Origin of the sequence: Stenotrophomonas sp. SMYL89 (genome assembly GCF_036319985.1) — a bacterium.
Taxonomy (GTDB): domain Bacteria; phylum Pseudomonadota; class Gammaproteobacteria; order Xanthomonadales; family Xanthomonadaceae; genus Stenotrophomonas; species Stenotrophomonas maltophilia_Q.
This window is the reverse complement of record NZ_JAWIRW010000013.1, coordinates 1-93,978: the sequence shown is the minus strand read 5'-3', so window position 1 is coordinate 93,978 and position 93,978 is coordinate 1. Positions and strand designations below refer to the sequence as shown.

Genomic DNA, 93,978 nt, shown 5'->3' with positions numbered 1-93,978 from the left:
GGTCCGGTTGCGGGAGACGCCGTAAACCCGTCCATGGGGGCTTGGCCGCGGCATCCATGCCGCGGACACTCCCGCAACCGGACCCACCCCGCCTTCGACAGTTTCCGGCGATCTGTCGGTGCTGGTGCGATCGGTGGGTGTCGACCTTGGTCGACACAGTAGATCCACGCCATGCGTGGATGCTCTTCGATCAATTGTCGAAATATTCGAACTCGAACTCGAACTCGATGGAGATTCATCCACGCATGGCGTGGATCCATCAGATCGCGGAAATCTGTCAGAGGTGGGGCGGCATGGGCAGGCAGGACCGTTGGCGGCATGGATGCCGCCATCGAGCCCCCATGGATGGGTTTACGGCGTGTCCTGCCTGCCCATGCCGCCCCACCATCCCTCGGAATGCCAGCTGTTGCTGTTGCTCCGGCCGTGGCTTCGGCAGGTGCAGGGCGCAGCCCTGCCGAAAAACACACATAAAAAAAACAGCAGGCCGAGGCCTGCTGTTTCGGTGTAATGGTGCGCCCGGAGAGATTCGAACTCCCGACCGCCTGGTTCGTAGCCAGGTACTCTATCCAACTGAGCTACGGGCGCCAATTACATAAACTTGTTGTGTTGACCGTGTATGGTGCGCCCGGAGAGATTCGAACTCCCGACCGCCTGGTTCGTAGCCAGGTACTCTATCCAACTGAGCTACGGGCGCGCGGTACACAATCAATTTACTACTTAATTTTACTTCATTTCCAGCGGCGGATGCTGGAAACCTGTCGAGTGGTGCGCCCGGAGAGATTCGAACTCCCGACCGCCTGGTTCGTAGCCAGGTACTCTATCCAACTGAGCTACGGGCGCCCTGCGACAGGAGCGGAATTATGCGGATGTCGGCGCGCACCGTCAACAGTTTTGTGAAAATTTTCATCCAACTGAATGAAAAAGCTGTCAGCCACGGCGTCCGGGGCCTTCAGCCAGGCGAAGTGATCGGCGTGCGTACCCAGTTCCTGCGCGGACAGCACGCGCAGCTGCGCGACCACATTCGGCAGTTTCGCCAGTAGCGTCTGCATCGATCCGGTCGGTGCCAGCCAGTCATGTTCCATCAGCACCGCCTGCGCGCTGCCATGCACGCGCGCCATCTGCGCGTCGAGGTCTTCGTCCATGCCGACCGCGGCGTAATGGTTGTTCAGGCCGACGCGCGCCCAGTCGGCGATCAGGCCGCGCGCCTCGGTGCCGCCGAAGCCAAGGCGACGGCCATGCAGCACGCCCTGGCGTTGCGCGATCCACGGCAGGAAGCGGTAGACCAGCGGCAACAGCCAGCCCCGCGGTGGCGGGAAGCTGCGCCAGAACGGTGAGCCGCTGGCGGCCAGCCATAGCCGGTTGAAGTGCTGCGGATTGCGGCCTGCGTGCACGCAGGCCAGCTGCCCGCCAAGGCTGTGGCCGCCGATGATCCAGGGCAGGGCGCCAGTCTCGTCATCCGCTGCAGCCAGAACGGCCTGGCTGCCCGGCAGATCCTGTTCGAGTACTTCCCGATAGCCCCAGTCCCGCGTGCGCGATGGCCGCAGCGAACTGCTGCCGTTGCCGCGCCACTCATGCAGGTAGACCGCCACGCCCTTCGCCGCCAGTGCCTGCGCCAGCGGCAGGTAGTGGCGCGCAGCCACGCCCAGCGCGGGCAGCCACAGCAGGCGCGCGATGGGCTGTGCGGGCACGCAGGCGATCACTTCGTAGCGATGGCCGTCGTTGCACTGCACGGCGAGGATGCGCGGCGTCAGGCTCATGCGTGCGGTGCCGCGCCGAAATGGTCGAGCACCAGCACTTCGCTGCGGCCCGGCGCATAGCCTTGCTGCAGCCCACGTGCAACGTAGTCGATGCCGGCTTCGCAGGCATTGGCCAGGCTCAGGCCATTGCACAGCTGCGCGGCGATGGCGGAGGCCAGCGTGCAGCCGGTACCGTGCGCATCCAGTGGCAGGCGCGCATGGATGAATTCTTCGCTGCTGACGCCGTCGAAATAGCGGTCGATCACGCGATTGCCTTCCTGCAGGTGGCCGCCTTTCAGCAGCACCGCGCCCGCACCAAGATCGAGCAGGGCCGAGGCCGCCTGCTCGGCGTCTTCGCCGTTGCTGATCTTCCGGCCGACCAGCAGTTCTGCTTCCGGCGTGTTGGGGGTGATCAGCGTGGCCAGCGGGATCAGGCGCTCACGCATGGCCTGCAATGCGCTGTCTTCCAGCAGGCGTGCGCCGCTGGTGGCGACCATCACAGGGTCCAGCACAACGTGGGGCGGACGATGCTTCTCCAGTGCGTCGGCGACGGCGTTGATCACTTCGGCGTTGGCCAGCATGCCGAGCTTCACCGCGTGGATGTCGAAGTCGTCGAAGCACGCCTCCAGCTGTGCGCGCAGGAAGTCGATCGGCGGCACATGCACGGCGATGACGCCGCGGGTGTTCTGTGCAGTCAGCGCGGCAATCGCCGACAGGCCATGCACGCGATGTGCGGCGAAGGCCTTCAGGTCGGCCTGGATGCCGGCGCCGCCGCCGGAGTCGGAGCCGGCGATGGTGAGGGCGGAAACGGGAGTGGTCGGGCTCATCAGGCGATTGTGCCGTGGTCACCGCAAAGGCGGTAGCGTCGCTGCCGGTAGATGGGGTCAGGTCTCTTTTTCGCAGAAAAAGGGATCTGACCCCGAGCGCGCGGCCCTCAATGCCGCCAACGTGCCCACTGCTGGTACAGCACATAGCCCAGCCCGGTCAGGCCGGTCAGCAGGGCCGGAGCGAGCAGGGCGTCGTATTGCCAGCGTACGAACAGCCAGGCGCCGATGACACCGCCGGCGAGGAAGCCGCTGATGATCAGTCCGCTGAGGGTCAGGCGCCGCACCTGCAGCGGCAGCCCGCGCAGCAGGTGGCCGAGGCCGATGCCCAGGTCGGTGAACATGCCGCTGAGGTGGGTGGTGCGCACCACCGCGCCACTGAAGGTGGTGGCCATCGCGTTCTGCAGGCCGCAGGCCATGGCGGCGGCCAGCGCGCCCCAGATCTGGTGTTGTTCAAAGAGCGGAATGGCGATCAGAAGCAGCGCCGATTCCAGCGCCAGTGCCACGCCATAGCGCCGGCCCAGCAGCAGGGCGCTGTCCTGGATCAGCAGGCCGCTGAGCATCGCACCCAGCGAGAACGCGATCAGCAGCCCCCACAGGTGCCCGACGACGCGCCAGTCCCCCTGCGCCAGTGCCATGCCGAGCTGGCTGGTACTGCCGGTCATGTGACTGACCGCCTGGTGCTCGAAACCGAGGAAGCCGACCACGTTGACCATGCCGGCTACGCACGAGAGCGCGACCGCACCGATCCAGACCCAGGTGGGCAGGCGTATTCCCATCGGCGGGGCCCCTCAGGGCCCGCCGAAGCCGCCGTTGAACTGAAGCTCGCTGAAGGTGTTGCTGGCCGGATCGAACACTGCGCCCCAGAACTGTGCGCCGCCATCGCAGGTGCGGATCGCTTCCCGTGCGGGATTCACGCCGCTGTCGTCGTGCGGGAAGGCGTTGATGTAGATCAGCCGCTTGCCGGCACTTTCGATGCCGACGTACTGGCGGTCGAAGTCCAGCACCTTCGGCACCTGTGCTTCAAGCGATGACAGCCGCGCTTCCAGCTGATCGATCTGCTGCCGGCTGGGTGCCCAGTAGCCGCTGACGCGCCCGGCCTCGCGGCCGGGGCTGGGCCGCGAGCAGGTGTCGAGCACCTGCGCGGCGATGATCGGGCGGGTGACGACCCAGGACTGGCCGGTGCGCTCGGCGGTCGGCACGCTGGCCGGGCCGCGCGTAGTGGTGCAGGCGCCGAGCACGGCTGTGAGGGTGATCGCAGCCGTGGGCAGCAGCAGGCGGGTGCAGCGGTTCACAACACCTCCGAAGCGTAATCGGCCAGGCGCGAACGCTCGCCACGGCGCAGGGTGATGTGCGCACTATGCGGCCAGTTCTTGAAGCGATCCACCGCGTAGGTCAGGCCCGAAGTGGTTTCGGTCAGGTACGGGGTGTCGATCTGCTCGACGTTGCCCAGGCAGACGATCTTGGTGCCGGGGCCGGCACGGGTGATCAGCGTCTTCATCTGCTTCGGGGTGAGGTTCTGCGCCTCGTCCAGGATCAGGTAGCGCGACAGGAAGGTGCGGCCGCGCATGAAGTTCATCGAGCGGATCTTGATGCGGCTGGCGAGCAGGTCGTTGGTGGCCTGGCGGCCCCAGGTGCCGCCTTCCTGGTTGTGCGTGAGCACTTCCAGGTTGTCGGTCAGCGCGCCCATCCACGGCGTCATCTTCTCTTCCTCGGTGCCCGGCAGGAAACCGATGTCCTCGCCGACGCTGACCGTGGCGCGGGTCATGATGATCTCGCGGTAGCGCTGCTGGTCCATCGTCTGCGCCAGGCCGGCGGCCAGTGCCAGCAGGGTCTTGCCGGTACCGGCGGTACCCAGCAGGGTGACGAAGTCGATCTCCGGGTCCATCAGTGCGTTGAGCGCGAAGTTCTGCTCGCGGTTGCGCGCACTGATGCCCCACACGGCGTGGCTGCCGTGGCGGAAATCATCGACCAGCGACAGCACCACCTTGCCGTCGCCGACCACGCGGCTTACGCGCAGTTCGACTTCGTCTTCGCCGGGCAGGTAGACGTACTGGTTCGGATACCACTCCTCGCCGTCCTGCGCGAGGATTTCGTAATGGGTACGGCCCTTGTCGCTCCAGCTGCGCAGGTCGTCGCCATGGCGCTTCCAGAAGTCTTCCGGCAGCTCGGTGGCGCCGGTGTAGAGCAGGCTGAAATCGTCCAGCGCGCGGTCGTTCTCGTAGTCCTCGGACACGATGCCGGCGATCGCAGCCTTGATCCGCAGGTTGATGTCCTTGGAAACGAACACCACCGGCAGGTCCGGGGTCTCTTCCTTCAGGGCCAGGATCGCGCCGAGGATGGCGTTGTCCGGGATGACCTTGCCGAAGCTCTTGCCGGCATCGAAATGGCTGGTCTGGAAGCGCAGCTTGCCCGCGCTCTGCTTGCCGCGCAGCTGCAGGCCATTGGGCCGCTGCAGCGGAATGCCGTCGGCCAGGTTGTCCAGGCCCGACGCCTGCACCAGCTCGTTGAGGAAGCGGCTCACCTGGCGGGCGTTGCGGCTCGCTTCGGAGGTGCCCTTCTTGCCGTTGTCCAGCTCCTCGATCACCTGCATGGGCAGGTAGACGTCGTGCTCTTCGAATTTGAACAGCGCGGTGGGATCGTGCATCAGCACGTTGGTATCCAGCACGTAGATGCGCTTGCCTCGGGTCATCGTCGATTCCTGGTTACGGACAGGGAAAAACCACCACGGCCTGCTGCGGGGCAGGGTGATGGCAGACACAGTAGGCAGTGGGACTCACTTGGACTGGGAGGCCTTCAGTTCGGCGAGAACAGCATCGGCATGGCCGGCAACCTTGACCTTGCGCCAGGACTGCACGATGCGGCTGTCGGGGGAAATCAGGAAGGTGCTGCGTTCGATGCCACGTACCTGCTTGCCGTACATGTTCTTCATCTTGATCACGTCGAAGGCGGTGCACAGCGCTTCGTCGCCATCGCTGACCAGCGGGAAGCTGAAGCCCTGCTTGGCACAGAAGTTGTCGTGCGACTTCACCGAGTCGCGCGAGACACCGAGCACGACCGCACCGGCCTTCCTGAACTTCGGCAGCAGCGCATTGAAGTCGATGCCTTCGGTGGTGCAGCCGGGCGTGCTGTCCTTGGGGTAGAAGTACAGCACCAGCCACTGGCCGGCATAGTCGCCGAGGGTGGCCTGGTTGCCACCGGACAGTGCCAGCGGCAGGGAGAGGGTAGTGCTGTCCAGGGTATCGCCGTTGTTCATGAGGTCCTTCTGTCGAGCCTGGGTTGTTTCTACGACAATTGCATGAAACGCCACGCGCCCGTGAGAGGCGCGCGAAAAATCCGCACTTCCGATCAGAATTTCATCGGGTCCATGATCGCGTCCAGGTTCAGGTGGTCGCAGAACTCGAGGAAATCGTCGCGCAGCGCGGCGATGTGCATGTTGGCCGGCACGCCGATGGTGACCTGCGCGCTGAACATCTCCGCACCGGTCTGCATGGCGCGGTAGCGGGTGCTCTGCAGGTTCTCGATGGTGATGCCCTGGCGGTCGAAGAAATCGGCCAGCTGGAACAGGATGCCCGGCTTGTCGGCGGCGATCACCTCGACGATGTACGGCAGCAGGTTGGACTGCGCCTGCTTGGCGGCGGTGCGGTACCAGACCAGCTTCAGGCCTTCCTCGCGCTCGAGCCGGGTCAGCATCGCTTCCAGCTTGGCTACCGAGTCCCAGGAGCCGGTGGCCAGGGCGGTGACCGAGACATCGCGACCGACCGTGGCCAGGCGTGCGTCCACCAGGTTGCAGCCGCTGTCGGCGATGCGGCGGGTGACGGACAGCAGGGGGGACTCCGGATGCGTCGTATAGGCGTTGATCAGGAGGTGGTTTTCGCTCGGCGCGGGGCGCGGGGTGGTGTCGGTCAAGGCGATTCCGGGTAATGCATGCGTTAGTCTGAATGCCCGCCAGAGGCGGGGATCCACCGGTGTCCAGCATACTTGCCCGTGCTTTCGCGCCGCAAGTAACATTCAGGTCGCCCCCGGCCTTTCGTGGCGGGCGTTTTCCCTTTCCAGCCAAGAGCAGCACGTCCTTGTCCCTTTCCGGCCTCATCACCGCGCTGGCGACCCCGTTCCGGGCCGACGGCGCCCTCGATCCCGACGGTTGGCAGCGCCTGCTGCACCTGCAACTGGAAGGTCGCGTCCACGGCGTTGTCGTTGCCGGATCGACCGGCGAAGCGGCAACGCTCACCGATGCCGAGTACGACCTGCTGCTTGCCAGCGCGGTCGAGCGCATCGGCGGCCGCATTCCGGTCATCGCCGGTACCGGCCTGTCGGGCACCGCCAAAACCATCGAACAGACCCGCCGCGCCGCTGCACTCGGTGCCAGCCACGCGCTGGTGGTCACCCCGCCATACGTGCGGCCGACCCAGGCCGGCCTGATCGCGCACTACAGAGCGGTGGCCGACCAGGGTGGGTTGCCGGTCGTGCTGTACAACGTGCCCGGCCGTACCGGTTGCGACATGCAGCCGGAGACCGTGGCCGAACTGGCCAGCCATCCCAACATCGTCGGCATCAAGGAGGCGGTGGGCGACACCGGCCGGGTGCAGGCGCTGCTGGCCCTGCGCAGCCCGCAGTTCGCCGTGCTCAGCGGTGACGACGGCACGGCGGCCCGGTCGATCCAGGCCGGTGTCGATGGCTTGATCTCGGTCGGTTCCAACGTGCTTCCGGGCGCCTACCGCCGGATGTGCGAGCTGGCCGCCGCCCACGACCATGAAGCCACCGGGTCCTGGGACGCGCGCCTGCAGCCGTTCCATGACTTCTGCGGTGTCGAGCCGAACCCGATTCCGGTCAAGGCGCTGCTGCGCCGTATCGGCATCGGCCACGACCTGCGCCTGCCGCTGCTGCCGCTGTCGGCGCCGCACCATGCGGCTGCCGACCATCTTGCCGGCGACATCGCCGCCCTCGAAGCCCTTTCCAGCCACTGACCTTTCGTCTTGGTCTGACCCAGGAGATTCACATGCGTCAATCCGTTTCCACTGTCCGCGTGCTGTCCTACGCCCTGCTTGCTGTAGCTGTTGCGGCCGGCACCACCGGTTGCTTCAAGCGTGGCGTCAAGGGCGACTACGCCCTGGCCCCGGAAATGCGCCCGCTGGAAGTTCCGCCGGACCTGAACCTGCCGGCCACGACCGGTGACAACAAGGTGCCGGCGCTGGTTTCGGCCACCAAGCCGGCAGCGCCGGCGGCCGCGGCTCCGGCCGTTGGCAACACCGGCTTCACCATTGCCGGTGGCAAGGATGAGGCCTTCGCCAAGGTCGGTACCGCGCTGGAAGGCGTGCAGGGCGTGACCATCGCCAGCCGCGCCCAGCTGCTCGGCTCTTACGACGTGGCCTACGAAGGCAGCAACTTCCTGGTCCGCGTGGTCGCCGTCGATGCCGGTGCCTACATCTCCGCGGTCGACCCGCGTGGCCTGCCGGCCACCGCCGAAGCGCCGGTGAAGCTGATCGCCGCGCTGAAGGCGAAGCTGGCGCAGTAAGGGCCAGCCAGCTCGCTGGGTGTGGGCGTGGGCCCGCCGCTGATTGGCTGCGGCGCGGGCGTGGCCCGGTGAGCGTGAAGCGCGGCCCAGGATCCGCCGGGCATGGCCCGGCGCTACCGGAAATGGAAAAGGGCGCCCAAGGCGCCCTTTTTCGTTGCTGTTGCTTGCGCCTCAGCGCTCCAGCAGCTTCAGCTTGTCCGGCTTGCCATCCCATTCGCCGGCGTCGGCCGGCGGGTCCTTGCGCACGGTCAGCACCGGCCATTCTTTCGCCAGTTCGGCGTTGAGGGCGACGAAGCCTTCCTGGCCGGCGGGGACATCGTCCTCCGGGAAGATCGCATTGACCGGGCACTCCGGCTCGCAGAGGGTGCAGTCGATGCACTCATCCGGGTCGATCACCAGGAAGTTCGGGCCTTCGTGGAAGCAATCCACGGGGCACACTTCCACGCAATCGGTGTGTTTGCACTTGATGCAGTTTTCGGTGACGACAAAGGGCATGGGCTGGAGGTGGATCGATTCCTGAACCCGCCAATTCTAGAACAGGTTGGCCCCCGGTGTCGGCGCAGGGCGGAAATCGGGCGTCTGGCAGGCGCGGCCGTGGTGGTCATTGGCGGCAGGGCAGGGCCTGTGCGACGCTGCGGGGCGATCGGTCACCCATCGTGGCCGGATTCCCTTCCCAGCAGGATCGTCCATGTCCCAAGCCCAGCCCGGCACCGCGCCCCACGGCGGTGAGAACACTGCATTCATCGTCCTGATCAGCTGCGTGGCCACCCTTGGTGGATTCCTGTTCGGCTTCGACAGTGGTGTCATCAATGGCACGGTCGACGGCCTTCGCCAGGCCTTCAACTCCAGCGAGGCGGCGCTCGGTTTTGAAGTCGCTTCGATGCTGCTGGGGTGCGCGATCGGTGCCTTCCTGGCCGGCTGGCTGGGGGATCGCCTGGGCCGTCGTGGCGTGCTGATCGTGTCGGCACTGATGTTCCTGGTGTCGGCGCTGGGCGCCGGTGCTGCCCACGCCTCCTGGCTGTTCATTGCTGCACGCGTGCTGGGCGGCTTCGCGGTGGGGGCGGCCAGCGTGATGTCGCCGGCCTACATCGCGGAGGTGGCCTCGGCGCGCTATCGCGGGCGTCTGGCCACTGTGCAGCAGATGGCGATCATCTGCGGCCTGTTCGCGGCGTTCCTCAGCAACTACCTGCTGGCCCGTGCAGCCGGGGCCTCGACCGAGCCGTTGTGGCTGGGCCAGGAGGCCTGGCGCTGGATGTTCTGGATGCAGGCGCTGCCCTCGGGGCTGTTCCTGCTGCTGTTGCTGGTGATTCCCGAAAGTCCGCGCTTCCTGGTCGTGAAGGGGCGCCCGGAGCAGGCGAGGGCGGTGCTGTCGCGCCTGTATGGTGAGGGCACGGCCGCGACCAAGCTGGCCGAGATCGAGGCCAGCCTGGCCCAGGACCAGCACAAGCCGCGCTTCGCCGACCTGCACGACAAGGTCACCGGCAAGCTGCGCCCGATCCTCTGGGTCGGCATCGGCCTGGCGATGTTCCAGCAGCTGGTCGGCATCAACGTGGTGTTCTACTACGGCGCAGTGCTGTGGCAGGCGGTCGGCTTCTCGGAAAGCGACGCGCTGTTGATCAACGTGCTGTCCGGTGCGCTGAGCATCGGCGCCTGCCTGCTGACGGTGCTGTTGATCGACCGCATCGGGCGCAAGCCGCTGCTGTGGATCGGCTCGGTCGGCATGTCGGTGGCGCTGGTGCTGATGGTGGTGGCCTTCGCCAGCGGCAGCCTGGCCTACGGTCGCCTGCAGCTGTCCGACGGCATGGGCCGGCTGGCGCTGGTCGCGGCCAATGTCTACGTGGTGTTCTTCAACATGTCCTGGGGCCCGGTGATGTGGGTGATGCTGGGCGAGATGTTCCCGAACCAGATCCGCGGCCCGGCGTTGGCCGTTGCCGGTGCGGCGCAGTGGACCTCGAATTTCGCGATCACCGTGACCTTCCCGATGCTGCTGGCCGGCATCGGGCTGGCCGGCGCCTATGGCATCTATACGGTGGCGGCCATCCTCTCGATCGTCTTCGTGGTCCGCTACGTGCGCGAGACCAAGGGCAAGGAGCTGGAGCAGATGGAAGGCTGACGGCGACTGGCTTCGGTTGCATTCCGTTGGCGCCTGCCTGTCCAGAGTGTGAGGGGGCAGGCCGCCCTCTCCAGGACACGCAAAAGCCCATCCATGGTGCTCGATGGCACCTTGCTCGCGTGCGCTGTCCTGCGCACGCGGCAAGACCAGGGTTGGGCTCCTGCCCAACCCGTCGGGCGCATGCGCCCAACCCATGGCGCCAACGGTCCCGGCTTGAGCTGCCCCGCCTTCGCGTCAGGCATTGCGGTTCTGGCGGACGCAGGTCTGCGCGTCGGGATTGAATTGGCTGCGGAGGGGCGAAGCTGTTCGTGCCGCCTTCGCGGGAAACTGTCAGGAGGGGGGGGGGGGGGGGGGGGGGGGGGGGGGGGGGGGGGGGGGGGGGGGGGGGGGGGGGGCGGGGGGGGGGGGGGGGGGTGGGGGGGGGCGGGGCGGGCCACCCTGGCCTGGACCGTTGGCGCCATGGATGGCGCCATCGAGCACCATGGATGGGCTTTTGCGTGTCCAGGCCAGGGTGGCCCGCCCCCTCAAACGCAGGAACAGGCAGGCGCCACAGCGATCAATCTTCTGGAGTCGCAAACCCGGAAAACAGAAAAGCCCGCGCGAGGGCGGGCTTTTTCGGTTCCTACTGCGGCGACTGGCGCTCCCTAGGGGACTCGAACCCCTGTTTTAGCCTTGAGAGGGCCACGTCCTAACCACTAGACGAAGGGAGCGTAACTGTGTCGCTGCCGAGGCAGGAGCGCTAGTATATGCACCTCGATGCCATTGGGCAATCCCGAAACTTCAACCGGAAGCGCCAACATCATTTCCTCTGCTACATCACCGTTCAGCCTGCGCGTCATCCCGCGCGACCAGCACACGATCTCCCGCAAGGACATCAGCCCGAACGCCCTGCGCGTGCTTTATCGCCTGCGCGATGCCGGCTTCGGCGCCTACCTTGTCGGCGGCGCGGTGCGCGACCTGCTGGTCAATGGCCAACCCAAGGATTTCGACGTGGCCACCGACGCCACGCCCGAACAGGTCAAGCAGCTGTTCCGCAACTGCCGCCTGATCGGCCGCCGGTTCCGCCTCGCCCACGTTGTGTTCGGCCGCGAGATCATCGAAGTCGCCACCTTCCGCGCCAACAGCGATGACGGCAGCGGCGACCGCGAGATGGAAAACGGCATGCTCGTGCGCGACAACGTGTACGGCACCATCGAAGACGACGCCATCCGCCGCGACTTCACCTGCAACGCCCTGTACTACGCCATCGAGGACTTCTCGGTGCGTGACTACACCGGCGGCTTCGAAGACGTGCAGGCGCGCCTGATGAAACTCATCGGCGACCCGGTACAGCGCTACCAGGAAGACCCGGTACGCATGCTGCGCGCCGTGCGCCTGGCGGCCAAGCTCGGCTTCCAGATCGAAGAGGGCACCGCCGCGCCGATCCCGCAGCTGGCCGGCCTGCTCAACGAAGCCGCGCCGGCACGCCTGTTCGAGGAAGTGCTGAAGCTGTTCCTGTCCGGGCACGGCGTGGCCAGCTTCGAAGGCCTGGAGCGTTACGGCCTGCTCGACGTGCTGTTCCCGGAAAGTGCCAAGGCGCTGAAGTCCAACCGCACCGGCGCGCTGCGCCGCATGCTGGTCGAGGGCCTGGCCAACACCGATGCGCGCGTGGCCAACGACGAGCCGGTCTCGCCCGCGTTCCTGTTCGCGCTGCTGCTGTGGCCGGCGTTCTGCCGCGCGCAGGCGACCCTGCTCAAGCAGGGCGTGGCACCGGAGGAGGCGCAGCGTCGTGCTGCCGACCGTGTGACCGTACAGCAGCTGAGCACCATCGCATTGCCGCGCCGCTTCTCGCTGCCGATGCAGGAAATCTGGCTGCTGCAGTCGCGCTTCGGCTCGCGCCAGCGCAAGCGCGTATTCCGTACGCTCACGCACCCGCGCTTCCGCGCCGCGTTCGACTTCCTCAGCCTGCGCCAGGTGGCCTCGGCCGAGCACGCTGCCGATGTTGAATTCTGGCGTGAGGCACAGGCCCAGTCCGGCCGCGAGCTGGAATCGTCGCTGGATGCGATGCACAGCGAAGAGGGCGATGACGAGAACGGAGCACCGCGCAAGCGGCGCCGTCGTCGTCGCCGTCCGGGTGCCTCGGCCGGTGCAGCTGGCGAATAAGCAATGACGCCTGCGTGGATCGGCCTCGGCGCCAACCTCGGCGATGCGGCCACGACTGTCGGCGCGGCGATCACCGCGCTGGACGGCCTGCCCGGGACACGCGTGCTGCAGGCCTCGCGCCTGTACGTAACGCCGGCCTGGGGCAATGAAGACCAGCCACCGTTCGTGAACGCGGTGGCCGCGGTCGAAACGTCACTGGCAGCCGATGAACTGCTGCAGGCGATGCTGGCGCTGGAGCAGCGCTTTGGTCGCGTGCGTGACGCGGCGGTGCACTGGGGGCCGCGCGCGCTGGACCTGGACCTGCTGCTGTATGGCGCGCAGGTGCTCGACCAGCCCGGCCTGCAGGTACCGCACCCTTACATGCACGAGCGTGCCTTCGTGTTGGTGCCGCTGGCCGAAATCGCGCCGGATCTGGCCATTCCCGGGCATGGCCGCGTGCGGGATGCAGTGATGCGGGTGGATGCCTGCGGGATCGCGCCGATAGGGTGATAATGCCCGGGTTATCTCCCCCGGTTATCAGCACATGAGCACCCACGCAGACAGCAAGCCCTGGACCGTTCCCGCCCTGGCCGAGGCCAAGCGCAACGGCCAGAAGCTGGTCATGTTGACCGCCTACGACGCTGGCTTCGCCCGCACCTTCGATGCCAATGGCATCGACCTGATCCTGATCGGCGATTCGCTGGGCATGGTCGTGCAGGGCCATGATTCGACCCTGCCGGTGACTGTGGCCGACATGGTCTACCACACCCGCGCCGTGGCCCGCGTGCTGCAGCGCGCGCTGCTGGTGGCCGACCTGCCGTTCGGTGCCGATGCCACCCCGGAACGCGCGCTGGATGCCTCGCTGCAGCTGCTGCAGGCCGGTGCCGAGATGGTCAAGATCGAAGGTGCCGGCTTCAAGGTCGACATCATCCGCTACCTGGTCGAGCGCGAGATTCCGGTCTGCGCCCATCTGGGCCTGACCCCGCAGTCGGTATTGCGCCTGGGCGGCTTCAAGATCCAGGGCCGTGGCGATGCCGCGCGCCAGCTGGTGGAAGATGCCAGGGCGGTGGCCGCCGCCGGCGCCAGCATCATGGTGCTCGAATGCGTGCCGACCCCGGTCGCTGCGGAAGTGACCGCGGCGGTGGATGTGCCGACCATCGGCATCGGTGCCGGCCCGCAGTGCGACGGCCAGGTGCTGGTGCTGCACGATTTCCTCGGCCTGGACAGTGGCCATCGCCGCCCCAAGTTCGTCAAGGATTTCCTTGCCGAAGGCGGCTCGGTGGCCGGTGCCACCCGCGCCTATGCCGACGCCGTGCGCGACGGCAGCTTCCCCGACGAACAGCACGCCTACGCTCAATGATCCAGACCTTCAACGAGCTCGGCGCGCTGCGCGGGCAGATCGCCCAGTGGAAGCGCGAAGGCCTGCGCGTGGCGCTGGTGCCGACCATGGGCAATCTGCACGGTGGCCACCATTCGCTGGTGACCCTGGCCCGCCAGTACGCCGACAGGGTGGTGGCGAGCATCTTCGTCAACCCGACCCAGTTCGGGCCGAACGAAGACTTCAACCGCTACCCGCGCACGCCCGAGGCCGACGTGGCCGGGCTGGAGCAGGTCGGCTGCGACGCGGTGTGGTTGCCCAGCGTCGAGGCCATGTACCCGCTGGGCGTGGACAAGACCACGCAGATGCACACGCCGGGCGTGAGCGAGGTGCTGGAAGGCGCCAGCCGCCCGGGCCACTTCGATGGCGTCTGCACGGTGGTGGCGCGCCTGTTCCTGCAGGTGCAGCCGGATGTGGCCGTGTTCGGCCGCAAGGACTACCAGCAGCTGGCCGTGATCAGGCAGATGGTGGCTGAGCTGTCGTTCCCCATCCAGATCGTCGGCGCCGAGATCGTGCGCGACGAGGACGGCCTGGCCAAGAGTTCCCGCAACCAGTACCTCAGCGCAGAACAGCGCCCGGTTGCGACGACCATCCACCGCACGCTGCTGGGCATGCGCGAAGGCTACGTGGCCGGGTACACGCGGGCGCAGATCGAGGCCGACGCCACGGCCGCGCTGCAGGCAGCTGGTTTCCAGGTCGACTACGCGGTGCTGCGCACGCCCGAACTGGCTGAGCCGACCTTCGATGGCGGCGGCCGCGTGGCGCTGATCGCCGCGCGCCTGGGCACGACGCGCCTGATCGACAACCTGGAATTCTGAGCCGCACCTGGCTCCTGGGCGCCCCGCGGGGCGCCTCTCACCATCCCACGGACGGGAGACTGGAAATGAAGGAACCGGACACTGACGCGGGCCGCCTCGCCCAGGCCTCGATCCTGGCGGTGCTGGCGGCCGGCATGCTGCCGGCCCAGCTGTTTGGCGGCCTGTTGTTCGCGCTTGAATTCAGGCGTACGCCGATGCCTGCGCTCACCGGTGGGGGGCTGATGTTCGTGCTGGCAGCCTGCAATGCGATTGCCGTGCTGCTGCCGATGGCATTGATCCAGCAGTCTCAGCGACGCCTGCGCCGGGCCGGTTTCGTGCTGGCCGGCTTTGGCCTTGGCGCGCTGGCGATGGCCACCTGCGGCTGGCCGGGTGAAACCCAGGGCCCCCTGCTGCACCGCCTGCGCTATGTCGATACCTTCGATGTGATCAGCTACGCCTTGATGGTGCTGGCGGCGGGTGGCCTCGGCCTGGTTGCCGGGCTGGCCTTCCATGCGGTGTTCCGCCTCTGGCTGGAGGGTGCCTCCGGCCGCGCTCCGGCAATGCCGCCGGGCGAGGGCACCTGAACGGCCTTCAGCGTCCTGCCGCAGACCCCTGACGATGGCCAAGCGGGTGCTAGAATCCGCTCTTTCCTTTGCCGTTGCAGCGCCCCCATGCACCTGTCCCTGCTCAAGACCAAGATCCACCGCGCCACCGTCACCCATTCCGAGCTGAACTACGAAGGCTCGATCGCCATCGATGACAACCTGCTGGCTGCCACCGGCATCCGCGAGTTCGAGCAGGTGCACATCTGGGACGTGACCAACGGTGCGCGCTTCTCGACCTATGCCATCCGCGCCGAAGCCGGCAGCGGCGTTGTCTCGCTCAACGGTGGCGCCGCGCGCCACGTGCAGGTCGGTGACATCATCATCATCGCCGCGTTCGCCAGCATGACCGAGCAGGAAGCCGACATCTTCAAGCCGAAGCTGGTGTACGTTGATGGCAAGAACCAGATCACCCACACCAACGACACGATCCCGACCCAGGCCGCATGACAACGAACAACGGATTCGACTCGCTGCATTCCCACGCCCAGCGCCTGAAGGGCGCAAGCATCCCCAGCCTCCTCGCCGCCGAACCCGGCCGCGTGCAGGACCTGGCGCTGCGGGTCGGTCCGTTGTACGTCAACTTCGCCCGGCAGAAATACGATGCCGCGGCGTTGCAGGCATTGCTGGCTTTGGCCGCCGAACGTGATGTCGGCGGTGCCATCACGCGCCTGTTCCGTGGTGAGCAGGTCAACCTGACCGAAGGTCGCGCCGCACTGCACACCGCACTGCGCGGCGACGTGGTCGATGCGCCGGTCGCGGCCGAGGCCTATGCCACCGCGCGCGAAATCCGCCAGCGCATGGGTGTGCTGGTGCGCGCGCTGGAAGACAGCGGCGTCACCGACGTGGTCAGCGTCGGCATCGGTGGTTCCGATCTCGGTCCGCGCCTGGTCGCCGATGCGCTGCGCCCGGTCAGCGGTGCGCGCCTGCGCGTGCATTTCGTGTCGAACGTGGACGGCGCCGCCATGCAGCGCACGCTGGCCACGCTGGATCCGGCCAGGACCGCCGGCATCCTCATTTCCAAGACCTTCGGCACCCAGGAAACCCTGCTCAACGGGCAGATCCTGCACGACTGGCTGGGTGGCAGCGAGCGCCTGTACGCGGTCAGCGCCAACCCCGAGCGTGCGGCCAAGGCCTTCGCCATCGCCGCCGATCGCGTGCTGCCGATGTGGGATTGGGTCGGTGGCCGTTATTCGTTGTGGTCGGCGGTTGGTTTCCCGATTGCGCTGGCCATCGGTTTCGAGCGTTTCGAGCAGCTGCTGGACGGCGCCGCGCAGATGGATGCGCACGCGCTGGACGCGCCGCTGGAGCGCAACCTGCCGGTGCTGCATGGCCTGACTGACATCTGGAACCGCAACGTGCTGGGCCATGCCACGCACGCGGTGATGACCTACGACCAGCGCCTGGCGCTGCTGCCGGCCTACCTGCAGCAGCTGGTGATGGAAAGCCTGGGCAAGCGCGTGCAGCGTGATGGCCAGCCGGTCACCACCGATACCGTGCCGGTGTGGTGGGGCGGGGCAGGTACCGACGTGCAGCACAGCTTCTTCCAGGCGCTGCACCAGGGCACCAGCGTCGTGCCGGCCGATTTCATCGGCTGCGTGCACAACGATGATCCGTACACGATCAATCACCAGGCGCTGCTGGCCAACCTGCTGGCGCAGACCGAAGCGCTGGCCAATGGCCAGAGCAGCGACGACCCGCACCGCGATTATCCGGGGGGGCGCCCGAGCACGCTGATCCTGCTCGACGCGCTGACCCCGCAGGCGCTGGGTGCGTTGATCGCCATGTACGAACACGCCGTGTACGTGCAGTCGGTGATCTGGAACATCAACGCCTTCGACCAGTTCGGTGTTGAACTGGGCAAGCAGCTGGCCAGCGGCCTGTTGCCGGCGCTGCAGGGCGAGGATGTGGCGGTAGCCGATCCGATGACCCGCGAGATCCTCGCGCAGCTGAAGCGCTGACGCCTCCTGTAGGGTCGAGCCATGCTCGACTCTACAATCCGGTAGCGCCGGGCCATGCCCGGCGGAGGCGACGCCGTGTCACCGGCTCGGGTCGCGTTCCGGGCTGGGTCGCTTGGCCAGCTTGCGCTGCAGCGAACGCCGGTGCATGCCGAGCAGGCGTGCGGCCGCTGATACGTTGCCTCCGGTTTCGTGCATCGCCTGCTGGATGTGTTCCCACTGCAGGCGGCTGATCGGCGTCATCGCATCGGGCACTTCCATTTCGCCGTCGTCGGCCGGGCCGTCATCCTCCTCGCCCAGGGCGCGCAGGATCATCGGTACCGTGGCCGGCTTCGGCAGGTAGTCGTCGGCCCCGAGCTTGATCGCTTCCACCGCGGTGGCGATGCTGGCGTAGCCGGTCACCAGCAGGATCCGCATGTCCGCGCGCAGGGCGCGCAACGGTTGGATCAGTGCCAGGCCGGAGTCGCTGCCCAGCTTCAGGTCGATCAGGGCGAACGCCGGCGGGTGCTGGCGGGCCAATGCCAGCGCGCTGGCGGCATCCTGCGCGGTCTGGGTTTCAAGCCCCTTGCGGGCCAGGCTGCGCTGCAGGGTGCGCAGGTACAGTTCGTCGTCGTCGACCAGCAGGCCGAGGGTTGAGGCGCTCATGGGGTTTCCTCGCGTGGGGCCAGCGGCAGGCGGAAGCCGACGCGGCTGCCGGCCCCTTGGGCCGGGCGCATCCACATCTCGCCGTCGAGGCGTTCGATCGTGGCATGGGACAGGGCCAGGCCGACCCCCATGCCTTCACTCTTGCTGCTGCCGAACAGCTTGCCCGGCAGTACCGCGGCGCGCGCGTTGAAGCCGTGGCCGTAGTCGCGTACTTCGCCGATCAGATCGTCGCCTTCGATGCGCAGGTCCAGGTCCACGCGCGGCCGGCCGGCCTGTTCACCAGCATCGGCGGCATTGTTCAGCAGCACCATCAGCAGGTGGCCCACGCCCGGGTCCAGCGGCAACCGCAGCGGCGCATCGTCGTTGCGGTGCAGGTCGATGGTCGGGCGCACCAGCCGCCATTGCTCCAGCACCTGCTGGGCGCTGGAATGGCTGCGTCCGGGTGCATCGGCCGAGGCCGGTGCGGCCAGCGCCAGCACGCGCTCCCGGCACTGCACCAGCAGTTCGCGCAGCGTTTCCATGTCCTCGCGCACTTCCGGTTCTTCGCTGCGCTCGGCCACATCGTCGGCAAGCAGGGTCATGGTCGCAAGCGGTGTGTTCAGTTCATGGGCCACCGAGGCGGCATGAGTGGCCAGGGCGACGATGCCCTCGTTGCGTGCGAAGCGCTCGCGCAGGGCCGACAGTTCCAGTTCGCGCTGGCGCAGCGCAAGGGCCAGCCGGGTCGAGAAGGCCAGCACCACCGCTGCGGAGATCAGGAAGTTGGCGACCACGCCCCAGCGGTTGAGGTCCTGCGCGCGGAAGTAACCGTCCGGCAGCGGCTGGCCGAAGACGCCACTGCTGGCATAGCCGAGCAGGCAGGCCAGTGCCACCGCCAGCGCCCAGCGCAGGGGCAGGGCGAACGCAGCCAGCGCGATCAGGATCAGGAACAGCGAGCTGAACGGATTGGCCATGCCACCGCTCCAGCCGACCATCCAGGTCAGGATGATCACGTCCACCAGGATGTGGCCGAACGCGGTCAGGGGCGCGGTATCAGCCGCTTCCGGGCGCAGCTGGGTGTAGATGTTGAACAGGGTCAGTACGGCCACGCCGGCCCACAGTGGCAGCTGCGGCAACGGCAGGCCCAGCACCCAGGTGGCGACCAGGATGGTGGCGGCCTGGCCGCCCACGGCAAGCCAGCGCAGGCTGCACAGGGTACGGAGAAACGGGGCGTCGGGACCGGTCATGCACGCTCATCGTATGCGTTCACGGGCGAGCGTGCCTGCGACAATAGGCCGCAGCCGTGCCGCCGGCTGAATGCGAGTCACCCCGAATGCGGGGGCGGGCGGTAGAATGCGCCCATGCACGACGCCGTCACCCGCCCGACTCCGCCCTCCGATGCCACCTCCTGGCCCCGCCGCCAGACCCATGCCGTGCAGATCGGCGGGGTCACCGTAGGCGGGGGCAAGCCGGTGGTGGTGCAGTCGATGACCAATACCGACACTTCCGATGTCGCCTCCAGCGTGAAGCAGGTGGCCGAGCTGTGGCGTGCCGGTTCGGAGATGGTGCGGTTGACCGTCAACACCGTTGAAGCCGCTGCGGCGATTCCGCGCATCGTCGAGAAGCTGGCGATGATGGGTATCGATGTACCGCTGATCGGTGACTTCCACTACAACGGCCATCAGTTGCTGACCGCCGAGCCGGCGTGTGCCGAAGCGCTGGCCAAGTACCGCATCAACCCGGGCAACGTCGGCTTCGGCAAGAAGAAGGACCTGCAGTTCGCCCAGCTGATCGAGTTCGCGATCCGCTACAACAAGCCGGTGCGCATCGGCGCCAACTGGGGCTCGCTGGACCAGGCCCTGGCGGCGAAGCTGATGGACGAGAACAACCTGCGCGAACAGCCCTGGGACGCCGGCCGCGTGCTGCGCGAGGCGCTGATCCGCTCGGCGCTGGATTCGGCCGAGCAGGCAGTGGAGCTGGGCCTGCCGCGCGATCGCATCGTGCTGTCGGCCAAGGTCAGTGGCGTGCAGGAGCTGATCGCGGTGTACCGCGACCTGGCCCAGCGCTCCGACTTCGCCCTGCATCTGGGCCTGACCGAAGCGGGTATCGGCAGCAAGGGCATCGTGGCATCGTCCGCGGCGCTGAGCGTGCTGCTGCAGGAAGGCATCGGTGACACCATCCGCATCTCGCTGACCCCGGAACCGGGCCAGTCGCGCACGCAGGAAGTGATCGTCGCCCAGGAGCTGCTGCAGACCACCGGCCAGCGTGCCTTCACGCCGCTTGTCACGGCCTGCCCTGGTTGCGGCCGCACCACCTCCGAATTCTTCCAGGAGTTGGCCAAGGTGGTGCAGAACCACGTGCGCGAGAAGATGCCGCTGTGGAAGATCCACCACCCGGGTGCGGAAAACATGACCCTGGCGGTGATGGGCTGCATCGTCAACGGGCCGGGCGAGTCGCGTCACGCCAACATTGGCATCTCGCTGCCGGGCACGGGTGAGACGCCTGCGGCACCGGTATTCGTCGATGGCGAGAAGAAGGTGACCCTGCGCGGCGACAACATCGCCCAGGAGTTCGTCGCCCTGATCGACGATTACGTCGAACACAAATATGTCCGAAGCGCCGGATAAGCCTGCGATCCTCGCCGCACCGGAGTCCGCCTCCGGCTTCCGCCACTGGATGGCGCGCAACGCCTGGCGCCTGGTCCTGTTGTTCGGTGGCCTACTGCTGCCGTTGGCAGGCTTTGTTGCCCTGGCGGACGAAGTGCACGAGTTTGAATCGTTCCATTTCGACGCGCCCCTGCTGTGGCAGATGCATGGTCTGCATTCGCCGTGGCTGGACCGTTTCTTCGTGCTCATCTCGAAACTGGGCTACGAGTGGTTCCTGATCCCGGCCGACGTGCTGATCATCGGCGCGCTGCTGGGCTTCCGGCGCTGGCGCGAGGCGACCTTCGTCGCGGTCAGCTTCGTGGGATCGGCGCTGCTGAACATGGGCAGCAAGCAGTTCTTCCAGCGCCAGCGCCCCAGCCTGTGGGAATCGATTGCGCCGGAGTCGACGTTCAGCTTCCCCAGCGGGCACGCGATGGGCTCGATGACCCTGGCGGTGACCCTGGTGCTGCTGGCCTGGAACACCCGCTGGCGCTGGCCGGTCCTGATGCTGGCACCCGCGTTCAGCCTGCTGGTCAGCGTGTCGCGGGTCTACCTGGGGGTGCATTACCCCTCCGACATCCTGGCCGGATGGTGTGCCGCGCTGGTTTGGGTGGTAGGGTGCTATCTGGTCATGTTCAGTCGCCGGCACCCTTGGCGACGTCACGGCCCGCCGCCAGCGAAGGCCAGCGAAGCACCACCACAGGGGGTTTGACGTGGATGGCCCTTGAGGGACGTCTACGTGATAGATCAGTTGTTTCGTTGCAGCAGGTTCTGCAAGACAGGGGCAAGCACAACGCGCGGTTATGTGATGCGCAAGGCAGATCGCCGGCGCCACATTCCGGACGCGCTTGCAGGGTATCGGCACCCTGCCTAGCTTGACCTGCAATGGCCGCATTCGAAGAGGTACGTGAATGACGATTCGAGTCTACCTGGTGGATGACCACGCACTGGTCCGCACCGGTATGAAGATGATTCTGTCGGGGGAAACCGACATCGAGGTGGTGGGCGAAGCCGAGACCGGTGAGGACGCACTGCGCGAGGTCCGCCAGCTGTTGCCGGACGTGGTGCTGTGCGACCTGCATCTGCCGGGCGTGAGCGGCATGGAAGTGACCGAGCGCATCGTCCGCAGCCACCGCAATACCCGCGTGGTGATCGTGTCGGTACTGGAAGACGGCCCGCTGCCCAAGCGCCTGCTCGAAGCCGGCGCGGCCGGTTACATCGGCAAGGGCTGCGATGCGCAGGAACTGCTGCGTGCGGTGCGTGATGTGGCGGCCGGTCGTCGCTACCTGGGCACCAGCATCGCGCAGAATCTGGCGCTGTCGACGGTGGAAGGCAATGGTTCGCCGTTCGACAACCTGTCGCCGCGCGAGCTTGAGGTGGCGCTGTTGCTGACCCAGGGCCTGCGCCAGGAAGACATCGCGCGGCGCCTGAGCCTGAGTGCGAAGACGGTCAACACGCACAAGGCGCGGCTGTTCGAGAAGATGGGGATCCACGACAACATCGCGTTGGCGCGGATGGCCAGCCAGTACGGGCTGGTGGATCCGGCACGGCCGCTGTAGGGGATTCGGCCAACGGCTGAGTCCCTCGCGGTGTGCGGCAGGATTCGTGTGGTTGGCCCTGCGGAGGGATTGCGCAGGGGATGCCGTGAATCCATCCCTGGAGGCTCGGGCGCGCCATCCATGGCGCTTACGCCCCTGCGCAATCCCTCCGCAGGGCCACGGACAGTTTCCGTGCGCGTCCACCGCGGAATGAAGAAGGAAGAGCAGGAGCGGGTCGCGGGGGGGGGGGGGGGGGGGGGGGGGGGGGGGGGGGGGAGGGGGGGCGGGGGGGGGGGGCACGCCCCCGCGCGGGTGAGTTGGGGCGCGCGGCGCCCGCAGGTGGTGGGGGTGGGGCGCCATAGCCCCCCGGGAATGGCACCCGACCCCGATCCTCTTGTCAGTGGCCGCGAACGCGCTTGATGATCTTCGCGGCGTCGGCGGCGCTGGCGCGCACCTTGTCCCATTCGCCGTCGGCGATCCAGTTGCCCGGCACCATCCACGAACCACCGATGCAGACCACGTTCTTCTGCTCAAGGTACTCGGCAGCGGTATTTTCGGTGATGCCACCGGTCGGGCACAGCTTGAGGTCGGCGACCGGGCCGGCCAGGCCCTTGATCATTGCCAGCCCGCCTACGGCCGTGGCCGGGAACAGCTTGCACACGCGGAAGCCGCGCGCGTAGAGCGACAGCAGCTCGGTCGGCGTGGCCGCGCCCGGTACCACCGGCAGCGGAGCAGCGGCCAGTGCATCAGCCAGCGCTGGCGGTGTGCCCGGGGTCACCAGGAAATCCGCACCCGCGTCGATGGACTGCTGCATCTGCTCCACAGTCAGCACCGTGCCCGCGCCCACCACTACATCCGGCAGCTCACGCTTGAGCATCGCCAGCGCTTCCATCGCCACCGGCGTCCGCAGCGTCAGCTCGATGGCCGGCAAACCACCTTCCAGCAGCGCCGCACTGACCGCCCGCGCCTGGTCCAGCGTATGAATCGTCACGACCGGCAGGATGCCCGCCGCATGCAACAGCTCCGCCGCCTTCACCTGATGTTGTTCGATACCCATGCTTTTGCCCTTGCCTTTGCTCTTCTTGATTCAGTGGCCGCAGCGCAGATGACGCGCCGGGAATTGTCCAAGGGCAGTAGAGCGCCCTGGCCGGGCCCGGGAGCGGCCTGGATGCCGCGATCGAGCCCCCATGGATGGGTTTACGGCGTGTCCCGGCCAGGGCGCTCTACTGCCCAGGCCGGGAAGCCTGCCGCGGCTTTTCGCTTCAGGCGTCCTTCGCCTCATGCGGCGCCGCCGCCGCGGCCGCATCGTGCCCCAGCTCATACTCCGCGTCGTAATCCCACGGCCCGCCATCGGCCGCCGCCGGCCCGCACGAAATCGAGATCGCCCCCTGGTCCGCCGGACCCACCACGCGACGGTTGATCGCGAACAGATTGCGGCCCAGATCATGCGCGGCCGGCGCGGTGTTCGGTGCCAGCGAACGTGCGGCCCATTCCGCCGCATCCACCAGCACTTCCAGCGTGCCAGCCTCGCCATCCAAGCGGATCATGTCGCCTTCGCGCACCTTGGCAAGCGGGCCACCACGCGCCGCTTCCGGCGTCACATGGATGGCCGCCGGGATCTTGCCCGAGGCGCCGGACAGGCGGCCGTCGGTGACCAGCGCCACGCGCCGGCCCTGGTTCTGCAGCAGGCCCAGCAGCGGCGCCAGCGAATGCAGTTCCGGCATGCCGTTGGCACGCGGGCCCTGGTAGCGCACCACCGCCACGAAATCCTGCGGCAGCAGGCCACCGGCGTGCAGCTTGTTCAACACCTGCGGTGCATCCACCACCACCGCCGGTGCTTCGATCGTGCGGTACTGCGGCTTCACCGCCGACAGCTTGATCAGCGACTTGCCCAGGTTGCCGCGCAGCAGGCGCAGGCCACCTTGGTGTTCGAACGGGTTGTCGACACCGCGCACCACTTCGTCATCGGCGCTGCGTTCCAGGCCTGGCAGGTAGACCAGCTGGCCGTCGCGCAGCTGCGGTTCGCGCGCGTAGTCGGCCATGCCGCCGCGCGCCACGCTCACGAGGTCGCCGTGCATCAGGCCGGCCTTGATCAGCTCGCCGAACACGAACGCCGGGCCGCCGGCCGCAGCGAAACGGTTCACGTCGGCATCGCCGTTCGGATAGACGCGGGCCAGCAGTGGGATCAGCTGCGACAGCTCGTCGAAATCGTCCCAGGTCAGCACGATGCCGGCGGCACGTGCCACCGCGATCCAATGGATGGTGTGGTTGGTCGAACCGCCGGTGGCCATCAGCGCGATGACCGCGTTGATGATCGCGCGCTCGTCGATGATGCGGCCCAGCGGACGGAAGTCATCGCCCAGCGCGGTGATGTCCAGCGCGCGTTCGGTGGCTTCGCGGGTCAGTGCATCGCGCAGCGGCGTGCCCGGGTTGACGAACGACGCACCCGGCAGCTGCACGCCCATCGCTTCCAGCAGTACCTGGTTGGAATTGGCGGTGCCGTAGAAGGTGCAGGTGCCGGCGCCGTGGTACGAGGCGGACTCGGCTTCCAGCAGTTCTTCGCGGGTGGCTTCGCCGGCAGCATAGCGCTCGCGGACTTCGGCTTTCTGCTTGTTCGGGATGCCCGGGGTCATCGGGCCGGCCGGCACGAACACCGCCGGCAGGTGGCCGAAGGCCAGCGCGCCGATCAGCAGGCCCGGCACGATCTTGTCGCACACGCCGAGGTAGACGGTGGTGTCGAACATGTCATGGCTGAGCCCGATGGCGGTCGCCTGTGCGATCACATCGCGCGAGAACAGCGACAGTTCCATGCCGCCACGGCCCTGGGTGACGCCGTCGCACATCGCCGGCACGCCGCCGGCCACCTGCGCGGTGGCGCCCAGTTCGCGGGCGATCTCGCGGATCTGCTCGGGATAGGTTTCGAACGGCTGGTGCGCCGACAGCATGTCGTTGTAGGCGGTGATGATGCCCAGGTTCGGCGTCACGCCACCGCGCAGGCGGCTCTTGTCGGTGCCGCCGCAGGCGGCGAATCCGTGGGCGAGGTTGCCGCAGCTCAGGCGGCTGCGGAACGGGCCCTCGCGCAGGGAGGCGTCGATCGCGGCCAGATAGGCGGCACGCGAGGCGGCGCTGCGGCGGATGACGCGCTCAGTGATGGCTTGCAGTTGCGGATGGAGGCTCATTGGCTACCGGCGTTCGTGGTGGCGAGAGGCAAGCGGCGGCATGCGCCGCCGCCGACATCAATCAGCCCAGTGGACGCGCAGGCGCGCGCCGTCCAGGTTGATCGCATTGAGGATCGGGTACTGCTGGGCGTTGTTGCTATCCAGCGCCTGGCGCAGCACCTGCAGCTTCTGCTTGCCGCGCAGCAGCAGCAGGCGCTGGCGGCACTGGCGCAGGCCGTGCGGGGTCAGCGTGATGCGCAGCGGCCACTGGTTCGCGCCCGGGCAGCCGGTGGCATCCAGCGCTGCGTAGGGCAGGGTGCTTTCCAGTGCACGGGCCAGGTCCTTCGAACCCGGGAACAGCGAGGCGGTGTGGCCGTCGTTGCCCATGCCAAGTGCCACCAGGCTCGGCGGTTGGCTGTGCTGGGCCTGCAGGTTGGCGGTGTAGACGCATTCCGGCAGCGGCTTGCCAATCCGCACAAGCGGATCGAAGTGGGCACCCTCGGCGCGCTTGAGCAGGTGTTCGCGCACCAGCCAGGCATTGCTGTCGCGATCCTGCGGCGACAGCCAGCGCTCGTCGGCCAGGCTCACTTCAACCCGGTCCCAGTGCACGTCCAGTTCGGCCAGCGCCTGATACACCGGTGCCGGCGTGGTGCCACCGGACAGCAGGATGCGCGCGCGGCCCACTTCATTGATGTCGTGGTTGAGGGTCTGCGCCATCTCGGCGGCTACCGCTTCGATCCAGCCATCGGCATCGCCGTGGTGGATGAAATCGATGCGGTCGTCGTGGAAGGTGGGGCTCATGCGGCAACTCCTGGTGCGTCACGTTCGGCGTCGGCGGCATAGGCAGCGGCGCCCAGCAGCCCGGCGTGAGGATGCATCACGGCCAGCGACGGAACCCGCGCCATGATCGAAGAGAACCGCCCCTTGTGTTCGAAGCGCTGGCGGAACCCGGAGTGCTGCAGTGAATCGAGCATCTTCGGGGTCAGTCCGCCGGTCAGGAACACGCCGTCCCAGGCGCCTTGGGTCAGTACCAGGTCGCCGGCAATGGCGCCGAACACCGCGCAGAACACATCGACGGTGCGCATTGCCTGCGGATCGCCATGCAGGGCGCGGGCGGTCACGTCCACCGGTTGCAGCTGGCCCGGATCGATGCCGGCCATCTCGCACACCGCGCGATGGATGTTGACCAGGCCGGGGCCGCAGATCAGCCGCTCGTTGGAGACGCGCCCGAACTGCTCGGAGAGGATCTCCAGGATGCGGATCTCTTCCGGAGTACCCGGTGGGAAGCTTACATGGCCGCCTTCGGTTTCCAGCGGATAGCAGCGGCCGTGACGCAGGATCAGACCACCGACACCGAGGCCGGTACCCGGCCCGATCACCGCGTAGTTGCGCGGTTGGCCCGGCTTGCCCGGCACCCAGGCGGCACCGCCCACCTGGACCACGTCGTCGGGTTGCAGCAGCGAGATCGCCATCGCCTGCGCGGCGAAGTCGTTGATCAGGTGCAGTTCGTTGAAGCCCAGCATTGCTGCGGTACGGCTGCGCGAGATCACCCACGGATGATTGGTGATGCGTGCCTCGTCGCCGTCGACACGCCCGGCAACCGCGAACACGCCGCGGCTTGCGGTGGCACCGATCTGTTCCAGGTGGTGGTGCGCGGCATCCCCCAGCGACGGGAACTCCGTCACTGCGTATTCGCGGATGCTCTCCTTCAGCAATGGCGCGTCCAGCGAGGTGTCGGCCAGGGCGAAGCGCGCATTGGTGCCACCGATGTCGGCGACCAGCACCGGCTGCGAGCTGGCACTCATGCCGAGGCTCCGCTGTCCGGTGCGTCCACGCCCTGCGGCAGGAACTCCGTTGCGTTGCTCGGGCCCCACTGGCCAGCGGGGTAGGGTTCGAGCGGCAGCTTGGCTGCCTTCCAGGCATCGGCCACGCTGTCGATCCACGCCCAGGCGGCACGCACTTCGTCGTCGCGCACGAACAGGGTGTGGTTGCCGTTGAAGGCGTCCAGGAACAGGCGTTCGTAGGCGATGCGGCGATGAAGGCCGGTCGGCACCGACAGTTCCAGTTCCAGCGGATGCAGTTCCAGCGCGCCCCATTCCGGGCCGGCCAGGCTGCTCATCAGGCCCAGTTCGATGTTCTCCTGCGGCTGCAGCTGGAATACCAGGCGGTTCGGCGCGGCCTGCGCACGCTGCGGGCGCTCGAACAGCCAGTGGGTGACCGGCTTCAGCGTGACCACCACGCGGGTGGTGCGTTCGGGCAGGCGCTTGCCGGTGACCAGGTGGAACGGCACGCCGCTCCAGCGCCAGTTGTCGATATGCGCGGTGACGCCGGCGAAGGTTTCCACGTCGCTGCCTTCCGGCGGCTGGTAGGCCTGGGCCGGCTGGCCGTTGATGCTGCCGGCGGTGTAGCGGCCACGGATGCTGTCACGCGCGGCGTGCCTGGCATCGAGCGGACGCAGCGCACGCAGTACCTTGACCTTTTCGTCGCGGATGCGGTCGGCTTCCAGCGAGGCAGGCGGCTCCATCGCCACCATGCACAGCAGCTGCAGGATATGGCTCTGCACCATGTCGCGCAGCGCACCGGAACGGGCGTAATAGGCATCGCGGCCATCCACGCCTTCACTCTCGGCCACCAGGATGTGCACCGATTCGATGTAGTTGCGGTTCCACACCGCTTCCAGCAGCGTGTTGCCGAAGCGCAGCGCGATCAGGTTCTGCACCGCCGCCTTGCCCAGGTAGTGGTCGAGGCGGAACACGCGGTCCTCGTCGATCCACTGGCCGATGGTGGAGATGATCTCCTCGGCGCTCTCGCTGTCGCTGCCGATCGGCTTCTCCAGCATCAGGCGTGCCGGTGCGGCAAGTGCGCCGCCCTTGGCCAGGCCTTCGCAGGTGGAGATGTACAGACCCGGCGGGATGGCCAGGTAGCTGACGCACTTGCGGTGCACCAGGTCGGAGACCGCGGCGGCAACCGAGTCGACGTCGCGCAGGTCCACCGAACGGTAGTCGATGCGGCGCAGCAGGGCACTGATGTCGTCCTGCGTGGCCATCGGCATGGCCTGCTGCAGGCGCGGGCGCAGGATGTCATGGAAGGCTTCGGTGTCATGCCCGGACAGGGCCAGTGCGCGGATGCGGAAGTCCTCCGGCAGCAGGCCGTCGCCAAGCAGGCGAAGCAGCGAAGGGAACAGGTAGCGCTGGGCCAGATCACCTGTGGCACCGAACAGGAAGAGGGTGTCGTGCATCGCTCGAGTTTCAGATCCGGGTGACATCGTTGTCAATCGCTTCATGGCTGGGTTCGGGGGACATCCGCGCAACTGCCTGTCCGAGGTTCGTCAGGGGCGATCTCCGGGGTAGCGGGAGACCGTTCCATTCGAAACCACTGCCCCGGCGGAAGCTTCGTTCCACCGCCGACGCAGATCGGTGCGCACCGATCATCGGATAGTGCCACGTGAAAACGTTTACATGGCAGAATGGGCAACTGTATTCGATTGCAGTGCTCGCCGTCATGCGGCAAGCGCGCAATCATCACTGCCATCGGGAGGGCCGAGGCAGTCCCAAAAGACAGCCCGGCTTCGGGCGGACCGGATAGGTGATATGGCAAAAGTGCAGTTGCAGGGTGTGCGCAAGGTCTATGACAACGGCCAGGTCGCGGTGAAGGACGCCACCTTCGAGGTCGCCGATGGCGAGCTGATGGTGCTGGTCGGCCCGTCCGGCTGTGGCAAGTCGACCCTGCTGCGGATGGTGGCTGGCCTGGAGGAGATCAGCGGCGGCACGCTGAGCATCGGCGACCGCGTGGTCAACGACGTGGCGCCGAAGGACCGCGACATCGCCATGGTGTTCCAGAGCTACGCGCTGTACCCGCATATGACCGTGGCCGAGAACCTGGCCTTCGGCCTGAAGTTGCGCGGCCATGACAAGGCCACCATCGACAAGCGCATCGCCGAGGCGGCGCAGACGCTGGGCCTGACCGAGATGATGGACAAGCTTCCCAAGGCGATGTCCGGTGGCCAGCGCCAGCGCGTGGCACTGGGCCGTGCGCTGGTGCGCGAGCCGGCGGTGTTCCTGCTGGACGAGCCGCTGTCCAACCTCGACGCCAAGCTGCGCCACAGCGTGCGCACCGAGATCGCGCAGCTGCACCGCAAGCTGGGCACCACGATGATCTACGTGACCCACGACCAGGTGGAAGCGATGACCCTGGGCCAGCGCATCGTGGTGCTGAAGGACGGCATCATCCAGCAGATCGATACGCCGATGGCGCTGTACGACCGCCCGGCCAACCTGTTCGTGGCCGGTTTCCTCGGCAGCCCGGCGATGAACGTGCTGCGTGGCACGCTGCAGGGCGACGCCGGTGGCGTGACTGTGGTCGACGGCGACTGGCGTGCACCGCTGGGCCAGGCCACGATCGATCCGGCGTGGCTGCAGAAGCCGATCGCGGTGGGCGTGCGTCCAGAGCACCTGCAGCCGGCGACCGCCGACGATGCGCATGCGTTCAGCGCGCGCATTGAAGGCATCGAACCGGTCGGCAACGAGATATTCGTCAACCTCAGCAGTGGCCAGCACGCGCTGACCATGCGCGTGGCGCCGCAGGCGTTGCCTGCGGTGGGCGAGGACATCCGCGTAGCGATCCACCCGCAGGGCCTGCATTTCTTCAACGCGGAAACCGGCGAGCGCCTCTGACCCTGTAGAGCCGAGCCCACGCTCGGCTGTATTTCATGGAGAAGCCGAGCATGGGTTCGGCTCTACAGAAGGTGGGTTCAGTAGATCGACGCCATGCGTGGATGAAGCGGTAGCGCCGGGCCGTGCCCGGCGTGAACCTCAGCGTGCCAGGCCATCCAGCAACGGCACGCGCTGCGCCACGGCGCCACCCACCTGCAGCTCGGCGTCGCCGGCCTCCAGTGGCAAGACCGCCAGCGCCAGCTCACCGGCCACGCTGGCAATCGTGCCCAACGCGACGCCGTCCTGCTGCACGCCATCGCCGGCCTGCGCCGGTGCGGCTGTCTGAAGCAACTGCACCGCACGCTTGGCCTTGCCGAGGAAGTGGGTGCGGGCAACGATTTCCTGGCCCGGGTAGCAGCCCTTCTTCACGCTGTAGCCGTTCAGGCGGTCCAGGCCCAGCTGCTGCGGGGTCCACACTTCGCGCTGGCTTTCCTCCAGCCGCGGAAGGCCGTAGCGCAGGTCGGACTGGCGCCAAGCCAGGGCGAAAGCGGCCTCATCGGTTTTGCTGCCGGCGGCAAAGGCATCAGCGGCGCCAATTCGCAGGGTGCGCGGCAGTGCGTCGCTGCCCAGATCCAGTTCCCAGTCGTCCGCTGCAGCGTGCGCAATCGCGGCGCCGCTGGCGGCCTCCGGCGCAGTGAACGCGCCGGCCACGGCCAGATCGCTGCGCACCTGCACCTTCACCTTGCGACGGAACACGAAGCGCTGCAGTTGCGACGCAATCGCATCGGCATCGCCGTCGGCCAGCACCAGCATCACGTGGTCCTCGGCCAGCCGAAGCAGCTGGAACACCGCCAGGGTGCGGCCCTTGGCGCTCAGCCAGGCACTCCACTGCCAGTGCTGCAGGGGCAGGGCGGTGACATCGCTGCTGAACTGGGCGTGGGCGAAGACAGCCGCATCCGGGCCTTGCAGGCTCAGCAGCTGGTGGCCGGGCAGGCGCGGATATCCGACGAAAGCAGGGGGCAGGTTGTCAGGCACGTGAACGAGGTCTAAAATTTGTGCGTTGCGAGACCGAACATGATAGGCCAAACAACCCCCACTCCCGACGACGAATCTGAAGCCCCGCTGGTCCCTGCGGCACCCGTGCCCGTGGAACAGGAAAAGGCGGAGGAATTCGGCGGCCGCGGCGGACTTGATCCGGTGCGGTATGGCGATTGGGAGAAAAACGGACGCTGCATCGATTTCTGATCAGCATTGAGCCAACGCGGCCGCGTGCCGCCCAGCCGAGACAACGAGCCCAGCGAATGGCGACCAGACAACGCCCACTTTCCCCGCACCTTCAGGTGTATCGCTGGCAGATTCAGATGGCCACCTCGATCCTGCATCGAGCTACTGGCATCTTTCTGTCTGTTGGTGCCCTCATCATCGCTGCCGGCCTGCTGGCGCTGATGATGGGGCCCGAGTCCTGGAACTGCTTCACCGGCCATGCCGGGGCCTGGTATGGCCGCGTGTTCCTGTTCGCGTGGACATGGTCGTTCGCCTATCACCTGTGCAATGGCATCCGCCACGTCGTGCAGGACTTCGCCATTGGTTTCAGCATCCCCGCCTTCATCCGCAGCAGCTGGCTGTCGGTCATCGGCAGCCTGGTGATCACCCTGCTGGTGTGGGCCTATGTGATGTTCGGAGGTGCCGCGTGAGCAAGTTCCGTACCCCGTTGAAGAACGTGCGCGGCCTCGGTTCGGCCAAGACCGGCACCGAGCACTTCGTGCACCAGCGCCTGACCGCCGCCGCCCTGGTGGCACTGGGCATCTGGTTCCTGGTCTTCGTGCTGGGCCTGCTGGGCTCGGACTACGCGACCGCCGCCGCCGCCGTGGCCAAGCCGTGGAACGCCGTGCCGCTGATCGGCCTGCTGATCGCCATGTTCTGGCACGCGCAGCTCGGCATGCAGGTCGTGCTGGAAGACTACATCCACGAATCGCTGCTGGCCCTGGTGCTGCAGACCGCGGTGAAGTTCGTCGCCGTGCTCGGCATGATCGTCAGTGTGTTTGCGGTGGGCCGCATCGCCCTCGGCGTTGCCTGAGCCCAGGCACCTACACAGGAATCCAGATTAGATGTCCGCTTACAAGATCACCGAACACAAGTACGACATGGTCGTGGTCGGCGCCGGCGGTGCCGGCCTGCGCGCCACGTTCGGCCTGGCCGCCAAGGGCCTGCAGACCGTGTGCCTGACCAAGGTCTTCCCGACCCGCTCGCACACCGTTGCCGCCCAGGGCGGTATCTCGGCCGCACTCGCCAACATGGGCGAGGACGACTGGCGCTACCACTTCTTCGACACCATCAAGGGGTCGGACTGGCTGGGCGACCAGGACGCCATCGAATACATGTGCCGTGAGGCTATCCCGGCCATCATCGAGCTCGAGCACTACGGCGTGCCGTTCTCGCGCACCGCCGAAGGCAAGATCTACCAGCGTCCGTTCGGTGGCATGACCACCAAGTACGGCGAAGGCCCGGCGGCGCAGCGTACCTGCGCGGCGGCCGACCGTACCGGCCACGCGATGCTGCACACCCTGTACCAGCAGTCGCTGAAGCACGACGCGCGCTTCATGATCGAGTACTTCGCACTCGACCTGATCTTTGACGATGAGGGCGCGTGCCGCGGTGTGCTGGCCCTGGACATGTCCGACGGCACTCTGCACCTGTTCCGCGCCCAGGGCGTGGTGCTGGCTACCGGCGGCTACGGCCGTGCCTACTTCAGCGCCACCTCGGCGCACACCTGCACCGGCGACGGTGGCGGCCTGGCCATGCGTGCCGGCATCGCCATGCAGGACATGGAGTTCGTGCAGTTCCACCCGACCGGCATCTACGGCGCCGGTTGCCTGATCACCGAGGGTGTCCGCGGTGAAGGTGGCATCCTGCGCAACAGCAGCGGCGAGCGCTTCATGGAGCGCTACGCGCCGCATTACAAGGACCTGGCCTCGCGCGACGTGGTCAGTCGTTCGATGACCATCGAGATCCGCGAAGGCCGCGGCGTCGGCGAGCACAAGGACCACATCCTGCTCGACCTGACCCACCTCGGCCCGGGCGTGATCGACGAGAAGCTGCCGGGCATCGCCGAGAGCGCCCGCATCTTCGCCGGCGTCGACGTGCACAAGCAGCCGATCCCGGTCATCCCGACCGTGCACTACAACATGGGCGGCATCCCGACCAACTACCACGGCGAAGTGGTGCAGAAGGTCGGCGACAACGACAATGCCGTGGTGCCGGGGCTGTACGCCATCGGTGAAGCGGCCTGCGTGTCCGTGCACGGCGCCAACCGCCTGGGTTCGAACTCGTTGCTGGACCTGGTGGTGTTCGGTCGTGCGGTGGCCAACCGCTGCGCCGAGACCATCAAGCCGGGCGCTTCGCACAAGCCGCTGCCGGCCGATGCCTGCGACAAGGCGCTGGGCCTGCTGGACAAGCTGCGCCACGCCAACGGCGATACCCCGACCTCGGTCATCCGCGATCGCATGCAGCGCACCATGCAGGCCGACGCGGCCGTCTTCCGCACCAGCCAGACGCTGAAGGAAGGCTGCGAGAAGATGGACAAGATCTTCGACTCGTTCCAGGACGTGAAGGTCTCCGACCGTTCGCTGGTCTGGAACTCGGACCTGATCGAGACCTACGAGCTGAACAACCTGCTGCTCAACGCGGTGGCGACGATCAACTCGGCCGAACAGCGCAAGGAAAGCCGCGGCGCGCATGCGCACGAGGACTATCCGGACCGCGACGACGTCAACTGGCAGAAGCACACCCTGGTCAGCGTCGACGAGAAGGGCAAGTGCAGCTTCGACTACCGTCCGGTGCACATGTACACGTTGACCGACGACGTGTCCGTGGTGCCGCCGAAGCCGCGCGTGTACTGATCCGACCCCGCCTACCATGCAATCCGCGCCCACGGGCGCGGGCCGCCTGAGCCAACGAGAGCAGCCATGGCCGAGTTTTCACTCCCCAAGAATTCCAAGATCACGAAGGGCAAGCACTTCCCCGTCAAGAACGGCGGCAAGAACGTGCGCACCTTCAAGATCTACCGCTGGAGTCCGGACGACGACAGCAACCCGCGCACCGACACCTATGAAGTCGATCTGGACGCCTGTGGCCCGATGGTCCTGGACGCCCTGATCAAGATCAAGAACGAGATTGATCCGACGCTGACCTTCCGCCGCTCCTGCCGCGAAGGTATCTGTGGTTCGTGCGCGATGAACATCGACGGCACCAACACCCTGGCCTGCACCCGAGCCATCTCGGACTGCGGCAAGAAGGAAGTGCCGATCTACCCGCTGCCGCACATGAACGTGGTCAAGGATCTGGTTCCGGACCTGACCCACTTCTACGCGCAGTACGCCTCGATCAAGCCGTGGATCCGCACCCAGACCCCGGCACCGCCGGACCGCGAGCGCCTGCAGTCGCCGGAAGACCGCAAGAAGCTGGACGGCCTGTACGAGTGCATCCTGTGCGCCTGCTGCTCGACCAGCTGCCCGAGCTACTGGTGGAACGGCGAGCGTTACCTCGGCCCGGCGATCCTGCTGCAGGCCTACCGCTGGATCATCGACTCGCGCGATGAGGACACCGGTGCGCGCCTGGACGATCTGGAAGATCCGTTCAAGCTGTACCGCTGCCACACCATCATGAACTGCGCCCGGACCTGCCCGAAGGGCCTGAACCCGGCGTTGGCGATCGCCGAAATCAAGAAGCTGATGATGGAACGCCGCGCCTGATACGGTCCGGCTGTACCGGGTAGAGCCACGCCACGCGTGGCTGCACCACCTCAGTAGAGCCACGCCATGCGTGGCTTTGCTGTATCTGGAGAAACACGATGGAAGAAGACGTTCTGCTGAAGAAGCTGCGCTGGCGCTGCCGCCGCGGCATGCGCGAGCTGGACCAGCTGTTCGGCCGTTACCTCGACCACGAATGGAGCGCTGCGCCGACAGAAGAGCGCGAGGTTTTCCTGTTCCTGCTCGACTGCGAGGACGATAGGTTGTGGCGCTGGTTCATGGGCTATGAGGCCTGCCCGCATGCGCACGCAATCCCCCTCATGCAGAAGATCCTCGCCCTCAAGCCTTGAGTGGCGGCCCTCACGGCTGCAGGCCGCGGCCCAGCTGGCGGTGCTGCTGGCCGCCCCCTGGCTGCTGCGCGCATCGGACCTGCCGCCGCGCCTGCTGATGCCCGCGGTACTGCTGGCCTGGGCCATCGGCGTGACCGAACTGGCCTGGCGACAGCGCAGGCCACGTGTGCAGGTGCTTCTGCCGGCGCCAGCCGAACCGCTGCAGGTGGCGGGGAAGGAGGTGGCGGCGCCGCAAATGGTGGTGCGCGGCCCCTGGCTGCTGCTGCTCTGGCGTGAGGATCGGCGCCGCCGGCGCCTGCTGTTCTGGCCGGATGTGCTCGATTCCGGGCAGCGACGTGAACTGCGACTGGCCGTCGCCGCACGCAGCGTTTCCCGTCGGCCCCGGTCGATGGCACCATAAGCTGAATTGACCGGCGTGCCTGCATGTTCAAACCCATCCCCGTGGCCATCGGCCTGCGCTACCTGCGCGCCAAGCGCCGCAACGGCTTCATCTCCTTCATCTCGATGGCATCGATCCTGGGCATCGCGCTCGGCGTCACGGTGCTGATCACCACCCTGGCGGTGATGAGCGGTTTCCAGAAGGAAATCCGCAGCCGCCTGCTGCAGATGACCGCGCACACCACCATCAGCCGCGACGGCGAGCCGATGCCGGACTGGATGCGGGTGGTCGACGTGGCCAACAAGGATCCGCGCGTGGCCGGTGCCGCGCCGTACATCGAGATCCAGTCGATGATCAGCGGCCCGCGCGTGCAGGGCGCGATCATCCAGGGCATCGATCCGGCGCTGGAACCGAAGGTGTCGGTGATCGACAAGAAGATCACCAAGGGCAGCTATGACAGCCTCAAGCCGGGCAGCTTCAACGTGCTGCTGGGCAAGGAGCTGGCGATCTGGCTGGGCGTGGACGTCGGCGACCAGGTGCTGGTGACCTTTGCAGAAGTGCAGGGCACGCCTGCCGGCGCGGTGCCACGGATGAAACGCTTCACCGTCAGCGGCATCTTCGAGGCCGGTTACAACGAAGTCGACCGTGGCGTGGGCTTCGCCAACATGCAGGACCTGGAGCGCGTACTGCGCAGCGACGGCGCCACCGGCGTGCGCCTGAAACTGCACGACATGGATCGCTCGCTGGAAGTGGGCGTGGATCTGGCGCAGAACCTCGGTGGTGCCTACCGGGTGAGCGACTGGACCCAGCAGAATGCCAACCTCTACCACTCGCTGCGCATGGAGAAGGTGGTGATGGGCATCCTGCTGTCGCTGATCATCGCCATGGGCGCCTTCAACCTGGTCTCCTCGCAGGTGATGCTGGTGACCGACAAGCAGGCCGACATCGCCATCCTGCGCACCCTCGGCCTGACCCCGGGCGGGGTGATGCAGGTGTTCATGGTGCAGGGCTCGCTGATCGGCATCTTCGGCACGCTTGCCGGCCTGATCGGTGGCATCACCCTGACCCTCAACCTGGAGCGCATCCTCGGCGCCATCGAGAGCGTGTTCAACGTCAAGCTGATGCCGGAGGATGTCTACTACATCACCGGCCTGCCGACCGACATGCAGACCGGCGACGTGGTGGCGATTACCGTGGTCGCACTGCTGATGAGCTTCCTGGCCACCCTGTACCCCGCCTGGCGGGCGGCACGCACCCAGCCGGCGGAGGCCCTGCGTTATGAATAAGGTCTTCAACCGCGGCGATGAAGTGATCCGCGCCGAAGCACTGGGCAAGACCTACGCCGAAGGGCGCATGCAGACCCCGGTGTTCGATGGCCTGGACCTGACCGTGACCGCCGGCGAAACGGTGGCGATCATCGGTGCCTCCGGCGCCGGCAAGAGCACGCTGCTGCACCTGCTGGGCGGCCTGGACATTCCGACCGCCGGCGAGGTCTACGTGACCGGCCAGCGCATGTCGGCGCTGTCGGACACCGCGCGAGGCCTGCTGCGCAACCAGGCACTGGGCTTCGTCTACCAGTTCCATCACCTGCTGCCGGAGTTCACCGCGCTGGAAAACGTGATGATGCCGGTGCTGCTGGCCGGCACCGCGGTGGCCGAGGCGAGCAGCCGCGCCACCACGCTGCTGGAAGCGGTCGGCCTCGGCCACCGCCTCGATCACAAGCCAGGCGAACTGTCCGGTGGTGAGCGCCAGCGCGCCGCCGTAGCCCGTGCACTGGTCAATCATCCGGCCTGCGTGCTGGGTGACGAGCCGACCGGCAACCTGGATGACCGCACCGCCGGCACCGTGTTCGAGCTGATGCTTGAGCTCAACCGCGCACGTCACACCAGCCTGGTGCTGGTCACCCACGACCGGAGCCTGGCGCGTCGCCTGGACCGGGTGCTGGAGTTGCGCGAAGGGCGCCTGCACGCGCTGGCCCATGCCGACGTCTGAGGCGCTGGGCCCGCTTTGGTAGAAGCCGACCTTGGTCGGCTGCTCCTGCAGGGCAAGCGCCAACCAAGGTTGGCGTCTACCGGAATCCGGCGTTCCGGGCCCGCTTTGATAGAGGCCGACCTTGGTCGACCAGGGCAGCCGCCGACCAGCGGCTGAATGGGGCTGCCGGTCGTCGCGCCGGTGTTGCCAGGCCAGGCGCATGATGGCGGCAGTTCCCCGAGGAGATCGCCATGAAGACCCCGCTTCTGCTGGCCGGCCTCTGCCTGGCCCTGGCCGCCTGTGCCACCACCGGTCGGATCAGCAGCACTGAAAAACTGGCCCTGTACCGCGCCCATGCGGGCGCGCCACAGAATGACATGCAGTTCTTCGGCAGCCTCAATGGCTGGACCGAACTGGGTGACAGCGCGCTGGCGGTGTGGACCCGGCCCAGCGAAGCTTATCTGCTGGAGTTGAGAGGCCCCTGCCAGGACCTGCCGTATGCCACCGCCATCGGCCTGACCAGCCAGATGGGCCGCGTGTCGTCGCGCTTCGACAAGGTGCTGGTGCGCGACCCCACCGGCGGCCCGCGCATGCCGTGCTTCATCGACAGCATCCGCAAGCTGGACGTGAAGGCACTGCGCGCCTCCGAGCAGGAGCTGCGCCAGGCGCAGGTGCAGGAGCGCGAGGAAGCCACGAAATAGCGGTTGTGCCGGCCGCTGGCCGGCATCGCACAGATGCCAGGTTGCCGGCCAGCGGCCGGCACTCCCTGTGGGTCAGGCTTCCGGCACGAAGCCAGCCGGCTTTTCCGCGTCCTTCTCGAACAGGAACTTGACCAGTTCGCCTTCCAGGAACGCGCGATGCTCCGGCGTGCGCGGCGACAGCCGGTTCTCGTTGATCAGCATGGTCTGGTGCACCAGCCACGCGGCCCAGGCCTGCTTGCCGATGTTGTTGAAGATGCGCTGGCCCAGCTCACCGGGGTAGGGCACGAAGTCCAGGCCCTCGGCATCGCGTTGTTCGTACTGGCAGAAGACGGTTCGGGGCATGGCACTCACTCGTGGTTGCGGGATTTCTTGGAGGTTCGTTTCGGCGTCTTGATCGTGGCGCCGTCGAGCAGTTTGCGGATCGGCGCCGGAAGGCCCAGCGCGGGCAGTTCGTCGACAGCCACCCAGCGCAGCGTGGGTTCTTCCACGCGCAGTCCGTGTACCTGCCGTGACAATACCTGCAGATGCAGCTTGTAGTGGCTGAAGGTGTGCTGCAGCACCGGCAGTTCGTCGGCATCTTCCAGCGAGCCGTCGACATGCGTGTCGAACCAGTCCTGCAGGTCACTGCCCGCCTCGGCCTGCGGCAGCGTCCACAGCTGCGCCCAGATGCCGGTGTCCGGCCGCTTCTGCAGCAGCACGCGCTGCTGGGCGTCGCGCAGCAGCAGGGCGACCGCTTCGCGTTCGGGCAGCGTCTTGCTGGGCTTGGGCGTGGGCAGATCAGTGGTGCGGCCTTCACGGCGTGCCACGCACTGGTCCTGCAGCGGGCAGATGACGCAGGCGGGTTTGGCCCGGCTGCACACGGTGGCGCCCAGGTCCATCTGCGCCTGGGTGTAGTCGGCCATGCGCCCTTCCGGCACGTGTGCCACGTGCGCCTCGGCGATGGCCCACAACTGCTTCTCGATGGCCGGCAGGCCGGGGAAGCCGTCGATGCCGTGGTAGCGGCTGAGCACGCGCTTGACGTTGCCGTCGAGGATCGCGAACGGGTCGTTCCAGGCCTGGCTGAGGATCGCGCCGGCAGTGCTGCGGCCGATGCCGGGCAGGGCGTGCAGTGCATCGAAATCGCGCGGCAGGTCGCCGTCGTGCAGTTCCACGCAGCGCTTTGCAGCGGCATGCAGGTTGCGTGCGCGGGCGTAGTAGCCGAGCCCGGCCCACTGCGCCATCACCGCGTCGTTGCTGGCGGCGGCGAGGTCGGGCAGGGTCGGGAAGTGCTGCAGGAAACGCTGGAAATACGGGATGACCGTGGCCACCTGGGTCTGCTGCAGCATGATTTCCGACAGCCAGACCCGGTACGGGCTGCGCGGGTGCTGCCAGGGCAGGTCGTGGCGGCCGTGGTCGTCGAACCAGTGCAGCATGCGGGCGACGAAGTCGTCTTGCTGGGCGGTGTCGGCGCTGGCGTGCGGCTGGCGGGGCATCGATGTTCCAGAGAGGCAGCCACCCGTGGGTTCACCCTTGTAGAGCCACCCCATGGGTGGCCGCACCAGAGTGCGGTGGCTGCACGGTGTATCAGGCGCCCAAAGCTTCAGGCAGCAGGGCGTCGACGAAGGCTTCCGGATCGAACACGCGCAGGTCTTCCGGGCGCTCGCCGATGCCGGCAAAGCGGATCGGAATGCCGAACTCGCGGGCCAGCGCGAACACCACGCCGCCCTTGGCAGTGCCGTCCAGCTTGGTCACCACCAGGCCGGTCACGTTCACCGCAGCATTGAACTGGCGCAGCTGCGACAGCGCGTTCTGGCCGGTGGTGCCGTCGATCACCATCAGCACTTCGTGCGGGGCGGTGGGATCGATCTTGCCGAGCACGCGGCGGATCTTGCCCAGCTCGTTCATCAGACCGGACTGGGTGTGCAGGCGGCCGGCGGTATCGGCGATCAGCACCGAGGTGCCGCGGGCCTTGCCGGCCTGCAGTGCGTCGAATGCCACCGAAGCGGCATCGGCGTTCTGCCCCTGGGCGACCACGGCCACGCCGTTGCGCTCGCCCCAGGCCTGCAGCTGGGCCACGGCAGCGGCACGGAAGGTGTCGCCGGCGGCCAGCATCAGGCTGTGGCCGTCATCCTTGAAGCGCTTGGCCAGCTTGCCGATGGTGGTGGTCTTGCCGACGCCGTTGACGCCGACGGTGAGCACCACGAACGGCTTGGCGTTGCGGTCGATCACCAGCGGCTTGGCCACCGGCTGCAGGATCGCGATCAGCTCGGCGCGCAGCGCGGCCAGCAGCGCATTGGCATCAGCGAACTCGCGCGACTTCATGCGCTTGCGCAGGCCTTCGACCAGGTCGGTGGTGGCGCCCACGCCGACGTCGGCGGTGATCAGTGCGGTTTCCAGCTCGTCCAGCAGGTCGTCGTCGAGCTTGGGGTTGCGCGAGAACAGGCCGCCGAAGCTGCGTGCGATGACGCTGTTGCGCAGGCGTTCGCGCCAGCCGGGCTTACCGGCCGGCGCCGGAACGGCGTCGACCGAAGCGGCGGCTGGCAGGTCGTCGGCGGCCGGTGCCGGAGTGGATTCAGGCGCCGGTGCCGGTTCGATGGCCGCGGGCGCGATGGGAGCGACGTCGATCACCATCGGAGCTGCCGGAACCGGAGTGGCTGGAGCCTGAATCACCGGAGTGGGCTCGACAGCAACTGGAGCGACGGCTGCTGGGGCCGGCTCGACCGGCGCAGGCTCGACCGGTACGACTACAGGTGCTGGTTCTTTGTCCTCGACCGGTGCGGCCGACGGGAACGCCGCCGCCAGCTCTTCAGCCGAGTAGTGCTGGGTCTTGGGTGCCTCCGTTGCGGGGGCATCCTGGGGCTTCTTGCGGCGGAAAAAACTGAGCATTGGCAAAAGGCGCTGAAATCAGATGGATATGCTACCACTCGGGCCTGTCCGGCCGATGTGGACTCAAGGTCGCGGCCCGCCGGCCGTTAACCGGTCCGGAGGGCTGCGCAGTGCGGCCCGGAGACCGCCATGAACAACGTGATGGGAACGGCACTCAGCGGCATGCGCGCGGCCCAGCAGGGTGTTCAGGTGGCCGCGCACAACGTGGCCAATCTGGCGACCCCGCATGCCGAGCGCCTGCAACTGCAGCGCAGTGCGGTGGAGCAGGGCGGAGTGGAGACGGCGGTGGCCACCACCGGCTCCGATCCGGGCGCGCCACTGGGTGATCTGCTGGCGGCCAAGGCCGAAGTGGTGGCTTTCGCTGCCAACGCCGCAGTGATCCGGCGGCAGGACCAGATGCTGGGCTCACTGCTGGATCGCCAGGCCTGAGCAACCCGCCTCGGCAGGTGCCAACCTTGGTTGGCACGCCCGACCCGCCTCGGTAGGTGCCAACCTTGGTTGGCACTCATGGAGCAGTCGAGCATGGCTCGACTCTACAAAAGCGCGTCACCAAGGTTGACCTCCACCCTGCCGATCAGGCCGACAGCTCCAGCAGCAGCTTGTTCAGGCGTGCCACGTACGCGCCCGGGTCCTTCAGGCTGTCACCGGCGGCCAGTGCGGCCTGGTCGAACAGCACCCGGCCGAGGTCGTCGAAACGTGCGCCATCGCCTTCGGCGTCCAGCTTGGCGATCAGCGGGTGACCCGGGTTGATCTCCAGCACCGGCTTGCTTTCGGGCACCTTCTGCCCGCTGGCTTCCAGGATCTGGCGCATCTGCAGCCCCAGGTCCTGTTCGCCGATGGCCAGCACCGCCGGCGAATCGGTCAGGCGGTGCGACACGCGCACCTCGGCCACGTCGTCGCCCAGCACCGTCTTCAGGCGCTCGACCAGGCCCTGCTTGTCCTTGGCGGCCGCTTCCTGTTCCTGCTTGTCGGCCTCGCTTTCCAGCGCGCCCAGGTCGAGGTCGCCGCGGGCGATGTCGACGAAGCCCTTGCCGTCGAAATCGGTCAGGTAGCCCATCAGCCACTCGTCGATGCGGTCGGTCAGCAGCAGCACTTCCACGCCCTTCTTGCGGAACACTTCCAGGTGCGGGCTGTTGCGCACCTGGCTGTAGCTCTCACCGGTCAGGTAATAGATCTTGTCCTGGCCTTCGGCCATGCGGCCGATGTAATCGGCCAGCGACACGGCCTGCGCATCGGCGTCGCCACGGGTGGAGGCGAAGCGCAGCAGCCCGGCCACCTTCTCGCGGTTGTTGTAGTCCTCGGCCGGGCCTTCCTTCAGCACCTGGCCGAATTCCTTCCAGAACGTGGCGTACTGCTCAGGCTTGTCGGTGGCCAGCTTCTCCAGCATGTCCAGCGAGCGCTTGGTCAGCGCGGCCTTCATCGAGTCGATGACCGGACCGGACTGCAGGATCTCGCGCGAGACGTTCAGCGACAGGTCGTTGGAATCGACCACGCCCTTGATGAAGCGCAGGTACAGCGGCAGGAACTGCTCGGCCTGGTCCATCACGAACACGCGCTGCACGTACAGCTTCAGCCCCTTCGGCGCGTCACGGTGGTACAGGTCGAACGGCGCGCGGCCGGGCACGTACAGCAGCGAGGTGTACTCCAGCTTGCCTTCGACCTTGTTGTGGCTCCACGCCAGCGGGTCGCTGTGGTCGTGCGCCACGTGCTTGTAGAACTCGTTGTACTCGGCGTCGCTGATCTCGGTGCGCGGGCGGGTCCACAGCGCGCTGGCGCGGTTGACGGTCTCCCACTCGATGGCGGCGCCTTCTTCGCCGCCTTCCTTCGGCATCTGGATCGGCAGGCCGATATGGTCCGAGTACTTCTTCAGGATGCTGCGCAGGCGCCAGCCATCGGCGAAGTCGTGCTCGCCGTCCTTCAGGTGCAGCACGATGCGGGTGCCGCGCTCGGCCTTGTCGACGGTGGCCACTTCGAAATCGCCTTCGCCACGCGAGGTCCAGCGCACGCCTTCGCCTGCAGCCAGGCCGGCACGGCGCGAGGTCACTTCCACTTCGTCGGCGACGATGAAGGCGCTGTAGAAGCCGACGCCGAACTGGCCGATCAGCTGCGAATCCTTCTTCTGGTCGCCGGACAGCTGGCGCAGGAAGTCACCGGTGCCGGATTTTGCAATCGTGCCCAGGTGGGCGATGGCTTCGGCGCGGCTCATGCCGATGCCGTTGTCTTCGATGGTGATGGTATGGGCGGCGGCGTCGAAGCTGACGCGCACGCGCAGCTCGCTGTCGCCTTCCAGCAGGGCAGGCTGGGTCAGGGCCTCGAAGCGCAGCTTGTCGGCGGCATCGGCGGCGTTGGAGACCAGCTCGCGCAGGAAGATCTCCTTGTTGGAGTACAGCGAGTGGATCATCAGCTGCAGCAGCTGCTTGACTTCGGTCTGGAAGCCAAGGGTTTCGGTCTGGGTGGTCTCGGTCATCGATTAAGGCTCCATGTGCAATGCCGCGCCAGCGCGTGCGGCCTCGCCAAGGGGTATGGCTGATTGTCCCGAAATCAAGGGGTTGGTCGGGCAGGGCTTGCAGCCCTGCACCTGCAGAGGCCGATGCAACAGCAACAGCGGGCTATCCGTGGGATGGCGGGGCGGTGTGGGTGGGCAGGACACGCCGTAAACCCCCCTCCGGGGGCCGGCCCAGCCGCTGGCGGCTGTGCGTTCGGGCGCTTGCGAAGCGGTGCTTCGCAAGCAAAGCGCCCTCACCCATGGGGGCTCGATGGCGCCTTGCTCGTGTGCGCTGTCCTGCGCACTCAGCAAGACCGGGGTTGGGCGTCCTGCCCAACCCGCCCGAGGCATGCCTCGGGCCCATGGCGCCAACGGTCCTGCCAACCCACACCGCCCCGCCTCTGACAGGTTCACGCGGCTGTTGGTAGGTGTCGACCTTGGTCGACACATCTGTCAGATATCGAAATAAAACTGGGGTCAGATCCGTTTTCCGCAGGAAAACGGATCTGACCCTGCCTGTATGTCGAGCATTGGATCGCGTCTGGGGTGGAGCCCCCTGAGTCAGGGGGCGGCCGCGAAGCGGCGGGGGTGTGGAAGCTGGTAAGTGGGGCCCGCGTTTCGCGCAGCGAAGCGTGGGAGCGACAGCGCGCATGCGTTGGCGCGTCCCCGGGCGCCGCCCGGACGACTACAATCCCGCTCATGCTGAAATTCTCGAATGAACCCCGCCGGGGGCGCCTGTGAGCGGCCGTGCGGGCAACGACGGCCAGGTCCGCATCATCGGCGGGCGCTGGCGCAACACCCGCTTGCCGGTGCCGTCCCTGCCCGGGCTTCGGCCCAGCAGCGACCGCGTGCGCGAAACCCTGTTCAACTGGCTGATGCCCAAGCTGGGCGGTGCACGGGTGCTGGATCTGTTCGCAGGCAGCGGGGCGCTGGGCCTGGAAGCGGTGTCGCGCGGTGCCGCCCACGCCACCCTGGTCGAGCGTGATGCTCAGCTGGGGCGCAATCTGACCGCCGCCGTGGCCAAGCTGCAGGCTACCGAACAGGTCACCCTGGTGCAGGCCGATGCCCTGCGCTGGCTGCAGGACGCGCCGGCGCAGCAGGCCGATCTGGTGTTCATCGATCCGCCGTTCGCCGATGGCCTGTGGCAGGACGTACTGGCCCAGCTGCCGCGGCACCTGGCCGCCGATGCCTGGCTGTACCTGGAATCGCCGGCCGGCCACGTGCCGGTGCTGCCGCCGGACTGGCTGCTGCACCGCGAGGGCGGCACCCGTGAGGTGCGCTTTGCCCTGTACCGCCGCGCCGCTGCTACACTTTGACTTCATCTGAACATCTGCATCCGCCCATGACCGTGGCCAACCGCCGCATCGCCGTCTACCCCGGCACGTTCGACCCGATCACCAATGGTCATATCGACCTGGTCAGCCGGGCCGCGCCGCTGTTTGAGAAGGTCGTGGTGGGCGTGGCGCAGAGCCCGTCCAAGGGCCCGGCGCTGCCGCTGGAACAGCGCGTGCAGCTGGCGCGTGGCGCACTCGGCCACCATGGCAACGTCGAGGTCATCGGCTTCGACACCCTGCTGGCCCATTTCGTACGTTCGGTCCAGGGCGGGGTGCTGCTGCGCGGCCTGCGCGCGGTGTCCGATTTCGAGTACGAGTTCCAGATGGCCAGCATGAACCGACACCTGATCCCCGAGGTCGAGACCCTGTTCCTGACCCCGGCCGAGCAGCACAGCTTCATTTCGTCCTCGCTGGTCCGCGAGATCGCGCGCCTGGGCGGCGACGTGTCCGGCTTCGTGCCGGCCGCGGTGCTCGAAGCCCTGCGCAAGGTCCGCGAAGCGAAGGCGGCACAGTCGTAAGCCCCGCTGTACCCGCACCCCATTACGTACAACACCACGCACCATTCCGGGAGGAAACCCATGAACACCACCATGCGCGCGATGCTGATCGCTTCGTTGGCCCTGGCCTTCACCGCCTGCAAGAAGGAAGAGGCCGCTCCGGTCGACGAGGCCAAGCAGGCCCTGGTCGCCCCGGCCAAGGATGACGATGCAGGCTGGAAGAAGTACCTGCAGGAAGTGGCCATCCAGAACATGGGCAACATCACCAACAGCCCGTTCCTGTACTACCTCTCGCCGGAATCGGACCCGGACTTCCAGTCCAAGTACGAGCGCCAGACCGAGAGCGCGACCCAGGCCGTGGCCCGTGGCGTGCAGCCGGGCAACATGCTGGCCTTCGGTTCGTCGGCCTCGGGCAAGATGGCTGACATGATCCAGGCCGTGTTCAAGGACGTGTCGCCGGATTCGATGAAGGGCGTGCGCGTCGTCTTCATCGGCCAGTCGGCCGACAACGCCCGCGTGCAGGCTGCCATCCAGCCGACCGGTGCCGAGTACATTTTCGTCGAAGCCAAGTAATACCGAGCCATGGCGGCCATGTTCCGGCATGGCCCGGGCGGCGCTCCGCAGGGGCGTCGCTGATGACCTGACCGGCCCGCGCGCCCGCGCTGGCCGGTCCTTTGTCCCAGGGCGCGGGCGAGGAGTATCGCCGTGTCGCTGAAAATCAACGAGCTCTGCGTCAACTGCGACGTATGCGAGCCGGCCTGCCCGAACCAGGCCATTGCGATGGGTGAAACCATCTACGTGATCGACCCTGCGCGCTGCACCGAATGCGTGGGTCATTTCGACGAGCCACAGTGCGTGGTCGTCTGCCCGGTCGAGTGCATCGATCCGGACCCGGAGATCGTGGAAACGGAAGACCAGCTGCTGGCCAAGCTGCGCCAGCTGCAGCACGATCACCCCGAACTCTATGCGGAGCCCCCATCCGAATGAAGACGCTGATCGTCCGCCCCCTGTTGCTGCTCGGCCTGCTGCTGAGCCCGATTGCCTGGGCCGACAGCCCGGCCCGTGCCGAGCGCCCCGATGGCGCGGCCATTGCCAGTGGGCACGCGCTGGCGACGCAGGCCGGCATCGACATTCTGGCGCAGGGCGGCAACGCCTTCGACGCCGCGGTGGCAGTGTCGTCCACGCTGGCGGTGGTCGAGCCGATCAGCTCCGGCCTGGGCGGTGGCGGCTTCTTCCTGCTGCATGACGCGGCCACCGGCAAGGACGTGATGCTGGACGCGCGCGAGACCGCGCCGGCCGCTGCAACGCCGCAGGCCTTCCTCGACAAGCAGGGCAACCTCGACCGTGACCGCTCGGTCAACGGTGCCTGGTCGGCCGGTATTCCGGGCCTGCCTGCAGCGCTGGTCGAATTGTCGGCCAAGCATGGCAAGCTGCCGCTGTCGGCCTCGCTGCAGCCAGCCATCCGCATCGCGCGCGAAGGTTTCCCGGTGTACGACCGCATGGCCAAGGGCTATGCCTCGCGTCGTGAGGTGATGGAGCGCTATCCCGGCACGCGCGAGGTTTACCTGCGCAACGGCAAGCCGATCGCCACCGGTGACCTGTTCAAGCAGCCGGAACTGGCGCAGACGCTGGAGCGCCTGGCCGCGGGTGGCTTTGATGGCTTCTACAAGGGCCAGACCGGAAAACTGCTGCTGGCCGGGGTGAAGCAGGCTGGCGGCAAGTGGACCGCTGAAGAGCTGGCCGGCTACCGCGTGAAGCAGCGCGAGCCGATCGTGTTCAACTACAACGGCTGGAAGATCACCACTGCGCCGCCGCCGTCGTCCGGTGGCATCGCGCTGGCCAGCATGCTGCAGATCCTGGAAGGCTGGGACATCAACAAGATGGACCCGGCGCACCGCACCCACCTTGTGGTGGAGTCGATGCGCCGTGCCTACCGCGATCGCACCTTCTTCCTCGGCGATCCGGACTTCGTGCAGATCCCGCAGAAGGTGCTGACCAGCAAGGATTACGCACAGGGCCTGCGCGCCACCATCCATCCGGAGAAGGCTACGCCCAGCGACCTGCTGTCGGGCAATCCGACCCCGCTGGAAGACGACGAGACCACGCACTTCTCGATCATCGACCGCGACGGCAACCGTGTCGGCGCCACCCAGACCGTCAACCTGCTGTACGGCTCGGGGCTGATTCCGAAGGGCACCGGCGTGCTGCTGAACAACGAGATGGACGACTTCGCGCTGAAGCCGGGCACGCCCAATGCGTTCGGTGTGATGGGCTACGAGGCCAATGCACCGAAGCCGGGCAAGCGCATGCTCAGTTCGATGACGCCGACCTTCATGGAGAATGCCGACAAGGTGGTGGTGCTGGGCACCCCGGGTGGCAGTCGCATCATCACCATGGTGCTGCTGGGCATCCTCGGCTACGACGCCGGGCTGGATGCGCAGCAGGTTGCCGCGCTGCCGCGTTACCACCACCAGTGGCTGCCGGACCTGATCGAAGCCGAGGACGATGCGTTCGACGCGGCGACGGTGAAGCAGCTGCAGGCGATGGGCCACAAGATCGACCTGCCGGGCAACGTCGCCGCCGGCGGCCGCGGTTCCAGCCACGTGTGGGGCAACCTGCAGACCGTGGAATGGGACCGCAAGGCCAATAGACTGTTCGGCGGCAGCGACCCGCGCAACCCGGTCGGCAGCGCCCAGGTCGTGCCGGCCCGCTGATGCGGCGGTAGCGCCGGGCCATGCCCGGCGGACGCAAACCTTGAAGCCCCGCCACGGCGGGGTTTTCTGTTTTCTTCCTAGCGATTATTTAACGAGCCGGCGCCGATAATCAGCCCATGAAACTCTGGTCTATTCGTGGAAACTCGCAACGCCTCGATGGCGGCGCGATGTTCGGCAACGCGCCGCGTGCGTTGTGGGAAAAATGGGCGGCACCGGACGAGCTCAATCGCATCGAGCTGGCCTGCCGTGCGCTGCTTGCCAGCCCGCTGGAAGGCAAGACAGTGCTGTTTGAAACCGGTATCGGCGCATTTTTCGATCCGCGCATGCGCGAGCGTTACGGTGTGCAGGAAAGCCAGCACGTGCTGATCGATTCGCTGCGCGAGGCCGGTTTCGAGCACGAGGATATCGACGTGGTGGTGCTCAGCCACCTGCACTTTGATCACGCCGGTGGCCTGCTGGCGGCGTGGAGCGAAGGGCGTGAGCCGGAACTGCTGTTTCCCAACGCGACCTATGTGGTCGGTGCGCAGCATTGGCAGCGCGCCATGCAGCCGCATCCGCGCGACCGCGCCAGCTTCATTCCGGAGCTGCCTGGCCTGCTGCAGGCCAGTGGCCGCCTGGAAGTGGTGGACGGCGAGTACTCGAAGGTACTGGGTCGCAGCGTCCGCTTCAGCTACAGCGATGGTCACACGCCGGGGTTGATGCTGGCCGAGATCGTCGGCCATGCGCACGCCGGCGAGGATGCGCACGGCGGGGTGGTGTTCTGTGCCGACCTGATTCCCGGCCGCTCCTGGGTGCACGTACCGATCACCATGGGCTACGACCGCAACGCCGAACTGTTGATCGACGAGAAGCGGCAGTTCCTTGAGGACAAGCTGGCGCGCAACGTGCATCTGTTTTTCACCCACGATCCGCAGGTGGCACTGGCGCAGCTGGGGCGCGATGACAAAGGCCGTTTCGTGACCCTGCACGAGCAGGGCGAACTGAAGGCGCGCGCGCTGGGGTGAGGGGTGTTGTCGGCGGGGCTTGCAGCCCCGCCTCTGACAGTTGGCTGCGATCTATCGGGGTCGGATCCCGTTGCTGCGCAACGGGCTCTGACCCCATTCGATTGAACTGGACGAGCGATGCTACGAGGCCTTCAGGCAGCTGCTCATGAAGGTCTTGCGCGCATCACCGGCCAGCTTCTTGGCACCCGCGTCAGCGTTGCACTTGCGCATGCGTTCCTGCTGCGCATTGGCCGGCTTGGCTTCGGCGGCGTGGCCACTGAGGCAGGAACTCTGCGCGGTCTTGTAGGCGTCACCCTTCAGGCCCTTGTTCTTGGCCGAGCAGTCGGCCATGCGCTGCTGCTGCGGCGTGGTGGCATTGGCGGCCAGGGGCAGGCTGACCAGCAGGACAGCAGCCAGCAGGAATGAAGCTTTCATCGGGGACACTCCAAGCGGTGGCGGGTGCGCGGAGCATTGGCCTGCTGGCAGCAAGGCCACGTGAAGAAACGTGCCCCGGCCGCCGCAGCCGGCCTGTAGTACAGCGCTTGGGGTAGCGCCTGGGGTCAGATCCCTTTCGGCACGAAAGGGCTCTGACCCCGGTTCGCCGGATCAACCGACGCGGGTACCGAAGATGCGATCACCGGCATCGCCCAGGCCCGGTAGGATATAGCCCTTGTCGTTGAGCTGGGCGTCGATGGCCGCGGTGTAGATCTCCACGTCTGGGTGCACGGCCTTGACCGCTTCGATGCCTTCCGGCGCGGCCACCAGGAAGATGCCCTTGATGCGGCGGGCGCCGGCACGCTTGAGCATGTCGATGGTGGCGATCAGGGTGCCGCCGGTGGCCAGCATCGGGTCCAGGATCAGCGCATCGCGCTCTTCCAGTCGGCCGGTCAGGCGCTCGAAGTAGGGCACCGGCTGCAGGGTTTCCTCATCGCGCTGCAGGCCGACCACGCTGACGCGCGCGGCCGGGATCAGCGACAGCACGCCGCTGAGCATGCCCAGGCCGGCGCGCAGGATCGGCACCACGGTGATCTTGGCACCGGCGATGCGCTGCACGGTGACCGGGCCGGCCCAGCCGGGCAGGGTGTGCGGTTCGGTGTCCAGGTCGGCGGTGGCCTCGTAGGCCAGCAGGGTGCCCAGCTCGTTGGCCAGTTCGCGGAAATCCTTGGTGCTGAGCGCGGCGTTGCGCATCAGGCCGATCTTGTGCTGCACCAGCGGGTGGCGCACTTCGACGATCTTCATGGTCGGGAAGGGGAAGAAGGAGAGAGGCCGCCATTTTGCCGGATTGGGCGCACAACCCCAAACCGGGGCCGGAGACGGCCTGCATGAAATGTGCAGATGCATGTCATTGCCATGCAACCTTGCGGACATACCGTGCAGACCCATTCTTAACAGGAATGGGGATTCCCAGTGCATATCAAGACTCCGTTGGCCGTTGCCATCACCCTGACCCTGGCGATGGGGGCTGCCGCACCGCTGCAGGCCGCCGGGCAGCAGGCGGTCGCCGCCACCGGCGCCGTGGCCGCCGATGCGGTCGACCTGGACCGCATTGAAGTGCGCGCCCAGCTTGAATCGCAGATCCGCGCAGTGGACCTCAAGCGCAGCAGCGACGCGATCGAAGACGCGGTGTCCTCCGACGCGCTGGGCCAGTACCCGGACAAGAACGTGGCCGAGTCGCTGCAGCGGCTGCCGGGCATCAGCGTCACCCGCGACCAGGGCGAGGGCCGCTTCGTGGTGATCCGTGGCCTGGATGCCAATCTCAACAGCGTCAGCGTGGATGGCATCGCCGTGGGTACGCCGGAGGATTCCAGTCGCGCCGCCCCGCTGGACGTCATCCCGTCCGATTCCACCGAGCGCCTGCGCGTGGTGAAGTCACCCACCCCGGACATGCCCGGCGACGCCATCGGCGGCGCGGTGCTGGTCGAGTCGGCCTCGGCCTTCGACCGTGACGGCCGCAGCCTGCGTGGCAAGATCGAAGGCAGCCATCAGCAGCTGTCCGGTGAAACCAGCCCGAAGGCGGCCTTCAACTACAGCGAAGTGTTCAACGACACCTTCGGCGTGGCGCTGGGCGTGAACTACCAGAAGCGCAAGTTCGAGTCGGACAATACCGAAGTGGAGTACGACGGCGAGGATGACGCCGCACCGGGCGACGTCACCGCGATCAACCTGCAGCACCGCAAGTACGAGATCGAGCGCAAGCGCATCGGCGCCAACCTCAACCTCGACTGGCGCCCGAACGAAGACAGCAGGTACTACCTGCGCACGCTGTACAGCCAGTTCGACGATGCCGAAACCCGCCAGCGCGTGATCTTCAACTTCGACGACGCGAAGATGGTCAAGACCGGCACGGACCAGTACCGCCTGGATGGCATGCCGAAGGATTCGATCGACAAGCGCATGCGCTATCGCACCAAGAAGGAAAACACCTTCGCGGCCAGCCTGGGCGGTGAGAACAAGCTGACCAACGCCGTGGTCGACTACAAGGTGGGCTACACCCGCACCGAAGAGCGGGTGAACGATGAGATGGAAGCGCGCTTCAAGCTCAGCGGCAAGGCCTTCAATGGCACGCTTGACCAGAGCAGCCGCCTGCCCAGCTACAGCTTCGACAATCCGCAGTGGCTGGACAACAGCAACTACGCCTTCGACCGCTTCGTGCTCTCGCCCAAGCAGGTCAATGACAAGGAACACAGCGCGCAGGTCAACGTGCGCTTCGACGGCGACAGCGGCAGCATCAAGATCGGCCTGCTGGGCCGCTGGCGCGACCGCGACGTCAATGTCGACGAGAACGAACTGCGGGTCGGCCCGAAGGTCGCGCTGTCGAGCTGGAGCACCTCCTCGCCCGAACACCGCCATGGCAACCTGGGCGACGCCATGGACTCGGCGGCGATGCGCGCGTTCTGGGCGGCCAATGGCAGCCAGTACAGCGCCCGACCGCAGGACATTGGCGGCAACGCGATGACCTCGCTGGAAGAAGACTACGTGGCCAGCGAGGACATCTTCGCCAGCTACGCGATGGGTACCTGGGACATCGGCGCACTGCGCATCATCGGCGGCGTGCGCGTGGAGAACACCCAGTTCAAGGCGACCGGCAACCAGGTGGACGTGGCGGCCAACGGCCGCAGCTTCACCGTCACCCCGCGCGTGGCCAACAGCAGCTACACCAACGTGCTGCCGGGCCTGCACCTGCGCTACGACGCCGCAGACGACTGGGTGCTGCGTGCCTCGGCCAACAAGACCGTATCGCGCCCCTCGTTCGGTGACATTTCACCGCGCGTGGGCTACAGCCGGGGTGACGAGGAAGTGCGCCTGGGCAATCCGGAACTGGACCCGTACGAATCGAAGAACATTGACCTGTCGGTGGAGAAGTACATCGGCACCAGCGGCATCGTCTCGCTGGGCCTGTTCCACAAGTCGATCGACGGCTACATCGTGGAAACCGTGCGCACCAATGATCCGGCCTACGGCGGTTTCGACGTGACCCAGCCGATCAACGGCCGCAAGGCCACCGTGCGTGGTGCCGAGTTCAACTGGCAGCAGCAGCTGGCCTTCCTGCCTTCCGGCCTGGATGGACTGCTGGTCGGTGCCAGCGGCACCTGGCTGGACACCACGTTCGATGCCGGCATCAAGGACCGCCCAGGCGAGGACTTCACCCTGCCACGTGCCTCCAAGCACGTCTACAGTGCCCATATCGGCTATGAGAAGTACGGTCTGAGTACGCGGCTGGCGGCGGTATACCGCAGCGAGTACCTGGACAGCATCGGCAAGGGCCGCGCCTTCGACATCTACGTTGCGCCGAACACCCAGCTCGACTTCTCGCTGGACTACAGGTTCACTCCACGCGTGAGCATGTACCTGGAAGCACAGAACCTGCTGGACAAGCCGCTTGAGCTGTACCAGGGCACGCGCTCGCGCACGCTGCAGATGGAAGAGTATGGCCGTACCTACGTGCTGGGCCTGAAGGTGGCACTGTGATGGGGCGTCGCATCACCGTCATGGCCGCGGCGCTGACGGCTGCCCTGCTGGCGGGCTGCACGCCGGGCTCCAGCAACGATCCGTCCGTGGCCAAGCCCGGGGCAAAGGCCACGGCCGAGCGTGCGGTGACCACCATCGCCGAGGCATTCCTTTCGCCGATGACGCCGGCCGACAACATCGATTCGCCCGCCGCCTGGCGTGCACCTGACGGAAAGCTGTGGCTGATCGCCACTGCCAAGGCCACCGACAAGCTGGTGGTCTACGACGGCAGCAGCGGCCAGCACCTGCGCGACGTAGGCAGCAGCGGCACCGCGCCAGGGCAGTTCGACCGCCCAAACGGCATCGCGGTGACCGACGATCTGCTGTGGATCGTGGAGCGCGACAATCACCGCGTACAGGTACTGGGCCTTCCGGACTTCACCCCTCTGGCGACCTTCGCTGCGGACGACCTGCGCAAGCCGTACGGGCTGTGGGTCGACCGCCGTGCCGATGGCTACAGCGTCTACGTCACCGACTCCTGGGACAACGGCGAGGATGCACAGGGCCGTGACATCCTGCCGCCGCTGGAGGAACTGGACAAGCGCGTGCGCCAGTACCACGTGACCCGCGACGGTGCGAAGGTCGAAGCGAAACTTGTGGCCAGCATTGGTGACACCACGGAGGCCGGCGCCCTGCGCGTGGTCGAATCGATCTGGGGCGACCCCGAGAACGACCGCCTGCTGATCGCCGAGGAGGACGAGAGCTACGCCAGCGAGTTCAAGGTCTACACGTTGGCGGGGCGTTTCACCGGCACCACCTTCGGCCGTGATGTGTTCAAGGCACAGGCCGAAGGCGTGACCCTGCGCACCTGTGGCAAGGACGGCTGGTGGATCACCACCGAACAGGGCAAGCAGCGCAGCGTGTTCCACTTGTTCGACCGCCATACCCTGAAGCCCGTCGGCGCGTTCCAGGGCAATACCGTGGCCAACACCGATGGCATCTGGATGATGCAGCAGCCCAGCGCGCGCTTCCCCCATGGTGCGCTGTACGCGGTGCACGACGACCAGGGCGTGGTGGCGTTCGACTGGGAGAGCATCGCCAAGCAGCTGGCGCTGCCGCTGGAGTGTGGCGCATGAGCCGGCGTTGCGTGATGCGCACGCTGGTGTTTGGCCTGCTGTTGGCCGTGCCGTCGCTGTCGTTCGCGGCGGCTGAACCGAACACCCAGGTGCCGGCGGGCAGCCGCCATTACGCGGCAACCACGGTGCCTGACCGCATCGTGGCTTCGCCTGCAGCCGATCCCAGCCACGGTTTCGCCGTGGCCTGGCGCACCGACGGCAGTGTGCAGGCGCCGCTGCTGGAAATCGCCCTGGCCGGTGATTCACCCGCCATCGAGGGCATCCGCCAGATCCGTGCGACGACCCGCACACTGCAGACAGAAAACGGTGTATCGCACCATCATCGCGCCGACATCGATGGCCTGAAGCCGGATACGCAGTACGTCTACCGCGTGCAGGGCAATGGCAGCTGGAGCGCCTGGAACCAGCTGCGCACGCTGGCTGCGCCCGACCAGCCGCTGACCCTGCTGTACTTCGGCGATACCCAGAACAAGAACGTCAGCCATGTCAGCCGCCTGGTGCGCGCTGCGCAGAAGGCCGCACCCGGGGCACGCCTGAGCCTGTTCGCTGGCGATCTGGTCAGCGGCGGCGACAACATGGATGACAGCGAGTGGGGGGAGTGGTTTGCCGCCACCGGTTGGCTCGCGCAGGAAACGCTGGTGGCGCCGGCGATCGGCAACCACGAGTATTTCGAGGAGTTCGAGGACACCCCGCAGGAGCGCCGCGTGCTGGGCAGGCACTGGCCGGTGACGTTCGCGCTGCCGGGCAATGGTGCTGCCGCCGCACGGCAGACCAGCTACTGGTTCGATGCGCAGGGCGTGCGCGTGGCGGTGGTCGATGGCACTTCGGCACTCGACCTTGGCACGGCCAAGGCACAGGCGCAGTGGCTGGACAAGGTGCTGACCGGCAATCTGCAGCCGTGGACCCTCGTACTGCTGCACCAGCCGTTCTATTCGCCGCGCGAAGGCCGCGAGAACGCCGCGCTGCGCGACGTGCTGCTGCCGGTGGTACGCCGCCACAACGTCGATCTGGTGCTGCAGGGCCACGATCACACCTATGGTCGCCGTGGCGAAGGGCAGGCCGCGACGCCTCAGTACGTGGTGACTGTAGCCGGACCGAAGCAGTACCGCCTGTCCGATGAAGCGCGCAGGACGATGAACCCAGTGGCCGAAGACACCCAGTTGTTCCAGGTGTTGAACATCGACCCGCAGCGCTTGCGTTATGAAGCGCGCACCGTGACCGGCCGTCTCTACGATGCCTTCGAACTGCGCCGCGATGCCAAGGGGGGGAAACAGCGCATGGAGCTGACCGAAGGCCGCATCACGCCGCGTGACTGCCCGCGTGCGCAGACTGCCAAGGGCCGCGCTGATCGCTGCTGGGAATGAGGAGATCCAGATGAAAACCGTACGCCGTCTTGTCCCCATGGCTGCCATCGGCGGGGCCCTGCTCCTGCTCGCGACAGCGGTGACCGCTGCCGATACCGTGCTGCATCCGTTCCTGGTGGCCCAACCAAGGGAAGCCCCGCAGGAAGTGAATCTGGCGGTGGAGATTCCGGCCGGCAGCTTCACCAAGTACGAGATCAAGGAAGACGGCCTGGTGCATGTGGACCGCTTCCAGTCGATGCCGGTCGCCTATCCGGCCAACTACGGTTCGATGCCGCGCACGTTGGCTGGCGACAACGATCCGCTGGACGCGCTGGTGCTGACCCGTGAACCCCTGTACCCGGGCGTGATCGTGCGCTTCCGGCCGATCGGCTACCTGAAGATGATCGACGGCGGCGAGCACGACGAGAAGATCATCGGCGTGCCGACCGACAAGGTTGACCCGACCTACGCCAACATCCGCGACCTGGCCGATCTGCCGGAGATCGAACGACAGCGCATCGAAGCGTTCTTCCGGGTCTACAAGGACCTGCCGGCCGGGCGCAACCCGGTGCGGCTCAACGGTTGGGGCAACGCCGCCGAGGCGCGGGCACTGATCAGCGAGGCGATGCAGCGCTTCGAAAAGTAGATCCACGCCATGCGTGGATTCAGTCCAGCAACATCTCGATGAACGACTCGGCCTGCAGGCGGTGGCCCAGTACCCGGGCCACCGCCTGTACGGCTGCCTCCTGGTGTTCAGGACGGATGCCGCCATCGTCATCGTCGTTGTAGAGGTCATCGCCGGCACCGAGGTATACCGTGCCGGCCGCCGCCAGCACAGCCATCAGGGTCGGTACGTCGGCAGCGATCTCGCCGGCATCCCGCAGGCCGGCGCCGTGATGGCTGAACAGCACGTGGCCATCATCCAGGTCGAGGATGAACGGATCGGCACTGCGATCGGCAATCACCAGCCAGTTCGATGGCCAGTCTTGGATCGGCTCGCCGCTGATGCCGTGCCAGCGATAGCCGGCCTGGTGACTCCACAGGCGCTGCAGCGGCGGTATCCAGATATCGAGGCCCGGAAGGGTGATGCCGGCGTTGCCCACCTTCGCATTGATCTCATGACCCAGGGGTCCGACCTGCGCGTAGAAGCATGCCAATACAGGCGGTAGCGGGAAAGGTCCCTGCCAGTCACCCTCGTGCTGGGCCCGTAGCAGGCCGAAGCGGGCGAATGGGGCATGCAGATCATCCATGGCGGGGTCCAACGAGGAGCGGCCCGGCAGCCTAGCAGACGGCGTCTGCGTGCAACGCCTTCACCGTCGCTGGCTATCATGTCCGCCTTCCACAACGAAGGCGGTGTCTGTGTCGGTAGCGTTGGTATGGTTCCGCCGTGATCTGCGGCTGCAGGACAATCCGGCCCTGCAGGCCGCGCTGGATGCCGGTCACGACGTGGTGCCGGTCTACATCCATGCGCCGCACGAAGAAGGCGATTGGGCGCCGGGTGCCGCCTCCGATGCGTGGCGCCACCGATCACTGGCCGCGTTGGATGCGGACCTGCGCGCGCGGGGGTCCTCGCTGGTGCTGCGCAGCGGTGACAGCCTGCCGACGCTGCAGGCCCTGATCGAACAGAGCGACGCAGAAGCCGTGTACTGGAACCGCAAGTACGAGCCGGCCACGCAACCTCGTGATGCCACCATCAAGCGCACGCTGCGCGAGCAGGGCATCGATGCGCAGAGCTGTAATGGCAGCCTGCTGTTCGAGCCCTGGGACATCGCGACCCAGCAAGGGCAGCCGTACAAGGTATTCACCCCGTACTGGCGCAACGTGCTAAGCCATTGGCGGTTGCCAGCCTTGCAGGCTGCACCGGAGAAACTGCCGGCACATGAGGTCGACAGCCGCGCGCTGGACGCGCTGCAGCTGGCGCCAGCACTGGACTGGGATACCGGCTTCTGGGAGCACTGGCAGCCAGGCGAGGCAGGTGCGCTGGAAGCACTGTCCGTCTTTGAAGACGGTGCCCTGCGCGGGTACCGCCAGCAGCGCGACCTGCCGGACCGGGTCGGGACCTCGCGGCTGTCGCCGCACCTGCATTTCGGCGAAATCGCACCCTGGCGCATCGCCCACGCGCTGGAAGGGCTGCGCAGTGCCGGCACCGACGCCGACATCGATGGCTACCTGCGCCAGCTGGGCTGGCGCGACTTCGCCTACCACCTGCTGCATCACTTCCCGAAGACGCCCACCGACAACCTCAACCCGCGCTTCGATCGCTTCCCATGGGCAACGCCCAGTGACGCGCAGCTGCGCGATTGGCAGCGCGGCAACACCGGTGTGCCGATCGTCGATGCAGGCCTGCGCGAGCTGTGGCACACCGGCTACATGCACAACCGGGTGCGGATGATCGTCGCCAGCTACCTGTGCAAGCATCTGCGTGCGCACTGGCTGCATGGCGCGCGATGGTTCTGGGACACCCTGCTCGATGCCGACCTGGCCAACAACACGATGGGCTGGCAGTGGGTGGCGGGAACCGGTGCCGATGCCGCACCGTATTTCCGTGTGTTCAACCCCGTGACCCAGGCCGAGAAATTCGATCCGCAGGCTCGGTACATCAGCCGCTGGGTGCCCGAACTGGCCGCACTGCCGGTGAAGGCACGATTCGCGCCCTGGCAGCATCCGTTGCTGCTGGCGGCGCATGCACCGGGCTATCCACGCACGCCGCTGGTGGATCTGGCCGCGGGCCGCGACGCCGCGTTGGCGGCTTACCGCCAGTCGGGGGCAGGGTAAAGAGCGACCTGAGCGATCCGGTCAGTTAGCTGAACGTGGGCCTGTCGCGGTGCCCGATCATCATTCCGGCATCGCATCGGGCTGTTTATTCTCTTTGCGCCCGCAGGCCGCCGGCCGACCGGAAACCAAGGAGAATCTCATGATCCGCAACACCACCCGCAACGTCGCACTGGCCCTGATGAGTGCGGCCGTCCTGTCGGCCTGCGCCACCGGCGGCTCCTACGTACAGAGTGACCAGTACGGCAACCCGACCGAGCAGCAGAACCGCACCGGCCGCAACGCCCTGATCGGCACCGCCATTGGCGTGGCAGCCGGCCTGCTGACCGGCGACAGCGCCACCGAGCGTCGTCAGCATGCCCTGATCGGTGCCGGTATCGGTGCGCTCAGCGGCGCCGCCGTCGGCCAGTACCAGGATCGCCAGGAACGCGCGCTGCGCGAGCGCACCGCCAACACCGGCATCGATGTGCAGCGCCAGGGCGACAACATCATGCTGAACCTGCCGGACGGCATCACCTTCGACTTCGGCAAGTCGACCCTGAAGCCGCAGTTCTACGGGTCGCTCAACGGCGTGGCGGGCACCCTGCGCGATTACAACCAGACCATGATCGAAGTGGTCGGCCATACCGACAGCATCGGCAGCGACGCGGTCAACAACCGCCTGTCGAAGGAACGTGCCGACTCGGTCGCGCAGTACCTGATCGGCCAGGGCGTGCAGAGCGTGCGTATCGAAACGCTGGGCGCCGGCAAGTCGTACCCGATTGCCGACAACAGCACCGATGCGGGCCGTGCCAAGAACCGCCGTGTCGAAATTCGTGTGATTCCGCTCAAGCAGTAACGCGCAGCGTTACAGTTCCGGCGTAGCCGGAACGAAAATGCCGCCCTTGCAGGCGGCATTTTTGTAGGTGCCGAGCTTGCTCGGCACACCGATAGCGTTCCCGTTTGCGGCTTCTCCCTACGGCGCCGACCAAGGTCGGCATCTACCGGAAACCGGGCGCACCTGGAACGAAAATGCCGCCCTTGCAGGCGGCATTTTTGTAGGTGCCGAGCTTGCTCGGCACACCGATAGCGCCTGTAGAGCCGAGCCACGCTCGGCTACCTCTTCTGGTAGATGCCGACCTTGGTCGGCGCCGTTCGAAAAGCAGTCGAGCATGGCTCGACGCTACAGAAAGCGACATCGCGCGCCCGGGTAGATCCACGCCACGCGAGGATACCCTCGGTCATGCCGCCGAAGCGGCCACCTTCTCCAGGATCCGCTTGCCGCTGCTTTCCAGTGCAGCGTCTTCCTTTTCCTTCTGCTGCTGCGCCAGCTTCGCACCCGGGCACTGCGCCAGCATGTAATTGGCGTCGAAGTTGAGCTTCTCGACCAGGAAGTCGACGAACGCACGCACTTTTGGCGAGACCAGGCGGCCACCGGCGAACACGGCGTTGAAGTCCACTTCCGGACCGGTCCAGCCAGCGAGCACGCGGCGCACCATGCCCGATTCGACGAAGGGCTTGGCCATCACGTCGCCGGTCAGCAGCAGGCCTTCGCCACACACCAATGCCCCATTCAACGCAGACATGTCGTTGGCGGTCATCAGCGGGGTGACCGGGAAGTCGCGCAGTTCACCGCCGTTCTCGCCCAGCTGCCAGGTGAAGCGCGGCGAATTACCCGTGTGGTACGGCTTGCGCATGGCCAGGATGCGATGGAACTGCAGTTCTTCCGGGTGCAGCGGTTCGCCATAGCGCTCGATGTAGGCCGGGCTGGCGAACACCTGCGTACGCAGGCTACCCAGCTTGCGCGCGACCAGGTTGGAATCGGGCAGGGCCCCCACGCGCAGCGCAAGGTCCGCTTCACCTGCAATCAGGTCCAGCTTCTCGTTGCCCATGTGCATGTCCAGGCGGATCTCCGGGTACTGCGCATGGAACTGGCCCAGCAGCGGGGCGATCCAGGTGATGCCGATCGAATAGGGGACGGTGAAGCGCAGCCAGCCGCGCGGGCCGGACTGCAGCTGGCTCACCGCGCTCTCGGCTTCTTCCAGTTCGCGCGCGATGCGCTGGCAATGTTCGTGGTAGATCGAACCGGCTTCGGTCAGGCCGAGGCGGCGCGTGGTCCGGTGCAGCAGGCGCGCGCCCAGGCGCGTTTCCAGCTCCTGCACTTTGCGGCTGACCGTGGTCTTGGGCAGGCCGAGCGATTTGGCAGCGGCGATGAAGCTGCCTTGCTCGACCACTTTGACGAAGATCAGCGTCTCGTTGAGATCGTGGGACATGGTCGGGGATCCTGGACGTCGGGGATGGGACAATCGTGACAGAACGATTGGACCGGGAGCGGGATGATTATTCCCCTTAATCAGGACTAATCAAGTAAAGGTTTGAGGTCTATCGTGGCGCCATTCGTTAATTGGAGCCCGTCCGCCATGAGCCTGCGCAACATTCTTGCCCGACTCCGGAACGCCGGCCAGAACACCCTGGACCTGGCGATGACCGTCGAAGCCCGCCCGAGTTCCTTGGTACACAAGGACTTCCGTGAGTTTACCGCGCCCATGCGTCAGCAGCGTGGCGGCGCCCTCCGCCTGGTCCCTCACAAGGGTGACCGACTGCGTCGAATCGGGACTATCCCGGATATGGGAGGAAATGTCCCGTGAATGGGATGCTGACGCCCGAAGTCCTGGTCTTGGGCGGCACCGGTGCCGTCGGCCAGGGTGTGGTGGGCGCGCTGCTGGAGGCCGGCAGCCCGGTGTTGGTTGTCGGCCGCGATCCGGGCCGGCTGGCGGCGCTGCACGAGCAGTTCGCCGATGAGCCGGGCCTGGAGACGGTGCTGGGTTCGCTCAGCGACGACGGATCGGCGCGCGCGCTGGCCGAACGCATCGCGCAGCGCCCGCGCCCGTTGGCGGCAGTGATCGCCGCAATGGGTGGGCCATACCGCCGCGGTCGCGTGGTCGACCGCAACGGTGACGAACTGATGGGCGCGATGCAGGCCGATCTGATGCCGCACGTGCACGCGGTGCGTCACCTGCTGCCGCTGCTGCAGGACAACGTGCATGCACGGCGCTACGTGATGATCGGCAGCCCGGCCAACGCCAAACCGTGGGCGGGTTACGGCGAGACCTCGATCACCACCGCCGCGCTGCGCATGTACGCGCAGGTCGTGCACCAGGAGGCGCAGGCGCTGGGCGTGCGTGCGCAGATGCTGGAAGTCTGCAGCCCGGTCTGTACCCCGGCCAACGCGGCCAATGCCTGCATCGAGTGGCCCAGCTCGCTGCTGGTGGGTCGTCGCGTGGTCTCGCTGCTGGATGGTTGCCGCGACAACCGCGCCATCGTCCGCTGTGACAGCAGCGATGCCGAACTGCCGCGTGGCCTGCTGCACTTGGAAGTTCCCCCTTTGTGGCGCGATACCGCAGGCGTCGCTTGACCTCGACCATGGTTGAGGTCGCAGTATGCGGCGCCGATTTTTGCAACACGTTCTCATATAGCTGTACCACCCCTCCGTACGGATGCATGCCATGACTTCCCCCAATACCACCCCACATCGTTTCGGCCATCGCATCGCGATGGTCGGCGTGTCGATCCTCGCTGCGGCCGTGCTGGCGGCGTGCAGCGGCGGCCATGCCGAAGAAGCCGGTGCACCGCCTCCGCCGCAGGTCAGCGCAGCGCCGGTGCTGGTCAAGCAGGTCAGCCAGTGGGACGAATTCAGCGGCCGCGTCGAAGCGGTACAGAGCGTTGAACTGCGTCCGCGCGTGTCCGGCTACATCGACAAGGTCAACTACGTCGAAGGCCAGGAAGTGAAGAAGGGCGAAGTGCTCTTCACCATCGACGCGCGCAGCTACCAGGCCGAGTACGATCGCGCTGCCGCCGAACTGGCCCGCGCACGTACCCAGGCCACGCTGGCCCGCAGCGAGTCCGAGCGCGCCAAGCGCCTGTCCGAGCAGCAGGCGATCTCCACCGAGACCGCCGAGCAACGTCGTGCCGCCGCTGACCAGTCCGGTGCCGCCGTGCAGGCGGCGCAGGCCGCGCTGGATGCGGCCCGGCTCAATCTGGAGTTCACCAAGGTGCGCGCACCGATCGACGGCCGTGCCGGCCGCGCGATGGTCACCGCCGGCAACCTGGTCACCGCCGGCGACAGTGCCAGCGTGCTGACCACGCTGGTCTCGCTGGATACCGTGTTCGTCTACTTCGATGCCGACGAAAGCACCTTCCTGCGCTATGCCCAGATGGCACGCAAGGGCGAGCGCCCGAGCGAGCGTGACAGCGAGCTGCCGGTGAAGGTCGGCCTGTCCGGTGAGGAAGGTTACCCGCACTCGGGCAAGGTCGACTTCCTCGACAACCAGGTCGCCCGCAGCACCGGCACCATCCGCGTCCGCGCACTGCTGGACAACGCCGACCGCCAGTTCACCCCGGGCCTGTTCGCCCGCGTGCAGCTGCTCGGCAGCGGCCAGTTCCAGGCCCTGCTGATCGACGACAAGGCCGTGCTGACCGACCAGGACCGCAAGTATGTCTACGTGGTCGACAAGGATGGCAAGGCCCAGCGCCGCGACATCCAGCTCGGTCGCACCGCCGACGGCCTGCGCATTGTCGAACACGGCCTGGCCGCGGGCGACAAGGTGATCATCGACGGCGTGCAGAAGGTCTTCATGCCGGGCATGCCGGTGCAGGCCAAGGCGGTGGCGATGCAGCCACAGGCCGCGCCGGCACCGGGCCGCGATGCCACCGCCGCCCTGAAGCATTGACCCGCCGTCTCCTGATCCGCGTCCCCGCTTAGCTGCCGGCGCCAGCGGCAGCCTTCCCTGCCTTCGTCATCTCGGCGAGGGGCAGGGTGGCTGTTGCCCGCCGAATGCCTTTCCCAGGAATTCCTCCATGGACTTTTCCCGTTTCTTCATCGACAGGCCGATCTTCGCGGCGGTGCTGTCGATCGTGATCTTCGCCGCAGGCCTGATCACGATTCCAATCCTGCCGATCAGCGAGTACCCGGAAGTGGTGCCGCCGTCGGTGGTCGTGCGCACGGTCTATCCGGGCGCCAACCCCAAGGTCATTGCCGAGACCGTCGCCACGCCGCTTGAAGAAGCCATCAACGGCGTCGAAGGCATGATGTACCTGAAGTCGGTCGCCGGTTCCGACGGCGTGCTGCAGATGACCGTTACCTTCCGCCCGGGTACCGACCCGGACGCGGCGGCGGTGAAGGTGCAGAACCGTGTGGCGCAGGCGCAGGCGCGCCTGCCCGAGGACGTGCGCCGGCAGGGCGTGACCACGCAGAAGCAGTCGCCGACCTTCCTGATGGTGGTGCACCTGACCTCGCCGCAAGGCAAGTACGACACCCTGTACCTGCGCAACTACGCCCGCCTGCACGTCAAGGACGCGCTGGCGCGTATTCCGGGCGTCGGTGACGCGCAGATCTTCGGTGGTGGCGACTACGCCATGCGCGCCTGGCTGGATCCGGACAAGGTGGCTTCGCGTGGCCTGACCGCCAGCGACGTGGTGCGCGCCATGCGCGAGCAGAACGTGCAGGTGTCGGCCGGCCAGCTCGGCGCCGAACCGCTGCCGGACAGCAAGTTCCTGACCCTGATCAATGCCCAGGGCCGGCTGAAGACCGAAAAGGAATTCGGCGACATCGTGCTCAAGAGTGGCACCGATGGCGAGATCGTGCGCCTGTCCGACGTGGCCCGCCTGGAACTGGGTGCGGGTGACTACACCCTGCGCTCGCAGCTGGACGGCAAGAACGCGGTCGGTATCGGCATCTTCCAGTCGCCGGGTGCGAACGCGCTGGAAATCCGCGACCAGGTCATCTCGACGATGGACGAGATGCAGAAGACCATGCCGGCCGACGTGAAGTACGAAGCCGTGTATGACACCACCATTTTCGTGCGCGACTCGATCAAGGCCGTGGTCTCCACGCTGCTGGAAGCCATCGCGCTGGTGGTGCTGGTGGTGATCCTGTTCCTGCAGACCTGGCGCGCTTCGATCATCCCGCTCATCGCGGTGCCGGTGTCGGTGGTGGGTACCTTCGCCGCGTTGTACCTGCTGGGCTTCTCGATCAATACGCTGAGCCTGTTCGGCCTGGTGCTGGCGATCGGCATCGTGGTCGACGACGCGATCGTGGTGGTGGAGAACGTCGAACGCAACATCGAAGAAGGCCTGTCGCCCACCGCGGCGGCACACCAGGCCATGCGTGAAGTGTCCGGCCCGATCGTGGCGATCGCGCTGGTGCTGTGTGCCGTATTCGTGCCGATGGCGTTCCTGTCCGGTGTCACCGGCCAGTTCTACAAGCAGTTCGCGGTCACCATCGCCATCTCCACGGTGATCTCGGCGATCAACTCGCTGACCCTGTCGCCGGCGCTGGCCGCGCGCCTGCTGAAGGCCCACGGCGCACCGAAGGACGGCCCGAGCCGCCTGATCGACCGCCTGTTCGGCTGGGTGTTCCGTCCGTTCAACCGCTTCTTCAAGTCCAGCTCGGAGAAGTACGAACGTGGCGTGGCGCGCATCCTCGGCCGTCGCGGCGCGGTGTTCGTGGTCTACGCGGTCCTGCTGGTCGGTACCGGCGTGATCTTCAAGCTGGTGCCGCCGGGCTTCATCCCGACCCAGGACAAGCTGTACCTGATTGCCGGCGTGAAGCTGCCGGAAGGTTCGTCGATCGCGCGTACCGATGAAATGCTGCGCAAGGTCGCCAAGATCGCCCAGGAAACCGATGGCGTGGCCCACACCATCTCGTTCCCGGGTCTGAACGCGCTGCAGTTCACCAACACGCCGAACACCGGTGTGGCGTTCATTCCGCTCAAGCCGTTCGCCGAGCGTCATGGCCGTACCGCTGCGCAGATCAATGCCGAGATCAACCAGAAGATCGCCGGGCTGCAGGAAGGCTTCGCCTTCGCGATGATGCCGCCGCCGATCCTCGGCCTGGGTAACGGCAACGGCTACCAGATGTTCATCGAGGACCGTGGCAACCTGGGCTACGGCGCGCTGCAGAACGCCGTGCAGGCGATGCAGGGCACCGTGGCGCAGACGCCGGGCATGGCCTTCCCGATTTCCAGCTACCAGGCCAACGTGCCGCAGCTGGATGCCGAGGTGGACCGCGTGAAGGCGAAGGCACAGGGCGTGCAGCTCACCGAGCTGTTCGACACCCTGCAGACCTACCTGGGTTCGGCCTACGTCAACGACTTCAACCAGTTCGGCCGTACCTGGCAGGTGATCGCCCAGGCAGATGGCCCGTTCCGCGAGACGGTCGAGGACATCGGCAAGCTGCGTACCCGCAACGACCGCGGTGAAATGGTGCCGATCGGTTCGATGGTCACCATCAAGCAGACCTTCGGCCCGGACCCGGTGCTGCGCTTCAATGGCTACCCGGCAGCGGACCTGGCCGGTGAAGCCGACCCGCGCCTGCTGTCCTCGGCCGAAGCGATGAACAAGCTGACCGAGATTGCCGGCAAGGTGCTGCCGGTGGGCATGACCACTGAATGGACCGACCTGAGCTACCAGCAGGCCACCCAGGGCAAGGCCGCCTTCATCGTGTTCCCGGTGGCGATCATGCTGGCCTTCCTGGTGCTGGCCGCGCTGTACGAGAGCTGGTCGCTGCCGCTGGCGGTGATCCTGATCGTGCCGATGACCCTGCTGTCCGCGCTGTTCGGCGTCTGGCTCACCGGCGGTGACAACAACGTGTTCGTGCAGGTCGGCCTGGTGGTGCTGATGGGCCTGGCGTGCAAGAACGCGATCCTGATCGTCGAATTCGCCAGAGAGCTGGAGATGGGCGGCAAGGGCATCGTTGAAGCGGCGCTGGAAGCCTGCCGCCTGCGTCTGCGCCCGATCGTGATGACCTCCATCGCGTTCATCGCCGGCACCGTGCCGCTGGTGCTGTCGCACGGTGCAGGCGCCGAGGTGCGCTCGGTGACCGGTATCACCGTGTTCGCCGGCATGCTGGGCGTGACCCTGTTCGGCCTGTTCCTCACCCCGGTGTTCTACGTGGCCCTGCGCAAGTTCGTCACCCGCAATGGTGGTGGCCAGCTGGTGCAGCACGGCGAGCCGACCATCCACCACTGACATGGAACCCCGTCGCCGCCGGTCATTGGCCGGCGGCGGCTTTCCCCTCACAAGGCATGAATCCATGAACACCCATCAGAACAAGATCGCGCTGGTCACCGGCGCCACCCGTGGCATCGGCCTGGAAACCGTGCGCCAGCTCGCCCAGGCCGGTGTGCACACGCTGCTGGCAGGTCGCAAGCGCGACACGGCAGTTGAGCTGGCACTGCAGCTGCAGGCTGAAGGCCTGCCGGTCGAAGCCATCCAGCTGGACGTGACCGATGCAGCCAGCATCGCCGAAGCGGTCGAGCAGGTACGCCAGCGCCATGGCCGCCTCGACATCCTGGTCAACAACGCCGGCATCATGATCGAGAACCCGGCGCAGGCGCCGTCGGAGCAGTCGCTCGAGACCTGGAAGCGCACCTTCGACACCAACGTGTACGCGCTGGTGGCGGTCACCCAGGCCTTCCTGCCGCTGGTCAAGCAGGCCAAATCCGGCCGCATCGTCAACGTATCGAGCATGCTCGGCTCGCAGACCCTGCACGCCGACCCGGCGTCGGGCATCTACGATTTCAAGATCCCGGCCTACAACGCCTCCAAGGCAGCGGTGAACAGCTGGACCCTGAGCCTGGCCTACGAACTGCGCAATACCCCGATCAAGGTCAACACCGTGCATCCGGGTTACGTGAAGACCGACATGAACGGCGGCAACGGCGAAATCGAAATCAGCGAAGGCGCACGTTCCAGCGTGGAAATGGCGCTGATCGGTGAATCCGGCGCCAGCGGCAGCTTCACCTACCTGGGCGAGGTGCTGCCATGGTGATGCGCACGTTGGCGATGGCCGTCTCCAGCCTGGTGCTGGCAGGCTGTGTCAGCGTCGGCCCCAACTACAAGGCGCCGGTACAGGAGCCTGTGGTGCTGCAGGGTGCGCAGCAGCCGGTGTTCAGCACCACCTCGCCGGTTGCCAGCTGGTGGGCGCAGTTCGATGATCCGGTGCTGGAACAGCTGGTGCACGGTGCACTGTCGGACAACCTCGACCTGCGCGTGGCGGTGGCCCGCGTCGGCCAGGCCCGTGCGGTGTTCGTCGAAAGCCGTTTCGACCAGGCCCCGCACATCACCGCAGGCGGCAGCTACGACCGCCGCAAGCAACCCGATCCGCAGCTGGGTGGGCAGCGGGTGTTCAGTGAAAGCTACCAGCTCGGCTTCGACGCCGGCTGGGAGCTGGATCTGTTCGGCCGCAAGCGCCGTGCTGCAGAAGCCGCGCGCGCCGACCTCGACGCCGAGCAGGCCAACCTGGCCGATGCACAGGTGCTGGTCGCCGCCGAAGTGGCGCGCAACTACTTCGAGCTGCGTGGCACGCAGAAGCGCATCGCCGTGGCCCAGCACACCCTGGCCAACCTGCGCGATACGCAGAAGCTGACCGAGGCGCGCTGGGAGCTGGGCGCCGGCAGCGAGCTGGATGTGCAGAGCAGCCGTGCCCGCCTGAAGGCGATCGAGGCCGATATCCCGCTGCTGGAAGTGGCCGAGACGCAGTCGCGCAACCGGCTGGCGGTTCTGCTGGGCCAGCGTCCGGAAACGCTGACCGCCATGCTTGCGCCGCACGACGTGCCGGCATTTGCCAAGGCGCTGCCGCTGGGCGATACCCGCGAGCTGCTGCGCCAACGCGCCGACGTGCGCGTGGCCGAGCGTCGCCTGGCCGCCGCCACCGCGCGGGTGGGCGTGGCCACTGCGGACCTGTTCCCGCGGCTGTCGTTGTCCGGTTTCGTCGGCTTCCTCGGCGGCGACGCCAGTGGCCTGGTCAATGGCAACAACAAGGCCTGGTCGCTGACCCCGTCGCTGAGCTGGGCCGCGTTCGACTTCGGCACCGTGCGTGCACGCCTGCGTGCCAGCAAGGCTGAAGCCGAGGGTGTGGCTGCGCAGTATGAGCAGGCCGTGCTGTTGGCACTGGAAGACACCGAAAACGCGCTGACCCGCTATTCCAAGCAGCAGGCGCGGCTGGCGATCGTGGTCGAGCAGGCGCAGGCGGCACGACGTGCCGAATCGCTGGCGCAGATCCGCTATCGCGAGGGCTCGGAAGACTTCCTGACCCTGCTGGATGCGCAGCGCACGCAGTTGGCGGCGGATGATGCATTGGCGGCGGCCGAGGCCGAAGTCAACGTCAGCGTGGTTGGTGTGTACAAGGCGCTGGGCGGCTGGGGGCAATCGCCGCAGCAACCCAGCGTGGCGCAGCTGCAGTAGGCATGAGGGGACGGAAGCCGCGGCTTCCGTCCCTTTCTGCTTCAGGGCCAGAGATTGGCCGGTACTGCGCGTTCGCGCATGCGCACGATGCAGAAGCGATGGCCGGTGGGCGCTTCCATCACCCACCAGCGTTTGACGAAGCCGATCCGGCGCGCGCCGAGCTTTTCCAGTCGATCTGCCTCGGCATCGATGTCGTCGCTCTCGATGTCCAGGTGCACCCGTGAAGGATGATCGACGCGCTGTACTTCCACGTTCAGGCCCGTGGGCGCCCCCTGCAGGTCGGCGTACTCGGCGCCATCTTCGGCATACGATGGCTGCGCCTGCAGACCGAGTGCGGCCGCCCAGAAGCGTGCGCCTTCGTCAGCGGGCGTGTCCTGGCAGTCGATGATGAATCCGGCCAGACGGCTCTGGTGCGCCATGACGTCCTCCGCAGATTGGGAATGGAGGCAGGGTAGCGCGTCGCGTGCTGTGGACGTTGTCACAGTCATGACGTTTCTGACTCTGCCGGAATCGGGGCCCGCGGTGTAACTAGTGGGGCAGATTCCAGGAGGGCAGGCGATGAGCGATGACAAGCGCGATACCCAGCGCATGCTGTTCGGTGATCCGGGGCCGCCTGGTGCAGGGCTGTCGGTAGCGGTCGTAGTGCTGATGGTATTGGCTACGATGGCGGCTGCGATCGGCTTCGTGCGCCTGCCGGACCAGATGCTGGGGCTGGGCCTGATCGGCATCTCCGTGTTTCTGGCGGTCGGTGCCCGCATCTGCCAGGCACGCAACCAGCATCAGGCGCTGTACCGGCTGATGTCGCGACAGCCGCCGCCGTAGCTGCGGCTGCCGCGCAGGTTCAGTGTTCCGGCCAGTCCAGCTCGACCACCAGCGGGAAATGATCCGACGGCAATACACCGTCGATGCGACGGTCATCGGTGACGAAGCTGCGTGCATGGAAGCCGCGCACCAGCACCCAGTCCAGCTGCACGGTGGCCTTGCCGGTGAAATCGTGGAAGGTCAGGCGTGGTCCCTGCGGAGCCTTCACCTGGGTACGGGTGTCCTGCAGCAGGCGGGTGAATGCCTTGTAGGTGTCACCACCGGGCTCGCTGTTGAAGTCACCGGTCAGGACCACCGGCAGGTCGGCCGGCAGGGTTGCCAGATGCTTGCCGATCAGTTCGGCACCCTTAACCCGGCGCGGCTCGTCCTCGTCGCGGTAGGGCAGGTGGGTATCCATGAAGTAGAAACGACGGCCATCGTCCAGGCGCCGGAACAGGGCCCAGGTGACCATGCGCGGGTACAGGTTGCCCCAGGTGATGCTACCGGGCACCTCCGGCGTATCGGACAACCAGAAGTTGCCGGATTCCTCGACGGCCAGCACCTTGCTGTCGTAGAACACGCCCATGTGTTCGTCACCGCTTCCGCCGCGGCGGCCTTCGCCGAACCAGCGGTAACCGGGCAGGTGCTCGGACAGGAAGTCGGCCTGCTCCTTCACCAGCTCCTGGGTGCCGATCACGGCCGGGTGTGCATCGAGGATGACCTTGACCATGGCATCGCGACGGTCCGGCCAGCGCTTGCCCGGTTCGGTATCAGCCGGGGTGCGGACATTGAACGACATCACTTTCAGTGGCGCCGGTGCGGCGGCCCAGGCAACGGCAGGCAGAACAAGCGCCAACAGCGCACACAGCGCAGGGCGATGGAAGCGCGACAACATCGTGGAATCCCTCCATTCCATGAAAACGGTTTCATGGAGCATGCCATGGAAGGCGAGGGCAGCGGTATGCCGGGATGGGCGGATGGCAGGTGCCGGGCGGGCGGTGAAAGCGCCGCCCGGCAGATCGCGCGGGCGCGATCAGGGGTCGTACATCATCCCGTTTTCGTCACGGTTGTAATGCCCGGTCACTTCGCGGGAACCATCGTCGTAGACCACGTACGTGGTGCAGCGTTGGTGGAACACGTTGCCAGCGACTTGGAAGGGCACGCATTCTTCCTGGACCTCGACAACTTCAGCGGCCGTCGTGGTGGCGACCGGGGCCAGCAGCGACACGGCCAGCACGGCGGCAAACGAACAGGCCGAGAAACCCTTATGCAGTCTCATCCTCACGCTCCTTGTTGATGGGGGCTTACATCAAGTAGGGATTGCCGTATTCGTCGATCCAGTACTCGGTGAGGAAGATATCGCCGTCGGCATCGGGCATGGTCACGATGCAGTGCTGGTGGATGCGGTAACGCTCCACTTCAAACGGTTCGCAGCGGGTCACGCTGCCGGGCGGGGAGGTAACCCCCGCGCGTGCGGTACCTGCAGGCATCATTCCAGCGACTGCTACAACCAACGCGGCCATCGTGGCCAGTTGCAGTTTCATAAGCATCATCCTTGCTTTCTGCAATCGCGCACATGCGCATGGCGTGTGTAACACGCGAACCAGACCGCCGGAAGTGCCTCGCCGCGATCAGTCTTCGATCTCGCCGCGACGGCTGGCGGCACGCACTGCCTGCGCGGTGGTCGCCACACCCAGGCGTTGACGCGCGTGGCGCAGATGGTTCTCCACCGTGCGCGTGGAAAGCCCAAGCGTGGCCGCGATCTCAGCCTGCCGGCGGCCGGCGGCAACCCAGCGCAGCACTTCGCGCTCGCGGTTGCTCAGCGCGCTTCCCGAAAGCTCGGCAGGCGATTCGGCCAGATGGCGTGCGGCTCGGAATGCTGCGGTTGCAGCAGCTTCCAGCTGCAGGCGCGCGCTGGCCGACGCGTCGATCGATGTCCCGGCAAAACTGATCGCGCCCTCCAGACCGGTGGTTCCGAATACCGGCACCTGCAGACCGTGCAGGCCTTCACCACGTGGCTGCGTCACCACCTGATAGCGTTCGCCACGAACGCCCTGGCGCTTGCTCCAGAAGAACGGCGCGTCACTGTCCAGTACGTGGCGGTTGACCGGACAGGCGTGCAGATAGCGCGCAAGGTCGGTACTGCTGCCGTCGCCGAACCAGTCGCCCTCGATCCAGTACACGCGTTGTGTACCGCGCTCCAGCCCGGTGCCGGTGGCGAACACCAGCACGCGGTCGTAGCCGAGTGGTGCCGCGATGCCTCGCAGGGCCGCGCCCACCGCACTCAGTGAGCGGGCGCGTTCCAGTTCCAGCAACGCCTGCACCAGTTCGCTCATCCGGGTCAGCGGCTGGCCAGGGCGTCGAGCAGCGTGCGCGCTGCCAGCTTGCCCAGCGCATTACCAGCCAGCGGACTGTCGCCGGTCAGCAGCAGGCGATCCTGCAGCACGCTGCCGTCGATGCCATCGTTGACGATCTGCACACCCTGCTGCGCCAGGCGCTCGCCGAAGAACCACGGCAGCTGCCCGGGCATGTAGCCGATCTCTGGCGTCTGCCGGTCCATCGCATCGGGGAAGGCACAGATGCGGTAGCCGCGGAACAGCGAACCGCCATCGGCCTCGTCCACGCCTGCAGCCAGCAGTGCGGCCGGACCGTGGCACAGGGTGATGATGTGGCGTTGCTGGGCCATCGCCCAGTGCAGGACGGCCTTCACCGCGCGGCTCTGCGGCAGCCCGATCAGGGCGCCATGGCCGCCGGGGATGAACACGGCGGCATAGTCCGAATCCGCATCGAGCCCGGTGACCACCTCGTCCAGCGGCAGCGGCTGACGGAAGCGCGACTCGTAACGTTCGTACAGTCCGCCGATCTCCGTGTCCTCGCGCGGGAACGCCCACCACTCGAATTTGGCGGCGTTGCCCGACAGCGTGGCGACATCGATGCCGAAGCCGGCCTTGTCGAGGTGGTACATCGGCAGCAGGGTCTCCACCGGATGATTGCCGGTTGAGAACAGGTGGCCATTGGCGGTGGGCAGGTAGCGCTCGTCGGCGGCGATCATCAGCACCTTCCAGCGACCGTCGCGGCGTGCGTCCGGATAGTCGGCGCCGGACAGGTTGCTCCTGGGCGATGTGAACTGTGACAGCGAGTAGGGCGACGGGAAGAAGGCATCGCGCTCGGCCGGGTCGGGGCTGGGCTGGCGGCTGGGCTCTTGCGTGGTCATGCGGACCTCCTGCGGGGAATGTGAGGCCAGCATAGGAGGGCGGGTGCGCACGCGCGATGAGGGATTTCCCTCAGTCGGATGTCGCCGGTGCCTGTTGGCGCCAGGCATTCGGGCTCATGCCGAACGCGCGGCGGAACGCACGACTGAATGCGGGTTCGGACAGATACCCGACGTCTCCTGCAATCTGCGACACCCGTCGGTTGCCACTGCGCAACATCTGCGCGGCCAGCTGCAGTCGCGATTCAGTCAGATAGCGCATCGGTGACATGCCGGTGGCGAGGCTGAATCGCTGCGCGAAATTCGAGCGGGACTGATTCAGGCACGCTGCAAGTGACTCGACGGTCCATGCGTGTGCGGGCTGGGCCTGCATCAACGCCAATGCTCGTCCGATCAGGGGGTCGGCCAAGGCGTGCAGACGCTGGCAGTTGTGCGGACCGGACGTTCCGAGCCAGTAGCGCAGGGTCCAGACAAACAGCAGGTCGAGCAGGCGTGACAGCATCAAGCCGCTGCCCAGCGTAGGCCGGGACGCTTCAGCCTGGATCGCGGCCAGGGTTACCGCCATCCAGTCGGCCGAATTGGCGGGAAATCCGCTTGGCATCCGGTCCACCCCTGGGACATGCAACCAACCGGGCAGGGCATCGAGCAGCAGACGGCTGCCGGGGCCATCGAACCCGAACGATGCGGTGGTCAGATGGGCCGGCCCCTGCGCGTCGGCGGCGCAGTCGATGCGATGCGTCCGGCCATGCGGCATCAACAGCAGCTCGCCCGTACGCAGCGGCACGACGGCCCTATCTGCATGCAGCCGCGCCGTGCCGTGCTCGATGAAGTGGAAGCACCCCTGGCCTTCGGCAATGGCGAGTGATCCGCCGGGTTGCATGACGTGGCGGCTGATGTCGCCGCCCTGCATGCGCGACGACTGGAAGATCGCAAACAGTGCGTCGGACCCAGCCTGGAGCGCTTCGGTGTTGTGGAGCCTTGGCATGGTTTTCAGGAGTCCGTGCATCGCCGCTGGCGGGGGCGATCCGTAGTCTGGTCAGGAGGCTTCAGGCAGCGCGGGCTGCTGCCAGCCAACCATCCCATCCAAGTGAGGAGTCCTGCAAGATGAGCAAGCCAAGCATCATTCTGGTTCATGGTTTCTGGGGCGGTGCCGCGCATTGGGCCAAGGTGATCCTGGAGCTCGATCGCCGAGGTTTCCACGACCTGCATGCCGTGGAACTGCCACTGACATCGCTGGCCGACGACGCGGAACGCACCCGCCGCATGATCCGCCAGTTCCAGGGGCCGGTGCTGCTGGTCGGCCATTCCTATGGTGGAGCCGTGATCTCCGAGGCCGGAAACGAACCCAACGTGATGGGGCTGGTCTTCATTGCCGCGTTTGCGCCGGATGCGGGCGAGAGCCCCGGCGGCATTACCCAGCAGCAGCTGCCCGAGGCGGCGGCCAACCTGGCGCCAGACAGCGACGGTTACCTGTGGCTGCAGCCGGGCAGGTTCCACGAGAGCTTCTGCCAGGACCTGCCGGTCGACGAGGCGCGGGTAATGGCGGTCACGCAGAAGGCGCCTCTGGCGAGCACGTTCGGTGATGCCATCAGCGATCCAGCGTGGCGGTACAAGCCGAGCTGGTACCAGGTCTCCAGCGCCGATCACATGATCCATCCCGACAACCAGCGGCGCATGGCGGCGCGCATGCAGCCGCGTGCCACCCTCACGCTGGATGCCAGCCACGCGTCGCTGGCATCGCAGCCGGTAGCAGTGGCAGATCTGATCATCGACGCTGCAGCCGGCGGAGAAGGCTGAGCAGTTCGCGCCTGCCGCAGTGGCGGTGTTCCGGCAAGCCCGGGCACCGCCGCTGTGATGCGGCCGCGCTGGACAGCCAGCGGCCGTGATGATGTGGGCTACCTGTTCTGGCGGTCGTGCTCCTGCATGTCCTCATGCAGGATCCGCCGCAGCTCAACGATGGCCGGCGTGGCTTCCTGCACGCTGTGACCGGACACGATCACCTTCTCCGAGTCCGCGTGCGGCAGGTGCGAGCTCCAGTAGGGCACCAGTCCGTCGTCGGTCTTTTCCAGCGGACCATCGGCCTTGGCGCGCGCGATGATCGAGTGGTAGTGCACCTTCGGCGACATCGGCAGGTCGGCCACCGCGCGGACGAAGGGATCATCCTTGTCCAGGTTCTGGATGCTGTTCATCTGGTAGCCGTGCTTGCCGTCATTGCGGTCGATCTGACCATCGTTGGCAATGGTGGCCACGTCTTCCAGCACGGTCAGCGGCAACCGCACCAGGCGTCCGATCCAGCGGCCCAGGCGGGTGCCGGCCACGTCGGTGCCACGGTGCGGCGTGGCGATGAACACCACGCGCGACACTTCCGGTTCCGGCAGGAAGGTCAGCACCGGTGCGCCCTTGGTGCGCAGAAGCTCCTGTTGTGCAGGTGTCATCTGCGCGGTTGCCAGCAGCGTGTCCACCAGATGATCTCCGGAAGAGGAGATCATCAGCCGCGCGATCACGCCGCCCATGCTGTGCCCGACCAGCACCATGTCGTGCGACGCCTGCGCCTTGCCACTGGGATCGAAATGCTTGAGCACTTCGGCCAGCGTATGGCGCATTGCATCGTGGCTCATCGCGATGGGCATGTTGGTCGGGTAATAGAACTGCCAGATCTGGAAATCCTGGCGGATCTCGTCGTCACGCATCAGCTCGTTGGCAACGTTGACCCAGGCTTCCGGGCTGCTGGCCAGGCCATGGATCATCAGCAGCACGCGGCGGTTGGGATCGTACGGCTGCATCATGTACAGATGCGGCGTGTCGATGCCGCCCTTGCTGCCGAACAACGAGCGCAGCGACTGGTGGCTGAAGTTGGAACGGGCAAGCCACAGCGCGTAGCCAGCCGTGAAGTTCGCGGCCAGCGGCACCTGCTGGCCATGCAGGGTGACTTCCGTGACCTGGTAGGGGTCGTGGATCTCCAGCTTCGGCTCGTCGTCGTGCAGCACTTCCCACAGGTTCTTTCCCGAGAAGCGCAGCAGCACCGTCATCGACGGCGACGGCATCTCGCTCCAGCTCTGCGTGGCCGGAGCGCTGGCCTGCGTGGCAGGCGTCGCTGCCGGCGGCGTCGTGGTCGTGGCGGCTGCAGGATCGTCCATCACCGCTACCAGCTCGGCACCGAAGCCATCGCGGCGGTGCACGCTGCGCAGCGTGCCGGTGAACGACAGCGAGGCCGCCGGCACCAGCTCGGTGGGGGTGCGCGTATCCAGCGGCGATGCTTCGCCTGAAGGGGCCAGCACAAAGGTCCATCGGCCCAGCTGGAAGTGGCTGGCTTCGCTGTGCACGCGCCCGGTGGCATACGCGTTGTACAGCTGCACCGAGGCTTCCTGCACGGCCAGGTTGTAGTAGTCGCGCACCTGGGTCTGGCGGTCTTCGAAGCCGCGCTGGTTGGCGGTGCGCTCGGTGAAGAACAGATAGGCGTAGGCCTGGCGCGCGACCTGCATCCACGCGTCCAGGCGCGGTTGGAAATCGGCATCCAGCTCGTTGATCGCGCTCTTGGCACGGCCGGAGGTGGAGTACTCGCGCTTCGGCGCGGGCAGGGTCATTGCATACTGCAGCCACAACTCGGACAGACTCGAACGCTTGTCCTCCTCGCGCACCACGATGCTGCCTTCCATCGCTTCGATGCAGGGCAGGCCCGGCTTGGCGCAGACGCCTTCATCCAGGCCGGCCACGCGCAGCGTTTCCATCGTCGCCGAGCTGAGCTTGCCGGTGGTGAGGATGTCGCCGCGCTTGAGCGCGATGTACTGGCCGGGCGTGACCGAAGTCACCTGCACCGAGGGGCCGAACTGGCGCAATGTCGCGCAGCCGCCCAGGGTGAGCAGCACGGTGATGATGAGGGTCGTGCGGCCGATGAAGCCCAAGCCCATGGTAGCCATACGATCCTCCTGCGCGGTCGCGCCACTCTAGCGGTCGGCCTGTCAAAGCGGAAGATACCGGGCGGTCGGTTTGGGCCCCTGAGCCGCTGCCGTGCAAGCGATTCAGACAGGTTCGTGTGACACTGGGGTGAATGGAGCGATGCAGGGACTGCGATGACGTGGCTTGAGACCCGGATCCCGCCGCCGCTGGTGATGCTGCTATGCGCGGGGATCGGCTGGCTAGGGAGCCGACTGTGGCCGGAGGCGGCGTTGCCCCTGCCGATGCCGGCGCTGATGGCAGGCGGGGTGATGGCGATTGGTGTGGCGCTGAACCTGCTGCCGAAGCTCGCGTTCCAGCGGGCGCGCACCACGGTCAATCCGCTGCGCCCTTCAGCATCGAGCGCGCTGGTCATGCACGGCGTGTACCGCTACACGCGCAATCCGATGTATCTGGGCCAGGCAACGATCCTGGCCGGTGCGATGTTGTACCTGCAGAACGCGATCGCGTTGCTGGCTGTACCGTTGTTCGTGCTGTACATCACCTGGCTGCAGATCATGCCGGAAGAGCGGGCGTTGCTGGCCCGCTTTCCCGAGGTGTATCCGTTGTTCCGCCAACGTGTGCGGCGTTGGCTGTAGCGGGGATCAACCCGTTACCGGGTGATCTGGCACTTCACGGCAGCGGAATAGCCTTCGTAGTCGTCGCCTGCGATCACGTGCAGGGTGTGTCGCTTGTCGATGGCCTTCACGTATGAAGGCTCTTCCGTGTTGGCGTGCTCGTTGACCGTGGTTACTGACCATGCCTTGGCCAGACGCTTGGAATCAACGCCGTTCAAATAGACGAAGAGGCTCTTCTCGCCCTCGGCCACGTTCACATCGGCACTGGTGACGGTACCGCCGAACAGGGCGACCGGCTTGTCCTCCGGCTCGAAGGTGCCACCCGGTTTCCTGGCCAGGCCAGCGGCCTGCAGTGCATCGATGGCTTCAGCCTCGCTGAAGTTGGAGCCGGCCTTGCAGGCGAGCAGGGCTTCCAGCGTGGCGGTGCCGGGGGGCGCGATGGCCGGTGCGGCGGCGAGCGTGGCTGGGGCTGCGGCGAATGCGGCGAAGAGCAGGGTGAGGGCGAGAGGGGCTTTCATGGCAGGTCCTTCAACGTGTTGCGGGATAGCCGGTGGCGGGGCGAACAGACCCGGCCACCGGCCACATTCGACGCGATGGGTCAGTCGAACCAGACCAGTGGCATGTCGGCATTGAGCGACATGTGGCGGAAATCTCCCAATACCTGGGCCACGGCCTGCACAGTGTGGCAGCCCGTCCCCAGCGCGGATGATCCCGCGCTCAGGTAGCTGGCGGAGATGGTGCGGGTGCTGACCGAGTCCGGCTTGGAGCCCAACTGCTGGGTGCCGAGGCTGCCCACCTGCTGGCCATCGATCTTCAGGAACAGGAACACGCTTCCGCCACCGTCGTTCGGGTCACCCTGCACGCGGGACTTCGTCGAGAAAAGCACCACGCCGTTGTGCCCCTGCGGAATGCAGACCTGGCCCTCGCCAATGACCACCTGCGAGCCCACCGACGGACAGCCCGGCGCGAAGCCATTGGTCCCGACGCAGACATAGGCGAATCGGCGGTAGGGGCCTGCGGCGGCGTAGTTGAATCCAGGATTCAACCCCTTTCCGACCACGCCAAAGCCGTTGGACAGCGTCACCAGTCGGGAGTTGGCGCCGAACTTGTACTTTACGTTGTTGGTGTTGGCGTCCTGCGGTTGGTAGTACGGCGATTCGGACGCGACGAAGCTGACAGTGCTGTAAGCCGGCGGATTGACGAACAGGCCCTGCGAATAGAAGGGAGCCTGCGTTTCTGCGCCACTGAAGATGTCATTGATCGACCAGGTCATCGATTCGATGCCGGGCTCCTGCTCGTTCAGGAAAATTCCCATCATGCCATCGCCGTAGTTGCCCCACGCGAACGCGCGGCCGGAAGCCATGGCCACGATGGGGCCACCGGGATTGCCGGCCTGGGCAGTCATCAGCAGCTTGCGGTCCTTGGCCTGCAACGCCATTCCTTCAGGGCTGCCGACCGTATTGAAGTCCAGCTGTGCGGTGTCACTCGCAAGGCCGCTGTTGGTAACTGCGCCTGCAGAGGTGATGAGCACGGAGAGGTTGCTGGCGGAGCCGAAATTGACGGCCGAACCGATGGCCTGCCCGGCCAGGTTGACCGTATGGCGTCCGGCAGGCAGGTACTTGGCACCGATGACATTGAAGGAGTGCTGTTGGGCCGACGTTGACTGCCGCCAGTCGATGTAGCTGTCGTTGGAGACCACCTCACCGTTGATGGTGATGTAGGCATTGGCAGCCGAGCTGCCGCCAGGGAAGTACCGTCCATCCGACTGCACGTACACCCAACCGGGGGCGCTCAGATCGATGGTGCTCGAAAGCAGGGTTGCCGTGCCGGGTTGTACGCGCTGGTCAGCGGCCAGCTGCAGATAGCGGGAGCCTGGCGTGGCAGCGGAAGCCTGCCCCAATGCCAACGCCACGGCCAAGCCCACAAACAGTGTGATGCGCTTCATCTGATGTCCTTTCAGGTTTCGGGTCACGTCGTGTGACGCATGGACTCTACTGGATCCAGATCTCAGCTTCTGTGACTGGCTCCCGATGCGGGTGGCATTGGGGGAGGTCGGATCAGCAGGCGGGGGCGCCATCTTCGGGAAACAAAAAAGCCGGAGCTCCGTTGCGGGAGATCCGGCTTCTTGCGGCCTCGACAGGCCATACAGATGGTGGAGGTGGGCGGAATTGAACCGCCGTCCGAAGGCACTCCATCCCCAGCACTACATGCTTAGCTCGCCGTTAGATCTCGTCCCCGAACAGCACGGCGTGCAAAGCGCATCCGGGAACCAGCCTGTTGTGTTCTAGTGCCGGACTGACAGGCAGCCACCCAGCGCGATTCCATGATAGTGACTCTACACCGCGAGCATGGACACAAGCGGTTTCGAGGCTTAGGCCTTAAGCGGCCAGAGCGTAGTTGTCGTCGTTGGCAACTAGAGTTTTGCAGCTGGATTTACGAGGAAAGCTACCCCCTCGGCATGCGCCAGGCGACTTCACAACCCCCGTCGAAACCAATGCACCCCCGGTTTCTACAGTGCTGCAAGGTACAGGGCCGATCCCGCGTTGCCACGGTCAGGGCCTGCCCAACGCTTGCAATGCTACGGCAAAACGCCTGAACAGTCACCTTGGCAATCCACAACAAGTTGTAGAGCCGCCGTCATAGCGGATTGGTAACGTCATTGGCACGGATTTGCGACACACTGGCGACGACCATCCAAGCCAGGACAGACACGGAGACGGTGGGTGACCGATGCAAGCCAACAACGCAGCCTGCGACAGCTGATCGGGCCGGTCGGTGCCGACTACCAGCGGCGCGCGTTGCCGCCGGTCTGGGTCTGGGCGTTGCTGGCGGTGCTGCTGGCGGCCACCTGGCTGACCGAGCTGCCGGCCACGGCTGCGGCCGCGCTGATCGCCAGCGCGGTGGTGGTGCACTGGTCGCAGCGCGGTCGCATCCATTGGCTGGGGTGGCGCCTGCCGGGCCTGGCCGTACTGGCGGCCCTGCTGTGGGGGCCGGAAGTGCTGTCGCAGTGGTTCGAGCACGGGCTGGCCGTGGTCCTGATGTCGCTGGCCAGTCTCAGTATTGGCGTGCACGTGTGGCAGTCGCGGCAGATGGCGCGCCAGCTGCAGGGCGCGGCCGATGCGATGGATGATGCCCAGCTGCTGTCGTTGCTGCCGGATGATGCCGCGCAGCTGGCCCAGCAGTGGCGGGCGGGGGATGATCGCTACGCGCCGGAACTGGCGGTGGTGATGCACCTGGCGGTGATGCACGCGGCGCTGGCGCCGCGCATGCGCGGGCAGGGCGTACTGGCGGGGTGATCCGCCTTTTGTAGAGTCGAGCCATGCTCGACGGCTTCTTCGCCGAAGCCGAGCATGGCTCGGCTCTACAGAAAGCCACGGCAGCCGAGCATGGCTCGGCTCTACAGAAAGCCACGGCAGCCGAGCGTGGCTCGGCTTTACAGAAGGCCAAGGCCGCCGGGCATGGCCCGGTATTGCAGCCTTATGCGTCGCGGTTGCCGCGACGCATCACGCGCTGCTTCTCGATCGCCCAGTCGCGGTCCTTGGCGGCGTCGCGCTTGTCGTGGGTCTGCTTGCCCTTGGCCAGCGCGACTTCGAGCTTGATCTTGTTCTTGCTCCAGTACATCGCGGTGGGCACGATCGTGTAGCCATCGCGCTCGACCTTGCCGACCAGCTTGTCGATCTCGCTCCGGTGCAGCAGCAGCTTGCGCTCGCGCCGGTCGTTGGCCACCACGTGGGTGGAGGCCTGGATCAACGGGGTGATCTGGGCACCGATCAGGAAGATCTCGCCGTGCTTCACGTAGGCGTAGGCATCGATGATGTTGCCGCGGCCAGCGCGGATCGACTTCACCTCCCAGCCCTGCAGTGCCAGGCCGGCCTCGAAGCGTTCTTCGATGTGGTACTCGTGGCGGGCACGCTTGTTCAACGCGATGGTCTTGTTGGCCGTCGCGCTCTTTGCTTTATCCTTGCCGCTGTTCTTGCTCATTTCCGTATTGTCTCCGATTCGGGCCCGCCCGGTCGATTGCCGAAACGTCCTGTATTCATGCCTACTATCCGCCGCAGCGCCCTGGTCGAGCATTCGTCCGCGCGCATGTTCGACCTGGTCAACGATGTCCAGGCCTATCCGCGCCGCTTCCGCTGGTGCTCGGCTGCCCAGATCCTGGAGCAGGGCGAGGACCGGCTGGTGGCCCGCCTGGACCTGGGCCTGGGTTCGTTCAGCACCTGGTTCCAGACCGAAAACACCCTGCAACGCCCGCACAGCATCGACATGCAGCTGCGCGATGGCCCGTTCAAGCAGTTGCACGGCCGCTGGGAATTCCATGCGCTGGCCGAGGACGCCTGCAAGGTCACCCTGACCCTGGAATTCGAGCCCAGCTCGCGCCTGCTCGGACCGGCCCTGGCGATCGGCTTCCAGGGTCTGGCCGATCGGATGGTCAATGATTTCGTCCGCGTCGCCGACGAGGCCTGAGCGATGATCGAGGTCGAGGTGGTGCTGGCCTGGCCGCAGCAGGTGCTGTCGCGCCGGCTGCAGCTGGACGAGGGCGCGACCGTGGCTGATGCCATTGCCGCCGCCGCGCTGGAAGGCAGTGACCGATGCCCGGCCGTGGCCGTGCATGGCGTACTGGCGCGCCCGCAGCAGGTGTTGCTGGAGGGTGACCGTATCGAGCTGCTACGCCCGTTGCTGGCCGACCCCAAGGACAACCGCCGGCGACGTGCGCTCGGCGGTTGATGCCCGCAACCCGCCCGTGGGGACGGGCAGGGGGCCTCAGCGGCCCTTCTTCTTCTTGTCCTTCGGCAGGTTGCGGCCGAACTGGCGCACGGTCTGCTGGGCCAGGGCCTTGTCGTTGCCCGGGAAGTAGTCGCCTTCCCAACGGGTCACGGTGTCATTCTCGAAGAACACCACGAAGTTCTTCACTTCGGTACGGCCCAGGCGGTTCACGCGCTGGCTGGAGGTGTAGTCCCAGCGCTGGGCGTGGAACGGATCGGGAATGGACGGGGTGCCCAGCAGGGCGGTGACCTGCTGCTTGCTCTGCCCGACCTGCAGCTTGGCCACGGCATCTTCCCGGATCAGGTTGCCCTGATAGATGGGTTGCTTGTAGATGATGCCGCACCCGGTGGTGGACAGGGCGACGGCGGCGACCAACAGGAGATTGCGCATCGGGACTGGCGGTTGGGGAAATCAAACCGATGATACACTCCCGGCGTGCCACCGCGACCCAATCCGAGGCAGCTGGCGCTAAATCGCCAATGAACGGAGACCTATGGAAACCCACGACCTGCGTAAAGTCGGCCTGAAGGTGACCCATCCGCGGATGCGGATCCTGGCGCTGCTCGAGCAGCGCAATGCCCAGCACCACATGACCGCCGAAGACATCTACCGCCAGCTGCTGGAGCATGGCGATGAGATCGGCCTGGCTACGGTCTACCGGGTGCTGACCCAGTTCGAGGCCGCCGGCCTCGTGCTCAAGCACAATTTCGAAGGCGGCCAGGCCGTCTACGAGCTGGACCGTGGCGGCCACCACGACCATATGGTCGACGTGGACAGCGGCAAGATCATCGAGTTCGAAAGCCACGAGATCGAGGAGCTGCAGCGCAAGATTGCAGCCGACCACGGCTACGAGCTGGAAGAGCACTCGCTGGTGCTGTACGTGCGCAAGAAGCGCAAGTAAGCCGATCCGGCCAGCCATATGCGACGAAACCCCGGGCCTGCCCGGGGTTTTTCGTTGGTGGGCCTGATGCTGGGGTCAGAGCCCTTTTCCATGGGAAAAGGGCTCTGACCCCTGACCTCCAAGCACCGCGTCCAGATCCACCGCCTCTGCCATCGCCCGGTTCCCCGCGTCACCCGGGTGCAGGTGGTCGCCGGAGTCATAGGCGGCGGCCATCCGCGACGGATCGGCCGGGTCGCGCAGCGCCGCGTCCAGGTCGATCACTGCGTCAAACGGGCCGTCGGTGCGCAGCCACGCATTGAGCTGGCTGCGCAGGGCGTCCTTGTCCGGCTGGTAGTAGTCGTCCAGCGGCGTACCGGGCAGGGCGCCAGCGAACGGCGGCAGGGTCGCGCCCACGATCCGAACGCCACGGCGATGGGCCTGTCCGGCCAGGGCGCGGTAGCCCGCCTGCAGTTCGGCAAGCGTGGGCCGCGCCTGCTTGCGCGCGAAGGCGGTGCCGGGCCAGCTGATGTCATTGATGCCGATCAGCACGATCACGCTGGACACGCCAGGCTGATCCAGCGCATCGCGTTGAAAGCGGGCCAGCGCGGCTTCGCCCATGCCGTCGCGCAAGAGGCGGCCACCGGAGATGCCGGCACTGACCACCGCCACCCCCTGCGGGGCCAGGCGGGCGGCCAGGTGGTCGGTCCAGCGCTGGTCCCGGTCGAGGCTGGCGGTGGCGCCGTCGGTGATCGAATCGCCGATCACCACCACGCTGCGTGCGCTGGTCGGGGCCTCGACTTCAATGCCGGTCAGGAACAGGCGGGCCGTGGTGGCGCTGGCCCTGTCCAGCTCGCGCGCCAGGCTCTGGTCGCCGGGGGCGATCCAGCTGGTCTGGCGGCCGTCCCAGTGGAAGGTCTGCAACGGCGTCGACTCCGGCACAAAGACGCTGACCTGCAGCGCTTGACGGTCCTGCACCGCCAGCGGCAGCGGATCGCTCAGCCGTTCCTGGCCGGGGCCGATCAGCACCTCGGGCCGGCCATCGAAGCGGAGCTGATGCGGCGTCGCACCGGCCTGCGGCGCGACGCTGGCACCGCCGATCCGCAGCGGCTGGGTGCCATAGGCATTGCTCAGCCGCACCCGCAGGCGGGGGCCGCCCAGGCTGATGCGCGCGGTCTGGCGGAAGGTCTGGTCGTGCAGCGACGCCGGTATCAGTGACGGGAACAGGAAGTCCGCTCCCCAGACCGGTTGCGGGCTGGCCTGCCAGCTGGCCACCCAGTGCGGGGCAGAGGCGGCGCTGGCGGCGCCGGACAGACCGATCAATGCGGTGGCTACGAGCTGGTTGAAGCGGTTCATCGGGCAATCCCGGGTGGAGGGAAGGCCATGGTGATTCCGCACTCATCTGTGAACTAGACTGCGCATGGAAAATCATCTGTGAACGGGATTCATTGCCATGGCGCGCTCCGACATCAACCGATCCGGCGAACTTGAAGTGTTCGTGCGGGTGATCGAGACCGGGGGCTTTTCCGCGGCCGCCCGAACGTTGGAGATGACCCCGTCGGCGGTCAGCAAGCTGGTGGCGAGGCTGGAACAGCGGCTGGGGACACGCCTGCTGCAGCGTTCCACCCGCCAGCTGCAGCTGACTCCCGAGGGCTGCGCGTTCTACGAGCGCGGCCTGCGCGTGCTGGCCGACCTGGACGAGGCCGAGCGCTGTGCCAGTGCCCACGCCGAGCCGCGTGGACGCCTGCGGGTCAATTCCAATGTGCCGTTCGGCCAGCATTTCCTGTTGCCGCTGCTGCCGGTGTTCCTGCAGCGCAACCCGCAGGTAGGCGTGGACCTGACCCTCAACGACGAGGTGATCGATCTGCTGGAGCAGCGCACCGATGTGGCGGTGCGGGCCGGTCCCCTGAAGAGCTCCAGCCTGGTGGCGCGGCGGCTGGGCGCGACGCGGATGATGATCGTGGCCGCGCCGGCCTATGCGCAACGGCATGGCCTGCCGGCCACCGTGGAGGACTTGCAGTCGCACAACCGTCTGGACATTGGCCATGCGCGGGCGATGCAGGGTTGGCCGCTGCTGCAGGACGGTCGCGAACGGATGCTGCTGCCCAGCGGCAACGCCCGTGCCAGCAACGGCGATGCACTGCGCCAGCTGGTGCTGGGGGGGCTGGGCATGGCACGGCTGGCAGCGTTCCAGGTGCAGGCCGACATCGCTGCCGGACGCCTGCTGCCGGTGCTGGAGGAAGCCAATCCCGGTGACCTGGAAGAGGTGCACGCGGTGTTCCTGGGGCAGGGCGGCTACCTGCCGCTGCGGGTGCGCGCGTTCCTGGATTACCTGGTGGAGAACGTGGATCTGGCGCGGCCGTTGGGGTGAGAGAGCCGGCGGACAGAAGCCGAGCATGGGCTCGGCTCTACATGTCGGTTTCGTTCGGGATGTTCCTGTAGAGCCGAGCCCATGCTCGGCTCCGCCGGCGCTACACCTGCAGCAGCTTGCGCGCAGCGGCGCGCGCTTCCTTGCTCACTTCCACGCCGCCGAGCATGCGTGCCAGCTCTTCCTCGCGCGCCTTGCTGTCCAGCTTTTCCACTGCGCTCTGGGTCATGCCTTCCACTGGCGCCTTGCTGACCCGGTAATGCGCGTGGCCCTTGGAGGCGACCTGCGGCAGGTGGGTCACGCATAGCACCTGGCGCTTCTCGCCGAGGGCGCGCAGCTTCTGGCCGACGATGTCGGCCACGGCGCCGCCGATGCCGGAGTCGACCTCGTCGAACACCATCGTCGGCACCGCATCCAGGTCCAGCGCGGCGACTTCGATGGCCAGCGAGATACGTGACAGTTCACCGCCCGAGGCGACCTTGCGCAGGGCGCGCGGCGGTTGGCCGGCATTGGCCGCGACCAGGAATTCCACGCGCTCGGCACCCTGCGGATCGGGCTTGCCGGCATCCTGCGGTTCCAGCTCGATCAGGAACTGGCCACCGCCCATGCCGAGCTCGGAGATGATGCCGGTGGTGGTAGCCGACAGCTCGGCGGCGGCATTGCGGCGGCTGGCGGTCAGCACCTCGGCCTGCACGCGCCAGGCCGCAGCGGCCTTGTCGATCTCGCCGGCCAGGCGCTGCAGGCGCTCGTCGGCACCGCGCAGCTGTTCCACTTCGGCATGCATGCGCTCGCGCTGCGCGCCCAGCTCATCCATCGGCACGCGGTGCTTGCGTGCCAGGTCGTGCAGGCGGCCGAGGCGGCGCTCGTTCTCTTCGAACTGCTCCGGGTCGGCGTCGAGGTCGTCGTGCACCCGGTCCAGCAGCGACAGGGCTTCGTGCAGCTGGATCGAGGCATTCTCGATCAGGCCGTCCACCTCGCCCAGGCGCGGGTCGTGTTCGATCAGGCGTGACAGTTCGTGGCGTACCTGCTGCAGCAGGTCCAGTGCGGAACTGCCGTCGTCGCCGTTGAGCTGGTTGCTGGCCGCCTGGCAGGCGCTCAGCAGGGCGCTGGCGTGGGCCTGGCGGCGGTGGCTGGCGCCGAGCGCGGCGATCGACTCCGGTTCCAGGTCTTCACGGTCGAGCTCGCGCAGCTGGTGTTCCAGGAAGCCGATCCGGTCACTGACGTCGCCCTGTTGCGACAGCGCCAGCGATTCATCGACCAGTGCCTGCCAGGCCGCGGCGGCGCGGCGCACCTGGCGGCGTTCGTTTTCGTTGCGTGCATAGGCGTCGAGCAGGGCCAGCTGCGACGGGCGCGTCAGCAGGGCCTGCTGTTCGTGCTGCCCGTGGATCTCCACCAGCAGGGAGGCCAGGTCGCCCAGCTGCGCCAGGGTCACCGGGCGGCCATTGATCCAGGCCCGCGAACCGCCATCGGCGCGGATCACCCGGCGCAGCTGGCACTGTTCCTCATCGTCCAGCTCGTTGTCGGCCAGCCACTGGCGCGCGGCCTGCAGCTGCTCCAGTGCGAACTCGGCCGAAAGCTCGGCGCGGGCGGCGCCATGGCGGACCACGCCGCTGTCGGCGCGCAGGCCGGACAGGAAGCCCAGCGCGTCGACCATCAGCGACTTGCCGGCGCCGGTCTCGCCTGAAACTACGGTCATGCCTGGCCCGAACTCCAGTTCGGTGGCGCGGACGACGGCGAAATCCTTGATCGAAAGATGTCTGAGCATGGGTAAGGGGGTATCAGCAGCCGCGCAACGCTAGCACGCGGGCGAGGGAGGTCCAATGACTTGCCAAGGTGATGCGTCGCCATTATCTAGTGTCCGTGTCTCACAGGTTGATTCCATGCACGGTTCTCCCGACCAGCTTGCCCCGCGTGCGCGCCATCTGCTGCGCACGCTGATCGCGCGTTACATCCAGGACGGTGAGCCGGTCGGCTCGCAGACGCTGGCGCGCGTGGCCGGCCTGGAGGTCAGCCCGGCCACCATCCGCAACATCCTCGGCGACCTTGAGGACCTGGGGCTGCTGGCCTCGCCGCATACCTCGGCCGGGCGCGTCCCGACCGCGCATGGCTACCGGGTGTTCGTCGACAGCCTGCTGCAGATGCAGCCGCCGGGCGAGGGCGAGCTGGCCCGGTTGCGCCAGGAGCTGGCTGGCGGCGGCAGCACCCAGGCCCTGCTCGGCAGCGCCTCGGAGCTGCTCTCGGCGATGAGCCACTTCGTCGGCGTGGTCAGCGCGCCGCGACGCGAGCAGTTCGCCTTCCGCCAGATCGATTTCGTGGCGCTGGACGGTCGCCGGGTGCTGGCGATCCTGGTGTTCGCCGACAACGAGGTGCAGAACCGGGTCATCGAGACCCGCCAGGAGTTCGCGCCGGGCCAGCTGGAGCAGGTCGCCAACTACCTCAATGCCCATTTCGCCGGCCTGCCGATGGCCGAGATCCGTACCCGCCTGCTGCTGGAGCTGCGCGACGCCCGCTCCGAGCTGGAGCAGCTGCTGGCGCACAGCATCGAGCTGGCCGAGCAGGCCCTGCAGCCAGCGGCCGACGACATGCTGGTGGCCGGCCAGACCCGCCTGATGGGGGTACAGGACCTGTCCGACCTGGAGCGCCTGCGCGAGCTGTTCGAGTTGTTCTCCAGCAAGCGCGAGATCCTGCAGCTGCTGGAGCGGACCATCCAGGCGCCGGGCGTGCGCATCTTCATCGGCGAGGAGACCGGGATGATGCCGCTGCAGGGCGTCTCGCTGGTCACTGCCCCGTACACCGCCAACGGCCAGGTGCTGGGCGTGCTGGGCGTGATCGGCCCCAAGCGCATGGCCTACGACCGCATGATCCCGCTGGTCCAGGCCACCGCCGATGTGCTCGGCGCGGCCTTTTCGCCGGCTGGACGCACGCCGGGAACATCCGACGCTTGAAACGCAGCATCCCGCCCACACTAGGGTGGGTGGAGGCGGAGAGTGACCGCCAGGGACCCAGACATGAACCAAGAACATCCAGATATCGAATCCCAGCAGAGTGCCGCCGACGCGGCTGCCGCCGCCGGCGTCAACGACGAAGTGGAGCGCCTGCGCGCCGAAGTCGAGCAGATCAAGGCCGATGCGCTGCGTGAGCGCGCCGACCTGGAGAACCAGCGCAAGCGCGTGGCCCGTGACATCGAGCAGGCCCGCAAGTTCGCCAACGAGAAGCTGCTGGGCGAGCTGCTGCCGGTGTTCGACAGCCTGGATGCCGGCCTGAAAGCCGCCGGCGACGACCCGCACCCGCTGCGCGAAGGCCTGGAGCTGACCTACAAGCAGCTGCTGAAGGTGGCCGCCGACAACGGCCTGGTGCTGCTGGACCCGATCGGCCAGCCGTTCAACCCGGAACACCACCAGGCCATCAGCCAGGTGCCGACCCCGGGCGCAGCCCCGGGCAGCGTGGTCACCGTGTTCCAGAAGGGCTACCTGCTCAACGAGCGCCTGCTGCGGCCGGCGCTGGTGGTGGTGGCCGCCGACTGACCCTGCGGGGCCGGGAGGCGGGAATGACCCGCGACCCGGCCCGACGCTGAACGCGCCGGACGACCGGAAACACAGCGTTCGGGAGATGGCTTGAATGTTCCACGAGCCTCCCCCACATCGTATTCATCCACCGGCCGAACGGCCGGACTGACACCAACAAGCATCCTCAGGAGTCTCCCCCATGGGCAAGATCATTGGTATCGACCTCGGCACCACCAACTCGTGCGTGGCGATCATGGACGGCGGCAAGGCCCGCGTCATCGAGAATTCGGAAGGCGATCGCACCACCCCGTCGATCGTCGCCTACACCAAGGACGGCGAAGTCCTGGTCGGCGCCTCGGCCAAGCGCCAGGCCGTGACCAACCCGAAGAACACCTTCTACGCGGTGAAGCGCCTGATCGGCCGCAAGTTCACCGACGCCGAAGTGCAGAAGGACATCGCCCACGTCCCGTACAGCATCCTGGCCCATGACAATGGCGATGCCTGGGTGGCCACCAGCGACGGCAAGAAGATGGCCCCGCAGGAAATCTCGGCCAAGGTGCTGGAAAAGATGAAGAAGACCGCCGAGGACTTCCTCGGTGAGAAGGTCACCGAAGCGGTCATCACCGTGCCGGCCTACTTCAACGACAGCCAGCGCCAGGCGACCAAGGACGCCGGCCGCATCGCCGGCCTGGACGTCAAGCGCATCATCAACGAGCCGACCGCGGCCGCACTGGCCTATGGCCTGGACAAGGGCGACAACAAGGATCGCAAGATCGTGGTGTACGACCTGGGCGGCGGCACCTTCGACGTGTCGGTGATCGAGATCGCCAACGTCGACGGCGAGAAGCAGTTCGAAGTGCTGGCCACCAACGGCGACACCTTCCTGGGCGGCGAAGACTTCGACAACCGCGTCATCGAGTACCTGGTTGAAGAATTCAACAAGGACCAGGGCATCGACCTGCGCAAGGATCCGCTGGCCCTGCAGCGCTTGAAGGATGCTGCCGAGCGCGCCAAGATCGAGCTGTCCAGCGCCCAGCAGACCGAAGTGAACCTGCCGTACGTCACCGCTGACGCGTCGGGTCCGAAGCACCTGAACATCAAGCTGACCCGCGCCAAGCTGGAAGCGCTGGTGGACGACCTGATCAAGAAGTCGATCGAGCCGTGCCGCGTCGCCCTGAACGATGCCGGCCTGCGTTCGAGCGACATCAGCGAAGTGATCCTGGTCGGTGGCCAGACCCGCATGCCGAAGGTGCAGCAGGCGGTGACCGAGTTCTTCGGCAAGGAACCGCGCAAGGACGTCAACCCGGACGAAGCCGTGGCACTGGGCGCGGCCATCCAGGGCGGCGTGCTGGGCGGCGACGTCAAGGACGTGCTGCTGCTGGACGTGACCCCGCTGTCGCTGGGCATCGAGACCATGGGCGGCGTGTTCACCAAGATCATCGAGAAGAACACCACCATCCCGACCAAGGCCTCGCAGGTGTTCTCCACCGCCGAGGACAACCAGTCGGCCGTGACCGTGCACGTGCTGCAGGGTGAGCGCGAACAGGCCCGCTTCAACAAGTCGCTGGCCAAGTTCGACCTGTCCGGCATCGAGCCGGCCCCGCGTGGCCTGCCGCAGGTGGAAGTGTCCTTCGACATCGACGCCAACGGCATCCTGCACGTGTCGGCCAAGGACAAGAAGACCAACAAGGAACAGAAGGTCGAGATCAAGGCCGGTTCGGGCCTGTCCGAGGAGGAGATCGCACGCATGGTCGCCGACGCGGAAGCCAACCGCGAAGAAGACAAGAAGTTCCAGGAGCTGGTGCAGGCCCGCAACCAGGCCGACGCCCTGATCCACGGCACCCGCAGCGCCATCACCGAGCACGGCAGCAAGGTCGGCGGCGATGTCATCGGCAAGGTCGAGGCCGCGCTGGCCGACCTGGAAACCGCGATGAAGGGTGACGACAAGGCACAGATCGAAGCCAAGTCGAAGGCGCTGGAAGAGGCTGGCCAGTCGCTGTTCGCCGCTGCTTCGGCCGACCAGGGCGGTGCCCCGGGCGCCGACGCCGGCAATGCCGGCAAGGCGCAGGATGACGTGGTCGACGCTGAGTTCACCGAAGTCAAGGACGACAAGAAGTCCTGATCCGGACCGACGCGGGACGCTGGCCACCAGCGTCCCGTTGTCGCATCAGGGTCCTGACCGCCCACCGGCGTGTCGGGGCGCCCGACGCAAGAGCGGACCTGGTTCCGCTCTTCCGCTTTGACGAATCCCGACGTTTCGGAACCCGATTCACGATATGAGCAAGCGCGATTACTACGAAGTGCTGGGCGTTGCCCGCACCGCCACCGACGACGAGCTGAAGAAGGCCTACCGTCGCTGTGCGATGAAGTTCCACCCGGACCGCAACCCGGGTGATGCGGCGGCCGAAGCCTCCTTCAAGGAGTGCAAGGAAGCCTACGAAGTGCTGTCCGACGGCAACAAGCGCCGCATGTATGACAGCCACGGCCACGCTGCGTTCGAGCACGGCATGGGCGGCGGTGGTCCGGGCGGCCCGGACATGAACGATATCTTCGGCGATATCTTCGGCAACATCTTTGGCGGCGGGGGCGGTGGTCCGCGCCAGGCCCGTCGCGGCGCCGATATCGGCTACGTGATGGAGCTGGACCTGGAAGAAGCCGTGCGCGGCGTCGAGCGCCGCATCGAGATTCCGACTCTGGCCGAGTGCGGCGACTGCGATGGCAGTGGCTCCGAAGACGGCAAGGTCGAAACCTGCAATGTGTGCCATGGCCGTGGCCAGGTGCGCATCCAGCGCGGCATCTTCGCCATGCAGCAGGCCTGCCACAACTGCGGCGGCCGTGGCCAGATCATCGCCAAGCCCTGCAAGACCTGCCACGGCAACGGCCGTGTCGAGGAAGACAAGGTGCTGTCGGTGAAGGTGCCGGCCGGCGTCGACACCGGTGACCGAATCCGCCTGCAGGGCGAGGGCGAGGCCGGCCCGGCCGGTACGCCGCCGGGTGACCTGTACGTGGAAGTGCGCGTGCGCGAGCACGCCATCTTCCAGCGCGATGGCGACGACCTGCACTGCGAAGTGCCGATCCGCATCTCGCAGGCCGCATTGGGTGACACCGTGCGCGTGGCCACCCTGGGCGGCGAAGCGGAGATCCGCATTCCGGCCGAGACCCAGACCGGCAAGCTGTTCCGCCTGCGCGGCAAGGGCGTGCGTTCGGTTCGCAGCCGCAGCGAAGGCGACCTGTACTGCCGTGTGGTGGTGGAGACGCCGGTGAACCTCACCAACGAACAGCGCAAGCTGCTGGAGCAGTTCGAAGCCACCTTCGTCGGCGAGGAAGCGCGTAAGCATTCGCCGAAGTCGGCCACCTTCATGGATGGCGTGAAGGGCTTCTGGGACCGGATGACGTCCTGAGTTCTCAACGCAGACGGTGAACGGTAGCGCCGGGCCATGCCCGGCGTTTTCGTTTGCGGGCGGCGGTGGTTTCCGCCGGGCATACGCCGCTGTGGCAGATCCACGCCATGCGTGAATGCGGTTACCGGAAAAATGCCGCGGGCGTCTGCCCCAACTGCCGCTTGAACATGCTGGTGAACGCGCTGGGGCTGTCGTAGCCCGTCGCCAGCGCGACATCGATGACCTTGTCGCCGGTCGCCAGTCGTTCCATCGCGGCCAGCAGCCGTGCCTGCTGCCGCCATTGCCCGAAGGTCATGCCCAGCTCGTGGGCGAAGTGGCGCTGGATGGTTTTCACGTCCACCTCCAGCGCCTGCGCCCAGTCCTGCAACGTGGCGTCGTCACCCGGATGCTTCTGCAGGTGCTGGCAGATCCGCCGCAGGCGCGGGTCGGTCGGGGCGGGCAGGTGCAGCGGCAGCACGTCCATGCGGTGCAGTTCGTCCAACAGCAGGCGCACCACGCGGCCATCGCGGCTGTCTTCGATGTGCTCCCCCTTGATCAGCGTGGCGGCCTGCAGCAGTTCGCGCAGCAGCGGTGCCACCTGTACCGCAAATGGTTCGGATGGCAGGTGCGGGGCGAATGACGGATCGATGTACAGGCTGCGCATGTGCACGGCGGCGATGCAGTCCACCGCGTGCACCATGCCCGCCGGCATCCAGATTGCGCGGGTGGAGGGCACGACCCAGCGACCGACTTCCGAGCGCACCACCATCAGCCCGGAGATGGCATAGACCAGCTGGTGGCGCTGGTGCTTGTGGCCTGCGATATGGGTGCCGGCCGGGTACTGGGTAACCCGGTAGGTGACAGGGCGATGCAGCGGCACCTCCCGCCACGGTGCGGCCGGATCGACATCGCTGGCAATGTCCTTTTTGCGATAGGGCATGACCCGAACGCGGCAGAAGGGAAGAGAGCGCAACCGTAGCATGCGTGGCTCGCCCCCAACCTGACTGCGTCCATGTCCGCCTTGGCTTCCCCCGCAACACCCGCACGCCCAGTGGCTCCCGGCGTGCTGGCCGCCATTTCCACCTCGCATGTCGTCAACGACATGATGCAGTCGCTGATCCTGGCGATCTATCCGGTGATCAAGGGCGGCTTCAACCTGAGCTTTACCCAGATCGGCCTGATCACGCTGACCTACCAGCTCACCGCTTCGATCTTCCAGCCGTTGATCGGCATGGCCACCGACCGCCGCCCGGCGCCGTACTCGTTGCCGATCGGCATGGCCTCGACCCTGTGCGGCATGCTGCTGCTCGGCTTCGCACCGAACTACGCGGTGGTGTTGATGGCGGCGGCGATGGTCGGCATCGGTTCGGCGATCTTCCACCCGGAGGCGTCGCGCATCGCGCGGCTGGCCTCGGGCGGTCGCCATGGCTTCGCGCAGTCGGTGTTCCAGGTCGGCGGCAATTTCGGCACTGCGCTTGGCCCGTTGATCGCCGCCGCGGTGATCGTGCCGTATGGCCAGCATGCCGCGTCGTGGTTTGCTGGCGCTGCACTGATCGGCATCGCGCTGCTGACCTATGTCGGCCGCTGGTACGCGCTGCACCTGGGCACCCCGCGCCCGGTCAGCACCGCGTCGATGGCCCCGCGCCATCCGCCGCGCACCGTGGCCAAGGTGCTGGCGATCCTGCTGGTGCTGATCTTCAGCAAGTACTTCTACATGGCCAGCATCGGCAGCTACTTCACCTTCTACCTGATCCATCACTTCGGGATTCCGGTGGCACAGGCGCAGCTGCACCTGTTCGCGTTCCTGGTGGCGTCGGCCGCCGGCGGCTTCCTGGGTGGTCCGCTGGGTGATCGCATTGGCCGCAAGCCGATCATCTGGACCTCGATCCTGGGCGTGGCGCCGTTCGCGCTGATGCTGCCGCATGCGGATCTGTTCTGGACCACGGTGCTGGCCGTGCTGATCGGTTTCGTGCTGTCATCGGCATTCTCGGCGATCGTGGTCTATGCGCAGGAAATGATGCCGCACCGCATCGGCATGGTGTCCGGCCTGTTCTTCGGCTTCGCGTTCGGCATGGGCGGGTTGGGTGCAGCCGTGCTCGGCCTGCTGGCGGACAAGACCAGCATCGAGTACGTGTACCACCTGACCGCGTTCCTGCCGCTGCTCGGCATCGTGGCGGCGTGGCTGCCGCCGTCGCGGCCTGCTGTTCACTGAGGGAGGGTGGGTTTGCAGGGCTTGCAGCCCTGCACCTGCTGCAAGCCAGGGCCGAAGCAACAGCAGAAGCAACAGCAGAAGCTGGCTATCCGTGGGTTGGCGGGGTCGGTCCGGTTGCGGGGGACGCTGCAAGTACGTCCATGTAAGCTCGGTCGCCGCATCCATGCGGCTCACGCCCCCTCAACCGGACCCACCCCGCCTTCGACAGTTGGCCGCAATCTGTCGGAACATCTCGTGGGG

The 93,978-nt window shown here is 66.7% G+C and carries 95 protein-coding genes, 4 tRNA genes and 1 other RNA gene; 56 read left to right on the top strand and 44 right to left on the bottom strand.

Annotated elements, in window-relative coordinates; all coding sequences use genetic code 11:
* Nucleotides 1–508 precede the first annotated feature (508 nt).
* From V3B41_RS15900 to V3B41_RS15855, 10 genes are all read right to left on the bottom strand, one after another.
* Nucleotides 509–585: transfer RNA gene (locus V3B41_RS15900), tRNA-Arg, on the bottom strand.
* 32 nt (nt 586–617) lie between these two features.
* Nucleotides 618–694, bottom strand: a tRNA-Arg gene (locus V3B41_RS15895).
* A gap of 69 nt (nt 695–763) precedes the next feature.
* Nucleotides 764–840, bottom strand: a tRNA-Arg gene (locus V3B41_RS15890).
* Nucleotides 831–1,757, bottom strand: a complete 927-nt coding sequence (locus tag V3B41_RS15885; RefSeq protein WP_329861670.1) for an alpha/beta fold hydrolase — start codon at nt 1,755–1,757, stop codon at nt 831–833. The genes V3B41_RS15890 and V3B41_RS15885 overlap by 10 nt, the downstream gene beginning before the upstream one ends.
* Complete coding sequence (gene thiD / locus V3B41_RS15880) at nt 1,754–2,563, bottom strand: bifunctional hydroxymethylpyrimidine kinase/phosphomethylpyrimidine kinase (protein ID WP_329861669.1); 810 nt, start codon at nt 2,561–2,563, stop codon at nt 1,754–1,756. Before thiD ends, V3B41_RS15885 begins: the two co-directional genes overlap by 4 nt.
* A 107-nt stretch (nt 2,564–2,670) precedes the next feature.
* Nucleotides 2,671–3,339 (bottom strand): YoaK family protein, encoded by a 669-nt coding sequence (locus V3B41_RS15875; protein ID WP_329861668.1) that lies wholly within the window; start codon nt 3,337–3,339, stop codon nt 2,671–2,673.
* Nucleotides 3,340–3,351: 12 nt separating this feature from the next.
* Nucleotides 3,352–3,855: a hypothetical protein gene (locus V3B41_RS15870; RefSeq protein ID WP_197632696.1), complete on the bottom strand. Its 504-nt coding sequence runs from the start codon at nt 3,853–3,855 to the stop codon at nt 3,352–3,354.
* A complete protein-coding gene (locus tag V3B41_RS15865; RefSeq protein WP_014036782.1) occupies nt 3,852–5,252 on the bottom strand; it encodes a PhoH family protein in 1,401 nt (466 codons plus the stop codon). The genes V3B41_RS15870 and V3B41_RS15865 overlap by 4 nt, the downstream gene beginning before the upstream one ends.
* An 84-nt stretch (nt 5,253–5,336) precedes the next feature.
* Nucleotides 5,337–5,816 (bottom strand): peroxiredoxin, encoded by a 480-nt coding sequence (locus V3B41_RS15860; RefSeq protein ID WP_049430673.1) that lies wholly within the window; start codon nt 5,814–5,816, stop codon nt 5,337–5,339.
* Nucleotides 5,817–5,908: 92 nt separating this feature from the next.
* Nucleotides 5,909–6,469, bottom strand: coding sequence for a glycine cleavage system protein R (locus V3B41_RS15855; RefSeq protein WP_005409051.1), 561 nt, complete (start codon nt 6,467–6,469; stop codon nt 5,909–5,911).
* A 164-nt stretch (nt 6,470–6,633) separates the two neighbouring features.
* Here V3B41_RS15855 and dapA point away from each other — a divergent pair, with 164 nt between their 5' ends.
* The gene (gene dapA, locus V3B41_RS15850) at nt 6,634–7,527 is read left to right on the top strand and encodes a 4-hydroxy-tetrahydrodipicolinate synthase (protein ID WP_049430670.1); all 894 of its coding nucleotides are present in this window, start codon (nt 6,634–6,636) and stop codon (nt 7,525–7,527) included.
* Between the two features lie 32 nt (nt 7,528–7,559).
* A complete protein-coding gene (locus V3B41_RS15845) occupies nt 7,560–8,075 on the top strand; it encodes a hypothetical protein (protein ID WP_049430669.1) in 516 nt (171 codons plus the stop codon).
* A 171-nt stretch (nt 8,076–8,246) separates the two neighbouring features.
* Here the strand turns inward: V3B41_RS15845 and fdxA are convergent, their stop codons facing one another.
* Complete coding sequence (fdxA, locus tag V3B41_RS15840) at nt 8,247–8,570, bottom strand: ferredoxin FdxA (RefSeq protein ID WP_005409054.1); 324 nt, start codon at nt 8,568–8,570, stop codon at nt 8,247–8,249.
* Nucleotides 8,571–8,763: 193 nt separating this feature from the next.
* Between fdxA and V3B41_RS15835 the strand changes: the two genes are divergently transcribed.
* On the top strand, nt 8,764–10,188 hold the full coding sequence (locus V3B41_RS15835) for a sugar porter family MFS transporter (RefSeq protein WP_049430667.1): 1,425 nt from the start codon (nt 8,764–8,766) through the stop codon (nt 10,186–10,188).
* Nucleotides 10,189–10,823: 635 nt separating this feature from the next.
* Here the strand turns inward: V3B41_RS15835 and V3B41_RS15830 are convergent.
* Nucleotides 10,824–10,898 (bottom strand) — tRNA-Glu (locus tag V3B41_RS15830).
* A gap of 52 nt (nt 10,899–10,950) precedes the next feature.
* On the opposite strand from V3B41_RS15830, the gene pcnB reads away from it, so the two are divergent.
* The 7 genes from pcnB to pgi all read left to right on the top strand — a co-directional run bounded on the left by pcnB (nt 10,951) and on the right by pgi (nt 17,047).
* The gene (gene pcnB / locus V3B41_RS15825) at nt 10,951–12,330 is read left to right on the top strand and encodes a polynucleotide adenylyltransferase PcnB (RefSeq protein WP_049431734.1); all 1,380 of its coding nucleotides are present in this window, start codon (nt 10,951–10,953) and stop codon (nt 12,328–12,330) included.
* Between the two features lie 3 nt (nt 12,331–12,333).
* On the top strand, nt 12,334–12,819 hold the full coding sequence (gene folK, locus V3B41_RS15820) for a 2-amino-4-hydroxy-6-hydroxymethyldihydropteridine diphosphokinase (RefSeq protein WP_049431731.1): 486 nt from the start codon (nt 12,334–12,336) through the stop codon (nt 12,817–12,819).
* Nucleotides 12,820–12,853: 34 nt separating this feature from the next.
* Entirely contained in the window at nt 12,854–13,669 is an 816-nt protein-coding gene (gene panB, locus V3B41_RS15815) for a 3-methyl-2-oxobutanoate hydroxymethyltransferase (protein ID WP_049423510.1), read from the top strand.
* Nucleotides 13,666–14,505, top strand: coding sequence for a pantoate--beta-alanine ligase (gene panC / locus V3B41_RS15810; RefSeq protein WP_049431728.1), 840 nt, complete (start codon nt 13,666–13,668; stop codon nt 14,503–14,505). Before panB ends, panC begins: the two co-directional genes overlap by 4 nt.
* 65 nt (nt 14,506–14,570) lie before the next feature.
* On the top strand, nt 14,571–15,068 hold the full coding sequence (locus V3B41_RS15805) for a hypothetical protein (protein WP_295545726.1): 498 nt from the start codon (nt 14,571–14,573) through the stop codon (nt 15,066–15,068).
* An 87-nt stretch (nt 15,069–15,155) separates the two neighbouring features.
* Entirely contained in the window at nt 15,156–15,536 is a 381-nt protein-coding gene (gene panD, locus V3B41_RS15800; RefSeq protein ID WP_329861667.1) for an aspartate 1-decarboxylase, read from the top strand.
* Nucleotides 15,533–17,047, top strand: coding sequence for a glucose-6-phosphate isomerase (pgi, locus tag V3B41_RS15795; protein ID WP_049431724.1), 1,515 nt, complete (start codon nt 15,533–15,535; stop codon nt 17,045–17,047). The genes panD and pgi overlap by 4 nt, the downstream gene beginning before the upstream one ends.
* A gap of 78 nt (nt 17,048–17,125) precedes the next feature.
* Here pgi and V3B41_RS15790 read toward each other — a convergent pair whose 3' ends face one another.
* Together V3B41_RS15790 and V3B41_RS15785 are read right to left on the bottom strand one after the other, a co-directional pair.
* The gene (locus V3B41_RS15790) at nt 17,126–17,689 is read right to left on the bottom strand and encodes a response regulator transcription factor (RefSeq protein ID WP_005409063.1); all 564 of its coding nucleotides are present in this window, start codon (nt 17,687–17,689) and stop codon (nt 17,126–17,128) included.
* Complete coding sequence (locus V3B41_RS15785; protein WP_049431723.1) at nt 17,686–18,912, bottom strand: ATP-binding protein; 1,227 nt, start codon at nt 18,910–18,912, stop codon at nt 17,686–17,688. Before V3B41_RS15785 ends, V3B41_RS15790 begins: the two co-directional genes overlap by 4 nt.
* Before the next feature lie 114 nt (nt 18,913–19,026).
* Here V3B41_RS15785 and ispG point away from each other — a divergent pair, with 114 nt between their 5' ends.
* The 3 genes from ispG (at nt 19,027) to V3B41_RS15770 (ending at nt 21,869) form a co-directional block, all read left to right on the top strand.
* The gene (gene ispG / locus V3B41_RS15780; RefSeq protein WP_100443619.1) at nt 19,027–20,292 is read left to right on the top strand and encodes a flavodoxin-dependent (E)-4-hydroxy-3-methylbut-2-enyl-diphosphate synthase; all 1,266 of its coding nucleotides are present in this window, start codon (nt 19,027–19,029) and stop codon (nt 20,290–20,292) included.
* Entirely contained in the window at nt 20,273–21,022 is a 750-nt protein-coding gene (locus V3B41_RS15775; protein WP_049429316.1) for a phosphatase PAP2 family protein, read from the top strand. The genes ispG and V3B41_RS15775 overlap by 20 nt, the downstream gene beginning before the upstream one ends.
* A gap of 199 nt (nt 21,023–21,221) precedes the next feature.
* On the top strand, nt 21,222–21,869 hold the full coding sequence (locus tag V3B41_RS15770) for a response regulator (RefSeq protein ID WP_005409067.1): 648 nt from the start codon (nt 21,222–21,224) through the stop codon (nt 21,867–21,869).
* A gap of 376 nt (nt 21,870–22,245) precedes the next feature.
* Here the strand turns inward: V3B41_RS15770 and eda are convergent, their stop codons facing one another.
* The 5 genes from eda to zwf form a co-directional block, all read right to left on the bottom strand.
* Nucleotides 22,246–22,905, bottom strand: coding sequence for a bifunctional 4-hydroxy-2-oxoglutarate aldolase/2-dehydro-3-deoxy-phosphogluconate aldolase (gene eda / locus V3B41_RS15765; protein WP_049429315.1), 660 nt, complete (start codon nt 22,903–22,905; stop codon nt 22,246–22,248).
* A gap of 205 nt (nt 22,906–23,110) precedes the next feature.
* Nucleotides 23,111–25,027 (bottom strand): phosphogluconate dehydratase, encoded by a 1,917-nt coding sequence (gene edd, locus V3B41_RS15760; RefSeq protein ID WP_049429314.1) that lies wholly within the window; start codon nt 25,025–25,027, stop codon nt 23,111–23,113.
* A 57-nt stretch (nt 25,028–25,084) separates the two neighbouring features.
* Nucleotides 25,085–25,807: a 6-phosphogluconolactonase gene (gene pgl, locus V3B41_RS15755; RefSeq protein WP_049429313.1), complete on the bottom strand. Its 723-nt coding sequence runs from the start codon at nt 25,805–25,807 to the stop codon at nt 25,085–25,087.
* Nucleotides 25,804–26,811 carry a glucokinase gene (glk, locus tag V3B41_RS15750; RefSeq protein WP_049429312.1) on the bottom strand — a complete coding sequence of 336 codons (1,008 nt, stop codon included), beginning with the start codon at nt 26,809–26,811 and terminating at the stop codon, nt 25,804–25,806. Before glk ends, pgl begins: the two co-directional genes overlap by 4 nt.
* A complete protein-coding gene (gene zwf, locus V3B41_RS15745; RefSeq protein ID WP_049429311.1) occupies nt 26,808–28,244 on the bottom strand; it encodes a glucose-6-phosphate dehydrogenase in 1,437 nt (478 codons plus the stop codon). Before zwf ends, glk begins: the two co-directional genes overlap by 4 nt.
* A gap of 352 nt (nt 28,245–28,596) precedes the next feature.
* On the opposite strand from zwf, the gene ugpC reads away from it, so the two are divergent.
* Nucleotides 28,597–29,679: a sn-glycerol-3-phosphate ABC transporter ATP-binding protein UgpC gene (gene ugpC, locus V3B41_RS15740; RefSeq protein WP_049429310.1), complete on the top strand. Its 1,083-nt coding sequence runs from the start codon at nt 28,597–28,599 to the stop codon at nt 29,677–29,679.
* 138 nt (nt 29,680–29,817) lie between these two features.
* Here the strand turns inward: ugpC and V3B41_RS15735 are convergent, their stop codons facing one another.
* On the bottom strand, nt 29,818–30,693 hold the full coding sequence (locus V3B41_RS15735) for a folate-binding protein YgfZ (RefSeq protein WP_049429309.1): 876 nt from the start codon (nt 30,691–30,693) through the stop codon (nt 29,818–29,820).
* A 39-nt stretch (nt 30,694–30,732) separates the two neighbouring features.
* On the opposite strand from V3B41_RS15735, the gene V3B41_RS15730 reads away from it, so the two are divergent.
* The 10 genes from V3B41_RS15730 (at nt 30,733) to V3B41_RS15685 (ending at nt 37,807) form a co-directional block, all read left to right on the top strand.
* A complete protein-coding gene (locus tag V3B41_RS15730; protein ID WP_005409075.1) occupies nt 30,733–30,903 on the top strand; it encodes a DUF1674 domain-containing protein in 171 nt (56 codons plus the stop codon).
* A 56-nt stretch (nt 30,904–30,959) separates the two neighbouring features.
* Nucleotides 30,960–31,352, top strand: a complete 393-nt coding sequence (gene sdhC / locus V3B41_RS15725) for a succinate dehydrogenase, cytochrome b556 subunit (protein WP_005416132.1) — start codon at nt 30,960–30,962, stop codon at nt 31,350–31,352.
* Nucleotides 31,349–31,735: a succinate dehydrogenase, hydrophobic membrane anchor protein gene (gene sdhD, locus V3B41_RS15720; protein ID WP_049400952.1), complete on the top strand. Its 387-nt coding sequence runs from the start codon at nt 31,349–31,351 to the stop codon at nt 31,733–31,735. The genes sdhC and sdhD overlap by 4 nt, the downstream gene beginning before the upstream one ends.
* Before the next feature lie 31 nt (nt 31,736–31,766).
* Nucleotides 31,767–33,557, top strand: coding sequence for a succinate dehydrogenase flavoprotein subunit (sdhA, locus tag V3B41_RS15715; protein WP_049429308.1), 1,791 nt, complete (start codon nt 31,767–31,769; stop codon nt 33,555–33,557).
* A gap of 66 nt (nt 33,558–33,623) precedes the next feature.
* Entirely contained in the window at nt 33,624–34,409 is a 786-nt protein-coding gene (locus V3B41_RS15710; protein WP_005409079.1) for a succinate dehydrogenase iron-sulfur subunit, read from the top strand.
* A gap of 98 nt (nt 34,410–34,507) precedes the next feature.
* Nucleotides 34,508–34,756: a succinate dehydrogenase assembly factor 2 gene (locus V3B41_RS15705; protein ID WP_049429307.1), complete on the top strand. Its 249-nt coding sequence runs from the start codon at nt 34,508–34,510 to the stop codon at nt 34,754–34,756.
* On the top strand, nt 34,707–35,156 hold the full coding sequence (locus tag V3B41_RS15700) for a hypothetical protein (RefSeq protein WP_100443618.1): 450 nt from the start codon (nt 34,707–34,709) through the stop codon (nt 35,154–35,156). Before V3B41_RS15705 ends, V3B41_RS15700 begins: the two co-directional genes overlap by 50 nt.
* A 23-nt stretch (nt 35,157–35,179) precedes the next feature.
* On the top strand, nt 35,180–36,421 hold the full coding sequence (locus V3B41_RS15695; protein WP_049427320.1) for a lipoprotein-releasing ABC transporter permease subunit: 1,242 nt from the start codon (nt 35,180–35,182) through the stop codon (nt 36,419–36,421).
* A complete protein-coding gene (gene lolD, locus V3B41_RS15690) occupies nt 36,414–37,127 on the top strand; it encodes a lipoprotein-releasing ABC transporter ATP-binding protein LolD (RefSeq protein ID WP_014036806.1) in 714 nt (237 codons plus the stop codon). Before V3B41_RS15695 ends, lolD begins: the two co-directional genes overlap by 8 nt.
* Before the next feature lie 230 nt (nt 37,128–37,357).
* Nucleotides 37,358–37,807 carry a DUF6491 family protein gene (locus tag V3B41_RS15685; RefSeq protein WP_197620728.1) on the top strand — a complete coding sequence of 150 codons (450 nt, stop codon included), beginning with the start codon at nt 37,358–37,360 and terminating at the stop codon, nt 37,805–37,807.
* 72 nt (nt 37,808–37,879) lie between these two features.
* On the opposite strand, the gene V3B41_RS15680 is transcribed toward V3B41_RS15685, so the two are convergent.
* The 3 genes from V3B41_RS15680 to ftsY all read right to left on the bottom strand — a co-directional run bounded on the left by V3B41_RS15680 (nt 37,880) and on the right by ftsY (nt 40,672).
* Nucleotides 37,880–38,149 (bottom strand): oxidative damage protection protein, encoded by a 270-nt coding sequence (locus V3B41_RS15680; protein WP_049427989.1) that lies wholly within the window; start codon nt 38,147–38,149, stop codon nt 37,880–37,882.
* Nucleotides 38,150–38,154: 5 nt separating this feature from the next.
* Complete coding sequence (mutY, locus tag V3B41_RS15675) at nt 38,155–39,279, bottom strand: A/G-specific adenine glycosylase (protein WP_100443616.1); 1,125 nt, start codon at nt 39,277–39,279, stop codon at nt 38,155–38,157.
* A gap of 91 nt (nt 39,280–39,370) precedes the next feature.
* On the bottom strand, nt 39,371–40,672 hold the full coding sequence (ftsY, locus tag V3B41_RS15670; RefSeq protein WP_049427985.1) for a signal recognition particle-docking protein FtsY: 1,302 nt from the start codon (nt 40,670–40,672) through the stop codon (nt 39,371–39,373).
* A 129-nt stretch (nt 40,673–40,801) separates the two neighbouring features.
* Between ftsY and V3B41_RS15665 the strand changes: the two genes are divergently transcribed.
* The gene (locus tag V3B41_RS15665) at nt 40,802–41,101 is read left to right on the top strand and encodes a hypothetical protein (RefSeq protein WP_329861666.1); all 300 of its coding nucleotides are present in this window, start codon (nt 40,802–40,804) and stop codon (nt 41,099–41,101) included.
* Nucleotides 41,102–41,246: 145 nt separating this feature from the next.
* On the opposite strand, the gene htpG is transcribed toward V3B41_RS15665, so the two are convergent.
* Nucleotides 41,247–43,139, bottom strand: coding sequence for a molecular chaperone HtpG (gene htpG / locus V3B41_RS15660; RefSeq protein WP_197633688.1), 1,893 nt, complete (start codon nt 43,137–43,139; stop codon nt 41,247–41,249).
* Nucleotides 43,140–43,894: 755 nt separating this feature from the next.
* On the opposite strand from htpG, the gene rsmD reads away from it, so the two are divergent.
* The 6 genes from rsmD (at nt 43,895) to V3B41_RS15630 (ending at nt 48,706) form a co-directional block, all read left to right on the top strand.
* Nucleotides 43,895–44,473, top strand: a complete 579-nt coding sequence (gene rsmD, locus V3B41_RS15655) for a 16S rRNA (guanine(966)-N(2))-methyltransferase RsmD (RefSeq protein WP_197633689.1) — start codon at nt 43,895–43,897, stop codon at nt 44,471–44,473.
* 26 nt (nt 44,474–44,499) lie between these two features.
* A complete protein-coding gene (gene coaD / locus V3B41_RS15650; RefSeq protein ID WP_005409091.1) occupies nt 44,500–45,009 on the top strand; it encodes a pantetheine-phosphate adenylyltransferase in 510 nt (169 codons plus the stop codon).
* A 60-nt stretch (nt 45,010–45,069) separates the two neighbouring features.
* Nucleotides 45,070–45,561, top strand: coding sequence for a hypothetical protein (locus tag V3B41_RS15645; protein WP_197633690.1), 492 nt, complete (start codon nt 45,070–45,072; stop codon nt 45,559–45,561).
* 132 nt (nt 45,562–45,693) lie between these two features.
* Nucleotides 45,694–45,975, top strand: coding sequence for a YfhL family 4Fe-4S dicluster ferredoxin (locus V3B41_RS15640; protein ID WP_004153175.1), 282 nt, complete (start codon nt 45,694–45,696; stop codon nt 45,973–45,975).
* Entirely contained in the window at nt 45,972–47,702 is a 1,731-nt protein-coding gene (gene ggt, locus V3B41_RS15635) for a gamma-glutamyltransferase (protein ID WP_049429084.1), read from the top strand. Before V3B41_RS15640 ends, ggt begins: the two co-directional genes overlap by 4 nt.
* A gap of 116 nt (nt 47,703–47,818) precedes the next feature.
* A complete protein-coding gene (locus V3B41_RS15630; RefSeq protein WP_005412984.1) occupies nt 47,819–48,706 on the top strand; it encodes an MBL fold metallo-hydrolase in 888 nt (295 codons plus the stop codon).
* Between the two features lie 120 nt (nt 48,707–48,826).
* Here V3B41_RS15630 and V3B41_RS15625 read toward each other — a convergent pair whose 3' ends face one another.
* Nucleotides 48,827–49,120 carry a PsiF family protein gene (locus tag V3B41_RS15625; RefSeq protein ID WP_012479780.1) on the bottom strand — a complete coding sequence of 98 codons (294 nt, stop codon included), beginning with the start codon at nt 49,118–49,120 and terminating at the stop codon, nt 48,827–48,829.
* Nucleotides 49,121–49,291: 171 nt separating this feature from the next.
* Nucleotides 49,292–49,924: a uracil phosphoribosyltransferase gene (upp, locus tag V3B41_RS15620; RefSeq protein ID WP_005409099.1), complete on the bottom strand. Its 633-nt coding sequence runs from the start codon at nt 49,922–49,924 to the stop codon at nt 49,292–49,294.
* Nucleotides 49,925–50,092: 168 nt separating this feature from the next.
* On the opposite strand from upp, the gene V3B41_RS15615 reads away from it, so the two are divergent.
* From V3B41_RS15615 to V3B41_RS15600, 4 genes are read left to right on the top strand one after another with little or no spacing between them, the layout of a single operon-like run.
* On the top strand, nt 50,093–52,654 hold the full coding sequence (locus V3B41_RS15615; RefSeq protein WP_329861665.1) for a TonB-dependent receptor: 2,562 nt from the start codon (nt 50,093–50,095) through the stop codon (nt 52,652–52,654).
* Entirely contained in the window at nt 52,654–53,769 is a 1,116-nt protein-coding gene (locus V3B41_RS15610; RefSeq protein WP_049426849.1) for a phytase, read from the top strand. The genes V3B41_RS15615 and V3B41_RS15610 overlap by 1 nt, the downstream gene beginning before the upstream one ends.
* 14 nt (nt 53,770–53,783) lie before the next feature.
* Nucleotides 53,784–55,133: a metallophosphoesterase family protein gene (locus V3B41_RS15605; RefSeq protein ID WP_238378639.1), complete on the top strand. Its 1,350-nt coding sequence runs from the start codon at nt 53,784–53,786 to the stop codon at nt 55,131–55,133.
* Between the two features lie 10 nt (nt 55,134–55,143).
* Entirely contained in the window at nt 55,144–55,758 is a 615-nt protein-coding gene (locus V3B41_RS15600) for an inorganic diphosphatase (RefSeq protein ID WP_049427048.1), read from the top strand.
* 19 nt (nt 55,759–55,777) lie between these two features.
* Here V3B41_RS15600 and V3B41_RS15595 read toward each other — a convergent pair whose 3' ends face one another.
* A complete protein-coding gene (locus V3B41_RS15595; RefSeq protein WP_049427049.1) occupies nt 55,778–56,362 on the bottom strand; it encodes an SMI1/KNR4 family protein in 585 nt (194 codons plus the stop codon).
* Between the two features lie 109 nt (nt 56,363–56,471).
* On the opposite strand from V3B41_RS15595, the gene V3B41_RS15590 reads away from it, so the two are divergent.
* The gene (locus V3B41_RS15590; RefSeq protein ID WP_049427050.1) at nt 56,472–57,887 is read left to right on the top strand and encodes a deoxyribodipyrimidine photo-lyase; all 1,416 of its coding nucleotides are present in this window, start codon (nt 56,472–56,474) and stop codon (nt 57,885–57,887) included.
* A 139-nt stretch (nt 57,888–58,026) separates the two neighbouring features.
* A complete protein-coding gene (locus V3B41_RS15585; RefSeq protein WP_010484399.1) occupies nt 58,027–58,722 on the top strand; it encodes an OmpA family lipoprotein in 696 nt (231 codons plus the stop codon).
* 382 nt (nt 58,723–59,104) lie between these two features.
* Here V3B41_RS15585 and V3B41_RS15580 read toward each other — a convergent pair whose 3' ends face one another.
* Nucleotides 59,105–60,136: a LysR family transcriptional regulator gene (locus V3B41_RS15580; RefSeq protein ID WP_005409107.1), complete on the bottom strand. Its 1,032-nt coding sequence runs from the start codon at nt 60,134–60,136 to the stop codon at nt 59,105–59,107.
* Nucleotides 60,137–60,283: 147 nt separating this feature from the next.
* Here V3B41_RS15580 and V3B41_RS15575 point away from each other — a divergent pair, with 147 nt between their 5' ends.
* The 6 genes from V3B41_RS15575 (at nt 60,284) to V3B41_RS15550 (ending at nt 68,108) form a co-directional block, all read left to right on the top strand.
* Nucleotides 60,284–60,511, top strand: a complete 228-nt coding sequence (locus tag V3B41_RS15575) for a hypothetical protein (protein ID WP_049429140.1) — start codon at nt 60,284–60,286, stop codon at nt 60,509–60,511.
* Complete coding sequence (locus V3B41_RS15570; RefSeq protein ID WP_049429139.1) at nt 60,508–61,278, top strand: SDR family NAD(P)-dependent oxidoreductase; 771 nt, start codon at nt 60,508–60,510, stop codon at nt 61,276–61,278. Before V3B41_RS15575 ends, V3B41_RS15570 begins: the two co-directional genes overlap by 4 nt.
* Nucleotides 61,279–61,369: 91 nt before the next feature.
* The gene (locus V3B41_RS15565) at nt 61,370–62,593 is read left to right on the top strand and encodes an efflux RND transporter periplasmic adaptor subunit (RefSeq protein ID WP_049429138.1); all 1,224 of its coding nucleotides are present in this window, start codon (nt 61,370–61,372) and stop codon (nt 62,591–62,593) included.
* A gap of 127 nt (nt 62,594–62,720) precedes the next feature.
* Complete coding sequence (locus tag V3B41_RS15560) at nt 62,721–65,891, top strand: multidrug efflux RND transporter permease subunit (protein ID WP_197650910.1); 3,171 nt, start codon at nt 62,721–62,723, stop codon at nt 65,889–65,891.
* Nucleotides 65,892–65,955: 64 nt separating this feature from the next.
* Nucleotides 65,956–66,693, top strand: coding sequence for an SDR family oxidoreductase (locus V3B41_RS15555; protein ID WP_049429136.1), 738 nt, complete (start codon nt 65,956–65,958; stop codon nt 66,691–66,693).
* Nucleotides 66,687–68,108, top strand: coding sequence for an efflux transporter outer membrane subunit (locus V3B41_RS15550; protein WP_049429135.1), 1,422 nt, complete (start codon nt 66,687–66,689; stop codon nt 68,106–68,108). The genes V3B41_RS15555 and V3B41_RS15550 overlap by 7 nt, the downstream gene beginning before the upstream one ends.
* Before the next feature lie 41 nt (nt 68,109–68,149).
* Here the strand turns inward: V3B41_RS15550 and V3B41_RS15545 are convergent, their stop codons facing one another.
* On the bottom strand, nt 68,150–68,527 hold the full coding sequence (locus V3B41_RS15545; RefSeq protein ID WP_049429134.1) for a VOC family protein: 378 nt from the start codon (nt 68,525–68,527) through the stop codon (nt 68,150–68,152).
* Between the two features lie 139 nt (nt 68,528–68,666).
* Between V3B41_RS15545 and V3B41_RS15540 the strand changes: the two genes are divergently transcribed.
* Nucleotides 68,667–68,930, top strand: coding sequence for a hypothetical protein (locus tag V3B41_RS15540; protein WP_049429133.1), 264 nt, complete (start codon nt 68,667–68,669; stop codon nt 68,928–68,930).
* A gap of 19 nt (nt 68,931–68,949) precedes the next feature.
* Here the strand turns inward: V3B41_RS15540 and V3B41_RS15535 are convergent, their stop codons facing one another.
* The 6 genes from V3B41_RS15535 to V3B41_RS15510 all read right to left on the bottom strand — a co-directional run bounded on the left by V3B41_RS15535 (nt 68,950) and on the right by V3B41_RS15510 (nt 73,126).
* Complete coding sequence (locus V3B41_RS15535) at nt 68,950–69,804, bottom strand: endonuclease/exonuclease/phosphatase family protein (RefSeq protein WP_329861664.1); 855 nt, start codon at nt 69,802–69,804, stop codon at nt 68,950–68,952.
* 138 nt (nt 69,805–69,942) lie between these two features.
* Nucleotides 69,943–70,188: a hypothetical protein gene (locus V3B41_RS15530; RefSeq protein WP_329861663.1), complete on the bottom strand. Its 246-nt coding sequence runs from the start codon at nt 70,186–70,188 to the stop codon at nt 69,943–69,945.
* Nucleotides 70,189–70,213: 25 nt separating this feature from the next.
* Nucleotides 70,214–70,453 (bottom strand): hypothetical protein, encoded by a 240-nt coding sequence (locus tag V3B41_RS15525; RefSeq protein ID WP_329861662.1) that lies wholly within the window; start codon nt 70,451–70,453, stop codon nt 70,214–70,216.
* A gap of 87 nt (nt 70,454–70,540) precedes the next feature.
* Nucleotides 70,541–71,245, bottom strand: a complete 705-nt coding sequence (locus tag V3B41_RS15520; protein ID WP_049429129.1) for a PA1136 family autoinducer-binding transcriptional regulator — start codon at nt 71,243–71,245, stop codon at nt 70,541–70,543.
* Nucleotides 71,246–71,250: 5 nt separating this feature from the next.
* Nucleotides 71,251–72,123 (bottom strand): glyoxalase III HchA, encoded by an 873-nt coding sequence (gene hchA / locus V3B41_RS15515; RefSeq protein WP_049429128.1) that lies wholly within the window; start codon nt 72,121–72,123, stop codon nt 71,251–71,253.
* Nucleotides 72,124–72,193: 70 nt separating this feature from the next.
* A complete protein-coding gene (locus V3B41_RS15510; protein ID WP_238378624.1) occupies nt 72,194–73,126 on the bottom strand; it encodes an AraC family transcriptional regulator in 933 nt (310 codons plus the stop codon).
* Nucleotides 73,127–73,224: 98 nt separating this feature from the next.
* Here V3B41_RS15510 and V3B41_RS15505 point away from each other — a divergent pair, with 98 nt between their 5' ends.
* The gene (locus tag V3B41_RS15505) at nt 73,225–73,917 is read left to right on the top strand and encodes an alpha/beta hydrolase (protein WP_295548765.1); all 693 of its coding nucleotides are present in this window, start codon (nt 73,225–73,227) and stop codon (nt 73,915–73,917) included.
* 98 nt (nt 73,918–74,015) lie between these two features.
* On the opposite strand, the gene V3B41_RS15500 is transcribed toward V3B41_RS15505, so the two are convergent.
* Nucleotides 74,016–76,037 (bottom strand): alpha/beta hydrolase, encoded by a 2,022-nt coding sequence (locus V3B41_RS15500; RefSeq protein ID WP_100443614.1) that lies wholly within the window; start codon nt 76,035–76,037, stop codon nt 74,016–74,018.
* A 153-nt stretch (nt 76,038–76,190) separates the two neighbouring features.
* On the opposite strand from V3B41_RS15500, the gene V3B41_RS15495 reads away from it, so the two are divergent.
* On the top strand, nt 76,191–76,652 hold the full coding sequence (locus V3B41_RS15495) for an isoprenylcysteine carboxylmethyltransferase family protein (protein ID WP_049429124.1): 462 nt from the start codon (nt 76,191–76,193) through the stop codon (nt 76,650–76,652).
* 14 nt (nt 76,653–76,666) lie between these two features.
* Here the strand turns inward: V3B41_RS15495 and V3B41_RS15490 are convergent, their stop codons facing one another.
* From V3B41_RS15490 to ssrA, 3 genes are all read right to left on the bottom strand, one after another.
* Nucleotides 76,667–77,149: a hypothetical protein gene (locus tag V3B41_RS15490; RefSeq protein WP_049429123.1), complete on the bottom strand. Its 483-nt coding sequence runs from the start codon at nt 77,147–77,149 to the stop codon at nt 76,667–76,669.
* 80 nt (nt 77,150–77,229) lie between these two features.
* Nucleotides 77,230–78,576 (bottom strand): hypothetical protein, encoded by a 1,347-nt coding sequence (locus V3B41_RS15485; protein WP_049429122.1) that lies wholly within the window; start codon nt 78,574–78,576, stop codon nt 77,230–77,232.
* A 205-nt stretch (nt 78,577–78,781) separates the two neighbouring features.
* Nucleotides 78,782–79,135: a transfer-messenger RNA gene (gene ssrA, locus V3B41_RS15480) on the bottom strand.
* 219 nt (nt 79,136–79,354) lie between these two features.
* Here ssrA and V3B41_RS15475 point away from each other — a divergent pair.
* Entirely contained in the window at nt 79,355–79,927 is a 573-nt protein-coding gene (locus V3B41_RS15475; protein WP_049429121.1) for a hypothetical protein, read from the top strand.
* Between the two features lie 181 nt (nt 79,928–80,108).
* Here the strand turns inward: V3B41_RS15475 and smpB are convergent, their stop codons facing one another.
* Nucleotides 80,109–80,612 carry an SsrA-binding protein SmpB gene (gene smpB, locus V3B41_RS15470; protein WP_005409231.1) on the bottom strand — a complete coding sequence of 168 codons (504 nt, stop codon included), beginning with the start codon at nt 80,610–80,612 and terminating at the stop codon, nt 80,109–80,111.
* Between the two features lie 57 nt (nt 80,613–80,669).
* On the opposite strand from smpB, the gene V3B41_RS15465 reads away from it, so the two are divergent.
* Both V3B41_RS15465 and V3B41_RS15460 read left to right on the top strand, forming a co-directional pair.
* On the top strand, nt 80,670–81,095 hold the full coding sequence (locus V3B41_RS15465; protein WP_005409232.1) for a type II toxin-antitoxin system RatA family toxin: 426 nt from the start codon (nt 80,670–80,672) through the stop codon (nt 81,093–81,095).
* A gap of 3 nt (nt 81,096–81,098) precedes the next feature.
* Nucleotides 81,099–81,356, top strand: coding sequence for an RnfH family protein (locus V3B41_RS15460; protein WP_005409233.1), 258 nt, complete (start codon nt 81,099–81,101; stop codon nt 81,354–81,356).
* A gap of 36 nt (nt 81,357–81,392) precedes the next feature.
* Here the strand turns inward: V3B41_RS15460 and bamE are convergent, their stop codons facing one another.
* A complete protein-coding gene (gene bamE, locus V3B41_RS15455) occupies nt 81,393–81,785 on the bottom strand; it encodes an outer membrane protein assembly factor BamE (protein WP_005409234.1) in 393 nt (130 codons plus the stop codon).
* A 103-nt stretch (nt 81,786–81,888) separates the two neighbouring features.
* On the opposite strand from bamE, the gene fur reads away from it, so the two are divergent.
* A complete protein-coding gene (fur, locus tag V3B41_RS15450) occupies nt 81,889–82,296 on the top strand; it encodes a ferric iron uptake transcriptional regulator (RefSeq protein ID WP_005409235.1) in 408 nt (135 codons plus the stop codon).
* A 75-nt stretch (nt 82,297–82,371) separates the two neighbouring features.
* Here fur and V3B41_RS15445 read toward each other — a convergent pair whose 3' ends face one another.
* Nucleotides 82,372–83,628 carry an SGNH/GDSL hydrolase family protein gene (locus V3B41_RS15445; protein ID WP_329861661.1) on the bottom strand — a complete coding sequence of 419 codons (1,257 nt, stop codon included), beginning with the start codon at nt 83,626–83,628 and terminating at the stop codon, nt 82,372–82,374.
* Between the two features lie 97 nt (nt 83,629–83,725).
* Here V3B41_RS15445 and V3B41_RS15440 point away from each other — a divergent pair, with 97 nt between their 5' ends.
* Entirely contained in the window at nt 83,726–84,643 is a 918-nt protein-coding gene (locus tag V3B41_RS15440; RefSeq protein ID WP_049429556.1) for a LysR family transcriptional regulator, read from the top strand.
* 100 nt (nt 84,644–84,743) lie between these two features.
* On the opposite strand, the gene recN is transcribed toward V3B41_RS15440, so the two are convergent.
* Nucleotides 84,744–86,405, bottom strand: a complete 1,662-nt coding sequence (gene recN / locus V3B41_RS15435) for a DNA repair protein RecN (protein WP_049429555.1) — start codon at nt 86,403–86,405, stop codon at nt 84,744–84,746.
* Between the two features lie 115 nt (nt 86,406–86,520).
* Here recN and hrcA point away from each other — a divergent pair, with 115 nt between their 5' ends.
* The 4 genes from hrcA (at nt 86,521) to dnaJ (ending at nt 91,547) form a co-directional block, all read left to right on the top strand.
* Nucleotides 86,521–87,585, top strand: coding sequence for a heat-inducible transcriptional repressor HrcA (hrcA, locus tag V3B41_RS15430; RefSeq protein WP_010484463.1), 1,065 nt, complete (start codon nt 86,521–86,523; stop codon nt 87,583–87,585).
* 63 nt (nt 87,586–87,648) lie between these two features.
* Nucleotides 87,649–88,164, top strand: a complete 516-nt coding sequence (gene grpE / locus V3B41_RS15425; RefSeq protein ID WP_197651231.1) for a nucleotide exchange factor GrpE — start codon at nt 87,649–87,651, stop codon at nt 88,162–88,164.
* 181 nt (nt 88,165–88,345) lie between these two features.
* Entirely contained in the window at nt 88,346–90,268 is a 1,923-nt protein-coding gene (gene dnaK, locus V3B41_RS15420) for a molecular chaperone DnaK (RefSeq protein ID WP_005409241.1), read from the top strand.
* A 154-nt stretch (nt 90,269–90,422) separates the two neighbouring features.
* A complete protein-coding gene (gene dnaJ, locus V3B41_RS15415) occupies nt 90,423–91,547 on the top strand; it encodes a molecular chaperone DnaJ (protein ID WP_014036853.1) in 1,125 nt (374 codons plus the stop codon).
* A gap of 121 nt (nt 91,548–91,668) precedes the next feature.
* Here the strand turns inward: dnaJ and V3B41_RS15410 are convergent, their stop codons facing one another.
* Complete coding sequence (locus tag V3B41_RS15410) at nt 91,669–92,466, bottom strand: helix-turn-helix transcriptional regulator (RefSeq protein ID WP_049429552.1); 798 nt, start codon at nt 92,464–92,466, stop codon at nt 91,669–91,671.
* 72 nt (nt 92,467–92,538) lie between these two features.
* Between V3B41_RS15410 and V3B41_RS15405 the strand changes: the two genes are divergently transcribed.
* Entirely contained in the window at nt 92,539–93,738 is a 1,200-nt protein-coding gene (locus V3B41_RS15405; RefSeq protein ID WP_329861660.1) for an MFS transporter, read from the top strand.
* Nucleotides 93,739–93,978 lie beyond the last annotated feature (240 nt).

Excerpts from the sequence above, each read along its gene's own strand:
- V3B41_RS15885 (WP_329861670.1), bottom strand. The coding sequence starts at position 1,757 with ATGAGCCTGACGCCGCGCATCCTCGCCGTGCAGTGCAACGACGGCCAT.
- thiD (WP_329861669.1), bottom strand. The coding sequence starts at position 2,563 with ATGAGCCCGACCACTCCCGTTTCCGCCCTCACCATCGCCGGCTCCGAC.
- V3B41_RS15875 (WP_329861668.1), bottom strand. The coding sequence starts at position 3,339 with ATGGGAATACGCCTGCCCACCTGGGTCTGGATCGGTGCGGTCGCGCTC.
- V3B41_RS15865 (WP_014036782.1), bottom strand. The coding sequence starts at position 5,252 with ATGACCCGAGGCAAGCGCATCTACGTGCTGGATACCAACGTGCTGATG.
- V3B41_RS15860 (WP_049430673.1), bottom strand. The coding sequence starts at position 5,816 with ATGAACAACGGCGATACCCTGGACAGCACTACCCTCTCCCTGCCGCTG.
- V3B41_RS15845 (WP_049430669.1), top strand. The coding sequence starts at position 7,560 with ATGCGTCAATCCGTTTCCACTGTCCGCGTGCTGTCCTACGCCCTGCTT.
- fdxA (WP_005409054.1), bottom strand. The coding sequence starts at position 8,570 with ATGCCCTTTGTCGTCACCGAAAACTGCATCAAGTGCAAACACACCGAT.
- V3B41_RS15835 (WP_049430667.1), top strand. The coding sequence starts at position 8,764 with ATGTCCCAAGCCCAGCCCGGCACCGCGCCCCACGGCGGTGAGAACACT.
- folK (WP_049431731.1), top strand. The coding sequence starts at position 12,334 with ATGACGCCTGCGTGGATCGGCCTCGGCGCCAACCTCGGCGATGCGGCC.
- panB (WP_049423510.1), top strand. The coding sequence starts at position 12,854 with ATGAGCACCCACGCAGACAGCAAGCCCTGGACCGTTCCCGCCCTGGCC.
- panC (WP_049431728.1), top strand. The coding sequence starts at position 13,666 with ATGATCCAGACCTTCAACGAGCTCGGCGCGCTGCGCGGGCAGATCGCC.
- V3B41_RS15805 (WP_295545726.1), top strand. The coding sequence starts at position 14,571 with ATGAAGGAACCGGACACTGACGCGGGCCGCCTCGCCCAGGCCTCGATC.
- panD (WP_329861667.1), top strand. The coding sequence starts at position 15,156 with ATGCACCTGTCCCTGCTCAAGACCAAGATCCACCGCGCCACCGTCACC.
- pgi (WP_049431724.1), top strand. The coding sequence starts at position 15,533 with ATGACAACGAACAACGGATTCGACTCGCTGCATTCCCACGCCCAGCGC.
- V3B41_RS15790 (WP_005409063.1), bottom strand. The coding sequence starts at position 17,689 with ATGAGCGCCTCAACCCTCGGCCTGCTGGTCGACGACGACGAACTGTAC.
- V3B41_RS15785 (WP_049431723.1), bottom strand. The coding sequence starts at position 18,912 with ATGACCGGTCCCGACGCCCCGTTTCTCCGTACCCTGTGCAGCCTGCGC.
- ispG (WP_100443619.1), top strand. The coding sequence starts at position 19,027 with ATGCACGACGCCGTCACCCGCCCGACTCCGCCCTCCGATGCCACCTCC.
- V3B41_RS15775 (WP_049429316.1), top strand. The coding sequence starts at position 20,273 with ATGTCCGAAGCGCCGGATAAGCCTGCGATCCTCGCCGCACCGGAGTCC.
- V3B41_RS15770 (WP_005409067.1), top strand. The coding sequence starts at position 21,222 with ATGACGATTCGAGTCTACCTGGTGGATGACCACGCACTGGTCCGCACC.
- eda (WP_049429315.1), bottom strand. The coding sequence starts at position 22,905 with ATGGGTATCGAACAACATCAGGTGAAGGCGGCGGAGCTGTTGCATGCG.
- edd (WP_049429314.1), bottom strand. The coding sequence starts at position 25,027 with ATGAGCCTCCATCCGCAACTGCAAGCCATCACTGAGCGCGTCATCCGC.
- pgl (WP_049429313.1), bottom strand. The coding sequence starts at position 25,807 with ATGAGCCCCACCTTCCACGACGACCGCATCGATTTCATCCACCACGGC.
- glk (WP_049429312.1), bottom strand. The coding sequence starts at position 26,811 with ATGAGTGCCAGCTCGCAGCCGGTGCTGGTCGCCGACATCGGTGGCACC.
- zwf (WP_049429311.1), bottom strand. The coding sequence starts at position 28,244 with ATGCACGACACCCTCTTCCTGTTCGGTGCCACAGGTGATCTGGCCCAG.
- ugpC (WP_049429310.1), top strand. The coding sequence starts at position 28,597 with ATGGCAAAAGTGCAGTTGCAGGGTGTGCGCAAGGTCTATGACAACGGC.
- V3B41_RS15730 (WP_005409075.1), top strand. The coding sequence starts at position 30,733 with ATGATAGGCCAAACAACCCCCACTCCCGACGACGAATCTGAAGCCCCG.
- sdhC (WP_005416132.1), top strand. The coding sequence starts at position 30,960 with ATGGCGACCAGACAACGCCCACTTTCCCCGCACCTTCAGGTGTATCGC.
- sdhA (WP_049429308.1), top strand. The coding sequence starts at position 31,767 with ATGTCCGCTTACAAGATCACCGAACACAAGTACGACATGGTCGTGGTC.
- V3B41_RS15710 (WP_005409079.1), top strand. The coding sequence starts at position 33,624 with ATGGCCGAGTTTTCACTCCCCAAGAATTCCAAGATCACGAAGGGCAAG.
- V3B41_RS15705 (WP_049429307.1), top strand. The coding sequence starts at position 34,508 with ATGGAAGAAGACGTTCTGCTGAAGAAGCTGCGCTGGCGCTGCCGCCGC.
- V3B41_RS15700 (WP_100443618.1), top strand. The coding sequence starts at position 34,707 with ATGCGCACGCAATCCCCCTCATGCAGAAGATCCTCGCCCTCAAGCCTT.
- V3B41_RS15695 (WP_049427320.1), top strand. The coding sequence starts at position 35,180 with ATGTTCAAACCCATCCCCGTGGCCATCGGCCTGCGCTACCTGCGCGCC.
- lolD (WP_014036806.1), top strand. The coding sequence starts at position 36,414 with ATGAATAAGGTCTTCAACCGCGGCGATGAAGTGATCCGCGCCGAAGCA.
- V3B41_RS15685 (WP_197620728.1), top strand. The coding sequence starts at position 37,358 with ATGAAGACCCCGCTTCTGCTGGCCGGCCTCTGCCTGGCCCTGGCCGCC.
- V3B41_RS15680 (WP_049427989.1), bottom strand. The coding sequence starts at position 38,149 with ATGCCCCGAACCGTCTTCTGCCAGTACGAACAACGCGATGCCGAGGGC.
- mutY (WP_100443616.1), bottom strand. The coding sequence starts at position 39,279 with ATGCCCCGCCAGCCGCACGCCAGCGCCGACACCGCCCAGCAAGACGAC.
- ftsY (WP_049427985.1), bottom strand. The coding sequence starts at position 40,672 with ATGCTCAGTTTTTTCCGCCGCAAGAAGCCCCAGGATGCCCCCGCAACG.
- V3B41_RS15665 (WP_329861666.1), top strand. The coding sequence starts at position 40,802 with ATGAACAACGTGATGGGAACGGCACTCAGCGGCATGCGCGCGGCCCAG.
- htpG (WP_197633688.1), bottom strand. The coding sequence starts at position 43,139 with ATGACCGAGACCACCCAGACCGAAACCCTTGGCTTCCAGACCGAAGTC.
- coaD (WP_005409091.1), top strand. The coding sequence starts at position 44,500 with ATGACCGTGGCCAACCGCCGCATCGCCGTCTACCCCGGCACGTTCGAC.
- V3B41_RS15645 (WP_197633690.1), top strand. The coding sequence starts at position 45,070 with ATGAACACCACCATGCGCGCGATGCTGATCGCTTCGTTGGCCCTGGCC.
- ggt (WP_049429084.1), top strand. The coding sequence starts at position 45,972 with ATGAAGACGCTGATCGTCCGCCCCCTGTTGCTGCTCGGCCTGCTGCTG.
- V3B41_RS15630 (WP_005412984.1), top strand. The coding sequence starts at position 47,819 with ATGAAACTCTGGTCTATTCGTGGAAACTCGCAACGCCTCGATGGCGGC.
- V3B41_RS15625 (WP_012479780.1), bottom strand. The coding sequence starts at position 49,120 with ATGAAAGCTTCATTCCTGCTGGCTGCTGTCCTGCTGGTCAGCCTGCCC.
- upp (WP_005409099.1), bottom strand. The coding sequence starts at position 49,924 with ATGAAGATCGTCGAAGTGCGCCACCCGCTGGTGCAGCACAAGATCGGC.
- V3B41_RS15610 (WP_049426849.1), top strand. The coding sequence starts at position 52,654 with ATGGGGCGTCGCATCACCGTCATGGCCGCGGCGCTGACGGCTGCCCTG.
- V3B41_RS15605 (WP_238378639.1), top strand. The coding sequence starts at position 53,784 with ATGCGCACGCTGGTGTTTGGCCTGCTGTTGGCCGTGCCGTCGCTGTCG.
- V3B41_RS15600 (WP_049427048.1), top strand. The coding sequence starts at position 55,144 with ATGAAAACCGTACGCCGTCTTGTCCCCATGGCTGCCATCGGCGGGGCC.
- V3B41_RS15595 (WP_049427049.1), bottom strand. The coding sequence starts at position 56,362 with ATGGATGATCTGCATGCCCCATTCGCCCGCTTCGGCCTGCTACGGGCC.
- V3B41_RS15585 (WP_010484399.1), top strand. The coding sequence starts at position 58,027 with ATGATCCGCAACACCACCCGCAACGTCGCACTGGCCCTGATGAGTGCG.
- V3B41_RS15580 (WP_005409107.1), bottom strand. The coding sequence starts at position 60,136 with ATGTCCCACGATCTCAACGAGACGCTGATCTTCGTCAAAGTGGTCGAG.
- V3B41_RS15575 (WP_049429140.1), top strand. The coding sequence starts at position 60,284 with ATGAGCCTGCGCAACATTCTTGCCCGACTCCGGAACGCCGGCCAGAAC.
- V3B41_RS15565 (WP_049429138.1), top strand. The coding sequence starts at position 61,370 with ATGACTTCCCCCAATACCACCCCACATCGTTTCGGCCATCGCATCGCG.
- V3B41_RS15560 (WP_197650910.1), top strand. The coding sequence starts at position 62,721 with ATGGACTTTTCCCGTTTCTTCATCGACAGGCCGATCTTCGCGGCGGTG.
- V3B41_RS15555 (WP_049429136.1), top strand. The coding sequence starts at position 65,956 with ATGAACACCCATCAGAACAAGATCGCGCTGGTCACCGGCGCCACCCGT.
- V3B41_RS15550 (WP_049429135.1), top strand. The coding sequence starts at position 66,687 with ATGGTGATGCGCACGTTGGCGATGGCCGTCTCCAGCCTGGTGCTGGCA.
- V3B41_RS15545 (WP_049429134.1), bottom strand. The coding sequence starts at position 68,527 with ATGGCGCACCAGAGCCGTCTGGCCGGATTCATCATCGACTGCCAGGAC.
- V3B41_RS15540 (WP_049429133.1), top strand. The coding sequence starts at position 68,667 with ATGAGCGATGACAAGCGCGATACCCAGCGCATGCTGTTCGGTGATCCG.
- V3B41_RS15535 (WP_329861664.1), bottom strand. The coding sequence starts at position 69,804 with ATGTTGTCGCGCTTCCATCGCCCTGCGCTGTGTGCGCTGTTGGCGCTT.
- V3B41_RS15530 (WP_329861663.1), bottom strand. The coding sequence starts at position 70,188 with ATGAGACTGCATAAGGGTTTCTCGGCCTGTTCGTTTGCCGCCGTGCTG.
- V3B41_RS15525 (WP_329861662.1), bottom strand. The coding sequence starts at position 70,453 with ATGAAACTGCAACTGGCCACGATGGCCGCGTTGGTTGTAGCAGTCGCT.
- V3B41_RS15520 (WP_049429129.1), bottom strand. The coding sequence starts at position 71,245 with ATGAGCGAACTGGTGCAGGCGTTGCTGGAACTGGAACGCGCCCGCTCA.
- hchA (WP_049429128.1), bottom strand. The coding sequence starts at position 72,123 with ATGACCACGCAAGAGCCCAGCCGCCAGCCCAGCCCCGACCCGGCCGAG.
- V3B41_RS15510 (WP_238378624.1), bottom strand. The coding sequence starts at position 73,126 with ATGCACGGACTCCTGAAAACCATGCCAAGGCTCCACAACACCGAAGCG.
- V3B41_RS15505 (WP_295548765.1), top strand. The coding sequence starts at position 73,225 with ATGAGCAAGCCAAGCATCATTCTGGTTCATGGTTTCTGGGGCGGTGCC.
- V3B41_RS15500 (WP_100443614.1), bottom strand. The coding sequence starts at position 76,037 with ATGGCTACCATGGGCTTGGGCTTCATCGGCCGCACGACCCTCATCATC.
- V3B41_RS15495 (WP_049429124.1), top strand. The coding sequence starts at position 76,191 with ATGACGTGGCTTGAGACCCGGATCCCGCCGCCGCTGGTGATGCTGCTA.
- V3B41_RS15490 (WP_049429123.1), bottom strand. The coding sequence starts at position 77,149 with ATGAAAGCCCCTCTCGCCCTCACCCTGCTCTTCGCCGCATTCGCCGCA.
- V3B41_RS15485 (WP_049429122.1), bottom strand. The coding sequence starts at position 78,576 with ATGAAGCGCATCACACTGTTTGTGGGCTTGGCCGTGGCGTTGGCATTG.
- smpB (WP_005409231.1), bottom strand. The coding sequence starts at position 80,612 with ATGAGCAAGAACAGCGGCAAGGATAAAGCAAAGAGCGCGACGGCCAAC.
- V3B41_RS15465 (WP_005409232.1), top strand. The coding sequence starts at position 80,670 with ATGCCTACTATCCGCCGCAGCGCCCTGGTCGAGCATTCGTCCGCGCGC.
- V3B41_RS15460 (WP_005409233.1), top strand. The coding sequence starts at position 81,099 with ATGATCGAGGTCGAGGTGGTGCTGGCCTGGCCGCAGCAGGTGCTGTCG.
- bamE (WP_005409234.1), bottom strand. The coding sequence starts at position 81,785 with ATGCGCAATCTCCTGTTGGTCGCCGCCGTCGCCCTGTCCACCACCGGG.
- fur (WP_005409235.1), top strand. The coding sequence starts at position 81,889 with ATGGAAACCCACGACCTGCGTAAAGTCGGCCTGAAGGTGACCCATCCG.
- V3B41_RS15445 (WP_329861661.1), bottom strand. The coding sequence starts at position 83,628 with ATGAACCGCTTCAACCAGCTCGTAGCCACCGCATTGATCGGTCTGTCC.
- V3B41_RS15440 (WP_049429556.1), top strand. The coding sequence starts at position 83,726 with ATGGCGCGCTCCGACATCAACCGATCCGGCGAACTTGAAGTGTTCGTG.
- recN (WP_049429555.1), bottom strand. The coding sequence starts at position 86,405 with ATGCTCAGACATCTTTCGATCAAGGATTTCGCCGTCGTCCGCGCCACC.
- hrcA (WP_010484463.1), top strand. The coding sequence starts at position 86,521 with ATGCACGGTTCTCCCGACCAGCTTGCCCCGCGTGCGCGCCATCTGCTG.
- grpE (WP_197651231.1), top strand. The coding sequence starts at position 87,649 with ATGAACCAAGAACATCCAGATATCGAATCCCAGCAGAGTGCCGCCGAC.
- dnaK (WP_005409241.1), top strand. The coding sequence starts at position 88,346 with ATGGGCAAGATCATTGGTATCGACCTCGGCACCACCAACTCGTGCGTG.
- dnaJ (WP_014036853.1), top strand. The coding sequence starts at position 90,423 with ATGAGCAAGCGCGATTACTACGAAGTGCTGGGCGTTGCCCGCACCGCC.
- V3B41_RS15410 (WP_049429552.1), bottom strand. The coding sequence starts at position 92,466 with ATGCCCTATCGCAAAAAGGACATTGCCAGCGATGTCGATCCGGCCGCA.
- V3B41_RS15405 (WP_329861660.1), top strand. The coding sequence starts at position 92,539 with ATGTCCGCCTTGGCTTCCCCCGCAACACCCGCACGCCCAGTGGCTCCC.